The sequence below is a fragment of the Pantoea sp. Tr-811 genome (assembly GCF_011752535.1).
Lineage (GTDB): Bacteria > Pseudomonadota > Gammaproteobacteria > Pseudomonadales > Pseudomonadaceae > Aquipseudomonas.
Map to the genome: position 1 here is coordinate 112,504 of NZ_VWXJ01000009.1, position 110,769 is coordinate 223,272.

The window sequence follows — 110,769 nt, forward strand, 5'->3', positions numbered from 1 at the left end:
ATCGTGCACCGACAGCGCCGCTACTTCAACGGGGTCACCGTGGCCGGCGAAGGCGATGGCACCTACCTCAAGCAGAAACTGGTGCCGTTCGGCGAATATGTGCCGCTGCAGGACATGCTGCGTGGCCTGATCGAATTCTTCAACCTGCCGATGTCGGACTTCGCCCGCGGCCCGGAGGACCAGCCATTGCTGCAGGCCAAGGGTTACCAGGTGGCGCCGTTCATCTGCTATGAAGTGGTCTACCCGGAGTTCGCCGCGAGCCTGGCGGCGCGCAGCGACCTGCTGCTGACCATCAGCAACGACACCTGGTTCGGCACCTCGATCGGCCCACTGCAGCACCTGCAGATGGCGCAGATGCGCGCGCTGGAGGCCGGCCGCTGGATGATCCGTGCCACCAACAATGGCGTGACGGCGCTGATCGACCCGTTCGGCAAGATTACCGCCCAAGTGCCGCAGTTCCAGCGGGCGGTGCTGTATGGCGAAGTGGTGCCGATGCAGCAGCTGACGCCTTACCTGCAGTGGCGGTCTTGGCCGCTGGCGATTTTGTGTGTTTTGCTGCTGGGCTGGGCGTTGCTGGCGGGGCGTATCGCCAAGACCGTTTGAGGTTTGCTGTGCCGGCCTCTTCGCGGGGCAAGCCCGCTCCTACAGGAGCGGGCTTGCCCCGCGAAGAGGCCGGCACAGGCTCAATAGAACACCCGATACCCCACCAACCCCACCAGCTCATTGATTAGCTGCCCGCTTTGCCACAGGGCACGGCTCTCCGGCAGCAGCCCACCAAACGGCCTGGCATGGTCGCGCCCAAGGAACCCCACCGGCGCCGGCACCACCTCGAACCCGGCCTGCTCGAAGCTCCAGCGCGAACGCGGCATGTGCCAGGCCTGGGTCACCACCACCACCCGGCGAATGCCCAGCGGCTGCAGCACCTGGGCGCTCATCTGGGCATTCTCCCAGGTGGTACGGCTGGCACCTTCCTGCCACCTCACCGGCACGCCAAAGTCGTCCTGCAGGCGCTGGGCCATCAACTGCGCCTCGCTTGGCGGCGTGCCGTAGTGCAGGCCACCACTGGTCAGCACCGGCAAGCCCGAAGCCTTGGCCAGGTGCGCGGCGTAACGCATGCGTTCCAGTGCCAGGGCCGAGGGCTGGTCTTCCCCGCCCCAGGCCGGGTCGCCGCGCTCACGCCCGGCCCCCAGCACCACGATGGCATCCGCCCGGCTGGCAAGGCCCGCCCACTGCGCAGGCGCCAGCGCAGGTTCGCTTTCCAGCGCCCGGGCCACCTGCTGCACCACCAGGGGCAAGCTCATCAACCACAGGCCCCCCAGCCCCAGCACGAAACACAGGCGCGCCAGCGCCGGGCGCCGGGCACGCAGCCACCAGGCCGCGAGCAGCAGCACGAACAGCACGCCGGGCGGCATCAACCATTGCTTGAGGAAAAATCGAATCGGCATCGGCCACACCTCCATGGATGGCCAGCAGCCTATGTGGATCGACGCCGGCCAACAAGGGTGCGGCCGACGTCGATCATGAGAAGTGTCTAATGGATACCGGCGCGCGATGGCCTGCGCCTGGCGGCCTGAACGGCTAACGATGCGGCAGCGTCCTGGATCTCGCCGAACTGGCGGGGCGTCTCTTGTCCTTGAGCCAGATGATCTTGGCCGATGTCGGTTCCGCTTGTGGGTATGTACCGGCACAGGCATTACGGCGTTCCGGGAGCGATTCCAGGTAAGCCTTGATCACTTCGAACTCTGCGTGGCTCAGGCCGCGCAACTCCAGCTCGGCTGGCATCTCGTCGCGCAATCGCACCGAGGTCCGGGCAACTTCCAGTGCCAGGCCAAGTCGGTCGATCAGGCGTTCGTAAAGCTCCGGTTTGATTGCGGGTAGCTGCGTCTCTCCCATCCGTTCACCTCATTGAAGATAAAGAATATCTCCCCCCACACCTGAGCTTAGCGTTGCTTGAAAAAGCAGCCGGATGCCGCGACCAGCGGGCATTCGCAATCAAGGTTTCCCACGATGCGCAGCGCTGCTGTATGCTACGGCGTTCACTCTAAAACGACACCGGAGTGCCGGACGCAGCGAGGTTCCGCTGCCTGGAACAAGGTCTCTTCTCTCTCAGCAAAAAGTAGCCATGCACGAACAATACACGCCCCGTGATATCGAAGCCGCCGCCCAGAATTTCTGGGACGAGCAACAATCGTTCGCTGTTACCGAACAGCCAGGCAAGGACACCTACTACTGCCTGTCGATGTTCCCGTACCCGAGCGGCAAGCTACACATGGGCCACGTGCGCAACTACACCATCGGTGACGTGATTGCCCGCTACCAGCGCATGCTGGGCAAGAACGTCCTGCAGCCAATGGGCTGGGACGCCTTCGGCATGCCGGCGGAAAACGCCGCGATGAAGAACAACGTCGCCCCGGCCAAGTGGACGTACGAAAACATCGACTACATGAAGACCCAGCTCAAGAGCCTGGGCCTGGCCATCGACTGGGCACGTGAAGTCACCACCTGCAAGCCGGACTACTACCGCTGGGAACAGTGGCTGTTCACCCGCCTGTTCGAGAAAGGCATCATCTACCGCAAGAACGGGACCGTGAACTGGGACCCGGCCGACCAGACCGTACTGGCCAACGAGCAGGTCATCGACGGCCGCGGCTGGCGTTCGGGCGCGCTGATCGAGAAGCGCGAAATCCCGATGTACTACTTCCGCATCACCGACTACGCCGACGAGCTGCTGGAAAGCCTCGACGAACTGCCGGGCTGGCCTGAGCAGGTCAAGACCATGCAGCGCAACTGGATCGGCAAGTCGCGCGGCATGGAAGTGCAGTTCCCGTACGACCAGGCCAGCATCGGCCACGAAGGCACCCTGAAAGTCTTCACCACCCGTGCCGACACCCTGATGGGCGCCACCTACGTCGCCGTTGCCGCCGAGCACCCGCTGGCCACCCAGGCCGCCCAGGGCAACCCGGCGCTGCAGGCGTTCATCGAAGAATGCAAAAGCGGCAGCGTTGCCGAGGCCGACATGGCCACCCAGGAGAAGAAGGGCATGCCCACTTCCCTGTTCGTGCAGCACCCGCTGACCGGCGAGAAACTGCCGGTGTGGGTCGCCAACTACGTGCTGATGCACTACGGCGATGGCGCCGTGATGGCCGTACCGGCCCACGACGAGCGCGACTTCGAGTTCGCCCACAAGTACAACCTGCCGGTCAAGGCCGTGGTGCGTACCAGCGCTGGCGATGAAGTGGGCAGCGAGTGGCAGGACGCCTACGGCGAGCACGGCCAGCTGATCAACTCCGGCGAGTTCGACGGCCTGGACTTCGCCGGCGCCTTCGACGCCATCGAAGCGGCGCTGCTGCGCAAGGAACTCGGCAAGTCGCGCACCCAGTTCCGCCTGCGTGACTGGGGTATCAGCCGCCAGCGCTACTGGGGCTGCCCGATTCCGATCATCCACTGCCCGTCGTGCGGCGACGTGCCAGTGCCGGAAGACCAACTGCCGGTCACCCTGCCAGAGAACGTGGTGCCGGACGGCGCCGGTTCGCCCCTGGCGCGCATGCCCGAGTTCTATGCCTGCAGCTGCCCGAAATGCGGCGCCGCGGCCAAGCGCGAAACCGATACCATGGACACCTTCGTGGAATCGTCCTGGTACTTCGCCCGCTACGCCTCGCCGAACTACGAGGGCGGCATGGTCGACCCGAAAGCGGCCAACCACTGGCTGCCGGTGGACCAGTACATCGGCGGTATCGAACACGCCATCCTGCACCTGCTGTATGCGCGCTTCTTCCACAAGCTGATGCGCGACGAAGGCCTGGTAACCTCCAACGAGCCGTTCAAGAACCTGCTGACCCAGGGCATGGTCGTTGCCGAAACCTACTACCGCGTGGCCAGCAATGGCGGCAAGGACTGGTTCAACCCGGCCGACGTCGAAATCGAGCGCGATGCCAAGGCCAAGATCATCGGCGCCCGCCTGAAGACCGACGGCCTGCCGGTGGAAATCGGCGGCACCGAGAAGATGTCGAAGTCGAAGAACAACGGCGTCGACCCGCAGTCGATGATCGACCAGTACGGCGCCGACACCTGCCGCCTGTTCATGATGTTCGCCTCGCCGCCTGACGCGAGCCTTGAGTGGTCCGACTCCGGCGTCGAGGGTGCCAGCCGCTTCCTGCGCCGCGTCTGGCGCCTGGCCCAGGCCCATGTGGCCCAGGGCTTGCCGGGCAAGCTGGATGTCGCCGCCCTGGATGATGCGCAAAAGGTCATCCGCCGCGCCATCCACGCTGCGATCAAGCAGGCCAGCACCGACGTGGGCCAGTACCACAAGTTCAACACCGCCATCGCCCAGGTGATGACCGTGATGAACGTGCTGGAAAAAGCCCCGCAAGCCACCGAACAGGACCGCGCCCTGCTGCAGGAAGGCCTGGAAGCCGTGACCCTGCTGCTGGCACCGATCACCCCGCACATCTCCCACGAACTGTGGAAGCAGCTGGGCCACGATCAGGCCGTGATCGACGCCGGCTGGCCGGCCGTGGACGACAGCGCCCTGGTGCAGGACAGCATCGTCCTGGTGGTACAGGTCAACGGCAAGCTGCGTGGCCAGGTGGAAATGCCTGCCGCCGCCAGCCGCGAGGAAATCGAAGCCGCCGCCCGTAGCAACGAAAATGTCCTGCGCTTCATCGATGGCCTGACCATCCGCAAGGTCATCGTGGTTCCGGGCAAGCTGGTCAACATCGTCGCCAACTGATGGCAGCGCCCGCCCGCAGGCAATGCGGGCGGGCGTAATCGGCCCACAAGGGAGCAACAACATGATCAAACGCAATCTGCTGGTAATGGGCCTGGCCGTGATGCTCAGCGCCTGCGGTTTCCAGCTGCGCGGCACCGGCACCAACGAGATGAGCGTCAAGGAAATGGACGTCAGCGCGCGCAACGCCTACGGCCAGACCGTGAAGCAGCTGCGTCAGGCCCTGGAGCACAGTGGTGTCAACGTGCACACCGGCGCGCCTTACCACCTGGTGCTGACCAACGAACAGGAAACCGAGCGTTCGGCCAGCTACACCGGTGGCAACCGCGCCGCCGAGTACGAGCTGTTCACCACCCTGAACTACAGCATCCAAGGCCAGAACCAGCTGGAACTGCTGAGCGACAAGGTGGAAGTGCGCAAGGTCTACGTGCGTGACGGTTCGAACATCACCGGTTCCGACCAGGACGCCAGCCGCACCCGCGAGGAAATGCGCCGTGACCTGGTGCAGATGATGGTATCGCGCCTGCAAATCCTCACCCCGGCGAAACTGGACGAGCTGCAGGTCAAGGCCGACGCCCGCGCCAAGGCCGAAGCGGATGCCCTGGAGGCCGCGCGCCGCCAGCAGGCAGAAACGCCGCAGCAGTCGCCACTGGAAATCCCGGGCAAGTAAGCCCGTGCGGGGCACTTCGGTGCCCCGCCTGCTCCCATGAAGCTCGCTCCCGCCCAACTCAACAAACACCTGCAAGGCGCCCTGGCACCGGTCTACGTGGTCAGCGGCGACGACCCGCTGCTGTGCCAGGAAGCCGCCGACGCCATTCGCAACGCGGCACGCCAGCAGGGCTTCGATGAACGCCAGGTGTTCAGCGCCGACGCCAACTTCGACTGGGGCACCCTGCTCCAGGCCGGGGCCAGCCTGTCGCTGTTCGCCCAGCGGCGCTTGCTGGAACTGCGCCTGCCATCGGGCAAGCCCGGCGACAAGGGCGCTGCGGCCTTGATGGAATACTGCGCCAATCCCGCCGAAGACACCCTGTTGCTGGTCAGCCTGCCCAAGCTCGATGGCAGTGCGCAAAAAACCAAGTGGGGCAAGGCGCTGATCGAAGGTGCCCATTGCCAGTTCATCCAGATCTGGCCGGTGGATGCCCAGCAGCTGCCGCAATGGATCAACCAGCGCCTGTCCCAGGCTGGCCTCTCGGCCCAGCGCGACGCGGTCGACCTGATCGCCGCACGGGTCGAGGGCAACCTGCTGGCTGCCGCCCAGGAAATCGAAAAGCTCAAGTTGCTTGCCGAAGGCAACCAGATCACCGTGGAAACGGTGCAGTCGGCAGTGGCCGACAGTGCCCGCTTCGACGTGTTCGGGCTGGTCGATGCCATTCTCAATGGCGAGGCCGCGCATGCCCTGCGCATGCTTGAAGGCTTGCGTGGCGAGGGTGTGGAGCCGCCGGTGATTCTCTGGGCGCTGGCCCGCGAGCTGCGCTTGCTGGCAGGGCTTGCCCAGCAGTTTGCCCAGGGCGTGCCGCTGGACAAAGCCTTCAGCCAGGCCCGCCCGCCGGTGTGGGACAAGCGTCGGCCACTGGTCAGCAAGGCGTTGCAGCGCCTTTCGGCGCAGCGCTGGGCGCAGTTGCTGCAGGATGCCCAGCGAATCGATGCGCAGATCAAGGGGCAGGCCGAAGGGTCACCCTGGACCGGGTTGTCGCGCCTGGCGCTGCTGATGGCCGGGCAACGGCTGGTGTTGCCCCCGGAATAACAGGGATTCTGCTCATAAACACAATCAATTGGCCCTACCCACCCCTAAGGCCTAAAGTGCGCCGCGAAATCCACCCCAATCGGGAACGCCGCCATGAGCAAAAAACCGAAAAAGCACGGCCCCAACAAGGCCAAGTCAATCATCGCCCAACCGCTGTTCCGCTGCCGCCAGGAACAACCAAACAAGGGCAAAGGCAGCTACCGCCGCGAAGCCTTCCAATCGAGAGATTGGGAGGCTTCTTACTTTTTGGCGGCATGAAAGCATCGCAAGCGCAGGCGTGGTATGGTCGGCATCTGACCTGCAATTCTGGATCTGTGCATGCTCTTGAGTCTTCTCCCCCGTTGGAATTCCCGCCAGTTGCTCGCGGCCTCCAGCTTCATCCTGCTCGTCGCCTGCGCGGAGAAACCCACCGCCGCCGACGCCCTGCCGCTGGCCCCTGCCCAGCCCGCCCCGGTCGTGACCCTGCCCAGCGCCACGCCCGACGTCAGCACTGACATCCAGCCCCTGCAAACCTTCGCCCAATGGCAGGCCAACTTCCGCCAGCTGGCGCTGCAGGCCGGCATTACCCCGAGCACCTTCGACCGCGCATTCCTGGGCGTGACCCCGGACATGGACGTGATCAAGGCCGACCGCAGCCAGCCAGAATTCACCCGCCCGGTGTGGGAATACCTGGACGGCGCCCTCTCGCCCCTGCGCGTGCGCAACGGCAAGAAATTGCTGGAGCAGAATGCTGAACTGCTGACGCGCATCGAGCAGCGCTATGGCGTCGATCGCCAGGCCTTGGTCGCGGTGTGGGGCATGGAGAGCAACTTCGGCCAGTTCCAGGGCAACAAGTCGGTGATTCGCTCACTGGCGACCCTGGCCTACGAAGGCCGCCGCCCGCAATTCGCCCAGGACCAACTGATCGCCGCCCTGCAGATCATTCAGCACGGCGATATCCAGCCCGAGGCCATGCGTGGCTCCTGGGCCGGTGCGATGGGCCAGACTCAGTTCATTCCCACCACCTACAACACCCACGCGGTGGACTTCGACGGTGACGGCCGCCGCGACATCTGGAACAGCACGCCAGACGCCCTGGCCTCGACCGCGCACTACCTGCAAAGCTCGGGCTGGAAACATGGCCAACCCTGGGGCTTCGAGGTGCAGGTGCCGGCAGGCTTCGATTACTGGCTGGCCGATGGCTCGCTGCGCAAGCCGGTGAGCGAGTGGCTGCAGTTGGGCGTGAAGCTGCCGGCGGGCACCCAGTTGCCAGCAGGCAGCAACCAGCTGTCGGCGGCCCTGCTGCTGCCGGCAGGTGCCCGGGGCCCTGCGTTCCTGGTGCTGGACAACTTCCGCGCGATCCTCAAGTACAACAATTCGTCGTCCTATGCCTTGGCGGTGAGCTTGCTGGGCGATCGATTCTCGGGGTGGGGCTTCATCGCCGGGAGCTGGCCGAAGGAAGATTTGCCGCTAAGCCGCAGCGAGCGGATGGAGCTGCAGAATTTGCTCAATGCCAGCGGGCATGACGCGGGCAATGCCGATGGCATTATCGGGGCCAATACCCGCAAGGCGATTCGCAATGCCCAGCAGGGGCTGGGGTGGCCGGCGGATGGGTATCCGACCCACAAGTTGCTTGAGAGCTTGCGGGCTCGCTGATAACCCTGGGGCCGCTCTGCGGCCCATCGCGACTTGGCAGTCGCTCCTACAGGAGGAATGAACGCGATTCCCCCCCGGTAGGAGCGACTGCCAAGTCGCGATTGGCTGCAAAGCAGCCCCAGCGTCTCAACCCTTGAACAAACCCTGCCCCAAAACCAATGTCTGCGCCCGGCTATCAAGCCGAACCACCGCCCCCAGCGGCAAACACACATTCGGATCACAATGCCCACTGCGCCACCCGGCCAGCACCGGCACCCCCAACGGCGCAAAGGTCTGCTCCAGCAACGGCGTCAGCGCCGCAACGGTAATCCCGGCAAAATCCCCCACCAGCACACCCTTCACCCCTTGCAGCTTGCCCGCCAGGCGCAGCTGGGTCAGCAACCGGTCCACCCGGTACAGCGGCTCGTTGACGTCCTCGATGAACAGGATGCACCCCTGGGTGTCGATTTCCGCCAAGGTACCCATGGTCGCCCCCAGCATCGACAGGTTCCCCCCCAGCAAACGCCCGCTGGCCACCCCGGGCACCACGCACTGCAGGGCGAACTCGGCCGGGTGGGCGATGGCATCACCCTCCCCCACCTGCCCGCCCAGTTGCGCCAGCAACGACGCCTCGGTGGGCTGCAGCTTACCGCCCAACAGGTCGGCGTTGAGCATCGCGCCGTGGAAGGTAATCAACCCGGCATGCCGGTAGAGCGCCATGTGCAACGCGGTGATGTCGCTGTAGCCGATCAGCGGCTTGGGGTGGCGGCGGATCAGGTCGAAGTCGAGGCGATCCAGCAGGCGCATGCTGCCATAGCCCCCACGCATGCACAGGATCGCGTCGATAGCGGAATCGGCAAAGGCGGCATGCAGGTCCTGCAGCCGCTGTTCATCGCTCCCTGCCAGGTAGCCCTCGGCCTGCTGCGCGCCCGGGTACACCTGGCAGCGGCAGCCCCGTTCGCTGAACCACTGGCTGGCCCTCTGCGCATCCAGCCGCGCCGGGCCTGCCGGGGCGACGATGGCGAAGCAGGCGTTGCCCGATAGCGCCCTGGGCAAACGGGATTCAAGGGGTTCGGCGCAATTCATCGTGGCTCCTTGGTGAAACGGCAAAAACAAAAATGCCGATGCCGCCTTACAGCGCGCATCGGCATGTTCGGCTCACGCCAGGATCAGAGCTTGATCTTGGCTTCGTGGGCTTGCTGGTCGGCGTGGTACGACGAACGCACCAGCGGGCCGGAGGCCACGTTCTTGAAGCCCATCTTGTAACCTTCCTCGGCGAACCAGGCGAAGGTGTCCGGGTGGACGAAACGCTGCACTGGCAGGTGGCTACGCGACGGCTGCAGGTACTGGCCGAGGGTCAGCATGTCGATGTCGTGCTCGCGCATGCGGTGCATCACCTCGATCACTTCCTCGTCGGTTTCGCCCAGGCCCAGCATCAGGCCGGACTTGGTCGGCACGTGCGGTACCATTTGCTTGAACTTCTGCAGCAGGTCCAGCGACCAGTCGTAGTCCGACCCTGGACGCGCAGCCTTGTACAGGCGCGGTACGGTTTCCAGGTTGTGGTTGAACACATCCGGCGGCTCTTGCGCGGTGATTTCCAGCGCCACGTCCATACGGCCACGGTAGTCCGGCACCAGGGTTTCCAGCTGCACGCCTGGCGACAGCGCGCGGATTTCGCGGATGCAGTCGGCAAAGTGCTGGGCACCACCGTCGCGCAGGTCGTCGCGGTCAACCGAGGTGATCACCACATACTTCAGGCGCAGGTCGGCGATGGCCACGGCCAGGTTCTTCGGCTCGTCCAGGTCCAGCGGCTTCGGCCGGCCGTGGCCGACGTCGCAGAATGGGCAGCGACGGGTACAGATGTCGCCCATGATCATGAAGGTGGCGGTACCACCGGAGAAGCACTCACCCAGGTTCGGGCAGGACGCTTCCTCGCACACGCTGTGCAGCTTGTGCTTGCGCAGCAGTTGCTTGATACGGTCGACTTCCGGGGAAACCGGAATGCGCACGCGAATCCAGTCGGGTTTTTTCGGCAGTTCTTCGGTGGGGATGATCTTCACCGGAATGCGCGCGACCTTTTCGGCGCCACGCAGTTTTACCCCAGCTTCCACCTTCTTCGGCGCGGGGCGCGGGGTGATATCCTGGGTGGGTATCAGGTTCGGCACGGCTTCTTGCACAGTTGTCATATTCAGTCGATTCCGCCCATGAGGGTCGTCTGCTCAGCATAGTCGAGGTGCTTGACCAGCTGTCCGCGCAGCCTTGTCCTGACCTCGTCGAGTTCGATCGGGCCTGCCAGGTCGCGCAGCTGGGTCATGGCCAGCCCCGCATACCCACAGGGGTTGATTCGGCGGAATGGCGCAAGGTCCATGTCCACGTTCAGAGCAAGGCCGTGGAAAGAACGGCCGTTGCGGATTCGCAGGCCGAGGGAGGCGATTTTCGCTCCGTCGACATAGACACCCGGCGCATCGGGCTTGGCCACGGCAACCACGCCGTAGCTGGCGAGCAGGTCGATCAGCGTGCGCTCGATGCGGCTGACCAGTTCGCGCACGCCAAAGCCCAGGCGGCGTACGTCCAGCAGCAGGTAGGCCACCAACTGCCCGGGGCCATGGTAGGTCACCTGGCCGCCGCGGTCGGTCTGCACCACCGGGATGTCGCCCGGCACCAGCAGGTGCTCGGCCTTGCCGGCCTGGCCCTGGGTGAAGACCGCGGGGTGCTCGACCAGCCAGATTTCATCCTGGCTGTCCGGGCTACGCTGCTCGGTGAAGCGACGCATGGCCTCCAGCACCGGTTCATAGGGCTGCAGGCCAAGCTCGCGAACACCGAGGCAAAGGGACATCACAGCACCATTTTCACGATGCCGGTGGCACGCAGGGCACTGTTGATGTCGTGCAGCTGGTTTTCGCTTTCGGCCACGATGTGCAGTTGCACGGTGGTGTACTTGCCTTCCTTGCTCTGGCGCTCGGCCAGGGTGGAAAGGTCGACCTTGGCGTGCTTGCTGAGGATTTCGATGACCGTGTCCTTGAAGCCGACAACGGTATCGCCGATGACCTTGATCGGGTAATCGGCGCAGGGGAATTCGATTTTGTGCGACTTGACGTCAGGTTCGCTCATGGCGCAAACGCCCTCGTAAGGCGTGGCAACAACAGCGCCCCCGCAGGAGTTACGGGGGCGTGCAGGTCACGTATCAGTTGAACAACCCGTAGAAGAACAGACGGATGCTATCCCACATACGGCGGAAGAAACCACCTTCCTCAACGCCGTCGAGGGCGATCAGGTCGGCGCTGTGAACCACTTGCTCGTCCAGTTTGACTTCCACTTTGCCGATCACGTCACCTTTGGCGATTGGTGCGGTGAGCTGCGGGTTCATGGTCATCGAAGCCTGCAGGCGCTTCAATTGGCCTTTAGGCATAGTCATGGTCAGGTCGTCGGCCAGGCCAGCCTTGACTTGGCCAGTGGCGCCCTTCCATACCGGTGCCTGGGTCAGCTCGGTGCCCTTCTGGTAGAAGGTCTGGGTTTCGAAGAAGCGGAAACCGTAGGTCAGCAGCTTCTGGGTTTCGGCGGCGCGGGCTTGCTCGCTGTTGGTGCCGAACACCACGGCGATCAGGCGCTGACCGTCACGCACGGCCGATGCCACCATGCAGTAGCCGGCTTCTTCGGTGTGGCCGGTTTTCAGACCGTCGACGGTCTTGTCACGCCACAGCAGCAAGTTGCGGTTAGGCTGCTTGATGTTGTTCCAGAAGAACTCTTTCTGCGAGTAGATGGCGTAGTGGGCCGGGTCGATGTTGATGATCGCGCGGGCCAGCAGGGCCATGTCGTGGGCCGAGGAGTAGTGCTCCGGGTTCGGCAGGCCGGTCGGGTTCATGAAGTGGCTGTTGGACATGCCCAGTTCGGCAGCGGTCTTGTTCATCATGTCGGCGAAGGCGTCTTCGCTGCCGGCGATGTGCTCGGACAGGGCGACCGAGGCGTCGTTGCCCGACTGGATGATGATGCCGTGCAGCAGGTCGCTGACGGTAACCTGGCTACCGACCTTGATGAACATGCGCGAACCGCCGGTGCGCCAGGCGTTCTCGCTGACGGTGACCGGGTCGTTCTCGCCGATCTGACCACGACGAATGTCGACGGTGGCGATGTAGGCGGTCATCAGCTTGGTCAGGCTGGCCGGTGGCAGGCGCTCGTCACCGTTGTTCTCGACCAGCACGTTGCCGCTGGACGCGTCCATGAGTACGTAGGACTTGGCAGCCAGCTGCGGAGGTGCAGGCATCATCTGCTCCGCCGCGAAGGCAGCGGGCGTGAGCATCAGCAGTACGGGCAGGCAAAGTCGTTTGGCAAGGTTGGTGATGTTCATCCGTCTCTCGAAAATCGCTAATGGTCTGATGTTCCCTGGGCCACATCGTGTGCCCAGCGCCAGTCAGTCTAGTTTTAGTGGCCGCAGGCCTGGCCCGCAAAGTGCGACCTGATGTCGCTACGGGCAAAAGCGAACAGTGTACATGCCCGCGTTCGACAATTCATGACAAAACCGACAGTTTGGTGTTGTTCCGTGGGAGCGGCCTTGTGTCGCGAAAGGGCTGCGCAGCAGCCCCGGTGATGTCGGCTGCGAAGCTGCAGCCCTGGGGGCGCTGCGCACCCCTTTCGCGACACAAGGCCGCTCCCACATGAACCGTCAGTCAGCTGTGACCAGCTTGGCCTGCCCAAGGTTCGCCAGGCGAATGCTGTTCTGTGCCTGCTGGATTTCACCCTGGCTGTTGAACGGCCCCAGGCGCACGCGGTGCAGGGTCTGCTGGTTGCGCACGATCGAGCTGATGAACACCGGCGCGCTGACCATGGTGCTGAGCTTGGAGCGCAGCAGTTCGGCGGCATCGGGGTTGGCGAAGGCGCCCACCTGCAGGACATTGCCGGCACCGCCAGCCGGTACGCTGCCGCCGGCCACCTGCACCGGCACCACCGGCGCTGCGTGCTGCTGCGGCGGTGGCGTCCACTGCTCGACGCGCCCGGTGCTGGCCGGGATCGCCTGGGTCTGGGCGACCTGTGGCTCCTTGAGCATCAGCGGCGGCTGCTGGCCCTTCTGTGCCCACCACTGTTGCGGGTCGATGCCTTCCACGCGCACATGGGCGGTGCCGATCTCGGCGTAGCCCAGTTTCTTCGCCGCCGCGTAGGACAGGTCGATGATGCGGTCGGAATAGAACGGGCCACGGTCATTGACCCGCAGGATCACGCTGCGCCCGTTGGCCAGGTTGGTCACCCGAACGTAAGCCGGCAGCGGCAGGGTCTTGTGCGCCGCGCTCATGCCGTACAGGTCATAGAGCTCGCCGTTGGCGGTGTTCTGCCCGTGGAACTTGGTGCCGTACCACGACGCGGTGCCCTCGGCGCGGTAGTTGCGCGCGTCCTGCATTGGGTAGTAGGTCTTGCCCAGCACGGTGTACGGGTTGGCCTTGTAGGCCCCGGTGTGCACGGTCGGCGTGGCGTCGGGGATCTTGTTGACGTCCACGTCCCACCACGGCGCGCCGTCCTTGTGCGCCCGGTTGATGTCCAGGCCCGGCTGGGAGCGCACGGCATTGCCGCCGCCCTGGGAGGTCGGGCGGCTGGAGGAACAGCTGACCAGCAGCATGCCCACGGTCATGCAGGTCAGCAGCTTCAAGGTGTTGGCAGAGAACATTGCGCGCATTACTTGATGCCCCGTACTTGGACCAGCTGTTCGGCAAGCTGATGCACCGCCATGGCATACATCACGCTGCGGTTGTAGCGAGTGATCGCGTAGAAGTTCTTCAGGCCCATCCAGTACTCGGGGCCGTTGTCACCTTCCAGGCGGAAGGCGGTCACCGGCAGATCATCGCGCAACGCATCATGGCCCGACCAGCCCAGCGCCCGCAACTCCCCGACCGTTTTCACCGGTTCAATGCCGCTGGTCAGGCCCTCGTCGGCCCGCGGGCCACTGACCTGGGCGCGGCTGACCACGCCCTCGCCGGCCACCCAGCCATGGCGCTTGAAGTAGCTGGCCACGCTGCCGATGGCATCGTCGGGGTTGTTCCAGATGTTGATATGGCCGTCAGCGTCGAAGTCCACCGCATAGTTGCGGAAACTGCTTGGCATGAACTGCGGCAGGCCCATGGCACCGGCGTAGGAACCTTTCAGGGTGAGCGGGTCGAGCTGTTCCTCACGGGCCAGCAGCAGGTACTCGCGCAGTTCCTTGCGGAAGAATTCGGCACGCGGCGGGTAGTCGAACGCCAGGGTCGACAAGGCATCCATTACCCGGTAGTTGCCGGTGTTGCGGCCAAAGAACGTCTCCACGCCGATGATCGCCACGATGTACTGGGCCGGCACGCCATATTCCTGCTCAGCCCGGGCCAGCACGGCTTCATGCTGGCGCCAGAAGTCCACACCACGGGCGATGCGCGCGTCGGTGATGAACATCGGCCGGTATTCCTTCCACGGCTTGACCCGCTCGGCCGGGCGCGAGATAGCATCGAGGATCGACTGCTTGCGCTGCACCTCGTGGAACACGCCCTGCAGCTGCTCGCTGGCAAAGCCATAGTCGCGGCTCATCTGGCCGATGAACTCGGCCACCTGTGGCGAGCCGTCGTAATCGCCGGCATGGGCCAGTTGTACAGCGCCGAACAGGCCCACCGCGCCGACCCACGGCGCACAACGGGCAGCCCAGTTACGCACTGCTTGCATGAAATTCTTCACCTTTTTCAAACCTGTGCAATCCACTTGCGGTGCGTATGGATCGACATCAGAACGCCAAACGCTGACAACAGCGTCACCAACGATGTTCCGCCATAGCTGATGAAGGGCAGCGGCACGCCCACCACGGGCAGAAGGCCGCTGACCATACCGATATTGACGAACACGTACACAAAGAAAGTCATGGTCAGGCTGCCCGCGAGCAGCTTGCCGAACAGGGTTTGCGCCTGCGCGGTAATCATCAGTCCGCGGCCGATCAGCAGCAGGTAGACGATCAACAGCAGGCAGATACCAACCAGGCCGAACTCCTCGCCGAGCACGGCGATGATGAAGTCGGTGTGGCTTTCGGGCAGAAAGTCCAGATGCGACTGGGTGCCGAGCAGCCAGCCCTTGCCGAACACCCCGCCGGAGCCGATGGCCGCCTTGGACTGGATGATGTTCCAACCGGTGCCCAACGGGTCGCTTTCCGGGTCGAGGAAGGTCAGTACCCGCTGCTTCTGGTAGTCGTGCATCACGAAGAACCACATCGCCACCGCCACCGGCACGGTGGCCGCCAGCACGCTGAGGATCCAGCGCCAGCGCAGCCCGCCCATGAACAGCACGAACGCACCGGAGGCCAGAATCAGCAAGGCCGTACCCAGGTCCGGCTGGCGCACGATAAGAATGAACGGCACGCCGATCAACACTAGGCTGATTGCCACATGTTTCAGGTGCGGCGGCAAGGTGCGCTTGGACAGGTACCAGGCGATGGTCGCCGGCATGATGATCTTGAGAAATTCCGAGGGCTGGAAGCGAATCACCCCGGGGATGTTGATCCAGCGTGTGGCGCCCATGGCGTTGTGGCCCATGACGTCCACCACCACCAGCAGGAACACCCCCACCAGGTACGCCAGGGGCACCCAGCGCGCCATGAAGCGCGGCTCCAGCTGGGCGATGACGAACATCGACACCAGGCCGATGCCGAACGAGGTGGCCTGCTTGAGCAGCAGGTCCCAGTTCTTGCCGCTGGCCGAATAAAGTACGAACAGGCTGCCGGCCGCAAGGGTCAGCAGGATGACCAGCAAGGGGCCGTCGATGTGGATGCGCTGCAGAAAGCTGGCGCGCCGCCGCATCACGTCCTCGCTGGAGAGCATGCGATCGAAATTGTTTTTCACGGAGCCGTTTCCTGGGCGACGGTGGCAGGAGCGAATTCAGGCTTGAGCCGGCCGTTCTCGTCGAGCAGCCAGGCGTCCATGATCTGCCGCACCACGGGGGCGGCAACGCCCGAGCCGGACTCACCGTTCTCGACCATCACCGAAACCACGATCTTCGGATCGTCGGCCGGGGCGAAGGCAACGAACAGCGCGTGGTCGCGGTGGCGCTCCTGAAGTTTGTTGCGGTCGTATTTCTCGCCTTGCTTGATCGCCACCACCTGGGCGGTGCCGCTCTTGCCGGCAATGCGGTACTGGGCGCCGGTGGCGGCCTTGCGGGCGGTGCCGCGGGCGTTGTGCATCACCTGTTCCATGCCATGGGTGACCTTGGCCCAGTCGGACTTGTCACGCAGGACGATGTTTTCCATGGGGTTGGGGTCCACCGGTGGCTGGCCTTCGATGGTCTTGGCCAGGTGCGGGCGGTTCCACACGCCCTTGTTGGCGATCAGCGCGGTGGCCTGGGCCAGCTGCAGTGGCGTGGCCTGCATGTAGCCCTGGCCGATGCCAAGGATCAGGGTTTCCCCCGGGAACCAGGCCTGGCGCCGGGTGGCGCGTTTCCATTCGCGCGACGGCATCAGCCCGGGCGATTCCTCGAACATGTCCAGGGCCACCTTCTGGCCGATGCCGAACCGGTTCATGTAGCTGGACAGCCGGTCGATGCCCATCTTGTGGGCCAGGTCGTAGAAGTAGGTGTCGTTGGAACGCATGATCGCGGTGTCCAGGTCGACCCAGCCATCACCGGTGCGGTTCCAGTTACGGTACTTGTGGTCGTAATTGGGCAACTGGTAATAGCCCGGGTCGAACACCCGGCTGCTGGCGTTGACCACGCCGCTGTCCAGGCCGGCGATGGCCACTGCTGGCTTGATGGTCGAGCCCGGCGGGTACAGGCCGCGCAGGACGCGGTTGAACAGTGGCCGGTCGATCGAGTCGCGCAGCTCGGCATAGGCCTTGAAGCTGATGCCGGTCACGAACAGGTTGGGGTCGAAGCTTGGCTGGCTGACCATCGCCAGCACTTCGCCGGTGCGCGGGTCGAGCGCCACCACCGCGCCACGGCGCCCGCCCAGGGCGGCCTCGGCGGCCTCCTGCAGCTTGATGTCCAGGCTCAGGATGATGTCCTTGCCCGGCTTCGGGTCGGTGCGCTTGAGCACTCGCAGCACACGGCCACGGGCGTTGGTTTCTACTTCCTCGTACCCCACCTGGCCATGCAGCTCGGGCTCGTAGAAACGCTCGATGCCGGTCTTGCCGATATGGTGGGTGCCGCTGTAGTTGACCGGGTCGAGGGTCTTGAGCTCTTTTTCGTTGATGCGCCCGACATAACCGACCGAATGGGCAAAATGCGCGCCTTGTGGGTAGTGGCGCACCAGCTGGGCGACCACCTCCACCCCCGGCAGGCGGAACTGGTTCACGGCTACCCGGGCGATCTGCTCTTCGTTCAGCTCGAACAGGATCGGCACCGGCTCGAACGGCCGGCGGCCCTGCTTCATGCGTTTTTCGAACAGGGCGCGGTCGTCGGCGGTCAGTTCCAGCACTTCGACGATGGTATCCAGCACTTCCTGCCAGTTACCCGCACGTTCGCGGGTCATCGACAGGCTGAAGCTTGGCCGGTTGTCGGCGACGATCACCCCGTTGCGGTCGAAGATCAGGCCACGGGTTGGCGGAATCGGCTGCACGTGCACCCGGTTGTTTTCCGACAGCGTGGAGTGATAGTCGTACTGGATGATCTGCAGGTAATACAGCCGCGCGACCAACACACAGATGAGCAGCATCACCGCCACCGCGCCGACAACGACGCGGTTACGCACCAGGCGGGCGTCTTTCTCGTGGTCCTTCAGACGGATCGGCTGCGACATCGGGCGGCTTACAGGCTCATTTGTGGTACGGATGCCCGGACAACACGGTCCAGGCGCGGTAGATCTGCTCGCCGATGAGTATCCTTACCAACGGGTGCGGCAGGGTCAGCGGCGACAGCGACCAACGTTGCTCGGCGCGCGCGCAGACCTCCGGCGCCAGCCCTTCCGGGCCGCCCACCATCAAGTTCACCGTGCGCGAGTCCAGCCGCCAGCGGTCCAGCTCGGTGGCCAGCTGCTCGGTGCTCCAGGGCTTGCCATGGACCTCCAGGGTGACGATGCGTTCCCCTGGCTGCACCTTGCTCAGCATGGCCTCGCCCTCCTGACGAATCAGGCGGGCGACGTCGGCATTCTTGCCACGGGTGTTCAGCGGGATTTCCACCAGCTCAAGCGACAGCTCCTGGGGCAGGCGCTTGGCATATTCATGCCAGCCTTCCTCGACCCACTTGGGCATGCGCGAGCCGACCGCGATCAGGCGCAGACGCACGACGCTTCCTTATTCCCGGTCTTTGAGCTTGTCGGTGAAGTAGTCGCTGGCGTTTTCCGGGCTGTGGTGCTTGGCATCGGCGGCACGGCTTTGCTCGGCACCGGCCCACAGGCGCTCCAGGTCGTAGAACTGACGGGCAGCGGCGGTCATCATGTGGACGATGACGTCGTTCAGGTCCAGCAGCACCCAGTCGCTGTCGCCCTTGCCTTCTTCGCCCAGTGGCTGCGCGCCTTCTTTCTTGACCGCTTCACGGACCTTTTCCAGCATCGCGTTGATCTGGCGGTTGGAGGTACCGGTGGCGATGATCATGTAGTCGGTCAGGCTGTGCTTTTCACGCACGTCGATGACCTGGATGTCCTGGGCCTTGACGTCTTCCAGAGCGCTGATGGTCAGTTTGACCAGTGCTTCGCCATTGATTTTCTGCTTGCTCATATAAAACTCTTCAACTCGTTTGGATGAGGCGCCCTGGGGCACCGTCAGTTGGGCGCACGATACAGTTCGTGCGCCTCGATGTAGGCCAGTACGGCGTCCGGCACCAGGAACCTCACCGATTTGCCGCTGGCCAGCAGCTGTCGGATCTGTGTAGCCGACACCGCAAGCGGTGTCTGCCAGACGAACGAAATATTCCCCGCCGGGCCGGACATGGCAGTGGGATCGCTCTGCGAGCGCGCAGCCAGCAGGTTGCGCAGCTCGTCGGGTGGTTCAACGTCGGCATCCGGGCGTTGCAATACCAGGATGTGACAGTGTTGCAGCAATTCTTCCCAGCGGTGCCAACCCGGCAGGCCGCAAAAGGCGTCCCAGCCCAGCACCAGGAACAGCTGGTCGTCGGCGCCCAGCTCCGCGCGAACCGACTCCAGCGTGTCGATGGTGTACGACGGCTTGTCACGTGCAAGCTCACGGGCATCGACACTCAGGCAGGCAACGCCCTGTACCGCTTCGCGCACCATGGCCAGGCGGTCCTGCGCGGCCACCTGCGGGGTGTCGCGGTGCGGCGGGCGGGCGTTGGGCAGCAGGCGCAACTCATCGAGCGCCATGAACTCGGCCACTTCCAGCGCGCTGCGCAGGTGGCCGATGTGCACGGGGTCGAACGTACCGCCAAGAATGCCGATGCGCCGGGCTGCCTGGGCCTTGCTCAACTCAGCAGGACTCCTGGCCGCGCAGCTGGCCGTCACCGACCACCACGTACTTCTCGCAGGTCAGGCCTTCCAGGCCGACCGGGCCGCGGGCATGCAGCTTGTCGGTGGAAATGCCGATTTCCGCGCCCAGGCCATATTCGAAGCCGTCGGCGAAGCAGGTGGGGGTGTTGAGCATCACCGACGCCGAGTCGACTTCGGCCATGAACTGGCGGGCCTGGCCCTGGTGTTCGGTGAGGATCGAATCGGTGTGGTGCGAGCCATAGTGGTTGATGTGCTCGATGGCCTGGTCCAGGCCGTCGACCACACGAATCGACAGGATCGCGTCGAGGTATTCGGTGTGCCAGTCGTCTTCCGTGGCCGGCTTGGCGTCGATCAGCGCACGGGTGCGTTCACAGCCGCGCAGCTCGACGCCCTTCTCGATGAAGCGGCGGGCCATTTCCGGCAGGAAGCCTTCGGCTACGCGCTGGTCGACCAGCAGGGTTTCCATGGCGCCGCAGATGCCATAGCGGTAGGTCTTGGCGTTGAACGCCACGCGCCAGGCTTTTTCCAGGTCGGCGTGCTCGGCCACGTAGACGTGGCAGATACCGTCCAGGTGCTTGATCACCGGTACGCGGGCATCACGGCTGATGCGCTCGATCAGGCCACGGCCGCCGCGCGGCACGATGACATCGACGAACTCGGGCATGCTGATCAGCGCGCCAACGGCTTCACGGTCGGTGGTTTCGACCACCTGCACCACGGCAGCCGGCAGCCCAGCCGTGGCCAGGCCACGCTGGATGCAGGTGGCGATGGCGCGGTTGGAGTGGATGGCCTCGGAGCCACCGCGCAGGATGGTGGCGTTGCCCGACTTCAGGCACAGGCTGGCTGCATCGATGGTCACGTTCGGGCGCGACTCGTAGATAATCCCGATCACCCCCAGCGGCACACGCATCTTGCCCACCTGGATGCCCGACGGGCGGTAGCTCATGTCGCGAATGGCACCCACTGGGTCCGGCAGGCTGGCCACCTGGCGCAGGCCGGTGATCATGCCGTCGATGCGCGCCGGGGTCAGCGCCAGGCGGTCGAGCAGCGCCGGCTCCAGGCCGTTGGCGCGGCCAGCGGCCAGGTCCAGTTCGTTGGCGGCGGTAAGCTCGGCACGGGCGGCGTCCAGCGCGTCGGCGGCGGCCTGCAGGGCGCGGTTCTTCTGCGCGGTGCTGGCACGGGCAATCACCCGCGAAGCCTGGCGAGCGGCGTGACCCAGGTGGGCCATGTAGTCAAGAACGGACTCAGTCATGGGTTCGGTGTCTTGGCGAAGGGGAAATCGGCTGATTATAACTGTCGCGCAGGTGTACGCCCAGCGGCGGGTGGCGGATGGTAGAAAATCGGTGGCCGGGCGCCACTTGCCCGGCGGATCGCGAGCTGCGCCCGCTGCTACCGAGCACTGTTTCCCCTAGAAACGTCCAGACACCAATGAATGGCTCAGCCGCTTCAGCCAGGGTTAAGCCATTCATTGCTATCATCCCGGCCTTCTTCCTCATGAATCGCCAGCATGCCAGCCTGTGCCCTGCCCGACAGCTTCTTCGACCGCGACGCCCAAACCCTGGCCAAGGCATTGCTGGGCAAGGTCATCCGCCACCGCCACGGCGGCCTGTGGCTGGCCGCACGCATCATCGAAACCGAGGCTTACTACCTCACCGACAAGGGCAGCCACGCCTCCCTCGGCTACACCGAGAAACGCAAGGCGCTGTTCCTCGACGGCGGGCACATCTACATGTACTACGCACGCGGTGGCGATTCACTCAATTTCAGTGCCCAAGGCCCGGGGAATGCGGTGTTGATCAAGTCCGCCTACCCATGGCTCGATGGGCTTTCCGATGCCAACAGCCTGGCGCAGATGCAACTGAACAACCCCGATGCCAGCGGCAACCTGCGCCCGGCCGAACGCCTGTGCGCCGGGCAAACCCTGCTGTGCAAGGCCATGGGCCTGAAAGTGGCGCAGTGGGATGCGCAACGCTTCGACCCCGAGCGCCTGTACGTCGAAGATTGCGCCATTGCCGTGCCACGGATCATCCAGGCTGCACGCCTGGGCATTCCCCATGGCCGCGACGAACACCTGCCCTACCGTTTCGTTGACGCCGAATACGCCCGCTTCTGTACCCGGAACCCGCTGCGCCGTGGGCAAGTCGAAGGGCGGGACTTTTTTATCCTCGAACAAGGAACCTGAACCATGGGCCAATGGCTCGACAGCCTGACCGGCTGGCTCAGCGCCAACCCCCAGTGGCTTGGCCTGGCGATTTTCCTGGTTGCCTGCGTGGAATGCCTGGCCATTGCCGGCATCATCGTGCCCGGCACGGTGCTGCTGTTCGCCGTTGCGGTACTGGCCGGCAGCGGCGCGTTCAGCCTTGGCGAAACCTTGCTGCTGGGCTTTCTCGGTGGTTTGCTGGGCGATGCGCTGTCGTACACCATCGGCAAATATTTCCACCAGAACATCCGCCGCCTGCCCCTGCTGCGCCATCACCCGGAATGGATAGGCAGCGCCGAAACCTACTTCCAGCGCTATGGCGTCGCCAGCCTGCTGGTAGGCCGCTTCATCGGCCCGCTGCGGCCGATGTTGCCGATGGTGGCCGGCATGTTCGACATGCCGCTGCCGCGTTTCATTGCGGTGAGCCTGTTGGCCGCCGCCGGCTGGTCGGTGGCGTACCTGCTGCCCGGCTGGGCCACGGGCGCGGCCATGCGCCTGCCACTGCCGGACGGGTTCTGGCTGGATGCAGGGATCATTGCCGGCACCCTGGCGGTGCTGATCGGGCTGAGCCTCAACAGCAGCGTGCGTGACCAGCGCCACGGGACAAGGTTGATCGCCGGGCTGAGCTTCATCGCCTTGACGGCGCTGTTCCTCGGCTGGCCGTACCTGCAGGCTTTCGACCAGGGGGTGATGACACTGGTGCAGGAACACCGCAGCAAGGTAATCGACGGCGCCGTGGTGCTGGTAACGCGGCTAGGCGACTTCAAGACCCAGTTCTACCTGGGTGGCGTGCTGACGGGCTTGCTGCTGCTCACCCGGCAGTGGCGCCATGCCCTGTTCGCCGGCGGCACGCTGATAGGCACTGCACTGGCCAATGGCTCGCTGAAATGGCTGTTCGCCCGCGCCCGGCCGGAGGTACTGAGCGACCCGCTGACCAGCTACAGCATGCCCAGTGGGCACAGTTCGGCGTCGTTTGCGTTCTTTCTGACCCTGGCGGTGCTGGCCGGGCGCGGCATGCCCCCGCGCATGCGCCTGACCTGGGTGCTGCTGGGCTGCATTCCGGCACTGGCGATTGCCTTGTCGCGGGTGTACCTGGGGGCACATTGGCCGACCGACATCATGGCTGGCGCGTTGCTGGCCTGCTGCGTGTGTGCGCTTAGCCTGACCCTGGTGCAGTACCGCCAGCCGCTGACGGCAATGCCGCAGCGGGTGTGGTGGCTGATATTGCCGGCGTGCGTGGCGTTGCTGGCGTTCTTTGCCCTGCATGCGTTGCCGCATGCGCTGCTTCGTTATCAGTATTGAGGTTGCCTGGGCGGGCCCTTTCGCGGGGCAAGCCCGCTCCTACAGGTTCCGCATCGCGATTGTAGGAGCGGGCTTGCCCCGCGAAGGGGCCGGATCAGGCAAACAACTCACCCTGGATCCGCTCCAGCAACTTCTGGATTTCCTCAAGCCGCTCACCCGGTGAGTCGATGGCCAGCAGATCAAGCTTGTCCTCTTCCATGAACGGCAGCAGGTAGGCCAACTGGTTGGCCAGGGCCTGGCGCCCGTCCACCTCCCGGGGCATGTCCAGCGCCTCGACCATCGGGTGCTCGCCCAGTGCCACCAGCAGCGCCAGCAGGTCGTCGTCGTGCTCGGTCAGCGGGCTGTCGGCCTGCTCCGCCAGCCAATGCACCTCGCCCAGCAGCAACTGGTCCTTCTGCACCTCGGTTTGGCTCAGCTCGAAACGCCGCACGCCTTCCACACGGATGCCCAACAGGCCGTTGTCCTGTTGGACGAAATCGCGAATCAGCGCCTCGCAACCGATCGACGCCACCACCGGCGGCGCCTTGCCCACCTGTTCGCCTTCGACGATGCACACCACGCCAAAGCCGCTGCCCTGCTTCATGCAGCGGCTGATCATGTCCAGGTAGCGCGCCTCGAAGATCTGCAAGTCCAGCAGGCACCCTGGAAACAACACGGTATTGAGAGGAAACAGCGGTAGCGTCATCACAACTCCTCAAGCCACCAGGCTGACCGCCAACGGCAGGAACACCGCCGTGGCCACCCCCATCAGGCTCATCGCCAACGCGGCGAAGGCGCCGCACTCGTCACTTTCCTGCAAAGCCACCGAGGTGCCCACGGCATGCGCCGTCACGCCCAGCGCCATGCCGCGCGCCTCAGGGCTGCGCACCCCCAGGCGGCTGAGCAGCGCCGGGCCGAAGATCGCCCCGATCACCCCGGTAATCAACACGAACACCGCCGCCAGGGCCGCCACCCCGCCAATCTGCTCGGCCACCAGCATGGCGATTGGCGAAGTCACCGACTTCGGCGCCATGGTCATCAGGATCATGTGCTCGGCCCCGAACCACCAGCCCAGCAGCAGGCAGCAGACCGTGGCGAACAGGCCTCCGATTACCAGCGTAGTAAAAGTCGGCCAGAACAGTTGGCGGATACGCCGCAGGTTGAGGTAGAGCGGCACGGCCAGGGCCACGGTGGCCGGGCCGAGCAGAATGTTCATGATCTCGGTGCTCTTGCGGTATTCGCCATAGCCAATGCCGCAGGCGAGCAGCACGCCGATCACCAGCAGCATCGATACCAGCACGGGCTGGAGGAAGATCCAACGGGTTTTCTCGTAGGCCGCCAGGACGATCTGGTACGCCCCCAGGGTGATGCCGATGCCGAACAGCGGGTGGTGGATCACCGCTTCCAGGGCGCCTTGCCAGTCAAGGGTCATGGCTGCTCCTCGTGTTTGCCCTGGCGGTGCATGAGCTTCTGCATCAGCACGCCGACGAACACCAGGGTGAGCAGGCAGGAGATCAGCAAGGCGCCGGCGATGGCCCAGAAGTCTGCGGCAATGTCCTTGGCATACACCATCACCCCCACTGCTGGCGGCACCAGCAACAGCGGCAGGTAACGCAGCAGGCTGCTGGCGGCTTCGTTCAACGGTTTGCCGACCTCGCCCCGGGCCATGAGGAAACACAGCAGCAACAGCAGGCCGATGATCGGCCCCGGGATGATCGGCACGCACAAGTGGTTGATCGCCGTTCCCAGCAGTTGAAACAGCACCAGCCAGGTCAAACCACGCAACAGCATAAGCATCTCCTTCGGCCATGCCGGCCATTATAAGCACGGGCTGGCTGTAAGCCGATATTCGCCGAAATGTGGTCAACTTGACTGAATCGGTTCGGCGTGCTGATCTTGCACACTCGTACCAAATGACAACCCGGAGAGTCGCCATGCCCTATGTACCCGTTACCGAGCTTGCGCAGTACGTTGGAAAGGAACTGGGACGTTCCGACTGGCTGAAGATCGACCAGCAGCGCATCAACCTGTTCGCCGAAGCCACGGGCGACTTCCAGTTCATTCATGTGGACCCGGCGAAGGCTGCCAAAACGCCCTTCGGCACCACCATCGCCCATGGTTTCCTGACCTTGTCGCTGATCCCCAAGCTGATGGAAGACATCCTGGTGCTGCCCGAGGGGCTGAAGATGGTGGTCAACTACGGCCTCGACAGCGTGCGCTTCATCCAGCCGGTGAAAGTGGACAGCAAGGTACGGTTGAAGGTGGACCTGGGTGAAGTGACCGAGAAGAAACCGGGGCAGTGGTTGCTCAAGGCCACCGTTACCTTGGAGATCGAGGGCGAAGAGAAGCCGGCCTATATCGCCGAACCGCTATCGCTCTGCTTCGTCTGAACCCAAAGGCTGCCCACTTCCCCGTAGGCGCGAGCAAAGCTCGCGATGCTTTCTCTGGCGCTGACCATTTCGGTTGCCTGTGACGGCCTCATCGCGAGCTGCGCTCTCTCCTACCAGAGTTGCAGCTGCTGTTTCCGTCGGGTCACAGATACCTGCGCCCCGTATTCTGCGGCATACTCGGCAAACCTTTGTGCCCGGATTCCGCCATGCGTCCACTGCTCCCCCTCGCGCTGTCCCTGATGCTCGCTGCCTGTGGCGATGGCGAGTCGCTGGCCCCGCCCGACGCCCGCCTGCCCGATGGCGGCCGCTACCGGGGCCAGGTGGTCGACGGCCTGTTGCAGGGCGAGGGGCGGATCGACTACCCCAACGGCAGTTGGTACGCCGGCAGCTTCAAGGACGGCCAGTGGCACGGCCAGGGCGAATGGCGCGGCAGCAATGGCGAGATCTACCGCGGCCAGTTCGACAAGGGCCTGTTCCATGGCCTGGGCGACCTGACCACGCCGGGCAGCCACTACGCCGGCACCTTCAGCCATGGCCGGCGCGACGGCGAAGGCACCCTCAAGCAGGCCGACCAGAGCTACCGTGGCCAGTTCAAGGACGACCAGTACGACGGTGCCGGCGAGCTCGAAATGGCCGACGGCAGCCGCTACCAAGGCTTGTTCGCCAAAGGCAAGCCCAATGGGGCCGGCGTACGCAGTGACGCCAGCGGCAACCAGTTCAGCGGCCGCTTCGTCGATGGCCAGCTGCAAGGCAGCGGCACCTACGACAGCGTCGATGGCGAGCAGTACATCGGTGAGTTCAAGGATAACCGCCTGGAAGGCCGCGGCCGCTATGAGAATGCCGATGGCGATGTGTGGATCGGCGAATTCAAGGACGGCTCGCTGCTCGGTGAAGGCGAACTGCTGGGCAGCGACGGCAGCCATTACAAAGGCGGCTTTGCCGACTGGCACCTGTCTGGCCAGGGTAGCCTGCAGCTGCCCGATGGCAGCAAGTATGTCGGCGGTTTCGACAATGACGCCTACCAAGGCCAGGGCAAGTTGACCCTGGCCAACGGCCTGGTCGAAAGCGGCTACTGGGTCAACGGCGTGCGCGTGCGCGACCAGCACGGCAAGTTGCTGCCCGACCCGCTGGACCTGGCCCTGCTCAACCAGGGCCGCCTGCTCGACGAAGCGCTGGCCAAGGTGCCACGCTCGGCCACGCCGATCCAGCTGTACAGCCTGGTATTGGCCGGTGATGGCCAGCAGAGCGTGTTCCTGCGCGAAGCCGACTACGTGAGCAACATGCTCAAGGTGCGTTTCGGCGCCCGCGGCCAGGTCACCTTGGTGAACCACCGCGACCAGATGGCGACCCGGCCCATGGCCACCCGCGAAAACCTGACCCGCGCCGCCCGCACCTTGGCCGAACGCAGCGGCCCGGAAGACCTGGTGTTCATCTACCTGACCAGCCACGGCAGCGAAGACCACCAACTGGTGCTCGACCAGCCGCGCCTGCAGCTGGCCGACCTGTCCGCCGACGAACTGGCCAGCGCCCTCGCCCCCCTCAAGGACCGCGACAAGATCATTGTCATCTCCGCCTGTTATTCAGGGGGCTATATCCCGGCACTCAAGGACGACCGCACGCTGATCATGACCGCCGCACGCGCTGACCGGGTGTCGTTCGGCTGTTCGGAGGAGGCCGACTTCACCTACTTCGGCGACGCCCTGTTCGCCGAAGCGCTGAACCAGACCGACGACCTGAAACAGGCGTTTGAACTGGCGCGCAGCAGTGTTGCCGAACGAGAACGCAGGGAAGGTTTCGAGGCTTCCGAGCCCCAGTTCTGGGCCCCGCCCGCAGTACTGGCACATTGGCAGCGCTTGCGCCGGCAACAGGCAGAGGAAGCCTTGCGCAATGCGGCGCAGGCGCAAGCGCAGGAACAGGCAAAAAGCCCTGCCAGCCACTAAGCTTGTGTGTAACAAGGGAGAGACATCATGTATTTGACGCCTCAGCATGTCCTGCTTGCCGGCGCTACCGGCCTGACCGGCGAGCACCTGCTCGACCGCCTGCTCAACGAGCCAACCATCAGCCGCGTGCTGGCGCCGACCAGGCGGCCCCTGGCCGAGCACCCGCACCTGGAAAACCCGGTGGGTGACCCGGCGGTGTTCCTCCCTCAGCTGGCCGGGCGAGTGGATATCGCCTATTGCTGCCTGGGCACCACGATCAAGCAGGCAGGCTCGGAGCAGGCCTTCCGCGCGGTCGACCTGGACATGGTGGTGGCGTTCAGCAAGCGTGCCCGGGAAATGGGTGCACGGCATCTGCTGGTGGTGAGTGCGATTGGGGCCGACCCCAAGTCGTCGATCTTCTATAACCGGGTCAAGGGCGAGATGGAAGAAGCGCTCAAGGCCCAGGACTGGCCACAGCTGACCATCGTCCGGCCTTCGCTGCTGCTGGGTGAGCGGGCGGAGCCACGGCTGGGCGAGCGGTTGGCATCGCCGTTTTCCAGGCTGATTCCGGGTAAGTACCGGGGGATCGAGGCTTGCACCCTGGCACGGGCGCTGTGGCGCTTGGCGCTGGAGGAAGAGGATGGGGTGCGGGTGGTTGAGTCGGATGAGTTGCGCAAGCTGGGCAAGCATTGATGGCGGCTTGTGAGGGCCTCTTCGCGAGGCAAGCCCGCTCCTACAGAGGCATGTACCCCACTGTAGGAGCGGGCTTGCCCCGCGAAAGGGCCCTCACAGACCACCCCGAGCGTTGAACCCAACGCCGGCCGCCGTCAGCAAGGACAACGGCAGCAGCAAGGTATCGAGCAGCATGCTCCCAGGCAGATCCAGCCGCGGATACGCCGGCGCCTCAGCCCCGAAGTGATCCTTCGGGCAACACCCGCCATTGATCGCGTACAAGTCCAGCCGCGTTCCGGCATACACCAGCGGCGCCCCTGGCTTGCCGGCATCCAGGGTGCGCACCGTAGCACACCCGCCAAGCACCAGCATGGCCAACGCCCCGGCCAGCAACTGCTTCAATCATCCGCCCCGTAATGATGCTCGCCCCAGCGCGGCAACATGTCCTGCGGAATGTTCAGCAGGTTGAGTACCCGCGCCACCACGAAGTCGACCAGGTCATCGATGGTTTGCGGCTGGTGGTAGAAGCCCGGCGCGGCCGGCAGTATCACCGCCCCCATCTGCGACAGCTTGAGCATGTTCTCCAGGTGAATGGTCGAGAACGGAGCCTCGCGCGGCACCAGGATCAGCTGGCGACGCTCCTTGAGGGTAACGTCGGCCGCACGCTCGATCAGGTTGTTGCAGGCGCCGGTGGCGATGGCCGACAGCGTGCCCGTGGAACACGGCACCACCACCATCGCCGCTGGCGCACCCGACCCCGAAGCCACCGGCGACATCCAGTCTTCCTTGCCGTACACACGGATCTGCCCATCGGCAGCACCGGTGTATTCGGTGAGAAATGCCTGCATCGCCTGGGGCTTGGCCGGCAGCACCACGTCGGTTTCGGTGGACATCACCAACTGCGCGGCCTTGGAGATCAGAAAGTGCACCTCACGGTCCTCGCGCACCAGGCAGTCGAGCAGGCGCAGGCCATACTGTGCGCCAGAGGCGCCCGTCATGGCCAGGGTGATGCGCTCTGGCCCGCTCACTTCAGGGCCTCGGCCAGCTTGCCGTGCAGGCCGCCGAAGCCGCCGTTGCTCATGATCACCACATGGGTGCCTGGGCGCGCCTGGCCTTTCACCCGCTCGATGATGCCTTCGAGGCTGTCGGCCACCACGCTTGGCACCTTGCACAGGGCCGCGGTGGCGGCCAGGTCCCAACCGAGGTTGGCCGGGGCATACCAGATGACCTGGTCGGCATCGTTGACGCTTTCCGGCAAGCCATCACGGTGGGCACCCAGCTTCATGGAGTTGGAGCGTGGCTCGATGATGGCGATGACCGGCGCCTCGCCGACGCGCTTGCGCAGGCCGTCGAGGGTGGTGGCGATGGCAGTCGGGTGGTGAGCGAAGTCGTCATAGATGGTCACGCCCTGCACTTCGGCAACCTTTTCCATGCGCCGCTTGACGCTCTTGAACGCGCTCAGGCCTTCGATGCCCATGGCTGGCACCACGCCCACGTGGCGGGCAGCGGCCAAGGTGGCCAGGGCGTTGGCGACGTTGTGCTGGCCGGTCAGGCCCCAGTCCACCACGCCCTGGGCTTCACCTTCGAACAGCACTTCGAAGCGCGAGCCGTCGTCACTGAGCAGGCGCGCCTGCCACTGGCCACCGGCGCCAGTGGTCTGTACCGGGGTCCAGCAACCCATGCCGATAACCCGCTCCAGGGCGTGCTCGGTGGTGGGGTGAATGACCAGGCCTTCGCTTGGAATGGTGCGCACCAGGTGGTGGAATTGCCGCTCGATCGATGCCAGGTCTGGGAAGATGTCTGCGTGATCGAATTCGAGGTTGTTGAGGATCGCCGTGCGCGGGTGGTAGTGCACGAACTTCGAACGCTTGTCGAAGAAGGCGCTGTCGTATTCGTCGGCCTCGACCACGAAGAACGGCGTGCCGCCCAGGCGCGCCGACACCGAGAAGTTCTGTGGCACACCGCCAATCAAAAAGCCCGGGCTCATGCCAGCGTGCTCCAGCACCCAGGCCAGCATGCTGCTGGTGGTGGTCTTGCCATGGGTGCCGGCCACGGCCAATACCCAACGGCCCTGCAGCACATGGTCGGCCAGCCACTGGGGGCCGGAAACGTAGGGCAGGCCCTTGTTCAGCACATATTCCACCGCTGGGTTGCCCCGCGACATGGCGTTGCCGATCACCACCAGGTCCGGTGCCGGGTCCAGCTGGGCCGGGTCGTAGCCCTGGGTCAGCTCGATGCCCTGGGCCTGGAGCTGAGTGCTCATGGGCGGGTAGACGTTGGCGTCGGAGCCGGTGACACGGTGGCCAAGTTCCTTGGCCAGCACCGCCAGCGAACCCATGAAAGTGCCGCAAATACCGAGAATATGAATGTGCATGGTCGACCTCGCAAAACTTCGAGGCAGGGTAGCCCAGGGCGCAGGAATTCGCACCCGGTGTTTTGCTCAGGCGCCCCTGGCGATGCCGTGTTTGCGCAGTTTTCGATACAAGGTATTGCGGCTGATGCCCAAGTGCTCGGCGACCCGGGTCAGGTGCCAGTGTTTTGCCTCCAGTATTTCCATCAACGCCTGGCGCTCGGCGTCCTGCAGCAGTTCACCACCTGCCTTGTAGGAGCGGGCTTGCCCCGCGAAAGGGGCTGACTCGACAGCTTCATTACCTGATTGGACGCATTCGCGGGGCAAGCCCGCTCCTACAATGGCGGGGAGGTCAGGGAGGCGGATCAGGTTGTCTTCGCACAGGGCCACCAGGGTACGCAACACATTGCGCATCTGCCGCACGTTCCCCGGCCAGGCAAACGCCAGCAGTGCCTGCCGTGCCTCGGGCGCCAGGCGAACCCCCTGCCCATGCGCCTCCTGGTGCAGCAGGAAATCCAGCAACGCCTCCTTGTCAGTGCGCTCACGCACTGCCGGCAGCGCCACCTCCAGCCCATTGAGCCGGTAGTACAGGTCTTCACGGAAACTGCCCTGCTCCACCCGCTCCAGCAAATCCCGGTGGGTGGCACTGACGATACGCACATCCACCGCCTGGGCCTCGCCGCCGATGGGCACCACCTGGCGCTCTTCGAGCACCCGCAACAGGCGGGTCTGCAGGGCCAGGGGCATGTCGCCGATCTCGTCGAGCAACAAGGTGCCACCATCGGCCTGCAGCAACTTGCCGCGCATGCCCTCCTTGCGCGCACCGGTGAAGCTGCCGCCGCGGTAGCCGAACAACTCACTCTCGATCAGGCTTTCGGGTATCGACGCGCAGTTCACCGCCACGAACGGCTTGGCGCTACGCTGGCTGGCCCGGTGCACGGCCTGGGCGAATGCCTCCTTGCCGCAGCCGGTTTCACCGCGCAGCAGCAATGGAACGTCGCGCTCGAACACCTTCACGGCACGGTGAAAGTCCTGCTGCAGCGCCGGGTCCAACAGGCAAATGCCCGGCTGCGCCGGTGCCCGGGCCTCGGCAAGGCTGCCCGGCACTGACCACACCGGCACCCTGGCCTGCCCGCGCAGGCTGGCGAACACCTGGCGGCCATCACGGGTGCGCAGCGGCCAGGCAGTGCTGCCGCCAGGGGTGGCGCGGCTGAACAGTTCGTCATGGCTGCAGGCAAAGAACCTGTCCAACGGTTTGCCCAGCACACCGCCACGAACGGTGCCCAGCAGGTTCAGCGCGCTTTGGTTGGCGGCGCAGATCCGGCCATCGCCATCGAACGCCAGCAAGCCTTCGCTGAACAGGCCCACCGATTCGGCCTGCAAGTGAAAACGCAACAACCAGTGCTGCTCGAAATGGCGCAGGAAGTAACAGCTTTCGATCATCTTCGCCGAAAGGTTGACCAGCGCCATGGTGTGGAATTGGCTCTGGCGCGACACATCCGGCCGCGCCGAGGACACGTCGAGCACGGCCAGCAGCTCACCGTGGGGGTCGAACACCGGGCTGGCCGAGCAGGTCAGCCCGGTGTGGCGGCCACGAAAGTGCTCGTTCTGGTGAATGGTCAGGGCCTGGCGCTCGACCAGGCAGGTGCCGATGCCATTGGTGCCCTCGCGCGCCTCGCTCCAGTCTGCACCCAGCCATAGCCCGGCGTGCTCGAAGTTGCGCCGTTCATTGGGGGCGGTGACACAGTTGAGAATCACCCCACGGGCGTCGGTCAGCAGCACCGCGTGGCCAGCACCGGATAGCTGCTGGTGCAGGCTGTTCATCTCGTGGTCGGCAATTTTCAGCACCTGGCGCAGGCGCTCGCGGCTTTCCAGCAAGCGGCCATGCTCCAGCACCACCGGCGCCTCGCTGACCGAAGGGTCGAGGTGATAGTCGTCCAGGCAACGCAGCCACGAGCGGGCAATCGAGGGGTCACTGTCGGCCTGGCCACGCGCCACGGTGTGCACCTGCTGGGCATGGCGGCTGAAGGGGTTGCTCTGCATGGTGTTGTTGTTCTCCGCAGATAGAGACTTCCCCCAGCATCCTCCACCCGCGCAGCCTTTGCAATGCAGCCACCTGCAACGTGTCGCAAACGGCACAAAGTGTCACCCAGGGCGTGCCAGGGCTGACACACAGGCCCTTCAGCGCGCCCCGCAACGGGGCCTAAGCCATTGATTCCACAGGCGTGCACCACGCTGGCCCAACCTTTGCTCTACGCTTTTCAACTCCTCAACAAACATAACAGCCAGGAGACACACCATGCGTTACGCACATCCCGGTACCGAAGGCGCGAAGGTTTCCTTCAAGAGCCGCTACGGCAACTACATCGGTGGTGAGTTCGTTCCTCCGGTAAAGGGTGAATACTTCACCAATACGTCCCCGGTGAACGGCCAGCCGATCGCCGAATTCCCCCGTTCCACTGCCGAAGACATCGACAAGGCCCTGGATGCCGCCCACGCCGCAGCCGACGCCTGGGGCCGCACCTCGGTCCAGGACCGCTCCAATGTCCTGCTGCGCATCGCCGACCGCATCGAGCAGAACCTCGAAGTGCTGGCCATCACCGAAACCTGGGACAACGGCAAGCCGATCCGCGAAACCCTGAACGCCGACATTCCACTGGCCGTCGACCACTTCCGCTACTTCGCCGGCTGCATCCGCGCCCAGGAAGGCGGCGCGGCCGAAATCAACGAAACCACCGTGGCCTACCACATCCACGAACCGCTGGGCGTGGTAGGGCAGATCATTCCGTGGAACTTCCCGATCCTGATGGCCGCGTGGAAGCTCGCCCCGGCCCTGGCCGCCGGCAACTGCGTGGTGCTCAAGCCCGCCGAGCAAACCCCGCTGGGCATCAGCGTGCTGGTCGAGCTGATTGGCGACCTGCTGCCCAAAGGCGTACTGAACGTGGTGCAGGGCTATGGCCGCGAGGCCGGTGAAGCGCTGGCCACCAGCAAGCGCATCGCCAAGATCGCCTTCACCGGCTCCACCCCGGTGGGCTCGCACATCATGAAGTGCGCCGCCGAGAACATCATTCCTTCCACCGTCGAGCTGGGCGGCAAGTCGCCCAACGTGTACTTCGAAGACATCATGCAGGCCGAGCCGAGCTTCATCGACAAGGCCGCCGAAGGCATGGTGCTGGCGTTCTTCAACCAGGGCGAGGTGTGCACCTGCCCGTCGCGCGCCTTGGTGCAGGAGTCGATCTACCCGCAGTTCATGGAAGTGGTGATGAAGAAGGTGCTGCAGATCAAGCGTGGCGACCCGCTGGACACCGACACCATGGTCGGCGCCCAGGCCTCGCAGCAGCAGTTCGAGAAAATCCTCTCCTACCTCGACATCGCCCAGAAGGAAGGCGCCGAGCTGCTGACCGGCGGCAAGGTGGAAAAACTCGAAGGGGCGCTGGCCACCGGTTACTACATCCAGCCCACCCTGCTCAAGGGCAACAACCGCATGCGCGTGTTCCAGGAGGAAATCTTCGGCCCGGTGGTCAGCGTCACCACCTTCAAGGACGAAGCCGAAGCCCTGGCCATTGCCAACGACACCGAGTTCGGCCTGGGCGCTGGGGTGTGGACCCGCGACATCAACCGCGCCTACCGCATGGGCCGTGGCATCAAGGCCGGCCGGGTGTGGACCAACTGCTACCACCTGTACCCGGCGCATGCCGCGTTCGGCGGGTACAAGAAGTCCGGGGTTGGCCGTGAAACCCACAAGATGATGCTCGACCATTACCAACAGACCAAGAACCTGCTGGTGAGCTACGACATCAACCCGCTGGGCTTCTTCTAAGACCGCGTCGCCTTTTTCGCGGGGCAAGCCCGCTCCTACAAATGATGTTCATCTCCTTGTAGGAGCGGGCTTGCCCCGCGAAGAGGCGCGACCTGCAAAACCAGGGCGCCAACCGCCCTGGCCCGCTTCCTGCACCACCCATCACCATCGGCCCGGAACCCCTCCGGCCACCAAGAAAAAGAACAGGTGAAACTATGCCAAGCGATCATTCCGCCGGCGCGCCGGCAGGGTCTTCCGTCGACTTCGAAAAGGTCGGTTCCGACTATTTCCAGCAACGTGAACTGAAAAAAGGCGCCGCCGGCTGGGTGCTGCTGGTGGGCCTGGGCGTGGCCTACGTGATTTCCGGCGACTACGCCGGCTGGAACTTCGGCCTGGCCCAGGGCGGCTGGGGCGGCATGTTCCTCGCCACCTTGCTGATGGCCACCATGTACCTGTGCATGTGCTTCTCGCTGGCTGAATTGTCGTCGATGATCCCCACCGCCGGCGGTGGCTACGGCTTTGCCCGCAGCGCCTTCGGGCCCTGGGGCGGTTTCCTCACTGGCACGGCGATCCTCATCGAATACGCCATCGCCCCCGCCGCCATCGCCACGTTCATCGGCGCCTACTGCCAGTCGCTGTTCGGCATCGGTGGCTGGATGATCTACCTGGCCTTCTACGTGGTGTTCATCGGCATCCACATTTTTGGCGTCGGCGAGGCGCTGAAGCTGATGTTCATCATCACCGCCATCGCCGCCATCGCCCTGGCCGTGTTCCTGGTGGCCATGGTGCCCCATTTTGATGCAGCCAACCTGTTCGACATCGCCCAGACGAACGCCGCGGGTGCCAGCAGCTTCCTGCCGTTCGGCTATGTCGGGGTGTGGGCGGCGATTCCCTACGCGATCTGGTTCTTCCTGGCGGTCGAAGGCGTGCCACTGGCGGCCGAGGAAACCAAGAACCCCAAGCGCGACCTGCCACGCGGGCTGATCGGCGCGATGCTGGTGCTGCTGGCCTTTGCCCTGCTGATTCTCATTGTCGGCCCCGGCGGCGCTGGTTCCGAAGCGCTCAAAGCCTCGGGCAACCCACTGGTCGAGGCACTGGCCAAGGCCTACGGCGGTTCCACCTGGATGGGCGGCTTCGTCAACCTGGTGGGCCTGGCGGGCCTGATCGCCAGCTTCTTCTCGATCATCTACGCCTATTCGCGGCAAATCTTCGCCCTGTCGCGCGCCGGCTACCTGCCGCGCAAACTCTCGGAAACCAACAAGAGCAAGGCACCGGTCATGGCCTTGGTGATTCCCGGCATCATCGGCTTTGCCCTGTCGCTGACCGGCCAGGGCGACCTGCTGATCCTGGTGGCGGTATTCGGTGCCACACTGTCCTATGTGCTGATGATGGCCGCGCACATCACCCTGCGCATTCGCCGGCCGAAGATGGAACGCCCCTACCGCACTCCGGGCGGCATTTTCACCTCGGGCCTGGCCCTGGTGCTGGCCTGCATTGCCGTGGTCGCGGGCTTTTTGGTCGACCCACGGGTGGTGATTGGCGCAGCGGTGATCTACGCCGTGCTGATCGCCTACTTTGCGTTCTACAGCCGCCACCACCTGGTGGCGGGCACACCGGAAGAGGAATTCGCCGCGATCCAGAAGGCCGAACAAGCCTTGCACTGATTGCCGCCACCTGCCGCGGGCCAGCCCGCGGCCCTGGAGATTCTGTATGACAGCTTTCGTACACACGGTAGGCCAGCTGGTCTACCGCTTCGACAGCCTCAAGGACGTGATGGCCAAGGCCAGCCCGGCCCGTTCCGGCGACTTCCTGGCCGGCGTCGCCGCGGCCAACGACGGCGAGCGGGTGGCCGCGCAGATGGCGCTGGCCGACATCCCCCTGAAGCACTTTCTCAATGAAGCGCTTATCCCCTACGAACAGGACGAGATCACCCGGCTGATCGTCGACACCCACGATGCCCAGGCCTTCGCCCCGGTCAGCCACCTGACCGTTGGCGGCCTGCGTGACTGGCTGCTGGGCGATGAGGCCAATGAGGACAGCCTGCGCGCCCTGGCCCCCGGCCTGACCCCGGAAATGGCCGCCGCGGTGTCGAAGATCATGCGCGTGCAAGACCTGGTGCTGGTGGCGCAGAAGATCCGCGTGGTCACACGCTTTCGCGGCACCATGGGCCTGCGCGGGCGGCTGTCGACCCGGCTGCAGCCCAACCACCCCACCGACGAGCCGGCCGGTATCGCCGCCAGCATCCTCGACGGCCTGCTGTACGGCAACGGCGATGCCATGATCGGCATCAACCCGGCCACCGACAGCATCGCCTCGATCTGTGCCCTGCTGGAAATGCTCGACGCCATCATCCAGCGCTACGACATCCCCACCCAGGCCTGTGTGCTGACCCACGTCACCACCTCGATCGAGGCCATCAACCGCGGCGTGCCGCTGGACCTGGTGTTCCAGTCGATTGCCGGTACCGAGGCAGCCAACGCCGGGTTCGGCATCAACCTCAATGTATTGCAGGAAGGCTACGAAGCCGGCCTGTCGCTCAAGCGCGGCACCCTGGGGCAGAACCTGATGTATTTCGAAACCGGCCAGGGCAGCGCCCTGTCGGCCAATGCCCACCACGGTGTCGACCAGCAAACCTGCGAAACCCGCGCCTACGCCGTGGCCCGCCACTTCAAGCCGTTCCTGGTCAACACCGTGGTCGGTTTCATCGGCCCGGAATACCTGTACAACGGCAAGCAGATCATCCGTGCAGGCCTGGAGGACCATTTCTGCGGCAAGCTGCTCGGCGTGCCGATGGGCTGCGACATCTGCTACACCAACCACGCCGAAGCCGACCAGGACGACATGGACACCCTGCTGACCCTGCTGGGCGTGGCCGGGATCAACTTCATCATGGGCATTCCGGGCTCGGACGACATCATGCTCAACTACCAGACCACCTCGTTCCACGACGCGCTGTATGCGCGCCAGACCCTGGGCCTCAAGCCCGGGCCGGAATTCGAGGCCTGGCTGCAGCGCACCGGCATCTTCACCCAGGCCGATGGCCGCGTGCGCTTTGGCGACAACCTGCCGCCGGCGTTCCGCCAGGCCCTGGCGCAGTTGGCATAGGAGCTGACCATGGCACACCGTACGCCCACCTCGCACCCGCAAAGCCCCTGGCTGGCCCTGCGCGACCTGACCCCGGCGCGCATCGCCCTGGGCCGCTGCGGCACCAGCCTGCCCACTGCCGCACAACTGGATTTCCAGTTCGCCCATGCCCAGGCCCGCGATGCCGTGCACCTGGCCTTCGACCACGCGGCGCTGTGTGAACAGCTCACGGCACGTGGCCGTGACAGCCTGGTGCTGCACAGTGCCGCCAGCGATCGCCACCAATACCTGCAGCGCCCGGACCTGGGCCGGCGCCTGAGCGACGACTCCGCCGCCACGCTGCGCCAGCATGCCCAGGCCAACCCCGGGGGCGTCGACCTGGCCATCGTGGTCGCCGACGGCCTTTCGGCCCTGGCCGTGCACCGTCATACCCTGCCGTTCCTGGCGCGCTTCGAGGAACAGGCCAGCGCCGATGGCTGGCGCAGCGCACCGGTGGTGCTGGTGGAGCAAGGCCGGGTGGCGGTGGCCGATGAAGTGGGTGAACTGCTGGGGGCACGCATGACCGTGATACTGATCGGTGAGCGCCCAGGCCTCAGTTCACCCGACAGCCTGGGGCTTTACTTCACCTATGCGCCGAAAGTTGGCCTGACCGACGCCTACCGCAACTGCATTTCCAATATTCGCCTGGAGGGCCTGAGTTACGGCATGGCCGCCCACCGCCTGCTATACCTGATGCGCGAAGCCTGCCGCCGGCAGCTGTCGGGCGTGAACCTGAAGGATGAAGCCGAAGTCCATAGTATCGCCAGCGAGCAACCGGCAGGTGCCCGCGGCAATTTCCTGCTTGGCGAAGGGTAAACAAGCTGTCACGCAAGGCGGATTGCGCAGAAGGCCAGCATTGGGGCAGGATTCCCCCCTGTAGAACCGCTGGCAATCCGCTGTTTCCCCAAATGGACTCTGAGGGCCGCACATGCGCATTATCAAGGCAACCCTGGAACACCTCGACCTGCTCACCCCGCTGTTCGTCCGCTATCGCGAGTTCTATGGTGAGCTTCCCTACCCAGACAGCTCCCGCGCCTTCCTGGAAAAGCGCCTCAAGCGTGGCGAATCGGTGATCTACCTGGCCATCGCCCTGGACGATGAGCGCAAGTTGCTTGGCTTTTGCCAGCTGTACCCGAGTTTTTCCTCGCTTTCGCTCAAACGGGTATGGATTCTCAACGACATCTTCGTCGCCGAGGACTCGCGGCGCATGCTGGTGGCCGACCACTTGATGCGTGAAGCCAAGAAGATGGCCCGGGAAACCCAGGCCGTGCGCATGCGGGTATCGACCACCGCCAACAACGAGGTGGCGCGCAAGACCTACGAGTCGATCGGCTTCCGCAAGGACACCGAGTTCGAAAACTACGTATTGCCGATCAGCCACGAGTGACCTGCACCGGCCTCTTCGCGGGCAAGCCCGCGAAGAGGCCGGTGCAGGCTCATGCGGTAACCCCCCGCTACAAACTCACCGGGCAGGTTTTCCACTTCGCCGTATAATGCCCCTCTGTCGCGTGTGAATTTTTACCCCCACGCCAGGAAATGATGCCAACACCCAGGGCATAGCCCGTCATCGCGTGCCCGTATCGGCGGGTCAGAACACAGGTGCTGTACATGGAATTCAACCCGCTGGACTTAATCCTGCATCTCGATACCTACCTCGATCTGCTGGTCACCAACTACGGCCCCTGGATCTACGCCATCCTCTTCGCCGTGATCTTCTGCGAAACCGGCCTGGTGGTGATGCCGTTCCTGCCGGGCGACTCGCTGCTGTTCATTGCCGGCGCCGTGGCCGCCGGTGGCGGCATGGACCCTGTCCTGCTGGCGGGCCTGCTGATGGCAGCGGCCATCCTGGGCGACAGCACCAACTACATCATTGGCCGCACCACGGGGGAAAAACTGTTCAGCAACCCCAATTCGAAGATCTTCCGCCGCGATTACCTGCAGCGCACCCACGAGTTCTATGACCGCCATGGCGGCAAGACCGTGACCATGGCGCGCTTCCTGCCGATCCTGCGTACCTTCGCACCGTTCGTCGCCGGCATCGCCCACATGCATTACCCACGTTTCCTGACCTTCAGCGTGGCAGGTTCCCTGCTGTGGGTCGGCGGCCTGGTGACCCTGGGCTACTTCTTCGGCAACGTGCCGTTCATCAAGCAGCACCTGTCGCTGATGGTGGTGGGCATCATCGTGCTGTCGCTGGTACCGATGATCCTCGGCCTGCTGCGCGGGCGTTTCAGCCGCACGGCAGCCCACTGACCGGGCATGTGGTCGTTCAGCGCCTGGCGGCGCAAGCGTACCCTGGCGCGCTACCCGGTGGCGCCGCAGCAATGGCAGGCCATCCGCGAGCGCCTGCCCATGCTCGATGGCATCAGCCCCGCCGAAGACCAGTGGCTGCGTGAGGCCTGCATCCTGTTTCTGCTCGACAAGCACCTGACCACCCTGCCCGGGGTGGAACTGGACGACCAGCAGCGGCTGTTCCTCGCCGCCCAAGCCCAGCTGCCGCTGCTGCACCTGGGCGAGCTGAACTGGTACCAGGGTTTCCACGAGATCATCCTCTACCCCGACGACTTCAAGAGCCCGCAGCGCCACCGCGACGCCAGCGGCGTGGAGCATGTGTGGGACGCCGAGCACAGTGGCGAGGCCTGGCAACAAGGCCCGGTGATCCTGGCCTGGGCCGGGGTACTGGCCAGCGGCGGGTGGGAAGCCTACAACCTGGTGATTCACGAACTGGCGCACAAGCTGGACATGCTCAACGGCGACGCCAACGGCCTGCCGCCGTTGCACCCAGGCATGCGTGTGGAAGACTGGGCGGCGGCCATGCAACAGGCCTTCGATGACCTCAACCGCCAGCTCGACGCCGACCCCGACGCGCAAACCGCCATCGACCCGTACGCCGCGGAAAACCCGGCGGAGTTCTTCGCCGTCACCAGCGAGTACTTTTTCAGCGCCCCCGACCTGCTGCACCAGGCGTATCCACAGGTGTACCAGCAGCTGTCGCTGTTCTACCGGCAAGACCCGCTGGCGCGCCTTGAGCAGTTGCAGGCCGAGCACCCGGAGTACCGCGAAAGCCACGCCTGATGCGCCCGCCACTCACGCCGCAGATCAGGCCAGGCGTGGCATGGCCTGGCGGAATGTGCCTATAATCGCCGCCACTTTTTTGATCAAACACGGGGGCACTGCCCAATGAGCTACAGCAAGATTCCGGCGGGCAAAGACCTGCCGAACGACATCTACGTCGCCATCGAGATCCCGGCCAACCACGCGCCGATCAAATACGAAATCGACAAAGACAGCGACACCCTGTTCGTCGACCGTTTCATGGCCACCCCGATGTTCTACCCGGCCAACTACGGCTTCATCCCGAACACCCTGGCCGACGACGGTGATCCGCTCGACGTGCTGGTCGTCACCCCGTACCCAGTTGCCCCTGGCTCGGTGATCCGCGCTCGCCCGGTTGGCGTGCTGAACATGACCGACGACGGCGGCGGCGACGCCAAGGTCATCGCCGTTCCTCACGACAAGCTGAGCCAGCTGTATGTCGACGTGAAGGAATACACCGACCTGCCAGCCCTGCTGATCCAGCAGATCGAGCACTTCTTCGCCAACTACAAGGATCTGGAGAAGGGCAAGTGGGTCAAGATCGAAGGCTGGGAAGGCGCTGACGCCGCCCGCGCTGCGATCACCAAATCGGTTGCTGCCTACAAAGGCTGATACCGTTTTGCAGGAAAACCCCGCTACGGCGGGGTTTTTTATGGGCGTTTTGCAGGTAAAAGGTAAAAATTCCTACGGCGTCCTACACCAGCCTCCTACATCTTGGGCGTTTTCCTACAGCCTGCGTCAACATTGGGTTGATACCCCTGCTGGCACCGCGCCGCTACACTCGCCGCCATGAACACATCCGGTGATCGCCTCAAGGCCCTGCTCCAAGAATGTGGCCTATCCCCTTCCGATTTCGCCGCCCAGCGCCGCGTCACGTCGCAGCACGTGAACAACTGGTTCAAGCGCGGCATTCCCCTGGCCCGCATCGATGAGCTGGCCGACCTGTTCAGTGTGCACCGGCGCTGGCTGCGCACCGGCGAAGGCCCCAAGCACCCCAACCCGCTGCTGCGCATGAGCCCGTCGCGCCCGGCCCGGGAGGTGGCGCCAACCACCCTGACCACCCCTGGGGCGCCGTTGTTGCAGGTGCCCTACCATGTGGTGCACGAAGGCGAGTTGGTGGGGGTCGACGGCTATCACATGGTGCTACCGGCCGAAGCGCTGCAGGTATTGGGCGTGCCGGAAGACAGCGCCATCTGCGTGGCCATGCCGGCAGCCAACATGGCCCCGTGGATTCCTCGCGATGCGATTCTGGCAGTGGACCTGAGCCAGACCGAGGTGGTCGACGGCGAAACCTACGCCCTGCGCCACAATGGCAAGCTGCGGGTGCACAGCTTGAGCATCGGGCATAACCGCCTGCTGTGCCTGCACAGCCACAACCAGGGCAACTACATGGTGGAGCGCTACACCCCCACGCAATGCCTGGTGCAGGGCCTGGAAGTGCTGGGTTGGGTATTCCACTGGTCGCATTTCCGCCAGCGCCGCCCGGGGTGACACAACGTGTGCCAATTTTTGCTGGGCATCCTGGCCCAGCCCTTGTATGCTACGCGGCACATTCAGCCCCGGCCGGTGCAAACCGCGTTCCAGAGGGCTCGGCGACGTTCCACACGACCGTCAGCCATCTCTTTCAGGCCCTTGATGGCCACACAGTTAAGGCGGTTGCGGCTTACCATAAATTAGTCGGAACCGTCCCCGAGAAGCCGGCCACAAGCCGGCTTTTTAATGCCTGTCAGATAGAGCCCCGCTTGCGCGGCGCATCGCGAGCTTTGCTCGCTCCTACCGATGTGCAGAAACCGTAGGAGCGAGCGCAGCTCGCGATGCGCCGCGCGGGCGGCGCTCGATGTCATAGGCGCTGCACATCTGCCGACGAACACCTGGCCGCCGTTATGCGCTACCAGGCCTGACCGATCACTGCCTCATCCCCAATTCGGCATCATCCATCCGCGCCTTGGCCATCGCGCTCAGATAGTGCGAGGCCCAAATCATCATCGGTTTCTCGTCCATCAGGCCGAGGATGGTCAGCTCCCGTACATAGCCCATCAATTCCGAAGCCTGTTCGCGGGCATCCTGGCAGGGGATACCCGGTTCGATGCGGAATAATGGGTGGGTCTGGGACAATCTTTGACATAGTGGCGTTCTCATATGGGTTACATAGAGCCGCCACTCATGACTTGCAGTGTGATGGGTGGCGGCCACGTACGGGTCTGCAAGACCGGGAGAACGAAAACCGGCAGGTTCGAAAACCTCCCGTACGCAGCCACCATAGAGCGAGTTCAATGGCGTACCACTGAACGTCGGTGATCAACATCGGTTCTCAGCGGGCTTGCAGGACCGGTCGCTGTTTTGGCAACGACCGGGCCACCTATGCCGCCAAGAACACCACCGCAATGGCCCAAGGGCGCTAGGAAGCTAATTCAGAAGTGGACTACAAACAACGGGAATTTTCTGAACTTAGAAGTCATACCGCGCCCCGACCATCATGCTGCGCGATGGCCCATAGAAGTTGAACGTGGAGGTCGACCCCACCCGCGACAGGTAATCCCGGTCGAACAGGTTATTGACGTTGAAGGTCGCGGTCAGCTTCGAGGTCACCGGGTACGACAACATCGCATCCACGGTCGCATACCCCGGCGCATCGATGCGCACCCCACCGTTCTCAGCGTAGAAGTTGCTCATCGCCGACACCCCACCGCCAATGGCCAAACCGGTCAGCGGCCCCTGGCTGATGGTGTACTTGCTCCACAGCGATGCCTGGTTGCGCGGCATGATGAAGAACGTCGTCTCCGCATCGCCCTTGACCGTCTCGGTTTCCATCCAGGTGTAACCGGCCAGCAGCTCCCAGTTCGGCGTCAACTTGCCGCTCACTTCCACCTCGGCGCCTTTGACCCGGGTCTTGCCGGAGGCCACCGAGAAACCGGTATCGACACCGTCAGCATCGTATTCGGTGCTGGCGCGGTTCTTGTCGGTCAGGCGGAACACCGAGAAGCGCGTGTTCAGGTCGCCACCGAAGTAGCTGCTCTTGAGGCCGAACTCATATTGCTCGCCCTGGCGCGGCTTGAGCACCCGGCCATTGCCGTCGGTATCCGACTGCGGCTTGAACACCTGCGAGTAGCTGGCGTACAGCGCATGGTTGTCGGTCAGGTCGTACACCACACCGCCATAGGGGGTGAAGCGGCCATTCACACGCTTGCTGTCGTCGACCGTCGAGCCGCTGCTCAGCGTCGTGGTGTAGAAATCGCCGCTGTACCAGCTGAAACGGCCACCGGCGATCAGCGCCAGGCGCTCGACCGGGCGGAAGGTGACCTTGGAGTACAGGCCGTACTCTTCCTCTTGCATGCCGGTTTCGGTGCTGTAGTTCGGCGATGGCTTGTTGAAGCGCGTCGGCGAATAGGTGTTGACGTTGATGCTACCCAGGTTGGTGGTGCCGTTCAGGTATTCGGTGTCGTAGTTCTTGTAGTCGGTACCCACCACGAACTCGCTGACCTGGCCGAAGGTTTCGAACGGCTGGCTGTAGCTGGCGTCGAGCGAGTAGGTGTCCTGGGTGAAGTCGCGGGCGCTGGCACGCTCGGAGTTGGCCCCGGTGGTGGCGTTGGTCGCGGTGAAGGCATACAGGTAGTTGGTGTCGCGGTGCGAACCACGGGCAGCGACCCGGCCGTAGCCGCCGTTGTCGAAGCGATGGGTCAGCTCGGCGACCAGGTCGGTGGTCTTGCCATCGAAGTAGTTCCAGTCGGCACCGAGGAAGCGCGAGTGGCTGAAATCGGGCACCTCGCCGGACAACGTGGCCGGGTAGCCGTTGTGCGGGGTGATGTTCTTCACCTCGTGGATCAGGCCGAACGACAGGGTGGTGTCTGCGTCCAGGTCGATGTCCAGCGCGCCATAGTAGCTGTTGCTGGTGTTGGCGTTGTAGTCGACCTCGCCATTGGTGTCGTCACGCGAGGCAATGAAGCGCCCACGCACGCGGCCGGCCTCATCCAGCGGCCCGCTCAGGTCGATTTCCTCGTGGTTGGTGTCCCAGGTGCCATAGCTGCCCTCGATGTGGCCCTGGAATTCGGCGGTGGGGCGCTTGCGCACCATGTTGACCACGCCACCCAGCTCGCTGGTGCTGCTGAACAGCCCCGCCGGGCCGCGCATGATTTCGACCCGGTCGAAGGCTGCCAGTGACGGCACGGTGCCGAAGATGCTGGCCATCGGTGCCGGCAGGCCGTCGATGTTGAACTCGCTGTACTCGTAGCCACGGGCGTAGATCGACGAACGGCCACTGTCGTTGGTCAGGGTACGCAGGCCGGCGGTGTACTTGGCCAGGTCGTCCAGGTGCACGAACTGGCGGTCCTTGACGTAGTCCTGGGTGTAGACGGTGATCGACTGGGGGATGTCCTTGAGCGCAGCCGGCGTCTTGGTGCCCACGGTGGCAGCGTCGACGCTGTAGCCGCCGGTGGCTTCGGAGGGCAGCATGTCGTACAGGCGGTTGCCCTCGATGGTCAGTGCCGGCAGGTCCAGCGAGCCGTCGGCCGCAGCCTGGGTCGCGACCGTTTCAGCCAGTGCCGACACTGAAAACGGCGCCAGCAAGCCCAGCACCAGCCATCCACGAACCCGCCCCGGGTTCCCCATACCTTTGCAACCACTCATGACACGCCCCTAGCCCAAATGATATTGAATCGCAAACGAAACACGTTGCTTTTTGCGAACGATACCGGAGCAAAACCAGGGGTGCAGCAGGATTAACCTTCTTAACACATGCCGTGGGCACGGGACGATTGCCCTCGCCTGCCCACAATGGGATGATCGCCAACTGATATGAATTCTCATTCAAGACGCCCGATGCCCACCTCTCTCCTGCTCGTCGAAGATGACCCCCGCCTGCGCCAAGACCTGCAGCGCCACTTTCTGAACCGCGGTTTCCAGGTGCATGACTGCGCCACCGGCACCCAGGCCCTGGGCGCGGTGCGCCAGAGCCACTTCGACCTGGTGCTGCTGGACATCATGCTGCCGGGCATCGACGGCCTCAGCCTGCTCGACGAGCTGCGCCGCCAGCAGGCCGTGCCGGTGATGCTGATGTCGGCACTGGGCGCCGAGCAGGACCGCATCAGCGGCTTTACCCGTGGCGCCGACGACTACCTGCCCAAGCCCTTCAGCCTGGCCGAGCTGGATGCCCGGGTGGACGCCCTGCTGCGCCGCGTGGCCTTCGGGCGCAACACCCCTGCGCAGGCCGAAACCGGCCAGCTGGTGTTCGACCAGGACCTGCAGGACGTGCTGCACCAGGGCAAGGCCGCAGGCCTTACGGCCTCGGAATTTCGCTTGCTGGCCACCTTGAGCGCCCACCCCGGTGAAGCCCTGAGCAAGCCGTTCCTCTACCAGACCGTGTTGCACCGGGCCTACACCCGCCTGGACCGCGGCCTTGACGTGCACGTGTGCAACCTGCGCCGCAAGCTGGCCGACATCGCCGCCCAGCATGTGCAGATCCAGGCCGTGCGCGGCCAGGGCTACCTGCTGGTCAACACGGAACAAGCCTGATGCGCCGCCACCCCCTGCTGTGGAAACTCGCCGCCCTGCAAGTCAGCTTCTGCCTGCTGCTGACCTGGCTGATCTGGACCTGGGGCCTGTCGGTGGAACGCAGCACCTACTTCCTGTCCCAGGCCGACCAGGACTACCTGGCGCGCTACGCCCAGCAGGCCGAAGACGCCTGGCAAGCGGGTGGCGCCAACGGCGCCGAGGCCTTTCGCCGGCAGCTGGAAAAGGCCGAGGACACCTGGGTGGTGTTGCTCGGCCCGCACCTGCAAAGCCTCGGCACCACGCCGCTGGACGCCGAGGAGGCCAGCCACCTGACCTTCATGCGCAAGCTCGACTGGCCGATGAGCCGGCGCCTGCAGGACGAGCTGCCCTACGTCAGCATCGAGTTCCCGCAACACCCCGAGGCCGGCCGCCTGGTGCTGCAATTGCCCGAGCGCCTGCTGCCCACCGGCCTTACGCCCTGGACCCACGTCATCACCCACGGTGTGGCCCCCACGCTGCTGGCGCTGCTGCTGGGCCTGGCCTTGTACCGTCACCTGGTGGTGCCTCTGAACCGCCTGCGCGACCGCGCCGACGCCCTGCGCGCCGACGACCTGGAAAGCCCGGGCCTGCCCCTGCAAGAGCGCCGCGACGAATTGGGTGAGCTGGCCCAGGCCTTCGAACACATGGCCGGGCGCCTGCGCCAGAGCCTGGAACAGCAGCGCCTGCTGCTGCGCACCTTGTCCCACGAGTTGCGCACGCCCCTGGCGCGGCTGCGCATCGCCCATGACAGCGACCTGCCGCCAGCGCAACTGCGCGAGCGCCTGGAACGTGAGGTGAACGACATGCAGAAGCTGCTCGAAGACACCCTGGACCTGGCCTGGATGGACACCGAGCAGCCGCAACTGGCCACCGAGCCGGTGCTGATGGTGTCGGTGTGGGAGGCCCTGTGCCAGGACATCTGCTTCGAAAGCGGCTGGGCCCCTGCCCGCCTGCCCTGCTCGCTGGGCACCGACTGCCAGGTGCAAGTGCACCTCGACAGCCTGGCCCAGGCGCTGGAAAACCTGATGCGCAATGCCATCCGCCACTCACCCGCAGGCGGGCGGGTCAGCCTCGATGGTTGGCGTGAAGCAGGCTACTGGCACCTGCGCGTCAGCGACCAAGGCCCCGGCGTACCGCACGCGGACCTTGAGCGCATCTTCAAGCCCTACCAGCGCCTTGAAAACAGTGGTGCAGGCTTTGGCCTGGGGCTGGCCATCGCCCGCCGCGCCATCGAACTGCAGGGCGGCAAGCTCTGGGCCAGCAACGCGCACCCCGGGCTGTGCCTGCATGTACTGCTGCCCGCGAGCGAAGAGTGTTTAGAAAGTTAAGGCGCTTTACGCTCAATCGGTACTGATTATCATCGGGCCCTTCCCGCACGGCGCCGATGAGACTCCCGATGAGCAAGATGACCCTGTCCCTGGCCTTGACGCTGGCCCTGGTGGCCCCCGTCGCCCTGGCCCAGCCGGAGCACGAGCAGAAGATGGACACGTCACTGCTGCAGCGCCAGGACCTGGCCTACCGCTTCAGCCAGCTCGACCTGGATTCGGCCGACGGCCAGCGGCATTACCGGTTGTGGATTGGCAAGCCGAATCGCCCGGCACCGGCCGCAGGTTATCCGGTGCTGTGGATGCTCGACGGCAATGCCGCGCTAGGGGCACTTGGCCGCCAGCAGCTTGACCGCCTGGCGGCCGGCCAGGCGCCATTGCTGGTGGCGGTGGGGTACCAGACCGAACAGCGCATCGAGCGTACCGGGCGCACCTTCGACTACACCCCCAGGCTGCCAGGCAATGCCGAGCAGCGCGACCCGCTGACCGGTGAGCCCAGCGGTGGCGTGGATGCGTTTCTCGACCTGCTGGTGAGCAAGATGCGCCCGAGGGTGGCAGGTGTTGCGCCGATTGACCTGGCGCGGCAAACGTTGTGGGGGCATTCCTATGGCGGGTTGGCGGTGCTGCATGCGCTGTTCACCCGGCCCGAGGCGTTTAGCGACTATGCCGCGGCCAGCCCTTCGCTGTGGTGGCATGACGGGGCGATCGTGCGCGAGGCGCAGGGGTTGCCGCAGCGCCTGGGGAATAGCCGGCCACGCGTGTTGCTGATGCGTGGGAGCGAGGAACCGGCGAACCCACGTGGGCCTTTGCAGCCGGGGGCGGAGCGGCCAGCGGTGGCGCTGGCGGATGATCTGGCCAAGGTGCCTGGGGTGCAGGTGCGCTATGAGCGGTTCGAGGGGCTGGGGCATGGGGCGATGTTGCCGGCTTCGCTGGGCAAGGTGATTGACGAGATGTCGCGGTAGGGCTCGGCGGGATATTTTCAGCGCCTGTGGGATCGCGCGCCGCCTTCGCGGCGCATCGCAGGCAAGCCTGCTCCTACAGTGTTCATGTGACCTGCGCGCGCGAAATGTAGGAGCAGGCTTGCCTGCGATGCGCCGCGCAGGCGGCGCGCGATCTTACAGGCGCCACATTTCTCAAGACGCACAGATGTTGTATGCTGCCCCGGTCTTCAGGGCGGGGTGAAAGTCCCCACCGGCGGTAAATCGAAAGATGAGCCCGCGAGCGCTCCGGCCATGCCGGAGGTCAGCAGATCTGGTGCAACTCCAGAGCCGACGGTCATAGTCCGGATGAAAGAAGGCGTAAAGCAGGGGCCATCCGGGCGCCCCTGCGCGCGCATTTTGTTCGCCCCGAGACGTTCATCGATCATTCACGAGGAGCGTTTCATGTCCCCTTTGCTGCACAAACAATTCCCCAACGTATCCGCCGCCATTGCCGCCTTCCAGGCCGGCTGCCCCGTGCTGCTGCTCGACGATGACGACCGCGAGGACGAAGCCGACATCGTGGCCGCCGCCCAGAACCTGTCGCTGGACACCATGGCCATGATGATCCGCGACTGCAGCGGCATCGTCTGCCTGTGCCTGGACGAGGCCACCGTCGACGCCCTGCAACTGGCGCCAATGGTGCAGAACAACCAGGCCCGCCATGGCACCGGCTTTACCGTCACCATCGAAGCGGCCGAAGGCGTGAGCACCGGGGTTTCGGCCCAGGACCGCATCACCACCATCGAGGCGGCGCTGCGCTCCACCGCCGAGCAACGCCATATCGTCAGCCCAGGCCATGTGTTCCCGCTGCGTGCGCGCGACGGTGGTGTGCTGGCCCGCCGTGGGCACACCGAAGGCTCGGTGGACCTGGCGCGGCTGGCCGGGTTGCGCCCGGCGGCGGTGCTGTGCGAGCTGATGAACCCCGATGGCAGCATGGCCCGTGGTGAGCAGGTGGCGGTGTATGCACGGCAGTACAACCTGCCGGTGCTGACCATCGAAGAGTTGGCGCGGTGCCGTGAGGCCATGGTGGCGCTGGAGGCCGAGCCGGCCTGATTGAGCGTATGGGGCCGCTTTGCGGCCCAATCGCGAGCTGCGCTCGCTCCTACCGGGGCGCGCGCACGCCAGGCAGCCCGCGAATGGGCCGGCAAATCCAGCGGAAGTTTGCTCCCCTAGCCCCGCTCTGCTAACGTCGCGCCGTTCCGACCCGCCACCGAGACTGTCGCCATGGCCCGCAAAAAAGCCTCCCTCGATTTCGAACAATCCCTCGCCGACCTGCAAGCCCTGGTCGAACGCCTGGAGAACGGCGAACTGTCGCTGGAAGACTCGCTGGCCGCCTTCGAGCAAGGCATCGCCCTGACCCGCGATTGCCAGGGCGCCCTGGCCCAGGCCGAGCAGAAAGTGCAAATCCTGCTGGAGCGTGACGGCGAGCTGGCTGCCCAGCCGTTCGACGCGGAGCCCGAAGCATGATCGGCGAGTACCAGGCCAGCTGCCAGGCGCGCGTCGACACAGCCCTCGACCCGCTGTTCGTCGCCCCGTCCAAAGAGCTGGAACGGCTCTACGCGGCCATGCGCTACAGCGTGATGAACGGCGGCAAGCGGGTGCGCCCGCTGCTCGCCTACGCCGCCTGCGAAGCCCTGGGTGCGCCGGCCGAACAGGCCAACGGCGCCGCTTGCGCGGTGGAGCTGATCCACGCCTACTCGCTGGTGCACGACGACCTGCCGGCGATGGACGACGACGACCTGCGCCGCGGCCAGCCAACCACCCACAAGGCGTTTGACGAAGCCTGCGCGATCCTGGCCGGTGACGGCCTGCAGAGCCTGGCCTTCAGCGCCCTGCTCGACCCGCGCCTGAGCACGCAGCCCGACAGCATCCGCCTGGCCATGGTCCAGGCCCTGGCCAAGGCTGCAGGCCCGGCGGGCATGGTCGGCGGCCAGGCCATCGACCTCGGCTCGGTAGGCATGAAGCTCGACCAACAGGCCCTGGAATACATGCACCGACACAAGACCGGCGCCCTGATCGAAGCCAGCGTGCGCCTCGGTGCCCTGGCCAGCGGCCGCGCCGAGCCGGCGCAGCTGGATGCCCTGCAGGTGTATGCGCAGGCCATCGGCCTGGCGTTCCAGGTGCAGGACGACATTCTTGACGTGGAAAGCGATACCGCCACCCTGGGCAAGCGCCAGGGCGCGGACATCGCCCGTGACAAACCGACCTACCCGGCGTTGCTGGGGCTGGACGCCGCCAAGGCCTATGCAACCGAACTGCGCGACCAGGCGCTGGTCGCACTGGAAGGGTTCGGTGAAAAGGCCGAGCCGCTGCGGGCGCTGGCGCGTTACATCGTCGAACGCCGCCATTGATTGATCGGGGCCGCTTTGCGGCCCTTCGCGGGTAAGCCCGCTCCTACAGGGATAGGTGATCTCCCATGGGAGCGGGCTTGCCCGCGAAGGGCTGCACAGCAGCCCCAGTAGCACCCGCATGAATGGGCAGTATTTCCCACAATGGGGTAAACTGCCGCGTCTTCACACACCTATAACGACTCGCCTGATGCCCACGACGTTTCAAGAGATCCCCCGCGAACGCCCGGTCACGCCGTTGCTCGACCGCGCTGACACGCCTGCCGGCCTGCGCCGGCTGGCCGAAGCCGACCTGGAGACCCTGGCCGACGAGTTGCGCCAGGAATTGCTCTACACCGTTGGCCAGACCGGTGGGCATTTCGGTGCCGGCCTGGGCGTCATCGAGCTGACGATCGCCCTGCACTACGTCTTCGACACCCCGGACGACCGGTTGGTGTGGGACGTCGGCCACCAGGCCTACCCGCACAAGATCCTCACCGGCCGGCGCAACCGCATGCTCAGCCTGCGCCAGAAGGACGGCATCGCCGCCTTCCCGCGCCGCAGCGAAAGCGAGTACGACACCTTTGGCGTCGGCCACTCCAGCACCTCGATCAGCGCCGCCCTGGGCATGGCCATCGCCGCCCGCCTGCAAAACAGCGCGCGCAAGTCGATCGCGGTGATCGGTGACGGTGCGCTTACCGCCGGCATGGCCTTCGAGGCGTTGAACCACGCCCAGGAAGTCAACGCCGACATGCTGGTGATCCTCAACGACAACGACATGTCGATTTCGCGCAATGTCGGCGGCCTGTCCAACTACCTGGCCAAGATCCTCTCCAGCCGCACCTACGCCAGCATGCGCGAAGGCAGCAAGAAAGTGCTGTCGCGCCTGCCTGGGGCCTGGGAAATTGCCCGCCGCACCGAGGAATACGCCAAGGGCATGCTGGTGCCTGGCACCTTGTTCGAAGAGCTGGGCTGGAACTACATCGGCCCTATCGACGGCCACGACCTGCCGACCATGATCGCCACCCTGCGCAACATGCGCGACCTCAAGGGCCCGCAGTTCCTGCATGTGGTGACCAAGAAGGGCAAGGGCTTCGCCCCGGCCGAGGTCGACCCCATCGGCTACCACGCCATCACCAAGCTTGAACCGGCCGACAAGCCGGCGGCGCCGAAGAAGGCCAGCGGGCCGAAGTATTCCGCGGTGTTCGGCCAGTGGCTGTGCGACATGGCCGCCGCCGACAAGCGCCTGGTGGGCATTACCCCGGCCATGAAGGAAGGCTCCGACCTGGTGGCCTTCAGCGAACGCTACCCGCAGCGCTACTTCGACGTGGCGATTGCCGAGCAGCACGCGGTTACCCTGGCCGCCGGCATGGCCTGCGAAGGCAGCAAGCCGGTGGTGGCGATCTACTCCACCTTCCTGCAGCGCGCCTACGACCAGCTGATTCACGACGTGGCCGTGCAGAACCTCGATGTGCTGTTCGCCATCGACCGCGCAGGCCTGGTGGGCGAAGACGGCCCGACCCACGCGGGCAGCTACGACCTGTCGTACCTGCGTTGCATCCCCGGCATGCTGGTGATGACCCCAAGCGACGAAAACGAGCTGCGCAAGATGCTCAGCACCGGCCACCTCTACAACGGCCCGGCCGCCGTGCGCTACCCGCGTGGCACCGGCCCGAACGCACCGATCAGCAGCGACCTCGAACCGCTGGAAATCGGCAAGGGCGTGGTTCGCCGCCAGGGCGAAAAGGTTGCCCTGCTGGTGTTCGGCGTGCAGCTGGCCGAAGCCCTGCAGGTGGCCGAGCAGATCAACGCCACGGTGGTCGACATGCGCTTCGTCAAGCCGCTGGACGAGGCCCTGGTGCTGGAGCTGGCCGCCAAGCATGAACTGCTGGTGACCATCGAGGAAAACGCCATCATGGGCGGCGCTGGCGCTGCCGTCGGCGAGTTCCTGGCCAACGAGGCCGTGGTCAAGCCGCTGCTGCACCTGGGGTTGCCGGATATCTATGTCGAGCATGCCAAGCCTGCGCAGATGCTGGCCGAATGTGGGCTGGATGCGGCTGGCATCGAAGCGGCTGTTAACGCCCGCATGGCCAAGCTTGGGCTCTAGGGCCCTTTCGCGGGGCAAGCCCGCTCCTACACACAAATGGTCGATGACACATCTGTAGGAGCGGGCTTGCCCCGCGAATGCTAGTGTACTGCCCATGAAAATTCTGACCTTTGCCCCGCTGCTGTGCCTCCCCCTGCCCTTGCTGGCCGCTGAACGCGACGACGCCCTCAAGCTCCCCGACACCCTGATCAGCGCCAACCGCCAGGTCGAGTCGCGCACCGCCACCAGTGCCGCCAACACCGTTTTCACCCGCGCCGACATCGACCGCCTGCAACCGAGCAGTGTCACCGACCTGCTCACCCGCGTGCCGGGCGTGCAAGTGGCGCCAACGGGCGGGCGCGGCAGCCTGCCGGGCATCTTCATCCGCGGCACCAAGGCCGCCCAGAGCCTGGTGCTGGTCGACGGCGTGCGCATTGCCAATGCCACCTCCGGCGACAGCGGCCTGCAGTTTCTCGACATCGACCAGATCGAGCGCGTCGAAGTGCTGCGCGGCTCGCGCTCGGCGGTGTACGGCAGCGATGCCATCGGCGGGGTGATCCAGATCTTCACCCGCCGCAGCAACGGCCCCGGGCTGCAACCGCGCCTGCGCCTGGCCGCCGGCAGCAACCAGACGTTCCAGCGCAGCCTGGGGCTGTCTGGCGGCGATGCCGCCACCCGCTTCAACCTTGGCGCCAGCCTGGACGAAACCGCCGGCATCGACTCGACCGGCCCGTCGTTCGCCAGCGATGGCGACCACGACGCCTACCGCAACCGCTCGTTCAACCTGAGCCTGAGCCATACCTTCGGCGAACGCTTCGAGGCCGGCCTGAACCTGCTCGACAGCCAGGGCCGCAGCGAATACGACAACCCGTTCGGCCGCTTCGACCCGGTGAGCTTCGAAAGCGTCGGGCAGAAGCCCTACACCGATTTCAACGTCAGCAGCCTGGGCAGCTACCTGGACGCCCAGCTCACCGACCAGTGGCACTCGCGCCTGGAACTGGGCCACAGCGAAAACCGCGACGACAAGCGCGACACGCTCAGCGACGAGCGCTTCGTGTTCAACACCTACCGTGACCAACTCACCTGGCAGAACGACCTGGCCCTGGGCGAGCGGCACAACCTGTTGGTCGGCGGCGACTGGTACCAGGACCGCGTGCACGGCAGCACCGACTTCAGCCAGAACAGTCGCTGGAACCGCGCCGCGTTCATCCAGCACCGCTACAGCGGCGAGGCATTCTCCACCGAGTTGGGCATACGCCGTGACCAGAACCAGCAGTTCGGTGGCCAAACCACCTGGAGCGGCAGCCTGACCGTGCCGCTGAACCCGCACAACGACGTGCTGCTGTCCTACAGCGAAGGGTTCCGTGCGCCGACCTTCAATGACTTGTACTACCCGGATTTCAGCAACCCGGGCCTCAAGCCCGAGCGCTCGAAAAGCTACGAGCTGCAGTGGCGCAGCCAGCTGACCCGTGACAGCCGCCTGGAAGCCTCGCTGTACCGTACCGACCTGCGTGACGCGATCATCTTCGGCGAGGGCTCGATCCCGCGAAACGTCGCCGCTGCCCGCATCAATGGCCTGGAGCTGGCGCTGGATCAGCGCTGGGGCGATTGGCACAGCCAGCTGGGCCTGGCACTGACCGACCCGCGCGACCGCGACAGCGGCCACACCCTCGCCCGCCGCGCCCGGCGCACCCTGAGCCTGGATGTGGACCGCCAGTTCGCGCGCTTCAACCTGGGCGCCAGCTGGCAGGCCGTCAGCGCCAGCTACGACGATGAAGCCAACCGCAACCGCCTGGGCGGCTACGGCTTGCTCGGCCTGCGTGCCGGGTGGATGGCAACCGACGAAGTGAAGCTGGAAGTGAAACTGGACAACCTGCTGGACAAGGCTTACAGCCGGGCGCTGTACAGTTATGAGGGGAGCGGTTACGGCTACCGCGAAGAAGGCCGCACGGCCTTGTTCAGCGTCACCTGGACGCCGGCACTTTAGCCGCCAGCAGCGCGCACAGGCGCGCGGTGGCTTCGATCATCTGCCCGCTGGGCCGCTCCAGGCCTTTGTCTGGCACCACCAGCAGGCCATTGCGGGCCACGGCCGTGAGCCGCGGCCAGGCCTGCCAACTGGCAAGCTGCGCCGGGTCGCCTGCCAGAATCACCTGGGGGTCGCGCAGCAGCACCGACTCCACGCTCACTTGCGGCGCCGGCAGGCGCTGGTCGGCGAAGATATTCTGCGCCCCGCACACCGTCAGCGCATCGCTGACCACCTGCTGCCCACCCAGGGTATACAAGGGCCGGTCCCACACCTGGTAGAACACCCGCAGCGGCTCGTCACGGCGGTACAGCTGGCGCAGCTGCTGCAGGCGCTCGCGCAGCCCCTGCACATACTCGCGGCCCCGCTCGCCACGGCCAACCTGCACGGCAAGCGCTTCGATCTGTTCGAGCAACTGGTTCAGGTCGTGGGGTTCGGCGCTGTAGGTGGCGATGCCCAGGCGCTTGAGCTGGTCGCGTTGGGCCGGGGCGACACTGCCGGGCCACAGCAGCAGCAGGTCGGGCCGCAGGCTGAGCAGGCGTTCCATGTCGAGCTGCCCCTGGCGCCCGACCGACGGCAGGCCGCGCAGGGCGGCTGGGCGTTCGCCGCCGTCGAGTATGCCTACCAACAGGTCATCGGCCTGCAGCTCCAGCATGATTTCGCTCATGGACGGCGCCAGGCTGACCACCCGCAACGGCTCGCCAGCCTGCGCGGTGCAGGCCAGCAGCGCCAGCAGGCCAAGCAGCCAGCGCATCAGCTGAGCTGGCGGGGAATGCGGTAGAGGTAGAGCAGCACGGTCGTGGACAGCGCCAGAAGGATCTGCGCTACCGCCTCCAGGCCCACCAGCACCGACAACGCTGCCACCCAGGCGGGGAAGCAGGCATACAGCATGGCCATGCGCCGCACCCGCGCCAGGGTGAGCCAGGCGGCCGGCTCTTCAGCCGTACCCAGCACTTTTGAGGTGGCGATCAGGGCACGCTTGTAGGCACCGAAGCGCGGCAGGCTGAGGAACATGGTGGCAGCACCGGCGATGAACAGCGGCATGGCCAGCACTGGGATCAGTGCATCACCCCCACCGAAGGCCCAGGCCATCACCGGCAGCGGCACTAGGCCAACCGCCAGGTATTGCCACCAGGCCAGCGCCAGGCGCCGCTTCACCTCGGCGCGTGTCACGCCTGGGGCACCTCGCCCTGGTGTTCGTTACCCAGCATATGGCCAAGCTTGCCGGCCTTGGTCGCCAGGTAGTAACGGTTGTGCGGGTTGTGGCCGGTGTGCAGCGGCACGCGCTCGGCCACCTTGATGTTCATGTCGGTCAGGGCCTTGACCTTGCGCGGGTTGTTGGTCATCAGGCGCAGCGATTTCACGCCCAGGTGCTCCAGCATCGGCAGGCACATGGCGTAATCGCGCTGGTCGGCGGCAAAGCCCAGGCGCTCGTTGGCCTCGACGGTGTCGGCACCACCGTCCTGCAGTTCGTAGGCGCGGATCTTGTTCAACAGGCCAATGCCACGGCCTTCCTGGCGCAGGTACAGCAGCACGCCACGGCCTTCGCGGGCGATGGCCTGCAGGGCGGCTTCAAGTTGCGAACCGCAGTCGCAACGCTGGCTGAACAAGGCATCGCCGGTCAGGCACTCGGAGTGCAGGCGCCCCAGCACCGGCTCGCCGTCGGCAATATCACCCAGGCTGAGCACCACGTGCTCGCGGCCGGTGGCTTCATCGAGGAAGCCATGCATGGTGAAGATCGCAAAGGGAGTCGGGAGTTTTGAGGCGGCGACAAAGACGACGGGCACGTTGTGCTCCTGGTGCAAGTAGGAAAATTCTCGTGAGCCGATTGTATCAGCAGGTTGGCGACTGTGCGCAGGCTGAATACCGAGGGGTAAGATCGAAAAGTTCGATGCTTATCTTTACTTGCACAGCGTTTGAAATAGGCGCGATCCCTGTGGGAGCGGGCTTGCCCGCGAACACGGGCGAAGCCCGTGCCAGGCACCGCGTCGCTTTCTTCGCGGGCAAGCCCGCTCCCACAAAGGCCGCTCCAGGCCATAAACCCTTGGTGTTATTGCGGCTTGCTGTCGGCAGTGAACGGATACGGCTGCTTCCAGTGCTCGAAAATCGGCTTCAATTCGCCGCTGTGCACCAGTTCGGCCATGCGCTTGTCGAACAGGTCGCGCAGGGCTTTGCCCTGGTCGTTGCGGGAAAACGCCAGGTACAGCGGCAACTCGGCCACGTGGGTACGGCGAAAACGCTGTGGCTGGGGCGCTTGGCCGAGCACATAGTCGACCTCGGTCTGGGCGTCGATGTAGAAGTCCACCCGCTCATGCTCAAGCATTGGCAGGATACCTTCACGGCGCTGGATTTCGCGGAAGTTGTGCGCGTTGGGCAGGTAGCTGGCGTAGTCGTAGCCACGCACCCAGGCCAGGCGGAACTGGCCCACGGTGTCCAGGGTCGGCACCGGCTTGCTGGCAAGCCCCAGGGCGTAGATGTGGTCCATGTCGAAGTGCCAGCGCGGGTACAGGTTGTCGTCGTTCTCGTCCTTGTACGAGCCCACCCAGGCATCGGCCTCGCCACGCTTGACCAGCCCGACCGCGCGGCTGTACGGCGCGCTCTGGGTCATCACCTTGACCCCGGCCGGCTCGAATACCTTGCGCAGCACGTCCCAGGCCACCCCGGTGCCGTCGGCGTTGGTGTAGTCGATCCACTCTTCGCTGACCAGGTGGACCTGCTTCGGAACAGCGTCGGCCGCCACTGCCCAGGGGGCAAGGCCCAGCATCATTGCCAGCAGCACAGTCCTTATGGCCATCGAAGCGCTCCTTGTTTCAGCCCACCGCCCACACCAGCAGCTGCATGCCCAGCCAGGCGAACACACCGGCCAGGATATCGTCGAGCATGATCCCGACACCGCCATGCACATGCCGGTCGATCCAGCGAATCGGCCATGGCTTGAGGATGTCGAAGAAGCGGAACATCAGGAACCCGGCAAGGATCCACTGCCACCCTTCCGGCACCAGCCAGAGGGTGATCCACATGCCCACCATCTCATCCCAGACAATGCCTTCATGATCGTGCACGCGCAAGTCGTTGGCGACCTTGCCGCACAGCCAGAAGCCGAACAGCATCATGACGCCCAGCAGCAACCAGTAACCCCAGTCTGGCAGCATCTGCCACAGCGGGATGAACGGAATCGCCACCATCGAGCCCCAGGTGCCGGGGGCCTTGGGCAGGGTGCCGGAGCCGAAGCCAAAGGCGATGAAGTGCCACGGGTTGCGCCAGACCGATGGCGGAACGAACTCCGCAGGCACCTGGTTCGGGTGGTCGGTCACGGTGTCTCCCTAAAATGTTGATAACCCCGCTGGGCGGGGGTGATGTCCTGGCCCTGGGCATCGCGCAGGGTCACGCCCTGGCCTTCGAGCACACGGCCGATGACGTGCACCTCGACCACGCCCAGGCCCGTCAGCGAGGCTAGCGCCGCAGGCGGCAGGGTGAAGGCCAGCACGTAGTCGTCACCGCCGGTGAGCGCTGCCTGGCGGGCCGCGTGCAGCCCGAGGAAGGCCTCCAGAGCAGGAGACACTGGCACCTGCACCAGGTTCACCTCCAGCGCTACCGCCGATGCCTTGGCGATATGCCCGCAGTCGGCGAGCAGGCCATCGGAGATGTCCAGCGCCGCCGTGGCCTTGCCACGCAGCAGTTGGCCGAGGGTGAGCTGGGGCATCGGCGACCAATACTGGTTCAGCAACGCTTCGGCCTGCTCGGCCGGTGCTTCACGCTCGCCCAGCACCAGCGGCAAGGCCCCCGCCGCCCTGCCCAGCGAGCCACCAACGCACAGCAGGTCACCGGGGCGCGCACCGCTGCGGCGCAGCGCCTGGCCAACCGGCACCCGGCCGAACACGGTCACGGTGATGCTCAACGGGCCACGGGTGGTGTCGCCGCCGATCAGGCTCATGCGGCAACGGTGGGCCATGCGGCTGAGGCCGTCGGCATAGGCAGCCAGCCAGTCAGGGCCGACGTCGGGCAGGGTCAGGGCGAGGGTGAAGCCGATGGCGGTCGCGCCCATGGCCGCCAGGTCGCTGGCCGCCACGGCCAACGAGCGCTGGCCCAGCAGGAGCGGGTCGCACACGGAGGGGAAATGCACGCCGGCGACCAGGGTGTCGGTCGACACCGCCAGTTGCTCACCGGGTGGAAGGTCCAGCAGGGCGCAGTCGTCGCCAATGCCCAGGGCCACGCCCTCACCGCCTTGCGCACAGGGCGCGGCGGCGAAGTAATGGTTGATCAGCTCGAACTCACCCATGGGCAGGCAGCGCCAGGATCAGCGCTTGTTCGCCTTGACTTCTGCTTCACGCAGGGCCGGGGCGAGCTTGTCCAGCACACCGTTGACGAACTTGTGGCCGTCGGTGGCACCGAAGACCTTGGCCAGTTCCACGCCTTCGTTGATCACCACGCGGTACGGTACGTCGACGCGCTTGATCAGCTCCCAGGTGGACAGGCGCAGCACGGCCAGCTCGACCGGGTCGAGCTCTTCCAGGGCGATGGTCATGCAAGGCACCAGCGCCTTGTCGATTTCCGCCTTGATTGCCGGAACCCCGTGCAGGATCTCGCGGAAATAGGCACCGTCGACATCGGTGAAATCGTTATCGACCCGGAACTGCGCTTCGATCTCGTTCAGCGAATGCTGGGCCATGTGCCATTGGTAGAGGGCCTGGGTCGCGAGCTTGCGGGCTTCGCGGCGCTTGGCGCTCTTCGATGGCTTGCCGGCATCCGCAGGTTTTGGATCGCGCGGGTTGAAACGATCGCTTTCGTCGCTAATCACTTGGCCTCCAACTGCGCCAGCAGGCTGACCATTTCCAGAGCGGACAGGGCAGCTTCACCGCCTTTGTTGCCAGCCTTGGTGCCGGAGCGCTCGATGGCTTGTTCGATGGAGTCGACGGTCAGAACGCCGAAGGCCACCGGTACGCCGAACTCCATGGACACCTGAGCCAGGCCCTTGGTGCATTCGCCCGCCACGTATTCGAAGTGCGGGGTGCCGCCACGGATCACGGCGCCCAGGGCGATGATCGCGTCATATTCGCCTTGTTGGGCGACTTTCTGTGCCACCAGCGGGATTTCGAACGCGCCCGGGGCACGGATGATGGTGATGTCGCTTTCGCTGACACCGTGGCGTACCAGGGTATCAACGGCACCGCTTACCAGGCTTTCGACGACGAAGCTGTTGAAGCGGCCAACCACCAAAGCATAGCGACCTTTGGGGGCGATGAAGGTACCTTCGATGGTCTTCAGGGTCATTCCGATATTCTCATCTTCAAGAGCGAGGCCGCATGCAAGCGGCCTCGACAGGGGTCTGGACTCGAGTAGAGGGGCGTCAATGCCACCTCACGTCACTCGGAGGGCACGTATTCTACAACTTCCAGATCGAATCCGGATATCGCATTGAACTTCATCGGCGAACTCATCAGGCGCATCTTGCGCACGCCGAGGTCACGCAGGATCTGCGAACCGGCACCGACGGTGCTGTAGGTGGTCGGCGCCTTGGTCGGCGCATCGCCTGCGCTTTCGCGGATGTGCGCCAGCAGCACGTCGCCGTCCAGCGGGTGGCCCAGCAGCAGCACCACGCCGCTGCCGGCCTCGGCCACGGCGGCCATGGCCGCACGCAGGCTCCAGCGGCCCGGCTGCTTGACCAGCAGCAGGTCGCGCAGGGGGTCCATGTTGTGCACACGCACCAGGGTGGGCTCTTCGGCGCAGATGTTGCCCAGGGTCAGGGCCATGTGCACGTCGCCTTCCACCGCGTCACGGTAGGTGACCAGGTTGAATTCACCCAGCTCGCTCTCGATCGGCTGCTCGGAAACGCGCTGCACGGTGCGCTCGTGGATCATGCGGTAGTGGATCAGGTCGGCGATGGTGCCGATCTTCAGGCCGTGCTCGGCCGCGAACACTTCCAGCTCGGCGCGGCGCGACATGGTGCCGTCGTCGTTCATCACCTCGCAGATCACGCCGCTGGGCTCGAACCCGGCCATGCGCGCCAGGTCGCAGGCCGCTTCGGTGTGGCCGGCGCGGGCCAGGGTACCGCCGGGCTGGGCCATCAGCGGGAAGATGTGGCCGGGGCTGACGATGTCGTCGGCCTTGGCGTCCTTGGCCGCTGCAGCCTGCACGGTGCGGGCGCGGTCGGCGGCGGAAATGCCGGTGGTCACGCCTTCGGCAGCTTCGATCGACACGGTGAACTTGGTGCCGAAGCCCGAGCCATTGCGCGGCGCCATCAGCGGCAGCTTCAGGGTTTCGCAGCGCTCGCGGGTCATCGGCATGCAGATCAGGCCACGGGCGTGCTTGGCCATGAAGTTGATGTGCTCAGGCAGGCAGCACTCGGCCGCCATGATGATGTCGCCTTCGTTCTCGCGGTCTTCGTCATCCATGAGGATGACCATTTTGCCCTGGCGGATGTCTTCAACCAGTTCTTCGATGCTGTTGAGCGCCACTCGGCACCCCCTTCTCAATCAGGATTTCAAGAAGCCGTTGGCGGCCAGGAAGCTTTCGGTGATGCCACTGCCCTTGCTCGGCTCGGCGGCCTTGTCGCCCAGCAGCAAACGCTCCAGGTAACGGGCCAGCAGGTCGACCTCAAGGTTCACCCGACGCCCTGCGCGGTAGTCGGCCATGATGGTTTCGGACAGGGTGTGCGGGACAATGGTCAGCTCGAACTCGGCGCCATTGACCTCATTGACCGTCAGGCTGGTGCCGTCGACGGTGATCGAGCCCTTGTGGGCGATGTACTTGGCCAGCTCCTTGGGCGCACGCACGCGGAACTGGATGGCGCGGGCGTTATCGCTGCGCGAGATGATTTCACCCACGCCGTCGACATGGCCGCTGACCAGGTGGCCGCCCAGGCGGGTGGTGGGGGTCAGGGCCTTTTCCAGGTTGACCTTGCTGCCGCTCTTGAGGTCGATGAAGGCGGTGCGCTTGAGCGTTTCGACGCTGACGTCGGCCCAGAACCCGTTGCCCGGCAGTTCTACGGCGGTCAGGCACACGCCGTTGACGGCGATGCTGTCGCCGAGCTTGACGTCACCCAGGTCGAGCTTGCCGGTTTCGACGTAGACGCGCACATCACCGCCCTTGGGGGTGAGGCTGCGGATGGTGCCGATGGATTCGATGATGCCGGTGAACATGGGGACTTCCTCAGAAACGGGTTGCGCGGGGCAAGCCGGGCATTATACGCCGGGCGCCGGCAGAGGGATGGCCGTGACCCGCCAGTCATCGCCCACTGCGCGCATTTCGGTGATTTTCAGCCGCGGCGCCTGGCTCATCTGCTCCAGCGGCCAGTCCAGCAATGGCCGGGCCTGGGAACCGAGGAAGGTGCCGGCAACGAACAGCTGGTACTCGTCGACCAGGCCCAACCGGGCAAAGGCGCCGACCAGGCCAGCACCGGCTTCGAGCAGGATTTCGTTGCTGCCACGGGCGGCCAGGGCCTGCAGCAAGGCGGGCAAGTCGACCCGGCCATCGCTGCCGGGCAGGCTCAGCAGTTCATGGCCGGCGGCGGCATAGCGTGGGTCATCGCCCTGGGCCGTCACCACCAGCGCCGGGCCGGCCTGGAAGAACGGCGCGTCCAGGGGCAGGCGCAGGCGGCCGTCGACAAGCACGCGCAGCGGGGTGCGGCTCAGGGCCAGGGCAGTGGTTTCGGCATCCAGGCCCAGCTCGGCGCCGCGCACGGTCATCCGCGCATTGTCGGCCAGCACGCTGGCGGCGCTGGTCAGCACCACGCTGGAGCGGGCGCGCAGGCGCTGCACGGCCGAACGGGCAGCGGGGCCGGTGATCCACTGGCTTTCGCCGCTGGCCATGGCCGTGCGCCCGTCCAGGCTCATCGCCAGCTTGGCGCGCACGAACGGCAGGCCATGCTCCATGCGCTTGAGAAAGCCGGGGTTGAGGGCGCGGGCTTCGGCTTCGAGCACGCCGCTGGCAACACGGATGCCGGCCTCGGCCAGGCGTTGCAGGCCTTGGCCTGCCACTTGCGGGTTGGGGTCCTGCATGGCGGCGACCACGCGGGCCACCCCTGCCTTGACCAATGCCTCGGCGCACGGCGGGGTGCGGCCATGGTGGCTGCACGGCTCCAGTGTCACGTAGGCGCAAGCCCCGCGGGCCCGCTCGCCGGCCTGGCGCAGGGCATGCACCTCGGCATGCGGCTCGCCGGCGCGCACGTGCCAGCCCTCGCCCACTACCTCGCCATCGCGAACGATCACGCAGCCCACGCGCGGGTTGGGATGGGTGGTGTACACACCCTTGCGCGCCAGCTCCAGCGCGCGGGCCATGTAGTGGGCGTCGAGGATCGCGGTCTGGCTGGGCATGCTCACTCTTTAGCCGGCTCGCGGGCCAGGCGGTCGATTTCTTCGCGGAATTCGTCGAGGTCCTGGAAGCGCCGGTACACCGAGGCGAAGCGGATGTAGGCGACTTCATCGAGCTTGCGCAGCTCGGCCATGACCATTTCACCCACCACCAGCGACTTCACTTCGCGCTCGCCAGTGGCGCGCAGGCGGCTCTTGATGTGCGCCAGCGCCGCTTCCAGGCGCTCGATGCTGACCGGGCGCTTTTCCAGCGCTCGCTGCATGCCGGCACGCAGCTTCTCTTCGTCGAAGGGCTGGCGGGTGCCGTCCTGCTTGATCAGCCGCGGCAACACCAGCTCGGCGGTTTCGAAGGTGGTGAAACGCTCGCCACAGGCGACGCATTCACGGCGGCGGCGCACCTGTTCGCCCTCGGCGACCAGACGCGAGTCGATGACCTTGGTGTCGTTGGCACCGCAAAACGGACAGTGCATGGTGGCAGGCAACAAAAAAAGGGAGGGCCATGGTAGCGCATTGCACTGGCAAGACAAGCCAAAGGGGTTAACATCCATAGAATTCTGCCCGTGAAGGACCCACCCATGCATCTTCGTGCGCTCCTCGTGCTGTGCTGCGCCGCCCTGCTCGCCGCCTGCGGCAGCGATCGGCCCAAGACCGAAGCCGCCCCTGCGCCCGCCCCGGCCACCACCGCCCGCAAAGCCGAGCCACTGGGCCCGCTGCCGGCCTACCAGCGCGAACTGAGCGGCACGCTGCTGGATATCCCGCCCGGCACCGACGTGGAACTGGCGCTGCTGGTGATCGATGAGCGCAACCGCCCGCAGCAACTGCTGGCCAGCAGCACCCTCTACGGCACCGGCCAAGCCCTGCCCTACCAGCTGCGTTTCAACCCCGAAGCCTTCCCGGCCGGTGCGCGGGTGGAGCTGCGTGGCCGCGTCAGCCGCTCCGGCGAGCTGATCATGCACCTGCCGCCCGTGCGCATCGCCCAGCCCCAATCCCAGGCCACCGGCCCGCTGCGTTTCGAAGCGGTGCCCTGAAGTGGCGCCGCTTGCCCTGCAACAGGCGCTCAGCAGCCTGATCGGCGAGGCGCGCCTGGTGGCCAGCGAGCTGCCTGAATGTGCGCTGAAACTGTGGCTGATCGATGACCAGAACATGGACCGCGCGTTCAGCAGCGAGGAAACCCGGCGCATCCTCGAAGAGCCACCGTACTGGAGCTTCTGCTGGGCCAGCGGCCTGGCCATGGCCCGCTACCTCGCGGCCAACCCGCACTGGGTGGCGGGCAAGCGCGTGCTGGATTTCGGCGCCGGTTCCGGCATTGCCGGCATTGCTGCAGCCCACGCCGGGGCGCTGGAAGTGGTGGCCTGCGACCTCGACCCGCTGGCCCTGCAGGCGTGCCGTGCCAACGCCGCACTCAATGGCGTGGAACTGGGCTACAGCGAAGATTTCTTCGCCGAGGCCGACCGCTTCGACCTGATCCTGGTGGCCGACGTGCTGTACGACCGGGCCAACCTGCCGCTGCTCGACGCCTTCCTCAGCCGCGGCCGCCAGGCGCTGGTGGCCGACTCGCGGGTGCGTGATTTCAGCCACCCGCTGTATCGCCAACTGGGCGTGCTGCAAGCGCTGACCCTGCCGGACCTGGCCGAGCCGCACGAATTCCGCCGGGTCAGCCTGTACCACGCCAGTCGCGAGCCTTTATAGTGGTGCCATTCACGGATTTGCGAGAGTCGCGATGAGCCAAGACCTGCCGTACATTTTCGACGCCACCGATGCCAACTTCCAGCAACTGGTGATCGAGAACTCCTTCCACAAGCCGGTGCTGGTGGATTTCTGGGCCGAGTGGTGCGCGCCGTGCAAGGCCCTGATGCCGCTGCTGGCGAAGATCACCGAGGGCTACCAGGGCGAGTTGCTGCTGGCCAAGATCAACTGCGATGTCGAGCAACAAGTGGTGGCGCAGTTCGGCATTCGCAGCCTGCCGACCGTGGTGCTGTTCAAGGACGGCCAACCGGTTGACGGCTTTGCCGGCGCACAGCCGGAGTCGGCGATCCGCGCCATGCTTGAACCGCACGTGCAGATGCCTGCCGCACCCGCTGCATCGCCCCTGGAGCAGGCCAAGGCGCTGTTCGCCGAAAGCCGTTTCGCCGAGGCCGAGGCGCTGCTGCAGGCGCTGCTGGGCGAAGACAACAGCAATGCCGAGGCGCTGATCCTGTATGCCCGTTGCCTGGCCGAGCGGGGCGAGCTGGGTGAAGCCCAGGTGGTGCTGGATGCGGTCAAGACCGACGAGCACAAGGCCGCCCTGGCCGGTGCCAAGGCCCAGCTGACCTTCCTGCGCCAGGCTGCCAGCCTGCCGGAAGTCGCCGACCTGAAAAGCCGCCTGGCGCAGAACCCACAGGATGACGAGGCGGCTTACCAGCTGAGCATCCAGCAACTGGCACGCCAGCAGTACGAGGCGGCGCTGGAAGGGTTGTTGAAGCTGTTCCAACGTAACCGTGGCTATGAGAACGGCTTGCCGCAGAAGGCGATGCTGCAGGTGTTCGAACTGCTGGGCAGTGATCACCCGCTGGTGGGCGTTTATCGCCGCCGGTTGTCTTCGGCCATGTTCTGAGCTGAAGGCCGTTGCGACAGGGGCTGCGCCGCCTTCGGGTTTGCGCAGTCCCGGTAGGAGCTAGCGCAGCTCGCGATGGGCTGCAAGGCAGCCCCGGCAATATTGGCGGCAAAGCTGAGAGCCTGGGGCCGCTGCGCGCCCCATCGCGAGCTGTGCTCGCTCCTACCATGCACGCTGCCCGCCCAGGCAGCCTCACCCCACCCAGTGATACACCGGCGCATCCGCGCCACTTTCCACCTTCACCTCACTGCAATGGCGCAACCGCACCAGCAACCGCTTGCCCGCCGCCGTACTCCCGGCCAGCCCTTCCAACCGGTCGAGCAGCTCTGGCCCGCTCATCTGCCCCGCCTGGCGCAGCACATCGCGCGCCGCCGTCCACTGCCCGTCATCCTGGCGCGGCGCCGCCGCCACAGCGCCAACGGCCGCCGGCAACACGGCCGGCACATCCACCTGGCGCCCCAGTTGCGCCCACTCGTGCGGTTCCAGCTCGACCGTCAGGTCCACCGGCCAGTCACCAATCTGTCCACGAATTCTCACGATGATTTCCTTGCAAGCAGGTCAATGTCAGCCATGCTACCGCAACATGAAACCTGCGCCACCCGGGCTGGCGGCCATGAGAAAAGTTGTTATAACATAACTGAATATTTCCCCCAGCCCATTCCTGGAGTCGTTCATGCGCCGTCTGCTGCTTGCCCTGCCCTTCGCCCTGCTGCCCCTGGCCGTGGCCCATGCCCACGACGAACATGACCACGACCATGCCCACAGCACCCTCGGTGCCCATGAGCACGGCGTGGCCAAGCTCAATGTGGTGCTCGACGGCAACACCCTGGAGCTGGAACTGGACAGCCCGGCCATGAACCTGGTCGGCTTCGAACACCTGGCCAGCAGCGATGCCGACAAAGCCAAGGTCGCCGCTGTGCGCCAGCAGCTGGAACAACCGCTGAAGCTGTTCGGCCTGGCCGCTGCAGCAGGCTGCAAGGAAGACCAGCAGGAATTGGAAAGCCCGCTGTTCGGCGACGCGGCCAAGGCTGACGACGACGGCGATGAACACGAAAAAGGCCACGTGCACAGCGACATCAACGCCCATTACCAGCTGACCTGCGCCACCCCGGAAAAACTCGCCCAGCTCGACCTCGCCCCGCTGTACAAGGCGTTCCCGGCCACCCAGAAGATCAACGTTCAGCTGATTGGCCCGAACGGCCAGAAAGGCGTGGAAACCTCGCCTGCCAAGGCCGTGGTCGCATTCTGAGATGAACCAGGCGTTGATTGAACTGCAGGACCTGGTGTTCGCCTGGCCTGGCCAGGCGCCGTTGCTGGATATTCCGGCATTTCGCCTGGAAGCCGGCGAAGCCTTGTTCCTCAAGGGCCCCAGCGGCAGTGGCAAGACCACCCTGCTGGGCCTGTTGGGCGGTGTGAACCGGCCTGGCCAGGGGCGCATCCAGCTGCTTGGCCAGGACCTCGCCGCACTGGGCCAGGGTGCCCGTGACCGCTTTCGGGTCGACCACACCGGCTACATCTTCCAGCAGTTCAACCTGCTGCCGTTCCTGTCGGTGCGCGAGAACGTCGAGCTGCCGTGCCGCTTCTCGCGCAGCCGCGCAAGCCGTGCGCAGCAACGCCATGGCAGCGTAGACCAGGCCGCCAGCGAACTGCTGGCGCACCTGGGCCTGGGTGACCCGGCGCTGCTCGCGCGGCGCGCCGACAGCTTGTCGATCGGCCAGCAGCAGCGCGTTGCTGCAGCCCGCGCCCTGATCGGCCAGCCCGAACTGGTGATCGCCGACGAGCCAACCTCGGCACTCGATGCCGACACCCGCGAAGCGTTCATCGGCCTGCTGTTCGACGAATGCCGGGCGGCCGGCTCCAGCCTGCTGTTCGTCAGCCATGACCAGAGCCTGGCACCGCTGTTCGACCGTCACCTGTCCCTGGCCGAACTCAACCGCGCCGCCAAGCCCCGGGAGGCCTGATGTACCTGCTCCGCCTTGCCTTGGCCAGCCTGGCCAACCGCCGTTTCACGGCATTTCTCACTGCCTTTGCGATTGCCTTGTCGGTGTGCCTGCTGCTGGCCGTCGAGCGCGTGCGCACCGAAGCGCGCGCCAGCTTCGCCAGCACCATCAGCGGCACCGACCTGATCGTTGGCGCCCGCTCGGGGTCGGTGAACCTGTTGCTGTACTCGGTGTTTCGCATCGGCAACGCCACCAACAACATTCGCTGGGACAGCTTCCAGCACTACGCCCAGGACCCACGGGTGAAATGGGCGATCCCGATTTCGCTGGGCGACTCGCACCGCGGCTACCGGGTGATGGGCACCACCACCGACTACTTCGACCATTACCAGTACGGCCGCAAGCAGCACCTGGAACTGAGCCAGGGCCGTGCGTTCGCCAGTGACCCGTTCGAGGTGGTGCTGGGGGCAGAAGTGGCCGACACCCTGCACTACAAGCTCGGCGACAAGCTGGTACTGGCCCATGGCGTGGCCGCCATCAGCCTGGTCAAGCATGACGACAAGCCGTTCACCGTGGTCGGCGTGCTCAAGCGCACCGGCACCCCGGTGGACCGCACACTGCACATCAGCCTGGGCGGCATGGAGGCCATCCACATCGACTGGCACAACGGCGTGCCAGCCCGTGGCGCCGGGCGCATCAGCGCCGACCAGGCGCGCACCATGGACCTGCAACCCACGGCCATCACCGCCTTCATGCTCGGCCTGAACAGCAAGATCGCCACCTTCAGCCTGCAGCGTGAGATCAACGAATACCTCAGCGAGCCGTTGCTGGCGATTCTGCCGGGGGTGGCCCTGCAGGAGCTGTGGAGCCTGATGGGCACGGCCGAGCAGGCGCTGTTCGTGGTGTCGCTGTTCGTGGTGCTGACCGGGTTGATCGGCATGCTCACGGCGATTCTCACCAGCCTCAACGAGCGCCGCCGGGAGATGGCGATTCTGCGCTCGGTGGGCGCGCGGCCCTGGCACATCGCCGGGTTGCTGGTACTCGAAGCGCTGGCACTGGCAGTGGCCGGGATCGCTGCGGGGCTTGGCCTGTTGTATGCGGGAATCGCGGTGGCCCAGGGGTACGTGCAGGCCAACTATGGTTTGTACCTGCCATTGGCCTGGCCCAGTGCCCATGAATGGACATTGCTGGCTATCATCCTCGGCGCGGCCCTGCTGATGGGCAGCGTGCCGGCCTGGCGCGCCTACCGGCAGTCGCTGGCCGATGGCCTGTCGATTCACCTTTGAGAGTGTGTGCAATGACCTGGAACCTCACTGCCTTCTTCGCGGGTAAGCCCGCCCCCACAGACTTGAAGGGGCTGAGGAACCCTGTAGGAGCGGGCTTGCCCCGCGAACACCGGCAAAGCCGGTGCCAGGCACCGCGTTGCCTGGCGAAACGGCCAGCACGAGCAGCCCACCTGCTGTTGGCAGCACTGCTGTGCATCGCTCTGCCCAGCTGGGCAGACGAGGCCCGCGAGCTGGACTGGCCTGCCCTCATCCCCGAGGGTGCGCCGGTCATCCCGCCGCAGCTCACGCCGTTGCACGACATGTCGCAGCTCGGCAACGCGCTTTCTGCCGAATCTGCCCCACCCGCCCGCCAGCAGGCACCCGATGCACCTGTGGTGAAAAGCCTGGACGGCCAACAGGTAAAGATCCCCGGTTACATCGTGCCGCTGGAAGTGAACGAGGAAGGCCGCACCACCGACTTCCTGCTGGTGCCTTACTACGGCGCCTGCATTCATGTGCCTCCGCCACCCTCGAACCAGATCGTCCACGTGATTACCGAAATGGGGGTGCGCGTGGAAGACCTCTACCAGCCCTACTGGATCGAAGGAAAGATGCAGGTTAGAGCCTCCAGCAGCGAATTGGCCGACGCCGGTTACCAGATGGAAGCCGAGAAAATATTCGTTTATGAGCTGAAGTGAGAACTGTTTCGAATTCGTGACGACACTTCTTTGAGCTGGGTCAAGTAACTGGCCCGGGCTGCTCCTTACCATTGGACTACTCGATTAATAACGTCCTTTGGGAGCTTCCATGAACAAGTCTTTGCTCGGCGCCTCACTCGTGGCCCTGGCGCTCATCACCCCTGTTGCCCACGCCTACCAGGCCGGTGACATGATTCTGCGGGCCGGTGCCATCACCACCGCGCCGAACGAGAACAGCGGCGACCTGAAATTCGATGGCAACAAGGTGTCGGGCACCAAGGCGACCCTGGACAGCGACACCCAGCTGGGCCTGACCTTCGCCTACATGCTCACCGACCATGTGGGCCTTGAGCTGCTGGCAGCGACCCCGTTCAAGCACACCGTGGGCGTCAAGGGCCTGGGCGGCGGCCTGGACGGCAAGCTGGCCGACATCAAGCAACTGCCACCGACCCTGTCCGTGCAGTACTACCCGATGGAGCCGAACTCCAAGTTCCAGCCGTATGCCGGCGTGGGCATCAACTACACCCTGTTCTTCGATGAAGACCTCAGCAGCAACCGTAAACAACAGGGCTTCAGCAACCTCAAGTTGCAGGATTCGGTCGGTATCGCCGGCCAACTGGGCATGGACTACATGATCACCGACAACCTGCTGGTCAACGCCTCGGTCTGGTACGTCGACATCGACACCAAGGCCAGCGTCAATGGCCCAAGCGCCTTGGGCTACAGCAAGACCAAGGTCGACGTGGATGTCGACCCATGGGTGTACATGGTCGGCCTGGGCTACAAGTTCTGACCTGAACAACGCAGGGCGGCTGCGGCCGCCCGCGTCCTGCCCTGCCATAGCCAGCACCCCAGGGCCGCCGCGCTGAACGCCGCGCCCAACAGGCACACCGCCGGCCACCCCCAGCGGCCATACACGCCGCTCGCCAACACCGCCCCCACGCCACTGCCCAGCGAATAACAGCACATGTAGGCACCGATCAGTCGGCTGGCCAGCGCTGCGCGCCCTGCCAGCAGCAGGCTCTGGTTGGTGACATGCACCGCCTGCACGGCGAAATCCAGCAGCACGACGCCCAGCGCGAAGGCCAGTAGCGATTGCCCAACGAAGGCCGTGGGCAGCCATGACAGGGTCAGCAACGCCAGCGCCAGCCCGGTGGTGCGCTCCCCCAGGCCGCGGTCGGCCAGGCGCCCGGCACGGGAAGCGGCCAGCGCGCCAGCGACACCGGCCAGGCCGAACAGGCCGATCTGCGTATGGCTGAGGGCCAGGGGAGCGGTGCTCAAGGGCAACACCATGCTGCTCCACAGCACACTGAACGCCGCGAAGATCAGCAGGCCGAACAAGCCGCGCTGGCGCAGCAGCCGGTCGTGGCGGTACAGGCTGAACAACGAACCGATCAGCCGCAGGTAGCCTGGGCGATGAGCCGCAGGCTGGGTGCCTGGCAAGTAGCGCAGGAGCAAGGCGGCCATCAGCAGCAGTGCCCCGGCGCAGGCGAGATAGACGCTGCGCCAACCGGCCAGGTCGGCCACCACTCCCGAGGCCAGGCGCGCCAGCAGAATGCCCAGTACCACACCACCGGTCACTGTGCCCACGGCCTGCCCTTGTTGTGCTGGCGCGGCCAGGGTCGCGGCGTAGGCCACCATCACCTGCACCATCACCGCCATCAGCCCGGTCAGGGTCAGGGCGACCAACAACAGCGCCCACTGCTGCGCCATGCCGACCCCGACCAGCGCCAGCGCCGAGAGCAGCAACTGGCCCAGCAACAATCGCTTGCGCTCGACCAAGTCGCCCAGGGGCACGATCAGGACAAGCCCCAGGGCGTAACCCGCCTGTGTGACACCGACTACCCAGCCAACCTTGCCCTGCGCCACGCCCAGGTCACGGGCCATGGACTCGAGCAGCGGCTGAGCGATGTACACCGTCGCGACGGCCAGCGCGCAGGTGGTGGCAAGTAGCAGCGTTATCCAGCGCCTCATGGCTTTCACTCCCTTGATTTCTGGTTTCAAATTGAAACTACATGCTGGATATTTAGCAAACCTGGTTTTAATCTGCAACCAGATGATCAGGCGAGGATTTACCGATGCTCGATGAAGTGAACAGCCAATGCCCCGTGGCACGGGCGCTTGAGGTGCTGGGTGACCGTTGGGCGCTGATGATCCTGCGCGATGCCTTTGATGGCCTGCGCCGGTTCAGCGAGTTCCAGAAGAACCTGGGGCTGGCGAAGAACATCCTCGCCTCGCGGCTCAAGCTGCTGGTGGAATGCGGCTTGCTGGCGTTGCAGCCGGCATCGGATGGCAGTGCCTACAAGGAATATGTGCTGACCGAGAAAGGGCGCTCGGTGTTTCCGATCGTGGTCGGCTTGCGCCAGTGGGGGGAGCGGTTTCTGTTCGAGGCGGGGGAAGCGCGCTCGGCGCTGGTGGACAGGGCCAGCGGGCATGCTGTGCAGATGTTGGAAGTGCGGGCCGGCGATGGTCGGGTGCTGAGGGCCGAGGATTGCCAGCGTACCCTGGTACGGCATACCTAAGCCGGGGCCGCGTAACCGGCCCCACACTACCCCTGTAGGAGCGGCCTTGCGCCGCGAATGGGCTGCAACGCAGCCCCGGCTATCTCATGCTTTGCCAAGCAACCGAGCCAGACCTTCGACAATCGAAGTCGGCTGCGCCAGCTCAAAGCGCGCCAACAACCGCTGGTTGTCCGCCCGCGAATGGCGAATGTCACCCGACCGCGCCTCACCGTAGCTGACCGCAGGCAAGCTGCCCACCACCTGTTCCAACGCCTTGAGCATCTGGTTCAGCGAGGTGGCCCGGTTCAGCCCGACATTGACCGCGCCCTCTTCCACCTGTGGCTGCTCCAGCGCCTGCATCAATACCTGCACCAAGTCCCCCACGTAGAGGAAGTCGCGGGTCTGCTCGCCGTCACCAAACACCGTGATCGGCAAGCCTTGGGTGGCGCGCTCGCAGAAGATGCTGATCACCCCCGAGTACGGCGAGGATGGGTCCTGGCGCGGCCCGAAGATGTTGAAGAAGCGGAACACCACAGGCTCCAGGCCATGCTGGCGGCGGTAGAAGTCCAGGTACTGCTCGCTGGCGAGCTTGTCCACCGCATAGGGGGTCAGCGGGGCCTTGGCGGTGTCTTCGCTGATTGCCTGGCCTTCGCCATTGTTGCCATAGACCGCCGCGCTGGAAGCGAACAAGACTCGGCGCACGCCGTGCACGCGCATGGCTTCGCAGACGTTGAGGGTGCCGATGAAGTTGCTCTGGTGGGTTTTCACCGGGTCATCCACCGATGCCTGCACCGAGGCCACGGCCGCCAGGTGGACCACCCCGCCGCAGCCCTGCATGGCACGCAATACCAGGCCCGCATCGGCCACGTCACCTTCGATCAGCTCCAGGTGCGGGTGATCCAGTTGCAGGTTGCTGCGCTTGCCCATGGACAGGTCGTCCAGCACGCGCACCGCATAACCTTTGGCCAGCAAAGCATCACACAGGTGGGAGCCAATGAAGCCGGCGCCGCCGGTGATGAGAATGGGGGCGTCAGCCATGGCGGTAGAATCGGTCCAGTAGGGGCGGCAAGCCGGCGCGCCAGGCACGCGGCTTGATGCCGAAGGTGTGAAGGATTTTCTTGCAGGCCAGCACAGCGTGCTGCGGCTCTTCGCTGGCATCCGGGCGCGCGGCATGGGCCTGCGCGGTGGGCGCCTGCACCGCCAGCTGGCGATACTGGCCAGCCTCGGTGAGGATCGCCTGGCCCAGCGCCAGCGGCGTGGTGGCCTCGTTGCCGGCGTAGTGGTAGGTGCCCCACAGTGGCGCGCTGCAATCGAGCTGCTTGAGCACCGACAGAATCACCCGTGCAGCGTCGTCGACCGGCGTCGGGTTACCACGCCGGTCATCGGCCAGCAGCAGTTCCTGGGGCTGTTCGGCGCGGGTGAGGAAGCGGCCCAGGGCCCCGTCGATACTCTCGTCCAGCAGCCAGCCGAAGCGCAGCAGCACGTGCTGCGGGCAGGCCGCGCGCACGCTTTGCTCGATGCGCCAGAGCGCCTGGCCACGCAGGCCCAGCGGTACGGGCTCGTCCTTTTCGCTGTAGGCCGTGGCCCGTGACCCGTCGAATACCCGGTAGCTGGAAGGCTGAACCAGGGTGATCTGATGGTGCTGGCACAACTCCGCCAGGCGCTCGACCGCCCGCTCCTGCTGGGCCAGGCGCGGTTCGCTGACCGACTCTGCCTGGAACCAGTCGAAGTAGTAAGCCAGGTTGACCAGGGCATCGGGGCGGTGATCGTCGAGCAGCTGAGTGAGGCTGGCCGGTGCCCAGCCATCTTCGGGCGGGCGCGGTGCCAGGAATGCGATGTCCTCCTCGGCCCCGAGACGAATCAGCGCTTGCCCGAGGGCATTGCCACCACCCAACAGCATCAGGCGCATACGCATAGAGTCAGCAGATCCGAACAGGTTGATTGGAGTAAAGGAGTCATTCTGCTGTTTCCGGGCGGGGAAGTCCAACCCTGGGGGGTTGGGGGACAGTGAGCCCTGAGATGGCCTCCATTTCGCGGGAAATTCCCTACAGGTCAGAGCTACCAGGTCCTGCATTCAGCGCGAGAAAAAGCTGCGTCAATAGCGCCTTCGTCCAAACCAAATCTCGCCACATCCCTACATAAAGGATAATACGATGACAGGGAGTTACTGCACCGCATTACAAGATGTCGTTCACTTTCGCTTCAGTACAGTACAAGCTTATAAACTCGATAAAGCATCTAGACATCTCTCACGCCTCGGCGGACCTGACGCCCCAGGCTCTGCAGATTTGTCCATTCACTATGCCTTCGATTTGAAAAATTATCTGACTACTGCTCAGCTATCACAATTATCAGCATTCATTGACGGTAAGGTTTGCGCCATCGAATTTAGCTCCATGCTGCCGCTTCGCACCGACCCGGTCCCAGACTCTCTTCCACCGATAGATGAGCTGGCTCATGCCCCAGAAACAATCTATTTGGCATCGAGACATCAGGTTCTACTTGGTCTTGTGGGATACCGTTCTTTCGCCTTCGATATCGACAACGATGCCAAACAGTTGCGGCTTGTCGCTAACTTCAAGGGTGGCGGTGAGCGCCCACTGGTTCATGAGGCCCCGCATCAACCCGCCGAATTGAGTTCCCATGCCGGCGTTTGCCTCGGGCCTCATACGGAGCCACCTTATAACTGCTCGGTAGTGGCCGAGGGAGGCCATTCGCCTGCTCCAAGCGCACTGATTCTGACGGCACGGTGGAATCCACAAGGAGAACCAACTCGATTGACACCCATGCGACCTGTCATTGCAAAGCTCAATGGCCTAGAAGCACTGGCGCTTTCATCACGCTCTTACCGTTTCAGTCGGAGTGAGTGCTTCATCAAGGATGATAGCCCGCCTCCCGCAGCGAGCTCTATCCTGCAGTTCGATGGGCATTTCGGATACACCTTGCGCTACAGCACTTATCGCTATTCTCTGGATAACCATGCGGTACCTCATGCAAAAAAAGCACTTCATACTCTGCGGCGGTTAATCACCCAAGTTGAAGCCTGCACGTACACACTGGATTCTAGCTCAGCACTTCTCATCAATAACAGCCAGGCACTTCACGGGCGCGACATCATCCAAGATAACCGAAGACTTCTGATTCGGCTCTTTGCCTATTCGCCTCAAACTGAACCGCTTGTATTGCACTCAGACCCTCTTGTCGTTCGCGGATAAAGGAAAGGTTGCCAATAATGGAAATCGAGCTATCAACCCTTCTCATCCTTGCCACAATCGCCTTGCTGGCCGGATTCTTCGATGCAATAGCTGGTGGCGGAGGCCTGCTGACACTTCCTGCATTGCTGGTTGCCGGAATCGACCCTTTGGCGAGCATGGCCACCAACAAGCTTCAGGCATCGTCCGCCACTGTTTCCGCGGTGTGGGCCTTCGCTCGCAAGGGAATGATCCGATGGCGCACGGATTGGCCGATGGCGACATTGTCATATGCTGGCGGCGTCGCCGGGGCCTTGTCGATCAGCCTGCTCGACCGCGCCATCCTGGAGGTTGCGGCACCTGTTCTGCTGATTGCTGTTGCAGCGTATTTCGCCTTGAGCCCCAAACTGGGTGAAGCCGAGCGCCGGCAGCGAGTCTCCACCTTGTGTTTCACCCTGATGGTGGCGCCACTCATTGGCTTCTACGACGGCCTGTTCGGCCCCGGTACTGGCTCGTTTTTCATGGTGGCTTTTACCCTGCTACTGGGGCGGCAGTTGATGCAGGCCATCTGTAGCAGCAAATTGCTCAATGCGGCCTGCAACCTTGGGGCGTTGACGGTTTTCGTCTTCGCCGGCGCCATCATTTGGCCGCTGGCGCTGGCCATGGCGGTTTGCGCCATCGTTGGGGCTCAGTTGGGTGCGTGCTGCGCGCTCTTGTTTGGGCCGCGGCTGATCAAGCCGCTGTTGATCACGGTGTGCAGCCTGATGGCGCTGAAGCTGCTGCTCAGCGATGGGCATCCGATAGGGGGGTGGCTGAGCCAGCTTTGGCAATAGGCTGCACACGCGGCCCCGGTAGGAGCGACCGCAGGTCGCGATGGGCACTGGCAGGAATCGCCGGGGCTGCTACGCACCCCAATCGCGACCTCTGGTCGCTCCTACCAGGCCGTGTGCGAGCCTTGGGTACGTGTAGGAGCGACCGCAGGTCGCGATGGGCCCTGGCAGGAATATCGCCGGGGCTGCTACGCAGCCCAATCGCGACCTCTGGTCGCTCCTACCAGGCCGTGTGCGAGCCTTGGGTCCGTGTAGGAGCGACCGCAGGTCGCGATGGGCACTGGAGGAATATCGCCGGGGCTGCTGCGCAGCCCAATCGCGACCTCTGGTCGCTCCTACCAGACCGTGTGCGAGCCTTGGGTCCGTGTAGGAGCGACCGCAGGTCGCGATGGGCACTGGCAGGAATCGCCGGGGCTGCTGCGCAGCCCAATCGCGACCTCTGGTCGCTCCTACCAGGCCGTGTGCGAGCCTTAGGTCCGTGTAGGAGCGACCGCAGGTCGCGATGGGCACTGGCAGGAATCGCCGGGGCTGCTGCGCAGCCCATTCGCGAGCTCTGGTCGCTCCTACCGGAGGGTGTGCCAGAACATGTGCGGGCCTTGGGGCGTGTTGGTCATTCGATTTCGAACAGGCTGTTGCGCAAGGGGCCTACGCTCAGGCGCTCGCGCACGTCGTCGTCGATGCGAGGGTCGTCCGGGCGGTACAGCTTTACCTGGCGGTAGGCATTGATGCGGTTGATCTCCTCGCCCAGGTACTCCCACACCACCCGGGTACACGCCGGGTTGCGCCGGTCGCCGCTGGAGACGCCAGCCTTGAGGCCGTTCAGGCGGGTGATGCGGCTTTTGAAGCTGGGAATGAGGATGGTCTGGCTCATCTCGTTGAAGGTCAACGACTCGTAGTCGATGAGAAACACCCGGTCCTGCAACTGAAACGCCGCACCCAGGTAGCGGCAGCGCACCTCGGCATGCTGGTCGGTGGCGCTGGAGCGCTCCTGCCGTTCCTGGCGTTCGAACAAGAAGCGCCCACGCTCCTCCCACAAATGCACCAGCGACACCAGGATGGTGCCAGGCACCGACATGCAGTTGGAATATTCAAAGTAATAGCCGCAATAACGCGAAAGATTGCCGGCATGCTCGTGCAACGGCCGGAACAGTTCACTGATCGGATCGCTGGGCTGATCGGCCAGCGCCGACACCCGCGCGCCGATCAGCCGGGCGAACTGTTCGGCGGGCAGGTTCAGCTCGTAATCCTCGACGCCGAAGAAATCGCCGATGCGCTTGAGGTTGAAAGCCGTCGGACGGCTCTGGCCGCTCAGGTACTTGTTGAATTGCGCGCGGTTGATGGACAACTGGCGGCAAACTTCCGAGATAGAGCGGTAATGGCTGCAGGCCAGTTTCAGGTTGGTAGCGAAATGATCGCTCATGGCAGGGACTCAGGTGACGCGAATGACGCAATTATAGCATCAAGTCGCATCAAGTCAGAGCAACCCGCGAAATTGTAACCACCCTTGTCATGGCCAACCATGCGCCCCAACGAATAGCGGTGCGCCTGCCGTCCGCTGATCTTTCCATGCGAAGAATAAGAATCGAGGTCATTTTCCAATGCTCGAAGCACTCAACGATTTCCTGTCCGGGAAACTTCTCATCGTGCTGATCGTCGGTCTCGGCGGTTACTTCACCATCCGCTCGCGGTTCGTTCAGTTCCGCCACTTCGGCCACATGTTCGCCGTATTCAAGGAATCGCTGCGTGGCCAGGCAGGCCAGTTGAGCTCCTTCCAGGCCCTGATGCTGAGCCTCGCCGGCCGCGTTGGCGCCGGTAACATCGCCGGTGTCGGCATCGCCGTGACCCTGGGTGGCCCGGGCGCTGTGTTCTGGATGTGGGTGACCGCCCTGGTCGGCATGGCCAGCAGCTTCTTCGAATGTACCCTGGCCCAGGTGTACAAGCGCGCCGATGGCGACGGTTTGTACCGTGGCGGCCCGGCGTACTACATCCTGCACGGCCTGAAGCTGAAAAGCATGGCCATCGTGTTCTCGATCCTGCTGCTGGTCACCTACGGCTTTGCCTTCATCGGCCTGCAGTCGTACACCGTGACCCACTCGCTGCAGAACGCCTTCGCCTTCGACCCGCGCCACACCGGTATCGTCCTGGCCGTGCTGCTGGCAATCACCTTCATCGGCGGCATCAAGCGCATCGCCGCGGTGTCGGACCTGCTGGTACCCGTCAAGACCCTGGCCTACATCGGCGTTACCCTCTACGTGATCGGCACCCAGATCGACCACGTACCGGCCATGCTGGAAACCATCTTCAAGAGCGCCTTCGGCCTCGACCCAGCCTTCGGCGGCCTGCTCGGCAGCGCCATCGTCATGGGCGTGAAGCGTGGCGTGTTCGCCAACGAAGCGGGCCTGGGCAGTGCGCCCAACGTGGCTGCCGTGGCCGCCGTGAAACACCCGGGCGCGCAAGGCGTGGTCCAGGCGTTCAGCGTGTTCCTCGACACCTTCGTGATCTGCACCTGCACCGCGCTGCTGATTCTGCTGTCGGGCTTCTACACCCCAGGCTTCGAAGGTGACGGCATCGTCCTGACCCAGAACTCGCTGGCCGCCGTGGTGGGTGACTGGGGCCGCCTGTTCGTCAGCGTGGCACTGTCGCTGTTCGTGTTCACCTGCATCCTCTACAACTACTACCTGGGCGAGAACAGCCTGCAGTTCCTGAGCCGCAACCGCGGTGTGCTGCTGGCCTTCCGTGGCCTGGTGCTGGCACTGGTGGTGTGGGGCTCGATGCAAGACCTGTCGACCGTGTTCGCCTTCGCCGACATCACCATGACCTGCCTGGCCTTCGTCAACCTGGTGGCCCTGGCCCTGCTGTTCAAAGTCGGCCTGCGCGTGATGCGCGACTACGACGAGCAGCGCAAGGCAGGCGTCAAGCAACCCGTGTTCGATTCGTCGAAATTCGCCGACCTGGACCTGGACCGCAACGCCTGGCCGGTCAATCCACAGGTGGAAACAGCCACTGACAAAACTGCGGGCCAAGCTCAGCCGCAGCGCTGATATCCTCCCCTGCCCAGCCGCCCCGTTCGTGGGCGGCTGACTTATCTCCGCTCACCGCTTCGGATGCTTTCCATGCGTGCAGTCCAGAATCTTCTCGTCCTCTATACCGGTGGCACCATCGGCATGCTTGAAACCGCCGAAGGCCTTGCCCCTGCCGGTGGTTTCGATGCGCGGATGCGCGAACACCTCGCCCAGCTGACCGATGCGCCCCAGGTGCAATGGACGCTGCAGGAAATGAACCCGCTGCTCGACAGCGCCAACATGCAGCAGCACAACTGGCTGGCGATGCGCGATGCCATCGTTGCCGCCGTGGACGCTGGCCATGACGGCGTGCTGGTGCTGCATGGCACCGACAGCCTGGCCTACAGCGCCGCAGCGCTGTCGTTCCTGCTGCTGGGCCTGCCGGTGCCCGTGCTGCTGACCGGCTCGATGCTGCCGGCCGGCGCGCCAGGCAGCGATGCCTGGGACAACCTGTGTGGTGCCCTGCGCCACGTGGAGCAAGGCCTGGAAGATGGCGTGCAGCTGTACTTCCACGGCCAACTGCTGCATGGCTGCCGCGCGTCGAAGCTGCGCAGCGAGGCGTTCGACGCCTTTGCCGCGCTGCCGCGCCACCGGGACGGTGAGCGGGCTGGCGAGGTGCCTGCCGCGCTGAGTTATCGCCAACCCCGCCAGCCGGTCAACCTGGCGCTGATGCCGGTTTACCCTGGCCTGCAGGCCGCGCACCTGGCGGGGCTGCTGGACAGCGGCGTGCAAGGGCTGCTGCTGGAGTGCTATGGCAGCGGGACCGGCCCGTCGGATGACCTGGCCTTGCTGGAAGTGCTGCGTGCGGCGCGCCAGCGCGGCGTGCTGTTGGTTGCCATCAGCCAGTGCCCGGAAGGGTCGGTGGTGTTCGATACCTATGCGGCGGGTAATCGCCTGCGTGGGGCCGGGCTGGTGAGTGGCGGTGGCATGACCCGTGAGGCGGCGTTGGGCAAGATGTTTGCGCTGCTCGGGGCGGGGTTGGATGTGGATGCTGCAGAGCAGTGGTTTGCGCTGGATCTGTGCGGGGAGCGGGCTTAGGTTTTCACCTCCAGGGCCTATTCGCGGGCAAGCCCGCTCCCACAGGAATATCACCGCCTTCAAGGGCGATGCCGTACCTGTGGGAGCGGGCTTGCCTGCGAATGGGACTGTTGAAAATGGCGGAAGGCAGCGGGAGTCGAACCTGCCCGGGAACGGCTGCCGTCCCCAACCGGGTTTGAAGCCCGGCCGCGCCACCGGGCGCGATTGCCTTCCTTGAACTCAGTGTCCGGCCTGTTGCTGGGCCAGGGCGCTGTCGGCGCGGATGTAGCGCTGGTCGGCCACCCTGCGGGTCAGGCCGATGCGGTCGAAGTACTCAAGAATCTGCACGCTGCGCTTGCGACCGATACCCAACATATCGCGAAACGCAGCAACCTGCACTATCCCCCCCTCCCCACCCTGCCCCAGCAACAACGCGGCCATACGCCGCAATGTCGCCTCGGGGTAGAACAGGTCGCGCACCACCTGGTGCACCAGGCCCAAGCGGGCCAGCTTGCGCAGCAGCAAGCGTACCTCGGCCTCTGCACACTGTTCATCGGCGGCTAGCGTCCTCACCCAGGGCGGGTCGTATTGCCCTTCCAGCATTTTTGGCTGCAGGCGTTCCCACAGCGCGCTGTCGGCGGGGCTCAATTGCACCTTGTGATCCGGCAAATGCAGCCAGGGCCCGCTGCTGGCGATCAGGCCGCCTTCAAGCAGCTCATCGAGCAGGCTGACAAAGGCTGGGCGCTCCAGCGGCAAGGCGGCGAAGCGGCGCAGGCGGTCACGGTCCGGGCCGAGCTGATCGGGCTCTTGTTCATGCAAGCGTGCGAGCTGCGCCAACACCCGCTGCCTCAGCGCCTGCCATTGGCTGGAGGCAAACAGCAACGGCCCCTGGCGCGTGGCCACCACCTGCACATCCCGCGGCAGCTTCCAGGTTTCGCGCAGGTGGTTGAACTGGCGCTCAAGGCGCTGTGGGTCGAGGCCACCGGGCGCACTGGCGAGCAAGCCCGGCAGGGCCTGCTCCAGGCCATCGGCGTCGCGCAGCACCTGCAGCTGGCGCAGGCGTTCTGCGCTGCGGCGTTGCCGGCTCGGCGCGAAGGGGTCGAGCACGCGGCCACCGCCCAGGGTTTGCTGGGCCCGCTGGTCGCGCAGCACCAGCCGGTCACCGTGCACGGCTTGCAAGGGTGCATTGAGCAGCAGTTGGGCGAACATGCGTTGGCCAGCGGCCAAGGTTTCGCCTTCGAGCAAGGCCACCCGGGCAGTCACATCCTGGGTGCCAAGGTGCACGTGCACGGCGCTGAAGTGTTCGAACGCAAGGGCCTCACCGGCCAATAGGCTGAGGTCGATATCCACCCGCACACTGGGGGCGTACAGCCATTCGGGCACCAGCCAGTCGCCGCGGTGCACCTGCTCCAGCGCCAGGCGCTCGGCGGCGATATTCAGCGCCACCCGTTGGCCCGCCTCGGCCACCAGCGCGGCCTGGTTCTGCGCATGCAGGCCGCGCACCCGCACTGGCTTGCCGGTTTTTCCCAGCAGCAGCGTGTCGCCGGCGCTGACCTGCCCGGCCAACGCCGTGCCGGTCACCACCACCCCGGCACCGGTCACGGCGAAGGCGCGGTCCACCGCCAGGCGAAAACCACCCCGCACGCTGCGCTGGCGCACGCGCACCTCGGCTTCGAGCAAAGCCCGGCGCAGTGCCTCCACGCCCTGCCCGGTGATGCTCGACAAGGGGAACTGCCGCGCCCCCGCGAAGGGCCCCGGCGCCAGCAACTCGCCAACCTGCGCCTGCACCTGGGCCAGGCGCGCCGGCTCCACGCGGTCGCATTTGCTGATGGCCACCAGCGCTTGGGGAATGCCCAGCAGTTCGATGATCGCCAGGTGCTCGCGGGTTTGCGGCATCACCCCGTCATCGGCGGCAACCACCAGCAACACCAGGTCGATACCGTGGGCGCCAGCCAGCATGTTGTGGATAAACCGCTCGTGACCTGGCACATCGATGAAACCGGTCAGCGCGGCGCCTTCGGCAAGGGCTGCGTAGCGGTAGCCAAGGTCGATGGTCATGCCGCGGGCGCGTTCCTCCTGGCGCTGGTCGCCGGCCTGGCCAGTGAGGGCTTGCAGCAGCGCGGTCTTGCCGTGGTCGATGTGGCCAGCGGTGCCGACGATCATTGCACCGGCCCCAGTTGCAGGGCCGGCAGTTGCGCGAGCCATTGCGCCTCATCGTCGAGCTGGCGCAGGTCGAGCCACAGCGCATCGTTGTCGATACGGCCAAGCACAGGCACCGGCAAAGCGCGCAGGGCGCGCTCCAGTACATGCAGGCCGCGCCCACGCAGCTTCTTCGACACCTGCGGGCGCAGGCACAGGGCTGCACTTGGCAGGCGCGCCACCGGCTGGCTGCCGCTGCCGATCATGCCCAGCGCAGGCTCGACGCTGACCCGCCATTGTTCACCAAGGCGGGCCTGGAGCTGCGGGGCCAGGCGCTCGGCCTGGGCCTGGATATCGGCCTGGCTGCGGGTGAGCAGGCGCAGGCTGGGCAGGCGTTCGGCCAGGCGGTCGGGGTTGCGGTACAGCGCCAGCACCGCTTCGAGCGCGGCGAGGGTGAGCTTGTCGACACGCAGGGCGCGCTTGAGCGGGTTCTTCTTGATTCTGCCGATCAGCGCCTTGCGCCCAACGATGATCCCGGCCTGCGGCCCACCCAGCAGCTTGTCGCCGCTGAAGGTAACGATATCGGCGCCCTCGGCCAGTGCCTGGCGCACCGTAGGCTCGGCGGGCAGGCCCCAGCGGGTGAGGTCCAGCAGGCTGCCGCTGCCGAGGTCTTCGAGCAGCGGCAGTTCATGCTGGCAGGCGATGCGCGCAAGTTCTGCGGTGGGCACCTGGTGGGTGAAGCCCTGGATGCTGTAGTTACTGCAGTGCACGCGCATCAGCAGGCCGGTGCGCGGGCCGATGGCGGCTTCGTAGTCGTGGGCGTGGGTGCGGTTGGTGGTGCCGACCTCGCGCAGCTTCACGCCGGCTCTGGCCATGATGTCGGGGATGCGGAAGGCACCACCGATCTCGATCAGTTCGCCACGGCTGATGATGCCTTCCTTGCGCGCGCCCAGGCTGTTGAGCGCCAGCAACACGGCGGCGGCATTGTTGTTCACCACGGTGACGGCTTCGGCGCCGGTCAGTTCGCGGAGCAGGCCTTCGACCAGGTCATCGCGGTCGCCGCGCTTGCCGGTGGCCAGGTCGAACTCCAGGTTCAGCGGGTAGCGCGCGGCGCTCTGCATGGCCTCGACGGCTTCCTCGGGCAACAGCGCGCGGCCAAGGTTGGTGTGCAGTACCGTGCCGGTGAGGTTGAACACGCGCCGGACCTGGCTGCGTTGCTGGATGGAAAGACGTTCGCCAGCGCGGCCCAGCAGGATTTGCGCCGACAGTTCGCTGGCGCTGAGGTCGCCGTCGCGGGCCGGGGCGCGCAAGTCGTCGAGCAGTTGCCTGAGGCTGGCTAGAACGGGATCGCGGCCGTGGCGGTCGATCAGCGGCTGGCAGGCTGGGTGGCGCAAGAGGGTGTCGATAGAAGGCAGGCGCGGGGTGTGGTGGGTGAGGCTGGTGGGCATGCGGTGCTACCTTGGACGGGTCCGTTGTCTGTACTGGCCTCTTCGCGGGGCAAGCCCGCTCCTACAGGTGCAGTGTCAGCCTTGAAGGCAACGCCGCCTCTGTAGGAGCGGGCTTGCCCCGCGAAGCAGGCGACTCGGTACTACAGTGTAGACACACCCTCACGCCCCCGGCGCGAGCATCAGGTTCGGGGCCAGGCGGTGAAACCCCTCCTCATCCAAGCGAATGTCCAGCGCCAGGCTGGCCAGGTCATCGGCCAACGGCTCTGCCGCCGCATCGTTTTCCAGATAGTGCTGCTTCAGGTAGCTCTGGCACCCCGGGCAACACTCGGCGCGCAGCGGCGCCTTGCCCGGCACATGGCGGTCATCCTCCAGGCTGCTGTAGCGCAAATCCTTGCTCGACTCGCAGTACACGCACTTGACCCGCACCACATGCCACTCACAGGCGCACAACGAACAGGCCAGGTAGCGCAGGCCATTGTGCTTGCCCCGGTTGCGCACCACCCCGGCCATGGCCGGTGAGCCGCAGGCCGGGCACTGGGCCAGGCTGCCGGCAGGCTTGAGCTCCGGCGTCGGCAGCGCCAGCAGCCAGCTCGCCCAGGCCGCCTGCAACGCTGCGCCCAGCAACGGCACCAATGCCGCTGGTACTGCATCGTACTGGCCGCCAAGCAAGGCGATGGCCCAGCCCTTGCGCTGGCTGTCGTCACTGTCACACAGCAGCGTCACGGTCTCCCTCAGCGGTCCGTCGGGTTCGTCAGCGAAGTGCCCGAGCAGCGCCTGCAACCACACCAGCCACGGCCCTTCCCGCACCAGGCTGTCGGCTGCCAGCGGTGGCAAGCCGTGACTTATGCACAGGCGCTGGCGCTCCTCTGCCACCGGCAAGCCAGCGGGTGGGTTATCCACAAGCTGCTGCTGCGCACGGCACAGCCGGGCGATCAACCGCAGGTAATCGCCAAAGGGATGCCCTTCGGCCAATTGCTCCAGGCGCGCGGCGCGCACGGTGAACAGGTTGGCGGGCGGCAGATGAAGAAACGGCGGCATCACCGCCGAGGCCTCGATCTGCCCGGGTTCGAGTATCGTGCTCAAGCGTTCATCCTTCTTTTTTGCCGTGATTGACCGGGGCTTTGTCGCCGGTCACTTCGCGGTACCACAGTTCATGGTGCTTGCGCGCCCAGGCGCGGCTGACCCAGCCATGCAGCATCGCGCCGATCGAACCCTTGATCCAGATACCGGCGTAGATGTGCACGATGATGCTGAGGATCAGCACGAACGCCGCCAGGGCATGGGCCAGGGCCGACAGGCGTATGGCCTCGATGCCGAACAGGTGGCTGAAGTACGCGCGCCAGATCACCACGCCGCTGAGCAGCAGCACCAGCATGCAGGCCAGCAGGGTCCAGAACAGCAGCTTCTGCCCGGCGTTGTACTTGCCGATGGGCGGCACGCCGTCTTCCTTGTTCAGCATCACCCGGTCGACCCGGCGCAACCACAGGCGGTCGTTGGCGGTGATGAAGTTGGCGCGCCAGAAGCGCACCACCAGGCCGAGGAAGAACACGAACATCGCCACGCCCAGGAACGGGTGCAGGATGCGCGTCCAGGGGCCGCCGCCAAACAGGTTACTGAGCCAGAACAGCGCCGGGTGGAACAGCGCCAGCCCAGACAGGCCCGCCGTCATGAACAGGATCGCGACGATCCAGTGGTTGGTCCGCTCGTTGGCGTTATAGCGCAGGATGGGTTTGTTGTCGTTCATGGCCGTTGCTCCCCTTGCCCACCGGGTTTGGTCGGGTCATAGACATGCACCGAAGGGTCGACCGGCTGCACGCTGTGGTCCGGCGGCGCGGGGTGCTCGTCCTCCTCTACCCGCTGTGGCCCTACCCGCACGTAATGGAAGAACCCGGCCAGCACCGCCGCGCCCATGGCCAGCAGCGCCAGCGGCTTGGTGAAGCCCTTCCACAGGCCCACCAGGGGGCTGATCACGGGGGCGTCCGGCAAGCCGGCGTACAGCCTCGGCGTGTCGGCGTGGTGCAGCACATACATCACGTGGGTGCCGCCGACGCCGTCCGGGTCGTACAGCCCGGCGTTGTCGAAACCGCGCGACTTGAGATCGACGATGCGCTCGGCGGCATGCACCTTCATCTCCTCCTTGCTGCCGAAGACGATCGCCCCGGTCGGGCAGGTTTTCACACAGGCCGGCTCCAGGCCCACGGTCACGCGGTCGGAACACAGGGTGCACTTGTAGGCCTTGTGGTCCTTCTGCGAAATGCGCGGGATGTTGAACGGGCAACCGGTGATGCAGTAGCCACAGCCGATGCAGTGGTCCTGGTTGAAGTCGACGATACCGTTGGCGTGCTTGATGATTGCCCCCGGGCTCGGGCAGGCCTTCAGGCAGCCCGGGTCGGCGCAGTGCATGCAGCCGTCCTTGCGGATCAGCCACTCCAGGTTGCCGTCGTCACGCTCGTGCTCGGTGAAGCGCATCAGGGTCCAGGTTTCGGCGCTGAGGTCGTGGGGGTTGTCGTAGGTGCCGTGGTTGTGGCCCACCTCGTCACGCAGTTCGTTCCACTCCGAGCACGCCACCTGGCAGGCCTTGCAACCGATGCACTTGGTGGTGTCGATCAGCTTGGCCACCTCTTCCAGCTGGCGTACCGAGGGCGGCACGGTGGTGGTGGCCGAGCGGGCGATGATGTCTTGGCTGGCCATCAGAGTTTCTCCACGTTGACGAGGAACGACTTGGACTCTGGCGTCTGGGTGTTGCCGTCACCGAGGAACGGCACCAGGGTGTTGGTCAGGTAGCCATGGCGTGTGGCGCCGGTGAAGCCCCAGTGCAGCGGAATGCCGATCTGGTGCACGGTCTGGTTGTTGACCTGTAGCGGGCGGATGCGCTTGGTCACCACCGCCACCGCATCGATGTGCCCCCGCTTGCTCGACACCCGCACCCGGTCGCCCGCCTTGATGCCTTTCTCATTGGCCAGCACCTCGCCGATTTCAACGAACTGCTCGGGTTGGGCGATGGCGTTGAGGCGGCAGTGCTTGCTCCAGAAGTGGAAGTGCTCGGTCAGCCGGTAGGTGGTCGCGGCGTAGGGGAACTCGTCGTGGGTGCCAAGGGTGTTCCACACCGAGTCGAAGATCCGCCCGGCCGGGTTGCTCACCACCTTCTTGTTCTGCGGGTGCAGCGGGTTGATGCCGATGGGCGTTTCAAACGGCTCGTAGTGCTCGGGGAACGGGCCTTCGGCCATCTTGTCGATGGCGAAGAAACGCGCCACGCCCTCAGGGTTCATGATGAACGGGTTCATCCCCGCTTCCGGTGGCGAGTCGACCTTGAAGTCGGGCACGTCGGTGCCGGTCCAGGCCTTGCCGTTCCACCATACCAGGCGTTTTTTCTCCGGGTCCCACGGCTTGCCCTGCGGATCGCTGGAGGCGCGGTTGTAGAGGATGCGCCGGTTGGCCGGCCAGGCCCAGGCCCAGTTCTGCACCTGGTGCATGCCATACGGGTCGCTGTTGTCGCGGCGGGCCATCTGGTTGCCCTGCTCGGTCCAGCAGCCGGCAAAAATCCAGCAACCCGACGCGGTGCTGCCGTCGTCCTTCATCTGGGCAAAGCCTGCCAACTGCTGGCCGGCCTTGAGCGTGGTGCCGCTGGCGTCGGTAAGGTCGGTGACTGCCCAGCCGTTCATTTCCTTGGCCAACTCCTCGGGGGATGGCTCCTCGGGGATTTTGTAGGGCCAGCTGATGTTCATCATCGCGTCGGGGTAGGCGCCGCCCTCCTTGCTGTAGCGCTCGCGCAAGCGGATGAACAGCTCGCTCATGATCTGCACGTCGGTGCGGGTTTCACCCGGGCCGTCGGCGCCCTTCCAGTGCCACTGCAGCCAGCGGCTGCTGTTGACCAGCGAGCCGTCTTCCTCGGCAAAGCAGGTGGTGGGCAGGCGGATCACCTCGGTCTGGATATTGGCCGTGTCGACATCATTGAACGGCCCGGCGTTGCGCCAGAATTCCGAGGTTTCGGTGGCCAGTGGGTCCATGATAACCAGCCACTTGAGCTTGCCCAGGGCGGCGGTGACGCGGTTTTTGTCCGGCAGCGCGGCGATTGGGTTGAAGCCTTGGCACATGTAACCATTGACCTTGCCCTGGCCCATCATCTCGAACATGCGCAGCACGTCGTAGGCCGGCACGTCGAGCTTGGGCAGCCAGTCGTAGCCCCAGTTGTTCTCGGCAGTGGCATTGGCGCCGTACCAGGCTTTCATCAGGCTGACGTGGAACTTGCCGTAGTTCTGCCAATACGACAGCTGCCCCGGGCGCAAGGGCTTGGAGGCGCGCTTGTCGATGTAGGTGGCGTAGTCCTGCTCGGCGTCGCCGGCCAGGGTCAGGTAGCCCGGCAGGGAGTTGGACAGCAAGCCAAGGTCGGTCAGGCCCTGGATGTTGGAGTGCCCGCGCAGGGCGTTGACCCCACCACCGGGCATGCCAACGTTGCCCAGCAGCAACTGGACCATGGCCGCGCTGCGGATGATCTGCGCGCCAATGGAATGCTGGGTCCAGCCGAGGGCGTAGAGAATCGTCATGGTCTTGCCCGGGACCGAGCAGGTGGCGATCTCTTCCCAGACTTTCATCATGGCGTCCTGGGGCATGCCGCAGGTCATGCTGGCCAGCTCGGGGGTGTAGCGGCTGTAGTGCTGCTTCATCAGCTGGTACACGCAGCGCGGGTGCTGCAGGGTCGGGTCGACCTTGGCAAAGCCGTCTTCGCCCAGCTCGTAGCCCCAGCCTGATTTGTCCGCATACACCCGCTTGGCCTCGTCGTAGCCGCTGAACAGCCCGTCCTCGAAGCCATAGCTTTCTTTGACGATGAACGACACGTCGGTGTAGTTGCGCACGTATTCGTGCTGGATCTTGTCGTTGCTCAGCAGGTAGTTGATGAGTCCGCCCATGAAGGCGATGTCGGTGCCGGTACGGATCGGTGCGTAGTAGTCGGCCACCGACGCGGTACGGGTAAACCGCGGGTCGACCACAATCAGCCGCGCCCTGTTGTGCGCTTTGGCCTCGGTCACCCACTTGAAGCCGCACGGGTGTGCTTCTGCTGCGTTGCCGCCCATCACCAGAACCAGATTCGCGTTGGCGATATCGGACCAGTGGTTGGTCATGGCGCCACGGCCGTACGTCGGGGCAAGACTTGCCACCGTCGGGCCATGTCAGACACGTGCCTGGTTATCGAACCCCAGCATGCCCGTTGCGCGAACGACCTTGTGGGTCAGGTAGCCGGCCTCGCTGGAGGCGGCGGAAGCTGCGAGAAAACCGGTGGTGAGCCAGCGGTTGACGGTTTGCCCCTGGGCGTTCTTCTCGATGAAGTTGGCATCGCGGTCCTTTTTCATCAGGTCGGCGACGCGGTCGAGGGCCTGGTCCCAGCTGACCTGCACCCACTCGTTGCTGCCCGGCTTGCGCAGCTGGGGGTACTTGAGGCGGCTGGGGCTGTGGATAAAGTCGAGCAGGCCGGCGCCTTTGGGGCACAGGGTGCCACGGTTGACCGGGTGATCGGCGTCGCCTTCGATGTGGATGATGTTCTGTTTGACGTTCTTGCCCGCGTCACCCTGGCTGTACAGGATCAGGCCGCAGCCGACCGAGCAGTAGGGGCAGGTGTTGCGCGTCTCTTTGGTGTGCGCCAGCTTGAAGTGGCGCACCTGCTCGGCGAAGGCAGGTGTCGGGGCCATGCCCAACGCCGCCAGGCTCGAGCCTCCAAGGCCGATAGCAGCGACCTTGAAGAACTGCCGACGGTTGAGATCCATCGTGCACTCCTGATCAGGTTCGGGCGCACGGATCATGGCCGGCGCCTCTTGGTCATCACGGTGGCGGCTTTTCGGGGCTGCCAATCAATAAGACTAGCCAAGAATCGCAGAGGTGCGATGACAGGGGTCAAGGGGATGGGTAGGTCTTGGTGTAGCGACAGAACAAATCTGATTTAACAGAGAACCCTGTAGGAGCGGACTTGCCCCGCGAAGCAGGCGACGCGGTGGATGGCGGTGCATGGCACCGGCTGCGCCGGTGTTCGCGGGGCAAGCCCGCTCCTACAATCAACGGCAGCGCGCCTAATGCTATCCACCCTCCCCTTCATCATTTTCGGAAAAGGACTACATAAATACCGGCAAAAGCCAGTTAGCCTGCTGCGTTTTCTGACACAGGGATCAGTCACAATGAAGATCAACGCCCTCCTCCTTGGCCTTCTGATCGCAGGCCCTGGTGCACTGCTACCCGGCGCCGCAACGGCCACGGGAGCCCAGGCCGAACCCACCGCCCTCACGTCCGAGCAAGCGCAAAAAATGACCGCCGCCGCCGAACGGGCCGCCATCGCCCAAGGTTATGCGATCGTCATCAGCATCATGGACAACCACGGCAACCTGAAACATTTCCACCGCATGGACGGCACCAGCAGCGGCAGCATTCAGGTGGCGCAGCTCAAGGCCGAAACCTCGGCCCGCTTCCCATTGTCGTCACGCGCACTTGGCGAGCGCAGTGCGGCGCACCCGGCCAATCCGTATGGGTCGTTGCCAGGGTTCACCTTGCTGGAGGGAGGGTTGCCGATAAAGGACAAGAACGGCGTGCATATCGGCGGTATCGGTATCAGTGGTGCGACGCCGGAGCTGGATGCGCAGTTTGCCCAAGCGGCGCTGGACAGCGATGCCTGAGAACGGGCTTGCCCGTGAAGGGCCGCAATGCGGCCCCAATCACCTTTACGCGAGGTAGATGGTTACTTCAGGTGCTGCTTGATCGCCTGAGCCGCCTGGTCCATGGCGTCGCGCACGCTCGGCACCTGGGCGAGCACATTGAGCAGCCCGTAGTCGTGGATCATGCCGTTGTAGCGCACGGCCGTAACCGGCACGCCTGCCGCATTGAGCTTACGGGCGTAGGCTTCCCCCTCATCGCGCAGTACGTCCATTTCGGCGGTTTGCACCAAGGCTGGCGGCAGGCCTTTCAACTGCTCCAGGCTGGCGCGCAGTGGTGAGGCGTGGATGTCGCTGCGCAGCTTCGGGTCGGTGGTGTAGTTGTCCCAGAACCATTTCATCATGTTGCGGGTCAGGAAGTGGCCATCGGCGAAGCGGTTGTAGGAGCCGTTGCTGAAGTCGGCATCGGTCACCGGCCACAACAGTGCCTGGAAGCGCAGCTTAGGGGTGCCGGCCTCTTTGGCCTTGATCGCAACCACGGCGGCCATGTTCCCACCCACACTGTTGCCCACCACCGCAAGGCGGCTGCCATCAACACCAATCTGCTTCCCGTGTTCGGCAACCCAACGAGTGGCGCCATACGCCTGGTTTATCGCCGTGGGGAACTTCGCTTCCGGCGACGGCGTATAGTCGACGTACACCGCTGCGGCGCCGGAGCCAACTACCAAGTCGTGGATCAGGCGTTCATGGGTGGGGTAGTCACCCAGTACCCAACCCCCGCCATGGAAGAACATGAACACAGGCAAGTCGCCTTTGGCGCCCTCTGGACGGATCACCCGGATATCCAAGGGCTTGCCCTCTACCTCGATGCTGCGGCGTTGTACCTCAATACCCGCGACATCTACCTTCACACCGGCCTGGGCAACGCTCAGCACGGCGCGGGCATCTTTCGGCGAGAGGGTTTCCAGCGGCTTGCCGCCGCCTGCTTCCAGGGCTTGAAGGAATGCTTGGGTGGTGGTTTCGACACCAGGGCCACCCGCTGCGAATGCACTGTTGACGGCAATGGCCAGAAGGCCGGCGGTGAGTGTGCGTGACAATTTCATGATTCAAGTTCCTTGGCGATAGGCCGGTAATCAATGGGTGCACAGTTAGTTGTTGGAACAGCCGTTGCCTATGACGCGGTACTCCATGATGTGGCGGTCGCCTTTGGAGTCGTCGTAAGTCAGCTGCATTGGCACCACATCGCAAACATTTGGTACCGGAGTTACCGCCACAACATGGGCGATATCGAGGCGCTGAGCGTAGCGATAGGGTTCCACGGAAACCTGTGCAGTTTGGGTAACCTGGTCATCGGCCATGGCGACAGAACCCAGGCAGCCGAGGAACAAAACGAGTAACAGCTTCATCGCAATCACCTGTATTGAAGGCTTGAGAAGGCCAGCGCACGTAAATGGCGCTCATTCGAAATAAAGGCTTGGGGAGTAGCCCGGCGCCGTCTGACGCCGGGCGGGGTTACATCAGAAAGGTTTGGTCGGCAGGTACTTGCCGTCCAGGGTGATTACTGCGCGGTGGCCACCGTCGGGATCTTCGACTTTCTTGATGTCCAACTTGAAGTTGATGGCGCTGATGATGCCGTCGCCGAACTTCTCGTGAACCAGGGCCTTGAGGGTGGTGCCGTAGACCGACATCATTTCGTAGAACCGGTAGATGGTCGGGTCGCTTGGGATGCCTTCGAAAAAGCTGCCGCGAATGGGCATCGATTGCAGCAGCGCAACTTGATCAGCATCGAGGTCGAGTTTTTCGCCTACAACCTTGGCGGCGCTTTCAGGCAGCGGATGTTGGCCAAGCAGGGCTGCCGTGACGAAGGCTTCGGACAGGCCGGTGCCATCGACGATCTCGGCGAAGGAAAGGTCCTTGCGGGCCTTGGCCAGAATGATGATTTCGGTCAGTTCCTGGCGAGCGGTGCGGGTTGCTTGAGTCTGGATCATGGTGAATCTCCTGGGTAGGTAAAGGCGTAGGGACAGGTTTCAGGCAACGTGCCTGGCTTGTTGGGAAACGGCGTGGACTTCTGGGTTTTCTGCGAGCGACACGAACGCCCCGGTGCTGCCATCGAAGGCATCGATACGCCCGGTCTCGATGTCGTAGATCCAGCCATGCAAGGTGACGCGGCCCTCTTCGAGCGCCAGGCGAACGGATGGGTGGGTCTGGATGTTGGCCAACTGCGCGATGACGTTCTCGCGCACCATGGAAGCGACTTTGCTCGGTTTGTCTGGGTGCTGACGGGCCTCGTTAACCACCTTGGCCGAGTCGGCGTAGCGCAGCCAGCCGGCCACGGCAGGCATGTGGTCCAGGCACTTGCAGGTTGCAATGGCGGTCATCGCGCCGCAGTCGGAGTGGCCGCAGATCACGATGTCTGCGACGTTGAGCCCGGCCACTGCATACTCGACCGAGGCCGAAACGCCGCCTGGCTCCGGGCCGTACGAAGGGACGATGTTGCCGGCGTTGCGGATAACGAACAGGTCGCCTGGCTCGCGCTGGGTAACCAGTTCAGGCACCAGCCGGCTGTCGGAACACGAGATGAACAGCGCCTTTGGACTTTGCTGGTTAGCCAGGTCCTTGAACAGTTTGACCCGCTCTGGGAAGGCGTTTTGCTGGAACTTCAGAAAACCGTCGATGATCGCTTTCATGGTTGCTGTCTCAATGTCGCTGGGTGTGAAACAGAGATTAAGCAACGCATGGCATAAGGTAAAAGTCTCATTTATTATGCAGTGGATCAGATAATCTTATGGGTTAAGGCATGCTCGCTCGGCACATCCAGTATTTCCTTGCGGTTGCGGAACATCTCAGTTTCACGAAGGCTGCAGCGGCGCTGCATGTCTCTCAACCGGCCTTGTCGCAGCAGGTGAGGCAGCTGGAAGAAAGTCTTGGAGCCCAGTTGTTCGACCGCTCAGGGCGCACAACGCGATTGACGGACGCAGGCGATGTTTATTTGCTTTATGCACGCCGTGCTTACCAGGAACTGCGCGAAGCCAAAAACGCCATTCATGACGTGAGCGACCTCAGCCGCGGTTCATTGCGGGTGGCGGTAACACCAACATTCACGACTTATCTGGTGGGGCCGCTGATCGAGGCCTTTCACTCCCGCTACCCTAAAATCACCCTCAACCTCAAAGAGATTTCCCAAGAGCGCATCGAGGAGCTGCTACTGGCAGGCGAGCTGGACTTGGGGATCGCGTTCGATGAAATACACACAGCGGACATCGAGACCGTCCCCTTGCTGAATGAAACCCTCGCGCTGGTGGTAAACCGCAAGCACCCCTTGGCCGAGGAACGGGCCATTACGTCGCAGGGCCTGAGTGCAGAGTCGTTGGTGTTGCTCAGTACAGAGTTTGCAACGCGCGAGCAAATCGACCGTTACTGCCGCAAACACGAAATTCGCCCCCGTGTGCAGATGGAGGCCAATGCCCTTGGGGCCGTGATTGAAATTGTTAGACGGACGAATCTTTCGACGTTGTTGCCTGCCAGAATTGCGTTGGCCCATGACGACCTGGTGGCCATCACCCTGGAGCCAGAACGCCTGCAGCGAACGGCCGTTCTTTTACGGCGAAAAGAAGCTTATCTGAGTGCGGCGGTGGGGGTTTTCATCGAGCTGGCTAAAGAGGTGTCCAGCGGCCTTGATGGTGAGGTGGCCACAAGGGCTGATGGCGCGGCTTGACGCCCGGGGAAGGGAGACGGCACTTGCGGTTGATGTCGGCGTGATTGCCATGCCGACACCGTGGGAGAAGCAAAAAACCTGATCCTTCAGCTGAGAAGGATCAGGCTTGCCAAGGCTTACAGGCCCAGTTCAGTCAGCCCTGGGTGGTCATCCGGGCGGCGCCCCAGTGGCCAGTGGAACTTGCGCTCGCTTTCCTTGATAGGCATGTCGTTGATGCAGGCGAAGCGGCGGTGCATCAAACCATCGGCCTCAAACTCCCAGTTTTCATTACCGTAGGAGCGGAACCAGTTGCCCGAGTCGTCGTGCCACTCGTAGGCGTAACGCACGGCAATGCGGTTGTCGGTGAAGGCCCAGAGTTCCTTGATCAGGCGGTAGTCCAGCTCTTTCTTCCACTTGCGAGTGAGGAAGGCCTGGGCTTCTTCGCGATTGCTTGCAAACTCGGCGCGGTTACGCCACTGGGTGTTCAACGTATAGGCCAGCGCAATTTTTGCGGGCTCGCGGGTATTCCAGCCATCTTCGGCAAGGCGGACCTTCTCAATCGCTGATTCACGAGTGAAAGGAGGAAGTGGCGGACGAGCTTGTTCATTGGACATGGGAGTGCCTCCAGGGCAGTGGATACATTAAAGACGTTAGCATTCATTAAATAAGGCCAATGCGGCTTGGCCTTGGGAGCAACATTGAAGAGCGTGTAGCGTTGACTGAAAGCGTGCGGCCGATAGCCACCGTCAGTAACAGCAGCAAACTGTTGATACTGATGGGTCATCAAAAACCAAAACGAGGACAACGTTTAAACGTGGGTCTTTATCCGGACGGCAAACCATTCATATTCACATGGTAAGCTTGACCTTCCCCATCAACAACTCACAATTAAAAGGTGGCGACCGAACGTGTTCATTGGACATGGTAGTGCCTCCAATCTTTTGGATGCTTCAACTGTGTGCGTGTAACCGACTTATCAAACGCTTGTGCGCTTTGCTTCCTTGAGTAATAACTTCGCTACTTCTTTTGCACTCTCAAGAGAGGAAGGGTCCCCCATGACACGGGCCACGGTAATCGTGCCCTCTATCAGTACAAAGAGTTGCCTCGCCAAGCCCATCGGGTCGTCGACAGCCAATTGGCTGGTCAGCTCAAACGTGTAGTCCAGCAGCTTTTGCTTATGCAGCTTGGCGATCTGGCGAATAGGGTCTTCTGCATCGCCAACTTCTCCAGCGGTATTGATAAAGGCACATCCGCGAAAACCATCCGATACGAACCAACTATTGAGCACGTCAAACATACCGATGATGCGTGCTGGCGCAGATTCCGCTTTGTCACATTCGCTTCTGAACCATTGCATCCAGCGTACATCGCGGGCGTTGAGTGCCGCCGCCGCAACATCGTCCTTGTTGGCGAAATAACGGTAAATACTTTTACGTGCTACGCCCGAGGTCTTTACCAGCAGGTCCATGCCCGTGGCATGAATCCCGTTTTCGTAAATGAGCTGCTCGGCCGTCGCCAGGATTTTTTCGCGTGTATCGGTCATTGGCTTATCCATGTAGCCAGAGTAGAACGGACGTTCTCCCTGGTCAAGCATCTATTGAAAATTTTCGATTGCAGCTTGGAAGCGTGGGCTTCCCCCCGGCGCCCGAGCTGACCACAGCGCTGCACCGAGCGGCCTCACGTGCCCATCGACCGAATCGGCAGCATGGCCGCCACGGGAGCCGAAAGCATACATTGACGTCGGACTTCGGCAGATTATACAGTTTGTATACATATTGATTTTGCACACAAGGAAGCACTGCAATGCGTGGAATACTCTCCATCGCCCTCCTGGCCAGCATCTTTGGATCGCTGGCGTTCGCCGATACGCAAGGCATCACCTACGCCATCGAAAACCCGCTGCGCCCCGGCGCCAAGGCCGCCCACTGCCCCGCGCAAGCGCAGGTAGTCGATGGTTGCACCTTCCATAGCGTGGCCGGGGATACCTACTCGGCGAGGCTGGCAGTGGCCCCTGGGGAAACCTGGGTCGCCAGCACCCCAGACGCCGCTACCGTCGAACTCCAGCCGCAAGCGCCAGCAGGCCAGGACTATCAGGTGATACGGGTGGTGCCTAACCCGGCGGTCAATGCCGATACCACCGTCACTTTCGACAAGCTCACCGGCGCCCCCGGCGCCCAGAGTGTCATTGAGCGTCGTCGTATTAACGTGATGATTCATCCGGCCTGATTGGGCAAAAAAAAGCGAAGCCAAATCGATGGCTTCGCTTTTTGCGGACTTCACTGCTCGCCGGTGGTCAGGATACTAACCCGGCACTGTTCGACTCATTCTCGCAAGCTGACAGTGAATCATAGGATGGCTATATTGAAATTATCGCCACCCAGATAGCCCAGCTTAACTTCGCCAGTGACATCTCTACCGTCCTGAGCTATGAGCCTATAGCAAGACAATAAAAACATTTCCCGACTGATAGCCCTTCTTGCATAAAGGTGAGTACCTACCGCGAAAAGAGCTCCACCTACACTAAATATCGGCCCAGGGTACATCTGCACATACTGCAACAATGTCGGCCCTGTCATTCTGTTGTAGGTGATTGTTTCAGGGCCGAAGATCAACGCACCGAAGCCCACCAGGGCAATCAAAAAGCCTATCGCCATCACCGATCCACCGGACCACCCGGCACCTGCATAGCAACCTGTGAGATAGGTCGCATATTTTTCGCTAAATCCAGCGACGTGATAATCCCCCGCCGAAGCCTTCAACTTTATCTCTGGCCGAACCATTTCTTTAGTATCTGACTGCATAACTTCCTCCTTAGAAAACGAAGATGCTAAGCAATATCGACACGACATAGGTGATGCCCGGAAAGCTTCAGAAATGCCCTACAGAAAAAGCAGACGGTTCGTTGATTTATTCCCCATGTACCTAGGGAAGCGAACGTCCCCCCGGTGCATCACTTTATATTGAGGTTTGTACGCCAGGCATAAAAAAACCCGGAGCAATTGCCCCGGGTTGTGTATGTGGCGCGATGCCTAACCGTTCAACTCAGAACGGAATATCGTCATCAAAGCTGTCGAAGTCAGCCGCCGGCTGTGGTGCTGGCTGCTGTGGCGCTGGGCGCTGTTGTTGCTGCGGGCGTGGCGCCTGCTGGCGCGGGGCCTGGTTGTACTGTTGCTGTTGGCCGCCACCGTAGTTGCCGCCACCCTGGTTGTAAGGGTCGCCGCCCTGCTGCTGGTTCTGCGGACGACCGCCGAGCAACTGCATGGTGCCGTTGATGTCGACGATGATCTCGGTGGTGTAGCGCTTGATGCCGTCTTTTTCCCACTCGCGGGTCTGCAGCTTGCCTTCGATGTAGCACTGCGAACCTTTGCGCAGGTATTCGCCGGCAATTTCGGCAACCTTGCCGAACAGCGACACACGGTGCCACTCGGTACGCTCGACCTTCTGGCCCGACTGCTTGTCGGTCCACTGCTCGCTGGTGGCCAGGCTCAGGTTGGTCACGGCGTTACCGTTGGGCAGGTAGCGGACTTCGGGATCCTGGCCACAAGTGCCGACCAGAATGACTTTGTTAACCCCACGGGCCATAACGTTCTCCTAGGCTTCGCACGCCGAAGAGGCTGGGTTTACCAGTCGCTCGAGGGTCGCACGGTCCAAAATTTTCGTATCCAGTTTGATATAGATGGCGGCCTCTTCTGCCACCACCACAGCGTCGGTCACACCCGGCACGGCCATCAGGCGCTCGGTCAGGCCGGCTTCGCGGACTGCTTCCGGCGTCAGCGGCATGCGCAGGCTGGTCACATAGGGCGGCTCGTTCATGCTCAAGGCGACGACCAGCCAGATGGCACACAGCACCGCGCAACCGAGGAACACCGTGTTCAGCCCACCGTGCTGGAACAACCAGCCACCGAGGATGCCGCCCAGCGCCGCACCGAGGAATTGGCTGGTGGAGTAAACCCCCATCGCCGTCCCCTTGCCACCGGCAGGCGACACTTTGCTCACCAGTGAAGGCAAAGACGCCTCCAGCAGGTTGAATGCGGTAAAGAATACCACGGTGCCAATCACCAGTCCGCGCAAACCGTCAGCCCACTCCCAGAAGTATATCTCCGTCAGCAGCAAGACACCGACCGCGCCAGCCAACACACGTTTCATCTTGCGCTTTTTTTCGCCGTAGATGATGAACGGGACCATTGCAAAAAATGAGATGAACAGCGCGGTCAGGTATACCCACCAGTGCTGCTCCTTGGGCAGGCCGCCGCGCTCGACGAACGCCAGGGGCAGTGCGACGAAGCTGGCCATGAGGATGGCGTGAAGGATGAAGATGCTTGCGTCCAGGCGCAGAAGGTCCGGATGGCGCAGGGTCGGGCCGAGTGCCTGGCGCGCCACGCCCGACTCGCGGTGCTGCAGCGTGCTGTGGGTGTTGGGCACCACGAAGGCGATCAGCAGGATACCGACGAGGGCAAGTCCTGCAGTGGCCAGGAACAATCCCGACAAGCCGAAGTGGCTTGTGAGCACTGGCCCGATCACCATGGCCACGGCAAACGACAGGCCAATGCTCATGCCGATCATGGCCATGGCCTTGGTGCGATGCTGTTCGCGGGTCAGGTCCGAGAGCAAGGCCATGACCGCGGCGGAAATCGCCCCGGCACCTTGCAGGATGCGCCCGGCAATCACGCCCCAGATGGAGTCGGCCTGGGCGGCCAGGACGCTGCCCAGGGCAAAGATCACCAGCCCCAGGTAAATCACCGGGCGGCGACCGATGCGGTCGGAAATCATCCCGAATGGAATCTGCAATACTGCTTGGGTCAGGCCATAGGCGCCAATCGCCAGGCCGATCAATGCAGGGCTGGCCCCGGCCAGGTCCATGCCGTAGGTGGCCAGCACCGGCAAGACCATGAACATGCCCAGCATACGAAAGGCAAAGACCAGGGCCAGGCCGCCAGCAGCGCGGGTTTCGCCGCTGCTCATGCGCTCGTTGTGGGTGTCGTGCATGGATTAACCTCGTGTGAACCGGCGGCGATTCTATCAGTCCGACAGCTTGACGGCATCTACGCGACGCTTTGCCGCGTACTGGCAGGGCGCCGTATACTTCCTTGTTTATGCCCGCCGAGCGAGGCCGCAGTGGACAAGATCCTGATTCGTGGGGCACGTACCCACAACCTGAAGAACATCGACCTGACCCTGCCGCGGGACAAACTGATCGTGATCACCGGCCTGTCCGGATCCGGCAAGTCGTCCCTGGCGTTCGACACCCTCTACGCCGAAGGCCAGCGCCGCTACGTCGAGTCGTTGTCGGCCTATGCCCGGCAGTTCCTGTCGATGATGGAAAAGCCCGACGTCGACACCATCGAAGGCCTGTCGCCGGCCATTTCCATCGAGCAGAAGTCGACTTCGCACAACCCGCGCTCGACGGTCGGCACCATCACCGAAATCTACGACTACCTGCGCCTGCTGTACGCCCGCGTCGGTACGCCACGCTGCCCGGACCACGACATCCCGCTGGAAGCGCAAACCATCAGCCAGATGGTCGACCTGGTGCTGGAGCGCCCCGAAGGCAGCAAGCTGATGCTGCTGGCGCCAGTGGTACGTGAGCGCAAGGGCGAGCACCTGGCGGTGTTCGACGAGCTGCGCGCCCAGGGCTTCGTGCGCGCACGGGTCAACGGCAAGCTCTACGAGCTGGACGAACTGCCCAAGCTGGACAAGCAGAAAAAGCACAGCATCGATGTGGTGGTGGACCGTTTCAAGGTTCGCGCCGACCTGCAGCAGCGCCTGGCCGAATCGTTCGAGACGGCACTGAAGCTGGCCGACGGCATCGCCCTGGTAGCACCGATGGACGACGAGCCAGGCGAAGAAATGATCTTCTCCGCGCGCTTTGCCTGCCCGGTGTGCGGCCATGCGATCAGCGAGCTGGAGCCCAAGCTGTTTTCGTTCAACAACCCGGCCGGTGCCTGCCCGACCTGTGACGGCCTGGGGGTGAAGCAGTTCTTCGACACCAAGCGCCTGGTCAACAGCGAGCTGACCTTGGCCGAAGGCGCGATTCGCGGTTGGGACCGGCGTAACGTCTACTACTTCCAGATGCTCGGCTCGCTGGCGGCGCACTATGGTTTCAGCCTTGAGGAGCCGTTCGGCGAGCTGTCGGCCGAGCACCAGAAGGTGATCCTGGGCGGCAGCGGCAAGCAGAGCGTTGACTTCAAGTACCTCAACGACCGTGGCGATATCGTCAAGCGCTCGCACCCGTTCGAAGGCATCGTGCCGAACCTGGAGCGGCGCTACCGGGAAACCGAGTCGGCCACCGTGCGCGAGGAACTGGCCAAGTTCCTCGGCACCCAGCCCTGCCCGGACTGCCGCGGCACCCGCTTGCGCCGTGAAGCCCGCCATGTGTGGGTGGGCGAGAAAACCCTGCCGGCGGTGACCAACCTGCCGATTGGCGAAGCCAGCCAGTACTTCGGCGAGCTGACCCTCACCGGCCGCCGTGGCGAGATCGCGGCGAAGATCCTCAAGGAAATTTGCGAGCGCCTGCAGTTCCTGGTGAACGTCGGCCTCGACTACCTGACCCTGGACCGCAGCGCCGATACGCTGTCCGGCGGCGAGGCCCAGCGTATCCGCCTGGCCAGCCAGATCGGCGCCGGTTTGGTCGGGGTGATGTACATCCTCGATGAACCGTCCATCGGCCTTCATCAACGGGACAACGACCGCCTGCTGGCCACCCTCAACCACCTGCGCGACCTGGGCAATACGGTGATCGTGGTGGAGCACGACGAGGACGCCATTCGCCTGGCCGACTACGTGGTCGACATCGGCCCGGGTGCCGGTGTGCACGGTGGGCAGATCGTCGCCGAGGGCACGCCCCAGGAAGTCATGGACCACCCTGACTCGCTGACCGGCAAATACCTCTCAGGGCGCAAGAAGATTGTCGTACCGGCCAAGCGCACCCCGCGCAACAAGAAGCTGCAGCTCAAGCTCAAGGGCGCGCGTGGCAACAACCTGCAGAACGTCGACCTGGAAGTTCCAATCGGCCTGCTGACCTGCGTGACCGGCGTATCCGGCTCTGGCAAGTCGACGCTGATCAACAACACCTTGTTCCCGCTGGCCGCCACCGCCCTGAACGGCGCAAGCACCCTGGAAGCCGCGGCGCACAGCAGCATGGATGGCCTGCAGCACCTGGACAAGGTGGTCGACATTGACCAGAGCCCGATTGGCCGCACACCGCGCTCGAACCCGGCAACCTACACCGGCATCTTCACGCCGATCCGCGAGCTGTTCTCCGGCGTGCCGGAGTCGCGCTCGCGTGGCTACGGCCCGGGGCGTTTCTCGTTCAACGTCAAGGGCGGGCGCTGCGAAGCCTGCCAGGGCGATGGCCTGATCAAGGTGGAGATGCACTTCCTGCCGGACATCTACGTGCCGTGCGACGTGTGCAAGAGCAAGCGCTACAACCGCGAAACCCTGGAGATCAAGTACAAGGGCAAGAACATCCACGAGGTGCTGGAAATGACCATCGAGGATGCCCGTGAGTTCTTCGATGCGGTGCCGGCGCTGGCGCGCAAGCTGCAAACGCTGATGGACGTGGGCCTTTCGTACATCAAGCTGGGGCAGTCGGCGACTACCCTGTCTGGCGGTGAGGCGCAGCGGGTGAAGCTGTCGCGCGAGTTGTCCAAGCGCGATACCGGCAAGACCCTGTACATCCTCGACGAACCCACCACCGGCTTGCATTTCGCCGACATCCAGCAGTTGCTGGACGTGCTGCATCGCCTGCGCGACCACGGCAACACCGTGGTGGTGATCGAGCATAACCTGGATGTGATCAAGACCGCCGACTGGCTGGTGGACCTGGGGCCGGAGGGTGGTTCCAAGGGGGGGCAGATCATTGCCTGCGGTACGCCGGAGGAACTGAGCAAGATGAAGCAGTCCTATACCGGGCATTACCTGAAGCCGCTGCTGGAGCGGGATCGGGCTTGACGGCCGTGGGGGCGCGTTGCGCCCCATTCACAACAAAAAAGGCCACTCCTACAGGGGAACGCATCAAGCCGGGGCCGTGCGATTGCCTGTAGGAGCGGCCTTGTGCCGCGAATGGGCTGCAACGCAGCCCCGCGCTTACATCTGCGACTGCAGGTAGTTCTCCAGGCCAATGGCCTTGATCAAGCCCTGCTGCTTCTCAAGCCAGTAGGTGTGGTCTTCTTCAGTGTCGGCCAACTGCGCGCGCAGGATGTCGCGGCTGATGTAGTCCTTGTGCAGCTCGCACAGCTCGATGCCCTTGCACAGTGCGCCACGCACCTTGTACTCAAGCTTGAGGTCGGCCTCGATCATTTCCGGCACGGTGCTGCCCACTTCCAGGTCGTCGGCGCGCATGTCCGGGGTACCTTCGAGCATCAGGATGCGGCGCATCAGGGCATCGGCGTGCTGCGTCTCTTCTTCCATCTCGTGGTTGATACGCTCGTAGAGCTTGGACAGGCCCCAGTCTTCGTACATGCGCGAGTGGATGAAGTACTGGTCGCGTGCGGCCAGTTCGCCCTTCAGCAACGTGACGAGGTAGTTGATTACGTCCGGGTGACCTTGCATCGCCCTGCTTCTCCCTGTGAATACGCTAGATGCACATAGTGTGAACCAGCTTTTGCTCGCGGTCACTGAAAAACGCGCAATCAGAAGCAAAAAATCGGTTAAACAGTAGTGATATTCATTGAAAAACCGCCCAAATGAGGGCGGTTCTACTTCTCATTTCGACTCAGGCGAGATTCAGCCCCAGGGCCTTGGCGATGCCCTCGCCGTAGGCAGGGTCAGCCTTGAAGAAGTACTGCAACTGGCGCTGGATAACGTCTTCGCTCACTCCCGCCATGGCGCCGGCGATGTTGTTGATCAGCAGCGCCTGCTGCTCGGCATTCATCAGCCGGAACAGCGCGCCGGCGTGGCTGTAGTAGTCGTTGTCCTCACGGTGATCGTGGCGGTCGGCAGCGCCGCCAAGGGCCAGGGCTGGCTCGGCGTGGCGCGGCGACTGCTTCGGCGCATCGCTGTAGCTGTTGGGCTCGTAGTTCGGCGCACTGCCGTAGCTGCCCGTGGCCATGGCGCCATCACGCTGGTAGCTGTTCACCACACTGCGCGGCGCATTGACCGGCAACTGCTGGTGGTTGGTGCCCACACGATAGCGGTGCGCATCGGCGTAGGCGAACACGCGGCCCTGCAGCATGCGGTCTGGGGACAGGCCGACACCGGGGACCATGTTGCTCGGCCCGAACGCCGCCTGCTCGACTTCGGCAAAGTAGTTGAGCGGGTTGCGGTTCAGCTCCAGCACGCCCACTTCGATCAGCGGATGGTCTTTCTGCGACCAGGTCTTGGTCACGTCGAACGGGTTCTCGGCACGGCCGGCAGCCTCTGCTTCGCTCATCACCTGAATGCACACGGTCCAACGTGGGAAGTCACCACGCTCAATAGCTTGGAACAGGTCACGCTGGGCGTAATCCGGGTCAGTGCCTGCCAGGCGTGCGGCATCGGCCGGAGCCAGGTTCTTGATGCCTTGCTGGGTCTTGAAGTGCCATTTGACCCAGGTGCGCTCACCCTGGGCGCTGATCAAGCTGTAGGTGTGGCTGCCGAAACCGTGCATGTGGCGATAACCGTCCGGGATGCCTCGGTCGGAGAACAAGATGGTGACCTGGTGCAGCGCCTCGGGCGAGTGCGACCAGAAGTCCCACATCATCTGGGCGTTTTTCAGGTTGCTTTGCGGGTGGCGTTTCTGGGTGTGGATAAAGTCCGGGAACTTGAGCGGGTCGCGGATGAAGAACACCGGGGTGTTGTTGCCAACGATGTCCCAGTTGCCTTCTTCGGTGTAGAACTTCAGCGCAAAGCCACGGGGGTCACGCTCGGTATCGGCCGAGCCACGCTCGCCGCCAACGGTGGAGAAGCGCAGGAAGGTTTCGGTCTGCTTGCCGACCTGCTCGAACAGGCGGGCACTGGTGTACTGGGTAATGTCGCGGGTCACCGTGAAGGTGCCGTAGGCGCCCGAGCCTTTTGCATGAACACGGCGCTCAGGGATGTTCTCACGGTTGAAGTGGGCAAGCTTCTCGATCAGGTGGAAGTCGTCGAGCAGCAGCGGGCCGCGTGGGCCTGCGGAACGGGAATTCTGGTTGTCGGCTACAGGTGCACCGCTGGCGGTGGTCAGGATCTTGCTCATGGGCTCTCCTTATCGGTCTTCGAGTGCCGGCTAATCGGCTTGATAAGGAGTATCGACGAGCGGTCGTTTCAGAACAAATTCATTACATGACTTGTATCAATAGAAATAAACAATACCTGCAGACACAAAAAACCGGGCACTAGGCCCGGTTCTTTGTAGCAGACAGAACGTCTTACTCAGCAGCTTCTACAGCACCGCCGACCGGACGATCAACCAGCTCGACGTACGCCATAGGCGCGTTGTCGCCAGCGCGGAAACCGCACTTCAGGATGCGCAGGTAGCCGCCCTGACGGGTGGCGTAACGCTTGCCCAGGTCGTTGAACAGTTTGCCAACAGCGGACTTCGAACGGGTACGGTCGAAGGCCAGACGGCGGTTAGCAACGCTGTCTTCCTTGGCCAGGGTGATCAGCGGCTCGGCAACGCGGCGCAGTTCCTTGGCTTTCGGCAGGGTGGTTTTGATCAGCTCGTGCTCGATCAGCGACACTGCCATGTTCTGGAACATAGCCTTGCGGTGAGAGCTGGTACGGCTCAGGTGACGTCCACTTTTACGATGACGCATGATTCATTCCTTACCAAACACTACGTTCGGTGATTACGACGATCAGGCGGTCGCCTTGTCGTCCTTCTTAAGACTTGCAGGCGGCCAGTTGTCGAGGCGCATGCCGAGAGACAGACCACGAGAGGCCAGAACGTCCTTGATTTCAGTCAGGGACTTCTTGCCAAGGTTAGGAGTCTTCAACAGCTCTACTTCGGTACGCTGAATCAGGTCGCCGATGTAGTAGATGTTCTCCGCCTTGAGGCAGTTGGCCGAACGTACAGTCAGTTCCAGGTCGTCAACCGGACGCAGCAGGATCGGATCGATCTCGTCTTCCTGCTCGACTACGACAGGCTCACTGTCACCTTTGAGGTCGACGAACGCGGCCAGCTGCTGTTGCAGGATGGTCGCAGCGCGGCGGATAGCCTCTTCAGGATCCAGGGTGCCGTTGGTTTCCAGATCAATGACCAGCTTGTCCAGGTTGGTACGCTGTTCAACACGGGCGTTTTCGACCACATAGGCGATACGACGCACCGGGCTGAACGAGGCGTCCAGCTGCAGACGGCCAATGCTACGGCTTTCGTCTTCGTCGGTTTGACGGGAGTCAGCCGGCTCGTAACCGCGACCACGAGCTACAGTGAGCTTCATGTTCAGGGCGCCATTGGACGCCAGGTTCGCGATTACGTGATCGGGGTTGACGATCTCGACATCGTGATCCAGCTGAATATCGGCAGCGGTAACCACCCCCGAACCCTTTTTCGACAAGGTCAGCGTAACTTCGTCACGACCGTGCAGTTTGATAGCCAGGCCTTTCAGGTTCAACAGGATTTCAATGACGTCTTCCTGAACACCTTCGATCGCGGAGTACTCATGGAGTACGCCATCGATCTCGGCCTCGACTACTGCACAGCCAGGCATGGAGGACAACAGGATGCGGCGCAGCGCGTTGCCCAGGGTATGGCCGAAACCACGCTCGAGAGGCTCGAGCGTGATTTTAGCGCGGGTCGGACTGACTACCTGCACATCAATATGGCGGGGAGTCAGGAACTCATTTACCGAAATCTGCATGGATGCACCTATTTTCTAGCCCTTACTTGGAGTAGAGCTCGACAATCAGGTTTTCGTTGATGTCGGCAGACAGGTCGCCGCGAGCAGGAACGTTCTTGAAAACGCCCGACTTCTTAGCGGAATCTACGTCTACCCACTCAACGCGGCCACGCTGGGCGCACAGTTCAAGGGCTTGAACAATGCGCAGCTGGTTCGACGATTTCTCGCGAACTGCGACCACGTCACCCGGACGAACTTGGTAGGATGGAATGTTTACAGTCTTACCGTTGACGCTGATCGCTTTGTGCGAAACCAGCTGACGGGACTCGGAACGAGTCGAGCCGAAGCCCATACGGTAAACGACGTTATCCAGACGGCACTCGAGCAGTTGCAGCAGGTTCTCACCGGTTGCGCCTTTTTTCGAGGCAGCAGCTTGGTAGTAACCGCGGAACTGACGCTCCAGAACACCGTAGATACGACGGACTTTTTGTTTCTCGCGCAGCTGGGTACCGTAGTCGGACTGACGGCCACGGCGCTGGCCGTGGATACCTGGGGCTGCTTCGATGTTGCACTTCGATTCCAGAGCGCGAACGCCGCTCTTCAGGAACAGGTCGGTGCCTTCACGACGAGACAGTTTGCATTTTGGACCAATGTAACGTGCCATTCTTCTGTCTCCTGATTACACGCGACGCTTCTTCGGCGGACGGCACCCGTTGTGCGGGATAGGCGTCACGTCGGTGATGCTGGCGATCTTGTAGCCGCAGCTGTTCAATGCACGAACGGCGGATTCACGACCTGGACCTGGACCCTTGACGTTGACGTCGAGGTTCTTCAGACCATATTCCAGCGCAGCTTGACCAGCACGCTCAGCAGCGATCTGAGCTGCGAACGGGGTGGATTTGCGCGAACCACGGAAACCCGAACCACCGGAAGTAGCCCAGGACAATGCATTGCCCTGACGGTCGGTGATGGTCACGATGGTGTTGTTGAAAGAGGCATGGATGTGGGCGATGCCATCAACCACTGTCTTTTTGACTTTCTTACGAGGACGAGCAGCAGGTTTTGCCATGTCTATATTCCTGGGCGATTACTTGCGGATCGGCTTACGCGGGCCCTTACGGGTGCGTGCGTTGGTCTTGGTGCGCTGACCGCGAACCGGCAGACCTTTACGATGACGCAGGCCGCGGTAGCAACCCAGGTCCATCAAGCGTTTGATCTTCATGTTGATGTCACGACGCAGGTCACCTTCGGTGGTGAACTTCGCGACTTCGCCACGCAGGGTTTCGATTTGCTCGTCGCTCAGATCCTTGATCTTAGCGGCTGGGTTGACACCAGCGTCTGCACAGATCTTCTGTGCAGTTGTGCGACCGACACCATAGATGTAGGTCAGCGAGATAACAGTATGCTTGTTATCTGGAATGTTGACGCCTGCAATACGGGCCATTCAGTGGGACTCCAATTGACAGCTACCTACGCCCCGGAAGCCAAGAAATAGGGCGCGAGATAATATCGCTGTAGAAACGAATAATCAACCCAGCAGCACACTAGCTGCTGGGTTTGAAGCGCAGATCACACTCAGCCTTGGCGCTGTTTGTGACGCGGTTCCGCGCTGCAGATCACTCGTACGACGCCTTCGCGACGGATGATCTTGCAGTTACGGCACAGCTTTTTCACCGATGCACGAACTTTCATTACCGACTCCTCGAACCTTAGGGGCGTATCAGCGCAGCAGACCGCTGCCACCGTAGCCTTTCAGGTTGGCTTTCTTCATCAGGGATTCGTACTGGTGCGAAACGAGGTGCGATTGTACTTGGGACATGAAGTCCATCACAACCACTACCACAATCAGCAACGAGGTCCCGCCAAGGTAGAACGGCACATTTGCTGCCACCACCAGGAACTGGGGCAGAAGGCAGACGGCCATCATGTAAAGAGCACCGAACATGGTCAGACGAGTCAGAACGCCATCAATGTAGCGCGCCGACTGCTCACCAGGACGGATACCCGGAATAAAGGCACCGGACTTCTTCAGGTTTTCCGCTACGTCTTTCGGGTTGAACATCAGAGCTGTGTAGAAGAAGCAGAAGAAAATGATCCCTGCACTAAACAGCAGAATGTTCAACGGCTGACCAGGAGCGATCGACTGCGAGATGTCCTGCAGCCAGCCCATACCTTCGGACTGACCGAACCAGGCACCCAGCGAAGCCGGGAACAGCAAAATGCTGCTCGCGAAGATGGCCGGGATAACCCCCGCCATGTTCACTTTCAGCGGCAAGTGGCTGGTCTGCGCAGCGAAGACCTTGCGGCCCTGCTGACGCTTGGCGTAGTGAACGGCGATACGACGCTGACCACGCTCAATGAACACCACAAAACCGATAATCGCTACTGCCAGCAAACCGATAGCGACCAGGGCGAAAATGTTGATATCGCCTGTGCGTGCAGACTCGAAAGACTGCCCGATTGCTCTCGGAAGACCGGCAACGATACCTGCGAAGATCAACATCGAGATACCGTTGCCCACACCGCGCTCGGTGATCTGCTCGCCCAGCCACATCATGAACATCGCGCCCGCCACGAAGGTGGAGACGGCGACGACATGGAAGCCCAGGCCTACAGAAAACGCCACGCCCTGGTTGGCCAGGCCAATGGACATGCCAATGGCTTGAACCAGTGCCAGGATAACGGTGCCGTAGCGGGTGTACTGGCTGATCTTGCGACGGCCAGCTTCACCTTCCTTCTTCAACTGCTCCAGTTGCGGGCTGACCGCCGTCATCAGCTGCATGATGATCGATGCCGAGATGTACGGCATGATCCCCAGTGCAAAGATGCTCATGCGCTCAAGCGCGCCACCGGAAAACATGTTGAACAAGCTAAGAATGGTCCCCTCATTCTGCCGAAACAGATCCGCCAGACGGTCTGGATTGATGCCAGGAACCGGGATATGCGCACCTATCCGATAGACGATGATCGCCATGAACAGAAAGCGCAGACGAGCCCAGAGTTCCGACATCCCGCCCTTACCGAGCGAAGAGAGAGCACCTTGCTTAGCCATTTATTCCTCGAATTTGCCGCCAGCTGCTTCGATAGCCGCACGCGCACCCTTGGTGGCTGCGATACCCTTGATGGTGACTGCGCGAGTGACTTCGCCAGACAGCATGATTTTCACACGCTGTACGTTTTGGCCGATCACGTTGGCATCCTTCAGGGATTGCACGGTAACCACGTCGCCTTCCACTTTGGCCAGCTCGGACAGACGCACTTCAGCGCGGTCCATGGCTTTCAGGGAAACGAAGCCGAACTTCGGCAGACGACGGTGCAGCGGCTGTTGACCGCCTTCGAAGCCAGGAGCGATCGAACCACCGGAACGGGAGGTTTGACCTTTGTGGCCACGGCCGCCAGTCTTACCCAGACCGCTACCGATACCACGACCTGGACGATGCTTCTCGCGACGGGAACCCGGCGCTGGACTCAGATCATTGAGTTTCATCGATTAACCCTCGACCTTCAGCATGTAGTAAGCCTTGTTGATCATCCCGCGGTTTTCGGGAGTATCCTGGACTTCTACAGTGTGACCGATGCGACGCAGACCCAGGCCTTTAACGCACAGTTTGTGGTTAGGCAGGCGGCCCGAGACGCTCTTGATCAGCGTTACTTTTACGGTTGCCATGATCAGAAGATCTCCTCAACGCTCTTGCCGCGCTTGGCAGCAATGGACTCAGGAGATTGCATGGCTTTCAGACCCTTGAAGGTGGCGTAAACCACGTTCACTGGGTTGGTCGAACCGTAGCACTTGGCCAGGACGTTCTGAACACCAGCAACTTCCAGGACAGCACGCATGGCGCCGCCGGCGATGATACCGGTACCTTCCGAGGCAGGCTGCATGTAAACCTTCGAGGCGCCGTGGGCAGCCTTGGTGGCGTACTGCAGGGTGGTGCCCTTCAGGTCAACCTGGATCATGTTGCGACGAGCAGCTTCCATGGCTTTCTGGATCGCGGCAGGTACTTCGCGCGATTTGCCACGGCCGAAGCCGACACGACCTTTACCATCACCTACCACGGTCAGCGCGGTGAAGGTGAAGATACGGCCGCCTTTTACGGTTTTGGCAACGCGGTTAACTTGAACCAGCTTCTCGATGTAGCCTTCGTCGCGCTTTTGATCGTTATTTGCCATAACTTAGAACTCCAGCCCGCCTTCACGAGCAGCATCAGCCAGCGCTTTGACGCGGCCATGGTACTTGAAGCCGGAACGGTCAAAGGCAACTTGAGATACACCGGCGGCTTTCGCACGCTCAGCTACCAGCTTGCCAACCTTAGTGGCCGCGTCGATGTTGCCAGTGGCGCCATCACGCAGGTCTTTGTCCAAGGTCGAGGCGCTTGCCAGAACCTTGCTGCCGTCGGCCGAAATGACCTGGGCGTAGATGTGCTGCGAGGAGCGGAACACGCACAGGCGCACGACTTCGAGTTCGTGCATCTTGAGACGTGCTTTGCGAGCGCGACGCAGTCGAATAACTTTTTTGTCGGTCATTTGCTAGGCCCTACTTCTTCTTGGCTTCTTTACGACGGACTACTTCGTCCGCGTAACGCACACCCTTGCCTTTGTAAGGCTCTGGCGGACGGAACCCGCGGATTTCAGCGGCCACCTGACCTACCAGCTGCTTGTCGATACCCTTGATCAGGATGTCGGTCTGGCTAGGGGTTTCAGCGGTGATACCGGCTGGCAGTTCGTAGTCCACTGGGTGCGAGAAGCCCAGGGCCAGGTTCAGGATTTCGCCTTTGGCCTGTGCCTTGTAACCAACACCGACCAGCTGGAGCTTGCGCTCGAAGCCTTGGCTTACGCCCTGGACCATGTTGTTCACCAGGGCGCGGGTGGTACCGGCCATGGCGCGAGCTTGCTGATCACCGTTGCGAGCGACGAAACGCAGCTCGCCAGACTCTTCGGTAACTTCAACAGACGAGTGAACGTTCAGTTCGAGAGTGCCTTTGGCACCCTTCACCGAAAGCTGCTGGCCGGCGAATTTGACTTCGACACCGGATGGCAGCTTAACGGGGTTCTTAGCGACGCGAGACATGCCTATCTCCCCTTAGAACACTGTGCACAGAACTTCGCCGCCGACACCGGCAGCGCGCGCAGCGCGGTCAGTCATCACACCTTTGTTGGTGGAGACAATAGACA

At 63.9% G+C, this 110,769-nt stretch carries 116 protein-coding genes, 1 tRNA gene and 1 riboswitch (2 of these 118 cut by a window edge); of the genes, 45 read left to right on the top strand and 72 right to left on the bottom strand.

Translation table 11 applies throughout. The features are described from left to right. Positions 1-603, top strand: partial view of an apolipoprotein N-acyltransferase gene (lnt, locus tag F3J44_RS15325; protein ID WP_167273849.1) — the 3' end only. It extends 915 nt beyond the left edge of the window; 603 of the gene's 1,518 nt are visible here — the last part of the coding sequence; its start codon lies off the left edge, out of view; its stop codon occupies positions 601-603. An 80-nt stretch (positions 604-683) separates the two neighbouring features. Here the strand turns inward: lnt and F3J44_RS15330 are convergent, their stop codons facing one another. Together F3J44_RS15330 and F3J44_RS15335 are read right to left on the bottom strand one after the other, a co-directional pair. Next, positions 684-1,445: a YdcF family protein gene (locus F3J44_RS15330; protein WP_167273852.1), complete on the bottom strand. Its 762-nt coding sequence runs from the start codon at positions 1,443-1,445 to the stop codon at positions 684-686. Positions 1,446-1,578: 133 nt separating this feature from the next. Continuing rightward, the gene (locus F3J44_RS15335) at positions 1,579-1,893 is read right to left on the bottom strand and encodes a hypothetical protein (protein WP_167063410.1); all 315 of its coding nucleotides are present in this window, start codon (positions 1,891-1,893) and stop codon (positions 1,579-1,581) included. 229 nt (positions 1,894-2,122) lie between these two features. Here F3J44_RS15335 and leuS point away from each other — a divergent pair, with 229 nt between their 5' ends. From leuS to F3J44_RS15360, 5 genes are all read left to right on the top strand, one after another. Further along, positions 2,123-4,729 (top strand): leucine--tRNA ligase, encoded by a 2,607-nt coding sequence (leuS, locus tag F3J44_RS15340; protein WP_167063407.1) that lies wholly within the window; start codon positions 2,123-2,125, stop codon positions 4,727-4,729. 61 nt (positions 4,730-4,790) lie between these two features. After that, positions 4,791-5,396 (top strand): LPS assembly lipoprotein LptE, encoded by a 606-nt coding sequence (gene lptE / locus F3J44_RS15345; protein WP_167063403.1) that lies wholly within the window; start codon positions 4,791-4,793, stop codon positions 5,394-5,396. A gap of 36 nt (positions 5,397-5,432) precedes the next feature. Then, positions 5,433-6,470 (top strand): DNA polymerase III subunit delta, encoded by a 1,038-nt coding sequence (holA, locus tag F3J44_RS15350; RefSeq protein WP_167063400.1) that lies wholly within the window; start codon positions 5,433-5,435, stop codon positions 6,468-6,470. Positions 6,471-6,563: 93 nt separating this feature from the next. Further along, the gene (arfA, locus tag F3J44_RS15355; RefSeq protein ID WP_003257578.1) at positions 6,564-6,728 is read left to right on the top strand and encodes an alternative ribosome rescue factor ArfA; all 165 of its coding nucleotides are present in this window, start codon (positions 6,564-6,566) and stop codon (positions 6,726-6,728) included. A gap of 60 nt (positions 6,729-6,788) precedes the next feature. Then, positions 6,789-8,105: a lytic murein transglycosylase gene (locus tag F3J44_RS15360; RefSeq protein ID WP_167273856.1), complete on the top strand. Its 1,317-nt coding sequence runs from the start codon at positions 6,789-6,791 to the stop codon at positions 8,103-8,105. 126 nt (positions 8,106-8,231) lie between these two features. Here F3J44_RS15360 and F3J44_RS15365 read toward each other — a convergent pair whose 3' ends face one another. The 13 genes from F3J44_RS15365 to F3J44_RS15425 form a co-directional block, all read right to left on the bottom strand. After that, positions 8,232-9,170, bottom strand: a complete 939-nt coding sequence (locus F3J44_RS15365) for an LD-carboxypeptidase (protein WP_167273859.1) — start codon at positions 9,168-9,170, stop codon at positions 8,232-8,234. Between the two features lie 83 nt (positions 9,171-9,253). After that, entirely contained in the window at positions 9,254-10,270 is a 1,017-nt protein-coding gene (gene lipA / locus F3J44_RS15370) for a lipoyl synthase (RefSeq protein WP_167063388.1), read from the bottom strand. 2 nt (positions 10,271-10,272) lie between these two features. Beyond that, positions 10,273-10,920 carry a lipoyl(octanoyl) transferase LipB gene (gene lipB / locus F3J44_RS15375; RefSeq protein WP_167063385.1) on the bottom strand — a complete coding sequence of 216 codons (648 nt, stop codon included), beginning with the start codon at positions 10,918-10,920 and terminating at the stop codon, positions 10,273-10,275. Next, positions 10,920-11,195, bottom strand: coding sequence for a DUF493 domain-containing protein (locus F3J44_RS15380; protein ID WP_009685832.1), 276 nt, complete (start codon positions 11,193-11,195; stop codon positions 10,920-10,922). The genes lipB and F3J44_RS15380 overlap by 1 nt, the downstream gene beginning before the upstream one ends. Before the next feature lie 73 nt (positions 11,196-11,268). Further along, positions 11,269-12,429: a D-alanyl-D-alanine carboxypeptidase family protein gene (locus F3J44_RS15385; protein WP_167063382.1), complete on the bottom strand. Its 1,161-nt coding sequence runs from the start codon at positions 12,427-12,429 to the stop codon at positions 11,269-11,271. A 315-nt stretch (positions 12,430-12,744) separates the two neighbouring features. Then, complete coding sequence (locus F3J44_RS15390) at positions 12,745-13,737, bottom strand: septal ring lytic transglycosylase RlpA family protein (protein WP_205299911.1); 993 nt, start codon at positions 13,735-13,737, stop codon at positions 12,745-12,747. An 8-nt stretch (positions 13,738-13,745) separates the two neighbouring features. Then, positions 13,746-14,756 (bottom strand): lytic murein transglycosylase B, encoded by a 1,011-nt coding sequence (gene mltB, locus F3J44_RS15395; protein ID WP_167273862.1) that lies wholly within the window; start codon positions 14,754-14,756, stop codon positions 13,746-13,748. A 17-nt stretch (positions 14,757-14,773) separates the two neighbouring features. After that, a complete protein-coding gene (rodA, locus tag F3J44_RS15400; protein ID WP_370526375.1) occupies positions 14,774-15,919 on the bottom strand; it encodes a rod shape-determining protein RodA in 1,146 nt (381 codons plus the stop codon). Next, positions 15,916-17,805 carry a penicillin-binding protein 2 gene (gene mrdA, locus F3J44_RS15405; protein ID WP_167273865.1) on the bottom strand — a complete coding sequence of 630 codons (1,890 nt, stop codon included), beginning with the start codon at positions 17,803-17,805 and terminating at the stop codon, positions 15,916-15,918. The genes rodA and mrdA overlap by 4 nt, the downstream gene beginning before the upstream one ends. Before the next feature lie 16 nt (positions 17,806-17,821). Further along, positions 17,822-18,289 (bottom strand): 23S rRNA (pseudouridine(1915)-N(3))-methyltransferase RlmH, encoded by a 468-nt coding sequence (gene rlmH, locus F3J44_RS15410; protein WP_008090421.1) that lies wholly within the window; start codon positions 18,287-18,289, stop codon positions 17,822-17,824. Between the two features lie 9 nt (positions 18,290-18,298). Beyond that, on the bottom strand, positions 18,299-18,721 hold the full coding sequence (rsfS, locus tag F3J44_RS15415; protein ID WP_167063370.1) for a ribosome silencing factor: 423 nt from the start codon (positions 18,719-18,721) through the stop codon (positions 18,299-18,301). 44 nt (positions 18,722-18,765) lie between these two features. Continuing rightward, positions 18,766-19,425 carry a nicotinate-nucleotide adenylyltransferase gene (gene nadD / locus F3J44_RS15420; protein ID WP_167063367.1) on the bottom strand — a complete coding sequence of 220 codons (660 nt, stop codon included), beginning with the start codon at positions 19,423-19,425 and terminating at the stop codon, positions 18,766-18,768. A gap of 1 nt (position 19,426) precedes the next feature. After that, a complete protein-coding gene (locus F3J44_RS15425; protein ID WP_167273868.1) occupies positions 19,427-20,698 on the bottom strand; it encodes a glutamate-5-semialdehyde dehydrogenase in 1,272 nt (423 codons plus the stop codon). Between the two features lie 255 nt (positions 20,699-20,953). Between F3J44_RS15425 and F3J44_RS15430 the strand changes: the two genes are divergently transcribed. Both F3J44_RS15430 and F3J44_RS15435 read left to right on the top strand, forming a co-directional pair. Further along, positions 20,954-21,628, top strand: coding sequence for a DNA-3-methyladenine glycosylase (locus F3J44_RS15430; RefSeq protein ID WP_167273872.1), 675 nt, complete (start codon positions 20,954-20,956; stop codon positions 21,626-21,628). A gap of 3 nt (positions 21,629-21,631) precedes the next feature. Next, a complete protein-coding gene (locus F3J44_RS15435; RefSeq protein WP_167273874.1) occupies positions 21,632-22,948 on the top strand; it encodes a bifunctional DedA family/phosphatase PAP2 family protein in 1,317 nt (438 codons plus the stop codon). A 94-nt stretch (positions 22,949-23,042) separates the two neighbouring features. Here the strand turns inward: F3J44_RS15435 and F3J44_RS15440 are convergent, their stop codons facing one another. Genes F3J44_RS15440 through F3J44_RS15450 form a run of 3 tightly spaced genes read right to left on the bottom strand, consistent with a single transcriptional unit; the run spans position 23,043 to position 24,718 of the window. Then, positions 23,043-23,633: an LON peptidase substrate-binding domain-containing protein gene (locus tag F3J44_RS15440; protein ID WP_167063355.1), complete on the bottom strand. Its 591-nt coding sequence runs from the start codon at positions 23,631-23,633 to the stop codon at positions 23,043-23,045. A 9-nt stretch (positions 23,634-23,642) separates the two neighbouring features. Continuing rightward, positions 23,643-24,359, bottom strand: coding sequence for an LrgB family protein (locus F3J44_RS15445; RefSeq protein ID WP_167063352.1), 717 nt, complete (start codon positions 24,357-24,359; stop codon positions 23,643-23,645). After that, entirely contained in the window at positions 24,356-24,718 is a 363-nt protein-coding gene (locus tag F3J44_RS15450; protein ID WP_167273876.1) for a CidA/LrgA family protein, read from the bottom strand. Before F3J44_RS15450 ends, F3J44_RS15445 begins: the two co-directional genes overlap by 4 nt. A 143-nt stretch (positions 24,719-24,861) precedes the next feature. Here F3J44_RS15450 and F3J44_RS15455 point away from each other — a divergent pair, with 143 nt between their 5' ends. The 3 genes from F3J44_RS15455 to F3J44_RS15465 all read left to right on the top strand — a co-directional run bounded on the left by F3J44_RS15455 (position 24,862) and on the right by F3J44_RS15465 (position 27,929). Beyond that, a complete protein-coding gene (locus F3J44_RS15455; protein WP_167063346.1) occupies positions 24,862-25,317 on the top strand; it encodes a MaoC family dehydratase in 456 nt (151 codons plus the stop codon). A gap of 206 nt (positions 25,318-25,523) precedes the next feature. After that, positions 25,524-27,257 (top strand): C13 family peptidase, encoded by a 1,734-nt coding sequence (locus F3J44_RS15460; RefSeq protein WP_167273879.1) that lies wholly within the window; start codon positions 25,524-25,526, stop codon positions 27,255-27,257. Between the two features lie 27 nt (positions 27,258-27,284). Beyond that, entirely contained in the window at positions 27,285-27,929 is a 645-nt protein-coding gene (locus F3J44_RS15465) for an oxidoreductase (protein ID WP_167273882.1), read from the top strand. Positions 27,930-28,022: 93 nt separating this feature from the next. Here F3J44_RS15465 and F3J44_RS15470 read toward each other — a convergent pair whose 3' ends face one another. The 4 genes from F3J44_RS15470 to F3J44_RS15485 form a co-directional block, all read right to left on the bottom strand. Continuing rightward, on the bottom strand, positions 28,023-28,310 hold the full coding sequence (locus tag F3J44_RS15470; protein ID WP_167063337.1) for a YceK/YidQ family lipoprotein: 288 nt from the start codon (positions 28,308-28,310) through the stop codon (positions 28,023-28,025). Beyond that, positions 28,307-28,936 (bottom strand): flavin prenyltransferase UbiX, encoded by a 630-nt coding sequence (gene ubiX, locus F3J44_RS15475; RefSeq protein WP_167063334.1) that lies wholly within the window; start codon positions 28,934-28,936, stop codon positions 28,307-28,309. The genes F3J44_RS15470 and ubiX overlap by 4 nt, the downstream gene beginning before the upstream one ends. Beyond that, positions 28,933-30,282: a UDP-N-acetylmuramate:L-alanyl-gamma-D-glutamyl-meso-diaminopimelate ligase gene (mpl, locus tag F3J44_RS15480; protein WP_167063331.1), complete on the bottom strand. Its 1,350-nt coding sequence runs from the start codon at positions 30,280-30,282 to the stop codon at positions 28,933-28,935. The genes ubiX and mpl overlap by 4 nt, the downstream gene beginning before the upstream one ends. Before the next feature lie 66 nt (positions 30,283-30,348). Continuing rightward, entirely contained in the window at positions 30,349-32,301 is a 1,953-nt protein-coding gene (locus tag F3J44_RS15485) for a sigma-54-dependent Fis family transcriptional regulator (protein ID WP_167273885.1), read from the bottom strand. A 256-nt stretch (positions 32,302-32,557) separates the two neighbouring features. On the opposite strand from F3J44_RS15485, the gene F3J44_RS15490 reads away from it, so the two are divergent. The 9 genes from F3J44_RS15490 (at position 32,558) to F3J44_RS30385 (ending at position 41,767) form a co-directional block, all read left to right on the top strand. Next, positions 32,558-34,078, top strand: a complete 1,521-nt coding sequence (locus tag F3J44_RS15490) for an aldehyde dehydrogenase family protein (protein ID WP_167273887.1) — start codon at positions 32,558-32,560, stop codon at positions 34,076-34,078. A 194-nt stretch (positions 34,079-34,272) separates the two neighbouring features. Then, positions 34,273-35,721: an ethanolamine permease gene (eat, locus tag F3J44_RS15495; protein WP_167273890.1), complete on the top strand. Its 1,449-nt coding sequence runs from the start codon at positions 34,273-34,275 to the stop codon at positions 35,719-35,721. A gap of 46 nt (positions 35,722-35,767) precedes the next feature. Continuing rightward, on the top strand, positions 35,768-37,162 hold the full coding sequence (locus F3J44_RS15500; protein WP_167063319.1) for an ethanolamine ammonia-lyase subunit EutB: 1,395 nt from the start codon (positions 35,768-35,770) through the stop codon (positions 37,160-37,162). A 9-nt stretch (positions 37,163-37,171) separates the two neighbouring features. Next, entirely contained in the window at positions 37,172-37,996 is an 825-nt protein-coding gene (gene eutC / locus F3J44_RS15505; protein ID WP_167063316.1) for an ethanolamine ammonia-lyase subunit EutC, read from the top strand. A 112-nt stretch (positions 37,997-38,108) separates the two neighbouring features. Next, positions 38,109-38,567, top strand: coding sequence for a GNAT family N-acetyltransferase (locus tag F3J44_RS15510; RefSeq protein ID WP_167063313.1), 459 nt, complete (start codon positions 38,109-38,111; stop codon positions 38,565-38,567). A gap of 221 nt (positions 38,568-38,788) precedes the next feature. Next, the gene (locus tag F3J44_RS15515) at positions 38,789-39,433 is read left to right on the top strand and encodes a DedA family protein (RefSeq protein WP_167063310.1); all 645 of its coding nucleotides are present in this window, start codon (positions 38,789-38,791) and stop codon (positions 39,431-39,433) included. 6 nt (positions 39,434-39,439) lie between these two features. Next, the gene (locus tag F3J44_RS15520; protein WP_167273892.1) at positions 39,440-40,255 is read left to right on the top strand and encodes a zinc-dependent peptidase; all 816 of its coding nucleotides are present in this window, start codon (positions 39,440-39,442) and stop codon (positions 40,253-40,255) included. Positions 40,256-40,360: 105 nt separating this feature from the next. After that, entirely contained in the window at positions 40,361-40,888 is a 528-nt protein-coding gene (gene ppa, locus F3J44_RS15525) for an inorganic diphosphatase (protein WP_003255365.1), read from the top strand. Positions 40,889-41,161: 273 nt separating this feature from the next. Further along, positions 41,162-41,767: a helix-turn-helix transcriptional regulator gene (locus F3J44_RS30385; RefSeq protein WP_205299912.1), complete on the top strand. Its 606-nt coding sequence runs from the start codon at positions 41,162-41,164 to the stop codon at positions 41,765-41,767. A gap of 414 nt (positions 41,768-42,181) precedes the next feature. Here F3J44_RS30385 and F3J44_RS15535 read toward each other — a convergent pair whose 3' ends face one another. Beyond that, entirely contained in the window at positions 42,182-42,391 is a 210-nt protein-coding gene (locus F3J44_RS15535; RefSeq protein WP_240158388.1) for a DUF3077 domain-containing protein, read from the bottom strand. A gap of 333 nt (positions 42,392-42,724) precedes the next feature. Beyond that, entirely contained in the window at positions 42,725-44,899 is a 2,175-nt protein-coding gene (locus F3J44_RS15540; protein ID WP_167273897.1) for a TonB-dependent siderophore receptor, read from the bottom strand. Between the two features lie 192 nt (positions 44,900-45,091). On the opposite strand from F3J44_RS15540, the gene F3J44_RS15545 reads away from it, so the two are divergent. The 8 genes from F3J44_RS15545 (at position 45,092) to F3J44_RS15580 (ending at position 54,507) form a co-directional block, all read left to right on the top strand. Next, positions 45,092-45,784 carry a response regulator transcription factor gene (locus F3J44_RS15545; protein ID WP_167273899.1) on the top strand — a complete coding sequence of 231 codons (693 nt, stop codon included), beginning with the start codon at positions 45,092-45,094 and terminating at the stop codon, positions 45,782-45,784. Then, on the top strand, positions 45,784-47,130 hold the full coding sequence (locus F3J44_RS15550) for a sensor histidine kinase (RefSeq protein ID WP_167273902.1): 1,347 nt from the start codon (positions 45,784-45,786) through the stop codon (positions 47,128-47,130). Before F3J44_RS15545 ends, F3J44_RS15550 begins: the two co-directional genes overlap by 1 nt. Before the next feature lie 68 nt (positions 47,131-47,198). Further along, the gene (locus F3J44_RS15555; protein WP_167273903.1) at positions 47,199-48,089 is read left to right on the top strand and encodes an alpha/beta hydrolase; all 891 of its coding nucleotides are present in this window, start codon (positions 47,199-47,201) and stop codon (positions 48,087-48,089) included. A gap of 198 nt (positions 48,090-48,287) precedes the next feature. Continuing rightward, a riboswitch (FMN riboswitch) is annotated at positions 48,288-48,429 on the top strand. Positions 48,430-48,509: 80 nt separating this feature from the next. Beyond that, the gene (gene ribB, locus F3J44_RS15560) at positions 48,510-49,160 is read left to right on the top strand and encodes a 3,4-dihydroxy-2-butanone-4-phosphate synthase (RefSeq protein WP_167273907.1); all 651 of its coding nucleotides are present in this window, start codon (positions 48,510-48,512) and stop codon (positions 49,158-49,160) included. Positions 49,161-49,331: 171 nt separating this feature from the next. Then, the gene (locus tag F3J44_RS15565; protein ID WP_027594918.1) at positions 49,332-49,574 is read left to right on the top strand and encodes an exodeoxyribonuclease VII small subunit; all 243 of its coding nucleotides are present in this window, start codon (positions 49,332-49,334) and stop codon (positions 49,572-49,574) included. After that, entirely contained in the window at positions 49,571-50,458 is an 888-nt protein-coding gene (gene ispA, locus F3J44_RS15570) for a (2E,6E)-farnesyl diphosphate synthase (protein ID WP_167273910.1), read from the top strand. Before F3J44_RS15565 ends, ispA begins: the two co-directional genes overlap by 4 nt. 187 nt (positions 50,459-50,645) lie before the next feature. Beyond that, the gene (gene dxs, locus F3J44_RS15575) at positions 50,646-52,541 is read left to right on the top strand and encodes a 1-deoxy-D-xylulose-5-phosphate synthase (protein ID WP_167273913.1); all 1,896 of its coding nucleotides are present in this window, start codon (positions 50,646-50,648) and stop codon (positions 52,539-52,541) included. A gap of 94 nt (positions 52,542-52,635) precedes the next feature. After that, positions 52,636-54,507 carry a TonB-dependent receptor domain-containing protein gene (locus F3J44_RS15580; protein WP_167273915.1) on the top strand — a complete coding sequence of 624 codons (1,872 nt, stop codon included), beginning with the start codon at positions 52,636-52,638 and terminating at the stop codon, positions 54,505-54,507. Here the strand turns inward: F3J44_RS15580 and F3J44_RS15585 are convergent. From F3J44_RS15585 to nrdR, 12 genes are all read right to left on the bottom strand, one after another. After that, positions 54,485-55,297 (bottom strand): cobalamin-binding protein, encoded by an 813-nt coding sequence (locus F3J44_RS15585; RefSeq protein WP_167273918.1) that lies wholly within the window; start codon positions 55,295-55,297, stop codon positions 54,485-54,487. The two genes, F3J44_RS15580 and F3J44_RS15585, sit on opposite strands and share 23 nt — an antisense overlap. Then, positions 55,297-55,716 carry an MFS transporter gene (locus F3J44_RS15590; protein WP_167273922.1) on the bottom strand — a complete coding sequence of 140 codons (420 nt, stop codon included), beginning with the start codon at positions 55,714-55,716 and terminating at the stop codon, positions 55,297-55,299. Before F3J44_RS15590 ends, F3J44_RS15585 begins: the two co-directional genes overlap by 1 nt. Then, entirely contained in the window at positions 55,713-56,330 is a 618-nt protein-coding gene (ribA, locus tag F3J44_RS15595; protein WP_085677098.1) for a GTP cyclohydrolase II, read from the bottom strand. The genes F3J44_RS15590 and ribA overlap by 4 nt, the downstream gene beginning before the upstream one ends. Before the next feature lie 263 nt (positions 56,331-56,593). Continuing rightward, positions 56,594-57,337 (bottom strand): ABC transporter substrate-binding protein, encoded by a 744-nt coding sequence (locus tag F3J44_RS15600; RefSeq protein WP_167273924.1) that lies wholly within the window; start codon positions 57,335-57,337, stop codon positions 56,594-56,596. Positions 57,338-57,353: 16 nt separating this feature from the next. Then, the gene (locus F3J44_RS15605; RefSeq protein ID WP_167063266.1) at positions 57,354-57,857 is read right to left on the bottom strand and encodes a phosphatidylglycerophosphatase A; all 504 of its coding nucleotides are present in this window, start codon (positions 57,855-57,857) and stop codon (positions 57,354-57,356) included. Beyond that, a complete protein-coding gene (gene thiL / locus F3J44_RS15610; protein ID WP_167063263.1) occupies positions 57,854-58,822 on the bottom strand; it encodes a thiamine-phosphate kinase in 969 nt (322 codons plus the stop codon). The genes F3J44_RS15605 and thiL overlap by 4 nt, the downstream gene beginning before the upstream one ends. 18 nt (positions 58,823-58,840) lie before the next feature. Continuing rightward, the gene (nusB, locus tag F3J44_RS15615; RefSeq protein ID WP_167063260.1) at positions 58,841-59,341 is read right to left on the bottom strand and encodes a transcription antitermination factor NusB; all 501 of its coding nucleotides are present in this window, start codon (positions 59,339-59,341) and stop codon (positions 58,841-58,843) included. After that, on the bottom strand, positions 59,338-59,814 hold the full coding sequence (gene ribE / locus F3J44_RS15620) for a 6,7-dimethyl-8-ribityllumazine synthase (RefSeq protein ID WP_027917814.1): 477 nt from the start codon (positions 59,812-59,814) through the stop codon (positions 59,338-59,340). The genes nusB and ribE overlap by 4 nt, the downstream gene beginning before the upstream one ends. Positions 59,815-59,906: 92 nt before the next feature. Beyond that, a complete protein-coding gene (ribBA, locus tag F3J44_RS15625; RefSeq protein ID WP_167063257.1) occupies positions 59,907-60,998 on the bottom strand; it encodes a bifunctional 3,4-dihydroxy-2-butanone-4-phosphate synthase/GTP cyclohydrolase II in 1,092 nt (363 codons plus the stop codon). A gap of 18 nt (positions 60,999-61,016) precedes the next feature. Beyond that, entirely contained in the window at positions 61,017-61,682 is a 666-nt protein-coding gene (locus F3J44_RS15630; protein WP_016497780.1) for a riboflavin synthase, read from the bottom strand. A gap of 42 nt (positions 61,683-61,724) precedes the next feature. Further along, a complete protein-coding gene (gene ribD / locus F3J44_RS15635; RefSeq protein ID WP_167063254.1) occupies positions 61,725-62,855 on the bottom strand; it encodes a bifunctional diaminohydroxyphosphoribosylaminopyrimidine deaminase/5-amino-6-(5-phosphoribosylamino)uracil reductase RibD in 1,131 nt (376 codons plus the stop codon). A 2-nt stretch (positions 62,856-62,857) separates the two neighbouring features. Continuing rightward, on the bottom strand, positions 62,858-63,322 hold the full coding sequence (gene nrdR, locus F3J44_RS15640; RefSeq protein WP_054886565.1) for a transcriptional regulator NrdR: 465 nt from the start codon (positions 63,320-63,322) through the stop codon (positions 62,858-62,860). Positions 63,323-63,427: 105 nt separating this feature from the next. On the opposite strand from nrdR, the gene F3J44_RS15645 reads away from it, so the two are divergent. The 3 genes from F3J44_RS15645 to trxA are packed head-to-tail and all read left to right on the top strand — an operon-like array spanning position 63,428 to position 65,445. Then, the gene (locus F3J44_RS15645; RefSeq protein WP_167273927.1) at positions 63,428-63,880 is read left to right on the top strand and encodes a YbaY family lipoprotein; all 453 of its coding nucleotides are present in this window, start codon (positions 63,428-63,430) and stop codon (positions 63,878-63,880) included. A 1-nt stretch (position 63,881) separates the two neighbouring features. Beyond that, on the top strand, positions 63,882-64,541 hold the full coding sequence (locus tag F3J44_RS15650) for a 50S ribosomal protein L11 methyltransferase (protein ID WP_167273930.1): 660 nt from the start codon (positions 63,882-63,884) through the stop codon (positions 64,539-64,541). Between the two features lie 31 nt (positions 64,542-64,572). Then, the gene (gene trxA, locus F3J44_RS15655) at positions 64,573-65,445 is read left to right on the top strand and encodes a thioredoxin (protein WP_167063246.1); all 873 of its coding nucleotides are present in this window, start codon (positions 64,573-64,575) and stop codon (positions 65,443-65,445) included. Between the two features lie 192 nt (positions 65,446-65,637). Here trxA and F3J44_RS15660 read toward each other — a convergent pair whose 3' ends face one another. After that, entirely contained in the window at positions 65,638-65,982 is a 345-nt protein-coding gene (locus F3J44_RS15660) for a hypothetical protein (protein WP_167273933.1), read from the bottom strand. 136 nt (positions 65,983-66,118) lie between these two features. Here F3J44_RS15660 and F3J44_RS15665 point away from each other — a divergent pair, with 136 nt between their 5' ends. From F3J44_RS15665 to F3J44_RS15685, 5 genes are all read left to right on the top strand, one after another. Then, positions 66,119-66,694 carry a DUF2796 domain-containing protein gene (locus F3J44_RS15665; protein WP_167273936.1) on the top strand — a complete coding sequence of 192 codons (576 nt, stop codon included), beginning with the start codon at positions 66,119-66,121 and terminating at the stop codon, positions 66,692-66,694. A 1-nt stretch (position 66,695) separates the two neighbouring features. Then, positions 66,696-67,406: an ABC transporter ATP-binding protein gene (locus F3J44_RS15670; RefSeq protein ID WP_167063236.1), complete on the top strand. Its 711-nt coding sequence runs from the start codon at positions 66,696-66,698 to the stop codon at positions 67,404-67,406. Next, positions 67,406-68,671, top strand: a complete 1,266-nt coding sequence (locus F3J44_RS15675) for an ABC transporter permease (protein WP_167063233.1) — start codon at positions 67,406-67,408, stop codon at positions 68,669-68,671. The genes F3J44_RS15670 and F3J44_RS15675 overlap by 1 nt, the downstream gene beginning before the upstream one ends. A 95-nt stretch (positions 68,672-68,766) precedes the next feature. Then, complete coding sequence (locus tag F3J44_RS15680; protein ID WP_205299916.1) at positions 68,767-69,348, top strand: DUF3299 domain-containing protein; 582 nt, start codon at positions 68,767-68,769, stop codon at positions 69,346-69,348. Between the two features lie 109 nt (positions 69,349-69,457). Then, on the top strand, positions 69,458-70,141 hold the full coding sequence (locus tag F3J44_RS15685) for an OmpW family protein (protein ID WP_167063227.1): 684 nt from the start codon (positions 69,458-69,460) through the stop codon (positions 70,139-70,141). Here F3J44_RS15685 and F3J44_RS15690 read toward each other — a convergent pair. Continuing rightward, a complete protein-coding gene (locus tag F3J44_RS15690; RefSeq protein ID WP_167273942.1) occupies positions 70,129-71,322 on the bottom strand; it encodes an MFS transporter in 1,194 nt (397 codons plus the stop codon). The genes F3J44_RS15685 and F3J44_RS15690 overlap by 13 nt on opposite strands. A gap of 104 nt (positions 71,323-71,426) precedes the next feature. On the opposite strand from F3J44_RS15690, the gene F3J44_RS15695 reads away from it, so the two are divergent. Further along, complete coding sequence (locus F3J44_RS15695; protein WP_167273944.1) at positions 71,427-71,870, top strand: helix-turn-helix domain-containing protein; 444 nt, start codon at positions 71,427-71,429, stop codon at positions 71,868-71,870. 84 nt (positions 71,871-71,954) lie between these two features. On the opposite strand, the gene F3J44_RS15700 is transcribed toward F3J44_RS15695, so the two are convergent. After that, the gene (locus F3J44_RS15700; protein WP_167273947.1) at positions 71,955-72,887 is read right to left on the bottom strand and encodes an NAD-dependent epimerase/dehydratase family protein; all 933 of its coding nucleotides are present in this window, start codon (positions 72,885-72,887) and stop codon (positions 71,955-71,957) included. After that, positions 72,880-73,764, bottom strand: coding sequence for a sugar nucleotide-binding protein (locus F3J44_RS15705; RefSeq protein ID WP_167063214.1), 885 nt, complete (start codon positions 73,762-73,764; stop codon positions 72,880-72,882). Before F3J44_RS15705 ends, F3J44_RS15700 begins: the two co-directional genes overlap by 8 nt. Before the next feature lie 238 nt (positions 73,765-74,002). Here F3J44_RS15705 and F3J44_RS15710 point away from each other — a divergent pair, with 238 nt between their 5' ends. Continuing rightward, positions 74,003-75,064, top strand: a complete 1,062-nt coding sequence (locus F3J44_RS15710) for a hypothetical protein (protein WP_167273950.1) — start codon at positions 74,003-74,005, stop codon at positions 75,062-75,064. Positions 75,065-75,081: 17 nt separating this feature from the next. Next, entirely contained in the window at positions 75,082-75,873 is a 792-nt protein-coding gene (locus F3J44_RS15715; RefSeq protein WP_205299917.1) for a TSUP family transporter, read from the top strand. Positions 75,874-76,480: 607 nt separating this feature from the next. Here F3J44_RS15715 and F3J44_RS15720 read toward each other — a convergent pair. Beyond that, positions 76,481-77,290, bottom strand: coding sequence for a helix-turn-helix transcriptional regulator (locus tag F3J44_RS15720; RefSeq protein ID WP_167063208.1), 810 nt, complete (start codon positions 77,288-77,290; stop codon positions 76,481-76,483). A 178-nt stretch (positions 77,291-77,468) separates the two neighbouring features. On the opposite strand from F3J44_RS15720, the gene F3J44_RS15725 reads away from it, so the two are divergent. Further along, positions 77,469-78,911: a sodium:alanine symporter family protein gene (locus tag F3J44_RS15725; protein WP_167273952.1), complete on the top strand. Its 1,443-nt coding sequence runs from the start codon at positions 77,469-77,471 to the stop codon at positions 78,909-78,911. A 72-nt stretch (positions 78,912-78,983) separates the two neighbouring features. Next, entirely contained in the window at positions 78,984-79,970 is a 987-nt protein-coding gene (locus F3J44_RS15730; RefSeq protein ID WP_167273955.1) for an asparaginase, read from the top strand. 117 nt (positions 79,971-80,087) lie between these two features. Here the strand turns inward: F3J44_RS15730 and F3J44_RS15735 are convergent. The 7 genes from F3J44_RS15735 to fdnG form a co-directional block, all read right to left on the bottom strand. Next, positions 80,088-80,183 (bottom strand) — tRNA-Sec (locus tag F3J44_RS15735). A 6-nt stretch (positions 80,184-80,189) separates the two neighbouring features. After that, entirely contained in the window at positions 80,190-82,154 is a 1,965-nt protein-coding gene (gene selB / locus F3J44_RS15740; protein WP_205299918.1) for a selenocysteine-specific translation elongation factor, read from the bottom strand. After that, complete coding sequence (selA, locus tag F3J44_RS15745) at positions 82,109-83,536, bottom strand: L-seryl-tRNA(Sec) selenium transferase (protein WP_167273958.1); 1,428 nt, start codon at positions 83,534-83,536, stop codon at positions 82,109-82,111. The genes selB and selA overlap by 46 nt, the downstream gene beginning before the upstream one ends. Positions 83,537-83,695: 159 nt before the next feature. Continuing rightward, positions 83,696-84,619 carry a formate dehydrogenase accessory protein FdhE gene (fdhE, locus tag F3J44_RS15750; protein ID WP_167273960.1) on the bottom strand — a complete coding sequence of 308 codons (924 nt, stop codon included), beginning with the start codon at positions 84,617-84,619 and terminating at the stop codon, positions 83,696-83,698. A gap of 4 nt (positions 84,620-84,623) precedes the next feature. Then, a complete protein-coding gene (locus tag F3J44_RS15755; protein ID WP_167063193.1) occupies positions 84,624-85,280 on the bottom strand; it encodes a formate dehydrogenase subunit gamma in 657 nt (218 codons plus the stop codon). Beyond that, complete coding sequence (fdxH, locus tag F3J44_RS15760) at positions 85,277-86,227, bottom strand: formate dehydrogenase subunit beta (protein WP_167063190.1); 951 nt, start codon at positions 86,225-86,227, stop codon at positions 85,277-85,279. Before fdxH ends, F3J44_RS15755 begins: the two co-directional genes overlap by 4 nt. Continuing rightward, positions 86,227-89,295: a formate dehydrogenase-N subunit alpha gene (fdnG, locus tag F3J44_RS15765; RefSeq protein WP_167273963.1), complete on the bottom strand. Its 3,069-nt coding sequence runs from the start codon at positions 89,293-89,295 to the stop codon at positions 86,227-86,229. The genes fdxH and fdnG overlap by 1 nt, the downstream gene beginning before the upstream one ends. Before the next feature lie 405 nt (positions 89,296-89,700). Here fdnG and F3J44_RS15770 point away from each other — a divergent pair, with 405 nt between their 5' ends. After that, on the top strand, positions 89,701-90,192 hold the full coding sequence (locus F3J44_RS15770) for a heme-binding protein (RefSeq protein WP_167063184.1): 492 nt from the start codon (positions 89,701-89,703) through the stop codon (positions 90,190-90,192). A 62-nt stretch (positions 90,193-90,254) separates the two neighbouring features. On the opposite strand, the gene F3J44_RS15775 is transcribed toward F3J44_RS15770, so the two are convergent. The 4 genes from F3J44_RS15775 to F3J44_RS15790 all read right to left on the bottom strand — a co-directional run bounded on the left by F3J44_RS15775 (position 90,255) and on the right by F3J44_RS15790 (position 92,855). Beyond that, entirely contained in the window at positions 90,255-91,271 is a 1,017-nt protein-coding gene (locus tag F3J44_RS15775; RefSeq protein WP_167273966.1) for an alpha/beta hydrolase, read from the bottom strand. A gap of 45 nt (positions 91,272-91,316) precedes the next feature. Continuing rightward, positions 91,317-91,574: a DUF2790 domain-containing protein gene (locus F3J44_RS15780; RefSeq protein ID WP_167063178.1), complete on the bottom strand. Its 258-nt coding sequence runs from the start codon at positions 91,572-91,574 to the stop codon at positions 91,317-91,319. A gap of 111 nt (positions 91,575-91,685) precedes the next feature. Then, positions 91,686-92,156 (bottom strand): cyanase, encoded by a 471-nt coding sequence (gene cynS, locus F3J44_RS15785; RefSeq protein WP_167063175.1) that lies wholly within the window; start codon positions 92,154-92,156, stop codon positions 91,686-91,688. 39 nt (positions 92,157-92,195) lie between these two features. Then, the gene (locus F3J44_RS15790; RefSeq protein WP_167063166.1) at positions 92,196-92,855 is read right to left on the bottom strand and encodes a carbonic anhydrase; all 660 of its coding nucleotides are present in this window, start codon (positions 92,853-92,855) and stop codon (positions 92,196-92,198) included. A gap of 110 nt (positions 92,856-92,965) precedes the next feature. Between F3J44_RS15790 and cynR the strand changes: the two genes are divergently transcribed. Beyond that, the gene (gene cynR, locus F3J44_RS15795) at positions 92,966-93,883 is read left to right on the top strand and encodes a transcriptional regulator CynR (protein WP_167273970.1); all 918 of its coding nucleotides are present in this window, start codon (positions 92,966-92,968) and stop codon (positions 93,881-93,883) included. 116 nt (positions 93,884-93,999) lie between these two features. Here the strand turns inward: cynR and F3J44_RS15800 are convergent, their stop codons facing one another. Further along, positions 94,000-94,476 (bottom strand): nuclear transport factor 2 family protein, encoded by a 477-nt coding sequence (locus tag F3J44_RS15800; RefSeq protein ID WP_167063161.1) that lies wholly within the window; start codon positions 94,474-94,476, stop codon positions 94,000-94,002. A 362-nt stretch (positions 94,477-94,838) separates the two neighbouring features. Next, positions 94,839-95,417 carry a TetR/AcrR family transcriptional regulator gene (locus F3J44_RS15805; RefSeq protein ID WP_167063531.1) on the bottom strand — a complete coding sequence of 193 codons (579 nt, stop codon included), beginning with the start codon at positions 95,415-95,417 and terminating at the stop codon, positions 94,839-94,841. Between the two features lie 248 nt (positions 95,418-95,665). On the opposite strand from F3J44_RS15805, the gene F3J44_RS15810 reads away from it, so the two are divergent. Further along, on the top strand, positions 95,666-96,088 hold the full coding sequence (locus F3J44_RS15810) for a hypothetical protein (protein WP_167273972.1): 423 nt from the start codon (positions 95,666-95,668) through the stop codon (positions 96,086-96,088). Between the two features lie 119 nt (positions 96,089-96,207). On the opposite strand, the gene F3J44_RS15815 is transcribed toward F3J44_RS15810, so the two are convergent. From F3J44_RS15815 to F3J44_RS15825, 3 genes are all read right to left on the bottom strand, one after another. Further along, positions 96,208-96,663, bottom strand: a complete 456-nt coding sequence (locus F3J44_RS15815) for a hypothetical protein (protein ID WP_167273975.1) — start codon at positions 96,661-96,663, stop codon at positions 96,208-96,210. A 241-nt stretch (positions 96,664-96,904) separates the two neighbouring features. Then, entirely contained in the window at positions 96,905-97,444 is a 540-nt protein-coding gene (locus F3J44_RS15820; RefSeq protein ID WP_167063085.1) for a single-stranded DNA-binding protein, read from the bottom strand. A gap of 9 nt (positions 97,445-97,453) precedes the next feature. Beyond that, positions 97,454-98,848: an MFS transporter gene (locus F3J44_RS15825; protein ID WP_167063082.1), complete on the bottom strand. Its 1,395-nt coding sequence runs from the start codon at positions 98,846-98,848 to the stop codon at positions 97,454-97,456. A gap of 129 nt (positions 98,849-98,977) precedes the next feature. On the opposite strand from F3J44_RS15825, the gene uvrA reads away from it, so the two are divergent. Further along, positions 98,978-101,812, top strand: a complete 2,835-nt coding sequence (gene uvrA / locus F3J44_RS15830; RefSeq protein WP_167273991.1) for an excinuclease ABC subunit UvrA — start codon at positions 98,978-98,980, stop codon at positions 101,810-101,812. A gap of 135 nt (positions 101,813-101,947) precedes the next feature. Here the strand turns inward: uvrA and bfr are convergent, their stop codons facing one another. The 15 genes from bfr to rpsH form a co-directional block, all read right to left on the bottom strand. Then, positions 101,948-102,412 (bottom strand): bacterioferritin, encoded by a 465-nt coding sequence (gene bfr, locus F3J44_RS15835; RefSeq protein WP_003257116.1) that lies wholly within the window; start codon positions 102,410-102,412, stop codon positions 101,948-101,950. Positions 102,413-102,575: 163 nt separating this feature from the next. After that, positions 102,576-104,015, bottom strand: coding sequence for a catalase (locus F3J44_RS15840; RefSeq protein ID WP_167063076.1), 1,440 nt, complete (start codon positions 104,013-104,015; stop codon positions 102,576-102,578). Between the two features lie 172 nt (positions 104,016-104,187). Continuing rightward, positions 104,188-104,574: a 50S ribosomal protein L17 gene (gene rplQ / locus F3J44_RS15845; protein WP_003255451.1), complete on the bottom strand. Its 387-nt coding sequence runs from the start codon at positions 104,572-104,574 to the stop codon at positions 104,188-104,190. Positions 104,575-104,616: 42 nt separating this feature from the next. Further along, positions 104,617-105,618, bottom strand: a complete 1,002-nt coding sequence (gene rpoA, locus F3J44_RS15850) for a DNA-directed RNA polymerase subunit alpha (RefSeq protein ID WP_003255452.1) — start codon at positions 105,616-105,618, stop codon at positions 104,617-104,619. Between the two features lie 22 nt (positions 105,619-105,640). After that, positions 105,641-106,261 carry a 30S ribosomal protein S4 gene (gene rpsD, locus F3J44_RS15855; protein ID WP_012316514.1) on the bottom strand — a complete coding sequence of 207 codons (621 nt, stop codon included), beginning with the start codon at positions 106,259-106,261 and terminating at the stop codon, positions 105,641-105,643. A gap of 15 nt (positions 106,262-106,276) precedes the next feature. After that, the gene (gene rpsK / locus F3J44_RS15860) at positions 106,277-106,666 is read right to left on the bottom strand and encodes a 30S ribosomal protein S11 (RefSeq protein WP_003255454.1); all 390 of its coding nucleotides are present in this window, start codon (positions 106,664-106,666) and stop codon (positions 106,277-106,279) included. Between the two features lie 18 nt (positions 106,667-106,684). After that, positions 106,685-107,041: a 30S ribosomal protein S13 gene (gene rpsM / locus F3J44_RS15865; RefSeq protein ID WP_003255457.1), complete on the bottom strand. Its 357-nt coding sequence runs from the start codon at positions 107,039-107,041 to the stop codon at positions 106,685-106,687. Between the two features lie 131 nt (positions 107,042-107,172). Then, positions 107,173-107,289 carry a 50S ribosomal protein L36 gene (gene rpmJ, locus F3J44_RS15870; RefSeq protein ID WP_002555468.1) on the bottom strand — a complete coding sequence of 39 codons (117 nt, stop codon included), beginning with the start codon at positions 107,287-107,289 and terminating at the stop codon, positions 107,173-107,175. 28 nt (positions 107,290-107,317) lie between these two features. Beyond that, entirely contained in the window at positions 107,318-108,649 is a 1,332-nt protein-coding gene (gene secY / locus F3J44_RS15875) for a preprotein translocase subunit SecY (RefSeq protein WP_003257108.1), read from the bottom strand. Then, positions 108,650-109,084: a 50S ribosomal protein L15 gene (gene rplO, locus F3J44_RS15880; protein WP_167063072.1), complete on the bottom strand. Its 435-nt coding sequence runs from the start codon at positions 109,082-109,084 to the stop codon at positions 108,650-108,652. Positions 109,085-109,087: 3 nt separating this feature from the next. After that, positions 109,088-109,267 (bottom strand): 50S ribosomal protein L30, encoded by a 180-nt coding sequence (rpmD, locus tag F3J44_RS15885; RefSeq protein WP_370526376.1) that lies wholly within the window; start codon positions 109,265-109,267, stop codon positions 109,088-109,090. Next, on the bottom strand, positions 109,267-109,767 hold the full coding sequence (gene rpsE, locus F3J44_RS15890) for a 30S ribosomal protein S5 (RefSeq protein WP_003255465.1): 501 nt from the start codon (positions 109,765-109,767) through the stop codon (positions 109,267-109,269). Before rpsE ends, rpmD begins: the two co-directional genes overlap by 1 nt. A gap of 3 nt (positions 109,768-109,770) precedes the next feature. Next, the gene (rplR, locus tag F3J44_RS15895; RefSeq protein ID WP_003255467.1) at positions 109,771-110,121 is read right to left on the bottom strand and encodes a 50S ribosomal protein L18; all 351 of its coding nucleotides are present in this window, start codon (positions 110,119-110,121) and stop codon (positions 109,771-109,773) included. 10 nt (positions 110,122-110,131) lie between these two features. After that, positions 110,132-110,665, bottom strand: a complete 534-nt coding sequence (rplF, locus tag F3J44_RS15900) for a 50S ribosomal protein L6 (protein WP_167063069.1) — start codon at positions 110,663-110,665, stop codon at positions 110,132-110,134. A 12-nt stretch (positions 110,666-110,677) separates the two neighbouring features. Beyond that, positions 110,678-110,769, bottom strand: the end of a protein-coding gene (gene rpsH, locus F3J44_RS15905) for a 30S ribosomal protein S8 (RefSeq protein ID WP_003255471.1). The gene runs 301 nt beyond the window's last position; only the last 92 of its 393 coding nucleotides appear in the window; its start codon lies off the right edge, out of view; it ends in the stop codon at positions 110,678-110,680.

Bases quoted from the DNA above. Each gene is read 5' to 3' on its own strand.
- F3J44_RS15330 (WP_167273852.1), bottom strand. From the start codon at position 1,445: ATGCCGATTCGATTTTTCCTCAAGCAATGGTTGATGCCGCCCGGCGTG.
- F3J44_RS15335 (WP_167063410.1), bottom strand. From the start codon at position 1,893: ATGGGAGAGACGCAGCTACCCGCAATCAAACCGGAGCTTTACGAACGC.
- leuS (WP_167063407.1), top strand. From the start codon at position 2,123: ATGCACGAACAATACACGCCCCGTGATATCGAAGCCGCCGCCCAGAAT.
- lptE (WP_167063403.1), top strand. From the start codon at position 4,791: ATGATCAAACGCAATCTGCTGGTAATGGGCCTGGCCGTGATGCTCAGC.
- holA (WP_167063400.1), top strand. From the start codon at position 5,433: ATGAAGCTCGCTCCCGCCCAACTCAACAAACACCTGCAAGGCGCCCTG.
- arfA (WP_003257578.1), top strand. From the start codon at position 6,564: ATGAGCAAAAAACCGAAAAAGCACGGCCCCAACAAGGCCAAGTCAATC.
- F3J44_RS15360 (WP_167273856.1), top strand. From the start codon at position 6,789: ATGCTCTTGAGTCTTCTCCCCCGTTGGAATTCCCGCCAGTTGCTCGCG.
- F3J44_RS15365 (WP_167273859.1), bottom strand. From the start codon at position 9,170: ATGAATTGCGCCGAACCCCTTGAATCCCGTTTGCCCAGGGCGCTATCG.
- lipA (WP_167063388.1), bottom strand. From the start codon at position 10,270: ATGACAACTGTGCAAGAAGCCGTGCCGAACCTGATACCCACCCAGGAT.
- lipB (WP_167063385.1), bottom strand. From the start codon at position 10,920: ATGTCCCTTTGCCTCGGTGTTCGCGAGCTTGGCCTGCAGCCCTATGAA.
- F3J44_RS15380 (WP_009685832.1), bottom strand. From the start codon at position 11,195: ATGAGCGAACCTGACGTCAAGTCGCACAAAATCGAATTCCCCTGCGCC.
- F3J44_RS15385 (WP_167063382.1), bottom strand. From the start codon at position 12,429: ATGAACATCACCAACCTTGCCAAACGACTTTGCCTGCCCGTACTGCTG.
- F3J44_RS15390 (WP_205299911.1), bottom strand. From the start codon at position 13,737: ATGTTCTCTGCCAACACCTTGAAGCTGCTGACCTGCATGACCGTGGGC.
- mltB (WP_167273862.1), bottom strand. From the start codon at position 14,756: ATGCAAGCAGTGCGTAACTGGGCTGCCCGTTGTGCGCCGTGGGTCGGC.
- mrdA (WP_167273865.1), bottom strand. From the start codon at position 17,805: ATGTCGCAGCCGATCCGTCTGAAGGACCACGAGAAAGACGCCCGCCTG.
- rsfS (WP_167063370.1), bottom strand. From the start codon at position 18,721: ATGAGCAAGCAGAAAATCAATGGCGAAGCACTGGTCAAACTGACCATC.
- F3J44_RS15425 (WP_167273868.1), bottom strand. From the start codon at position 20,698: ATGACTGAGTCCGTTCTTGACTACATGGCCCACCTGGGTCACGCCGCT.
- F3J44_RS15430 (WP_167273872.1), top strand. From the start codon at position 20,954: ATGCCAGCCTGTGCCCTGCCCGACAGCTTCTTCGACCGCGACGCCCAA.
- F3J44_RS15435 (WP_167273874.1), top strand. From the start codon at position 21,632: ATGGGCCAATGGCTCGACAGCCTGACCGGCTGGCTCAGCGCCAACCCC.
- F3J44_RS15440 (WP_167063355.1), bottom strand. From the start codon at position 23,633: ATGACGCTACCGCTGTTTCCTCTCAATACCGTGTTGTTTCCAGGGTGC.
- F3J44_RS15445 (WP_167063352.1), bottom strand. From the start codon at position 24,359: ATGACCCTTGACTGGCAAGGCGCCCTGGAAGCGGTGATCCACCACCCG.
- F3J44_RS15450 (WP_167273876.1), bottom strand. From the start codon at position 24,718: ATGCTGTTGCGTGGTTTGACCTGGCTGGTGCTGTTTCAACTGCTGGGA.
- F3J44_RS15455 (WP_167063346.1), top strand. From the start codon at position 24,862: ATGCCCTATGTACCCGTTACCGAGCTTGCGCAGTACGTTGGAAAGGAA.
- F3J44_RS15460 (WP_167273879.1), top strand. From the start codon at position 25,524: ATGCGTCCACTGCTCCCCCTCGCGCTGTCCCTGATGCTCGCTGCCTGT.
- F3J44_RS15465 (WP_167273882.1), top strand. From the start codon at position 27,285: ATGTATTTGACGCCTCAGCATGTCCTGCTTGCCGGCGCTACCGGCCTG.
- mpl (WP_167063331.1), bottom strand. From the start codon at position 30,282: ATGCACATTCATATTCTCGGTATTTGCGGCACTTTCATGGGTTCGCTG.
- F3J44_RS15485 (WP_167273885.1), bottom strand. From the start codon at position 32,301: ATGCAGAGCAACCCCTTCAGCCGCCATGCCCAGCAGGTGCACACCGTG.
- F3J44_RS15490 (WP_167273887.1), top strand. From the start codon at position 32,558: ATGCGTTACGCACATCCCGGTACCGAAGGCGCGAAGGTTTCCTTCAAG.
- eat (WP_167273890.1), top strand. From the start codon at position 34,273: ATGCCAAGCGATCATTCCGCCGGCGCGCCGGCAGGGTCTTCCGTCGAC.
- F3J44_RS15500 (WP_167063319.1), top strand. From the start codon at position 35,768: ATGACAGCTTTCGTACACACGGTAGGCCAGCTGGTCTACCGCTTCGAC.
- eutC (WP_167063316.1), top strand. From the start codon at position 37,172: ATGGCACACCGTACGCCCACCTCGCACCCGCAAAGCCCCTGGCTGGCC.
- F3J44_RS15510 (WP_167063313.1), top strand. From the start codon at position 38,109: ATGCGCATTATCAAGGCAACCCTGGAACACCTCGACCTGCTCACCCCG.
- F3J44_RS15515 (WP_167063310.1), top strand. From the start codon at position 38,789: ATGGAATTCAACCCGCTGGACTTAATCCTGCATCTCGATACCTACCTC.
- F3J44_RS15520 (WP_167273892.1), top strand. From the start codon at position 39,440: ATGTGGTCGTTCAGCGCCTGGCGGCGCAAGCGTACCCTGGCGCGCTAC.
- ppa (WP_003255365.1), top strand. From the start codon at position 40,361: ATGAGCTACAGCAAGATTCCGGCGGGCAAAGACCTGCCGAACGACATC.
- F3J44_RS15540 (WP_167273897.1), bottom strand. From the start codon at position 44,899: ATGAGTGGTTGCAAAGGTATGGGGAACCCGGGGCGGGTTCGTGGATGG.
- F3J44_RS15545 (WP_167273899.1), top strand. From the start codon at position 45,092: ATGCCCACCTCTCTCCTGCTCGTCGAAGATGACCCCCGCCTGCGCCAA.
- F3J44_RS15550 (WP_167273902.1), top strand. From the start codon at position 45,784: ATGCGCCGCCACCCCCTGCTGTGGAAACTCGCCGCCCTGCAAGTCAGC.
- F3J44_RS15555 (WP_167273903.1), top strand. From the start codon at position 47,199: ATGAGCAAGATGACCCTGTCCCTGGCCTTGACGCTGGCCCTGGTGGCC.
- ribB (WP_167273907.1), top strand. From the start codon at position 48,510: ATGTCCCCTTTGCTGCACAAACAATTCCCCAACGTATCCGCCGCCATT.
- F3J44_RS15565 (WP_027594918.1), top strand. From the start codon at position 49,332: ATGGCCCGCAAAAAAGCCTCCCTCGATTTCGAACAATCCCTCGCCGAC.
- ispA (WP_167273910.1), top strand. From the start codon at position 49,571: ATGATCGGCGAGTACCAGGCCAGCTGCCAGGCGCGCGTCGACACAGCC.
- dxs (WP_167273913.1), top strand. From the start codon at position 50,646: ATGCCCACGACGTTTCAAGAGATCCCCCGCGAACGCCCGGTCACGCCG.
- F3J44_RS15580 (WP_167273915.1), top strand. From the start codon at position 52,636: ATGAAAATTCTGACCTTTGCCCCGCTGCTGTGCCTCCCCCTGCCCTTG.
- F3J44_RS15585 (WP_167273918.1), bottom strand. From the start codon at position 55,297: ATGCGCTGGCTGCTTGGCCTGCTGGCGCTGCTGGCCTGCACCGCGCAG.
- F3J44_RS15600 (WP_167273924.1), bottom strand. From the start codon at position 57,337: ATGGCCATAAGGACTGTGCTGCTGGCAATGATGCTGGGCCTTGCCCCC.
- thiL (WP_167063263.1), bottom strand. From the start codon at position 58,822: ATGGGTGAGTTCGAGCTGATCAACCATTACTTCGCCGCCGCGCCCTGT.
- ribE (WP_027917814.1), bottom strand. From the start codon at position 59,814: ATGACCCTGAAGACCATCGAAGGTACCTTCATCGCCCCCAAAGGTCGC.
- F3J44_RS15630 (WP_016497780.1), bottom strand. From the start codon at position 61,682: ATGTTCACCGGCATCATCGAATCCATCGGCACCATCCGCAGCCTCACC.
- ribD (WP_167063254.1), bottom strand. From the start codon at position 62,855: ATGCCCAGCCAGACCGCGATCCTCGACGCCCACTACATGGCCCGCGCG.
- nrdR (WP_054886565.1), bottom strand. From the start codon at position 63,322: ATGCACTGTCCGTTTTGCGGTGCCAACGACACCAAGGTCATCGACTCG.
- F3J44_RS15645 (WP_167273927.1), top strand. From the start codon at position 63,428: ATGCATCTTCGTGCGCTCCTCGTGCTGTGCTGCGCCGCCCTGCTCGCC.
- trxA (WP_167063246.1), top strand. From the start codon at position 64,573: ATGAGCCAAGACCTGCCGTACATTTTCGACGCCACCGATGCCAACTTC.
- F3J44_RS15665 (WP_167273936.1), top strand. From the start codon at position 66,119: ATGCGCCGTCTGCTGCTTGCCCTGCCCTTCGCCCTGCTGCCCCTGGCC.
- F3J44_RS15670 (WP_167063236.1), top strand. From the start codon at position 66,696: ATGAACCAGGCGTTGATTGAACTGCAGGACCTGGTGTTCGCCTGGCCT.
- F3J44_RS15675 (WP_167063233.1), top strand. From the start codon at position 67,406: ATGTACCTGCTCCGCCTTGCCTTGGCCAGCCTGGCCAACCGCCGTTTC.
- F3J44_RS15685 (WP_167063227.1), top strand. From the start codon at position 69,458: ATGAACAAGTCTTTGCTCGGCGCCTCACTCGTGGCCCTGGCGCTCATC.
- F3J44_RS15690 (WP_167273942.1), bottom strand. From the start codon at position 71,322: ATGAGGCGCTGGATAACGCTGCTACTTGCCACCACCTGCGCGCTGGCC.
- F3J44_RS15695 (WP_167273944.1), top strand. From the start codon at position 71,427: ATGCTCGATGAAGTGAACAGCCAATGCCCCGTGGCACGGGCGCTTGAG.
- F3J44_RS15700 (WP_167273947.1), bottom strand. From the start codon at position 72,887: ATGGCTGACGCCCCCATTCTCATCACCGGCGGCGCCGGCTTCATTGGC.
- F3J44_RS15705 (WP_167063214.1), bottom strand. From the start codon at position 73,764: ATGCGTATGCGCCTGATGCTGTTGGGTGGTGGCAATGCCCTCGGGCAA.
- F3J44_RS15710 (WP_167273950.1), top strand. From the start codon at position 74,003: ATGACAGGGAGTTACTGCACCGCATTACAAGATGTCGTTCACTTTCGC.
- F3J44_RS15715 (WP_205299917.1), top strand. From the start codon at position 75,082: ATGGAAATCGAGCTATCAACCCTTCTCATCCTTGCCACAATCGCCTTG.
- F3J44_RS15720 (WP_167063208.1), bottom strand. From the start codon at position 77,290: ATGAGCGATCATTTCGCTACCAACCTGAAACTGGCCTGCAGCCATTAC.
- F3J44_RS15725 (WP_167273952.1), top strand. From the start codon at position 77,469: ATGCTCGAAGCACTCAACGATTTCCTGTCCGGGAAACTTCTCATCGTG.
- F3J44_RS15730 (WP_167273955.1), top strand. From the start codon at position 78,984: ATGCGTGCAGTCCAGAATCTTCTCGTCCTCTATACCGGTGGCACCATC.
- selB (WP_205299918.1), bottom strand. From the start codon at position 82,154: ATGGCTCGCGCAACTGCCGGCCCTGCAACTGGGGCCGGTGCAATGATC.
- selA (WP_167273958.1), bottom strand. From the start codon at position 83,536: ATGCCCACCAGCCTCACCCACCACACCCCGCGCCTGCCTTCTATCGAC.
- F3J44_RS15755 (WP_167063193.1), bottom strand. From the start codon at position 85,280: ATGAACGACAACAAACCCATCCTGCGCTATAACGCCAACGAGCGGACC.
- fdxH (WP_167063190.1), bottom strand. From the start codon at position 86,227: ATGGCCAGCCAAGACATCATCGCCCGCTCGGCCACCACCACCGTGCCG.
- F3J44_RS15770 (WP_167063184.1), top strand. From the start codon at position 89,701: ATGAAGATCAACGCCCTCCTCCTTGGCCTTCTGATCGCAGGCCCTGGT.
- F3J44_RS15775 (WP_167273966.1), bottom strand. From the start codon at position 91,271: ATGAAATTGTCACGCACACTCACCGCCGGCCTTCTGGCCATTGCCGTC.
- F3J44_RS15780 (WP_167063178.1), bottom strand. From the start codon at position 91,574: ATGAAGCTGTTACTCGTTTTGTTCCTCGGCTGCCTGGGTTCTGTCGCC.
- cynS (WP_167063175.1), bottom strand. From the start codon at position 92,156: ATGATCCAGACTCAAGCAACCCGCACCGCTCGCCAGGAACTGACCGAA.
- F3J44_RS15790 (WP_167063166.1), bottom strand. From the start codon at position 92,855: ATGAAAGCGATCATCGACGGTTTTCTGAAGTTCCAGCAAAACGCCTTC.
- cynR (WP_167273970.1), top strand. From the start codon at position 92,966: ATGCTCGCTCGGCACATCCAGTATTTCCTTGCGGTTGCGGAACATCTC.
- F3J44_RS15800 (WP_167063161.1), bottom strand. From the start codon at position 94,476: ATGTCCAATGAACAAGCTCGTCCGCCACTTCCTCCTTTCACTCGTGAA.
- F3J44_RS15805 (WP_167063531.1), bottom strand. From the start codon at position 95,417: ATGGATAAGCCAATGACCGATACACGCGAAAAAATCCTGGCGACGGCC.
- F3J44_RS15810 (WP_167273972.1), top strand. From the start codon at position 95,666: ATGCGTGGAATACTCTCCATCGCCCTCCTGGCCAGCATCTTTGGATCG.
- F3J44_RS15815 (WP_167273975.1), bottom strand. From the start codon at position 96,663: ATGCAGTCAGATACTAAAGAAATGGTTCGGCCAGAGATAAAGTTGAAG.
- F3J44_RS15820 (WP_167063085.1), bottom strand. From the start codon at position 97,444: ATGGCCCGTGGGGTTAACAAAGTCATTCTGGTCGGCACTTGTGGCCAG.
- F3J44_RS15825 (WP_167063082.1), bottom strand. From the start codon at position 98,848: ATGCACGACACCCACAACGAGCGCATGAGCAGCGGCGAAACCCGCGCT.
- bfr (WP_003257116.1), bottom strand. From the start codon at position 102,412: ATGCAAGGTCACCCGGACGTAATCAACTACCTCGTCACGTTGCTGAAG.
- F3J44_RS15840 (WP_167063076.1), bottom strand. From the start codon at position 104,015: ATGAGCAAGATCCTGACCACCGCCAGCGGTGCACCTGTAGCCGACAAC.
- rplQ (WP_003255451.1), bottom strand. From the start codon at position 104,574: ATGCGTCATCGTAAAAGTGGACGTCACCTGAGCCGTACCAGCTCTCAC.
- rpoA (WP_003255452.1), bottom strand. From the start codon at position 105,618: ATGCAGATTTCGGTAAATGAGTTCCTGACTCCCCGCCATATTGATGTG.
- rpsD (WP_012316514.1), bottom strand. From the start codon at position 106,261: ATGGCACGTTACATTGGTCCAAAATGCAAACTGTCTCGTCGTGAAGGC.
- rpsK (WP_003255454.1), bottom strand. From the start codon at position 106,666: ATGGCAAAACCTGCTGCTCGTCCTCGTAAGAAAGTCAAAAAGACAGTG.
- rpsM (WP_003255457.1), bottom strand. From the start codon at position 107,041: ATGGCCCGTATTGCAGGCGTCAACATTCCAGATAACAAGCATACTGTT.
- rpmJ (WP_002555468.1), bottom strand. From the start codon at position 107,289: ATGAAAGTTCGTGCATCGGTGAAAAAGCTGTGCCGTAACTGCAAGATC.
- secY (WP_003257108.1), bottom strand. From the start codon at position 108,649: ATGGCTAAGCAAGGTGCTCTCTCTTCGCTCGGTAAGGGCGGGATGTCG.
- rplO (WP_167063072.1), bottom strand. From the start codon at position 109,084: ATGAAACTCAATGATCTGAGTCCAGCGCCGGGTTCCCGTCGCGAGAAG.
- rpsE (WP_003255465.1), bottom strand. From the start codon at position 109,767: ATGGCAAATAACGATCAAAAGCGCGACGAAGGCTACATCGAGAAGCTG.
- rplR (WP_003255467.1), bottom strand. From the start codon at position 110,121: ATGACCGACAAAAAAGTTATTCGACTGCGTCGCGCTCGCAAAGCACGT.
- rplF (WP_167063069.1), bottom strand. From the start codon at position 110,665: ATGTCTCGCGTCGCTAAGAACCCCGTTAAGCTGCCATCCGGTGTCGAA.